This window comes from Paenibacillus sp. J31R109 (genome assembly GCF_059692055.1).
This window is the reverse complement of sequence record NZ_JCAUAR010000003.1, coordinates 288358-403700: the sequence shown is the minus strand read 5'-3', so window position 1 is coordinate 403700 and position 115343 is coordinate 288358. Positions and strand designations below refer to the sequence as shown.

Below are 115343 nucleotides of genomic sequence, written 5' to 3'. Positions count from 1 at the left end.
CACCGAAAGCAGCGACATTTGATAAATAGTAAATAGACGAAAGACCTTACGACTTCTTGTAAGGTCTTTCGTCTTTATATATTAACGTTCTGAAGTCAAAATCACTTCCTGATTCGTCCCTACTGCATACTGAATGGTTGCAGAGGAATAGGTCATCTCCGAGTCATGAACAATAAAAGTAAACTCTGTCTTTGCATTACCATGAATCATGCCTTGATGCTCTGTCGCAAGGGTAACTTTAACTTGATCCTTCACTTTGCGACAGCTCAAACGAATCAACTCATAAGCCCCGTGCTTATAATCCAGACTTAGTCCATCATCATGATAGAGATCGAAGCTGCTTTCTGTTTCTGAAGGATAAAAATGAATCTCGAAACGGTCTCCCGAATAGTCAGAGGTGTTATTGATTTGCTCGATATATGGAAGGATAGCGCCTTTCCGCACGAATAGCGGAATGATGTCACGTTCTGCCTTGTAACGAATCGTTTGAGCACCTTGATAGACGGTATCAGTCCAGTAGTCGAACCACTCGCCCTCTGGCAAATAAACATCGCGAACTGCGGTGTATAGCTCATGGCCGCTTTCCTCATAGATCGGAGCTACAAGGAAGCTAGATCCTAGGAAATACTGATAATCCGCTTTGTAAGTCTCAGGATCATGAGGGTATTCAAGCATCATAGCTCGCATCATCGGAATGCCAGTTTGCACGGTCTCATACGACAAGCTGTACAAATAAGGGAGTAAGCGATACCGCAGTTTAATCATATCGCGAACAATATTCGTCGCCATCTCGCTGTATGCCCAAGGATTGGATCTAGGCCCATGTGCCCGAGAAAGAGGTGACCACAGTCCCCATTGGAAAGAGCGGAGTAGGTATTCTTCCGTCATCCCCGGACATTCTCCGAAACCGCCCATATCATGGGACCAAAAAGGGATACCGATAAGTCCAGCCCCTTGTCCAGCTTTAATTAAGACACGCGTACCTTCGAAGTCGCCATTCTGATCTCCGCCCCAGGAGCAAGGATATTTACCGCTGCCGACGAATCCCGTTCGCTCCCAGACAACGGGGCGGACGTTCGGACGCTCTGCCAGCATGGATTCGTAGATGGATTTAGCGAAATAGACCGGATATAGGTTGTGAAACTCACTGCCGCTACGTCCAGCAGCATTGTAAATCGTGGCAGGTACTTCGCCACCATCACCACCATCAATCTTCAGCGCCTCAACTCCGAGATCAAGTAACGGACGCAATTGTTCGCGCCACCAATCAACGGCAAGTGGTTGGGAGAAGTCAAGCAGACCTGCACCGAAGCCCTTCCACCAAACGATCGGATAGAAGGCACCCTCTTTATCCACGCAGAAGAACGATTGGTTAACCCCTTCTTCAAATTTGCCACAAGAATGATTAACGAATGGCGTTGTCCAGAGCATAAGTTTGATGTCGTTTTCCTTGAGAAAATCCATGAAAAGCGCTGGATCCGGGAAGTTTTGCTTGTCCCATTGCAGATCACACATATCATGCTGCCAAGCAGGATCAATGCAATAGACATCGATGGGGATGTCGTCTTGCTTGAACTTTTGAATCGTGCTCATCGCGAGATCCGTCGTGTCTATACCTGTTTTGGATTGCATATACCCGAATGTCCAACGTGGGATCATCTTGGATCTGCCTGTAATCGCTGTGTAACTCGATACGATTTGTTTCGGTTCTGGGCCATAGAGGAAGAAGTAATCCAGCTTGCCACCCATCGCCCACGCAATGGCTTGGTTCGGAACAAGTTTCCCCATATCAAAAACAGAATGATACGAATTGTTCATGTAAAAACCGTAACCTTGGGTACTGATGTAGTACGGAACGGGAATATCACAGGTAATCCAATCATGATTGACCCAAATATCTTCACGTTGACCACGTTTATCTATGGTTGGCGTCGCATTTTTGCCTAGTCCAAAGATATGCTCGTCAGGTACCAAATCGATGGATGCCCCTACAATTTGTCCGTTGATTAAGCCAGAAGTATGTTGACGGAATAAGACCCGATTCTCGGCATCTTGAACAGTCAGAGCAAACGGCTTGGAAGTAACACGAATTGTTAGATTCTGAAAGGAAATGATGTAATCGCCGTAGCGTTCCTCAATTTCTCCCCATGCTTCCTCCTGCAAATGTTGTTCCAGCTCATCGAGACATAGTTCATCAATAAGCGGCTGCCCAGAGGAGTCTGTCGGTTGATTCAGCGTGAAACGGAACACACCCTGACTCCAAGCCTTCAACAAACCTTGGCTCCCGGAATCAAAGTCAATCACAATCGTGCTGTCGTCACGTCGAACTCCTGTTACACAACCGAGTCCATCTTTCGCTACGAGCCCTACGGTGGTTGGCAATTCATGAAGCATACTAATAAAACCTTCTGGCGTATGAAGCTCCATACCTCTGCCTTTGATCCACGTCTGAAGCTGTACGCTATCTGTAATTACAGCGAGTAGGGAGTGTTTGCCTTCCTCCAAAAGCATATAACTCGGAACGACGAACGTGCACTCAGAGCCGTAATTGTTGGACTTACCGATCTCAACGCCATCCAAGTAGATGGAAACCTTTCGCAGATTTGCGAATAAACCAAAATCGAGACTTACATATTGGACACGCAAGAGCGCATGTCTTTCTGTATCCGAAAGCGTGAAGCTAGTATAGAACCAATTAGCTTCATCTAGATCTTGAGCTTCGCTTGTTAAAGAGGCTCCTGAATCTAGATCGATCTTTTTAACACTACGAATGTTGGAGGTAATGAACTTTTCTTGCTCTGTTAATTGAAGCTGTACATCCCTGGATAACCCTGAATGCCATTCTAGTTGGAGTGTTGTGTTCATGGAAAATCCTCTTTTCTTTACATGTATATCTTTTACTATATTTTCGCAGATGAGAGATGTCTGCTAACGATTCTGACTAATATAAGGACGATTTTTACCTTGTTCTCCTAACGAGGTCTTGTTAACTTTTTGCTAGTTGGCCTAGGTAAAAATCGTCTGTAAAGAGGTCAGAATCGTAAGCAGACACGTAACCGTCTCTGAATTTATAGTAGTCATACAGACAACAAACAGTACTGGAGTGGACGAGATGGAGCTTACAACAGCAATCAAAAGCGAGAAGAGAAGGAGCACCAAAACCAATTCGCTATGGCGTCAATATTGGAACTATAAGTATATGTTTATCATGCTTCTTCCCGTTTTGGCGTACTACGCAATTTTTCATTATGGACCGATGTACGGGGTGTTAATTGCTTTTCAGGATTATCAGGTCCTGCAAGGTGTGTCAGGAAGCCCTTGGGTAGGTTTAGCCAATTTTAAAGATTTGTTTACTGGTGAGTACTTTCCGCTAGTTTTAAGAAACACATTACTGATTAACTTCTATAAGCTGCTGCTTGGATTCCCGGCGCCAATCTTGCTTGCCATTTTAATTAATGAAGTCAAGCATGCCGCTTATAAGAAATTCGTACAGACGATTAGCTATGTACCGCATTTTCTTTCTTGGATCGTCCTTTCGGGCTTACTTATTGAAATTTTGTCTCCAAGCCGTGGGCCGATTAACATTTTACTGGCACAGCTAGGAATGGAACCGATCTTCTTCATTACCGAGCCAAGCTGGTTCCGCAGCATTCTTGTTAGCTCAGACATTTGGCGCAATATCGGGTTCTCCACGATTATATATCTGGCTGCAATTGCAGGAATTAATCCTGAAATTTATGAGGCAGCTGAAGTAGATGGGATTAATCGCTTCGGCCGCATTTGGCGCATTACACTGCCCTCGATGTTTCCGGTCATTGTTATTATGTTGATCTTATCAAGCGGTTCGATCATCAATGATGACTTTGAGCAAGTATTCAATCTGTTGAATGCCAAAGTACTTGATGTCGGTGATGTGATTTCTACTTACACCTACAATGAAGGTTTGGCCCGTATGAACTTTAGCTATGCAGCTGCAGTAGGCTTATTCAAAAATGTCGTTGCCTTGATCCTCGTCCTAAGTGCAAATTTCATTGCAAAAAAAATAGCCGACGAGTCCATCATCTAACAGCTTAGAAAAGGAGAGAAGAGCTTTGAAAATCAAACAAACGATGACAGATCGCGTATTTATTACCTCTGTTTATGTGCTGCTTGGACTGTTATGTCTGACGTTCATCATCCCCATTCTGCAGGTGGTTACGAATTCACTGAGCCCGCCGGATGTCATTAATAGCTATGGCTTTCATCTCATTCCGACGAAATTTGACTTGAGTGGTTACAAGACTGTTCTGCAAGACGATCGGATTTGGACAGCTTACGGCTATACGATTATTCGGACGTTACTCGGAACCTCGATTACGGTACTGCTAACATTTCTAGGTGCGTACCCATTGTCCAAAGCACTCTTGCCGAATCGCAAGCTCTGGACGAGTCTAATTGTCGTCACAATGTTCTTCTCCGGGGGTATGATTCCTTCTTATCTACTCGTGAAAAATTTAGGCATGATGAACAGCATGTGGGCGTTGGTACTGCCAGCTGCTATTAGCACATACATGTTGCTCGTTACTAGAAGCTTTTTAGCTGGATTGCCAGAAAGCTTGGAGGAGTCAGCGAAAATCGATGGTGCGAATGACATTGTCATCTTGTTCCGAATTATTCTTCCGCTCTCCTTACCGATTATTGCGACTGTCGCACTGTACTCCGCAGTTAGTAACTGGAACGCATGGTTCGATGCCATGGTCTATATCCAGGATCAGAAGAAGCAAGTGCTTCAAATTATTTTGCGCAATATTTTGCTAGTAGGCACAGACCCCATGTTGGAACAAGCTTCTTCGGGTAACAAGTTAACGGTGAGTGCGGAAAATTTGAAAATGGCCACACTGATGGTATCCATTCTCCCTATCCTAGTTGTGTATCCATTTTTGCAAAAATACTTTATCAAAGGCGCTTTGATTGGTTCGATCAAAGGCTAGTGAATGGTTAGTCCCCTATGAATAGGGATAACATATGATAGAATGATTATGGAGGGGTAACATTGACAAAGAAATGGAAAAAGGCTTCAACAGTTGCACTTGGATTAACGCTTAGCGCTAGCTTGGTTGCTTGTGGCAACAATGACAGCGGAGATAAGACTGCTGCTGCAAGCGCAGCGCCGTCGACAGCTCCAGCAAAGCAAGAACCAGTTAAAATTGATTGGTTAGGTTACGATTCAAATGCGCAAGTTGAGAATCCGGATACGAACCCTGTTGTTAAAATGGTTCAGGATAAGTTTAATGTGAAATTCAACCTTTGGTATGCCGATGCTCAGAAATGGGACGAAACACTCAATATGCGCTTTGCCGCTGGTGAAATGCCAGACTTTATGAAAATCTCTAACATTCAAAACCTGCCAAAGTTAATTACTCAAAATGTAGCGGCACCAATTGACGAAGCGCTTATTCGTAAAGTGGCACCTAACTATGCCAAATATATTGATTCTGTCAATAAAAATGCTTGGGATTTCGGAAAAGTTAACGGTAAATTGTATGCCCTTCCAGGTACAAATCCGCGTTCCATGTATCCGACAGTTATCGTTTGGCGCCAAGATTGGTTAGCAAAGGTAGGGATTACGAAAACGCCTGAGACGCTAACTGAGGTTGAAGATGCGTTGACGAAGTTCCGTAACAATGATCCAGATGGCAATGGTAAAAAAGATACGTACGGGATGTCAGACTTTGCGATTCCCGTTGTCATGGGGGCATTCGGTCGTCCAGCCTTCGATGATGTGAAAGCAGCTGCGAAGGAGCCAGCTCGTGCCTTAATGCCATTACTGAAAGATGGCAAAGTCGTAACAGCAGCAACACAACCAGAAATGAGAGATGCACTGGATGTGTTAAGCAAATGGTATAAAGCCGGACTTATTGATCCTGAATTCATCACTTCCGAGAATACAACAGGTTATTGGGCGGATTCGCAAGCCTTTTACAATAATAAAATCGGTTTGACAGGCAAAGGGATGTTCTATCACTGGCGCAATGTGCTAGAGCCGAATAATGCAGCCGATACATTAGGCGGTCAATATGTGAACTTCAACAAATCGCAGCCTAACGCAACGATCGCATTCGGGAAAGCACCGACGGGTCCTAAGGGAGCATCTGGCGCGCCACAATGGGCAACCTACGCGAACTCTTACATCTTTACGACTAAGGGAGCGAAAGATCCGAAAGTTGTCGAAGCAACATTGAAAATGATTGATGCCACGTTCACCGATTATGATTATTTCCTTACAGTAACACAAGGTATTAAAGATCAAGATTGGAAGTTGAATGGTGAGCAATTCGTCAACATGGACAAAGATCCAGCGAAGAACGCAAATGCGAAGGGTTGGAACGTATTTAACCCTACGAACGGTGGATTCTCACAGAAGAGAGACAAATTCTTGTTCGATTTTGCTGAGAAAAATGTAAAAACCAAAGGCTATGAGCCGCTCGCTCTTCCAGCGACAAATGCGTTTGCTAAATCAAGCAATGCGCTTGCGAAGTCAACGATTGAAGCTTATTTCAAAATTATCACGGGCGAGCTTCCAATCACTGCCTTTGACGACTATGTAAAAAAATATTATGCTAACGGTGGTACAGAAGTTGAGAAAGAATGGACAGACGCATACAATCAAATGCTTGGTAAATAATAGGTGGTAATGGGGAGGGGATAACCTCCCCTTTTCCCTATGGAAAGCTACGAGATGGAGGACGTACATTGAGATATTTTCAAGCTATGACATTTTACAAGAGGCTTCAGATGTCTCTACTATTACTTGTTCTCCTCCCTGTGGCTGGAAGTGCTATTTTCACCTATTATCTCATTCAAGCCAATATCAATCAGAGTATGGAAGAAAGAAATAGCGCATATCTTAATCTGGTCTCGCAAGAAATTAGTAAGACATTGGATGTTATCGATATATCGTCCCGTTACTTGGCTCAAGATACAGCTACGTTAACTCGGATGAGAACGCTGAAAGATACGACGGCCATCAGAAGTTATGGTGAGTTTGAAAGTGCTGACGAAATCAAATTATCCTTTCAATACTTTGGTGAAAAGGGTTTAACCAATCATATTCAATTTTTCATTGTGAATCCGAAAGGCCTTATCGTCCATAACCAAAAGACGGTTGAAGATTACAGTCGACTATTGAAGGATTTACCTGTCATTCAAAGCCGACTCCAGATGCATACGTACATAACCTTACAATCCCTGGGTGCCTCTTATTCGTATCCCTTGCAAGAGAATTTGCCATACGCTTTATATTTTGGTCGTGTGATTCAAGATCCATGGAATACGGAGGACTTGGGCGTTATTTACATAACGCTGTCGAATGCTTATTTCAAGCATCTATTTACACAACAGCATTTAGGAACGATGGCTCTCTATGATGCTGCTGGACAGTACGTAGCTGGAGATACGAATATTTCGTATATGCGTGATGAAAAGAAAGGCAATACGTTGCGAAGTGAGGCTAGCATCCCCATTCATGAATGGAAACTCATTTATGAAACATCGCGAGCACCGATTGCTGGTGATGTCAAAGGGATTTATCTGCTTGCTAGCACGGTAGTTGTCCTGTTTGTTGTCCTGTTCGGTTGGCTCTCCTTCTTAATTGCCAAAAGATTGCATCGTCCGATACGAAAATTGGAACTCACAGCTGTTCAATTCGGAGAAGGACATACTGAATTACGCTTCCCAGACCAAGGACAGGATGAGATTGCCCGATTGGGTCGAACCTTGAATCACATGCTTGAGAATATTAAAGAACTCATGGAAAAAAATAAGCAAGAACACGAACAGAATCGCATTCTTGAGTTGCAGGCGTTGGCCTCTCAGATTAGGCCGCATTTTTTGTTGAACACCTTAAATACGATTAAGATTAGCTTGAGTATGGCGAAAGACTCCTTTCATAGTGGCAAAATCCATTCGTTAACGCGGTTATTGCGGAATTATTTACATACGGGCGAGAATGCTACCCTACAACAGGAGTGTAAGCTGTTAGAGGATTATGTGGACATTATGAAAATGCGGAATCAAATGCAACTCGTATTCACGGTAACACTTTCAGATGAAGTGAAAACGCTTGAAATGCCCAAACTTCTGCTGCAGCCACTCATTGAGAATGCGATTGTGCATGGATTCTCAGAGCGGAAAGCGGATGCACAATTGGAAGTGATCGGTGAGTTCATCGACAAATGCATATGCATTACGGTTAGAAATAATGGCGTTGGCATGGATCCAGAACGATTGACACGGATGAACCAGCTGTTAACAGCGAGTGAGGACGAACTCGTGGACGATGTGAAACGGGTTGGTCTGTATAATATTGCCCAGCGACTTAAGCTAACTTATGGGCCAGAAGCTACGATTCAACTGCAGAATCAACCTACTGGCGGTATTGATGTCTATATGAAAATTCCAATTGGATGACATGTTTGAGGGGGATACTGAGATGTATCAAGTGATGACCATTGATGATGATGTACTGATGCTTCAGTACTTACGCGACATGATAAATTGGGAAGAGCTGAATCTACAAATCGTTTATGAAACGTATTCAAGTGTCATTGCGTTGGAGCAGTTCCGTAAATTACTGCCAGATATCGTGATCACGGACATCGGATTGCCGCAGATGGACGGTCTAGAGTTAGCCGCTCAATTACGTTCGATAAAGCCGGATGTCGTTATTCTTTTTCTGACTTGTCATGAGGAATTTCAGTACGCCAAACAAGCGTTTCAACTGGAAGCTGTAGATTATCTCATTAAAGTAGAACTCACAGAGGAACAACTGCAGGCAAGTTTACAGAAGGCGATCCGATTGCTGCAGACGCAGAAAACACACCAAGAAGAACAGCCTTATCGGGAAGATATGCGCCGAAATCGCGAGCTTCTTGAAGTTACTTTTATGAATCGGTTCATGAAAGAGGGCCCTTCAAAAGATCTACTGGAGTATGGTGCCCGACTAGGTGTTAGCTGGAAGCATCCTGATTTCATTGTAGGTATGATTGCGCCTTTTTATTCGTCCTATTCCCCAAGATATATGTATCGAGATGCATTGGCCTCTTACGGTATTTATAATATTGCGGATGAGTTGAAAAGTTCGTTCGAAGGGATGACTGTATTTTCAACGGAGTATGCAGTCGTTTTGGTTTATAATTTTAAAAATAATCTCCATACGAATCCGATGGATACATTCCGTAGCTATGCGATGGAAGTGATCGAGAAAGGCAAGGAATACCTCAAAATTCGTCTGAGCTTGCAGTACATGCAGCGGAAGCATGAGCTTTCCAGTTTAGCTGCTGCTTTACTCCTTCTGAAAGAAAAACAGTGGGATGGATTTTATTCTTCATCTGTTATTTCAGAGATTCAAGATGGCACTAAACCATGGTCGAATGAGCCAAGCACACGATTAGTTAGCCAATTGGAAACGTATGCCTCCTCCTTTGATGAGCAATTCGTAGAGAAGCAAGAAGAGCTGCTTTCCAGTGTTGGTGTTATTGCGGAAGAGAACAAACTAGCTCCTAACGTATTTTTGAAACTTATACAGACAACTTTACGATCGATTGAGATGAAAAAAGGTCATTTGGGGGCCAATTCGGAAGCGTTCTACGAGTGTCTAGCGTATGTCCTGAAAATGGACGATCTGCTTAAACTCGTCTCGCAATACGTACAACGCCTAATTGATCATGAAGATTTGAAAGACAGTATGATCCAAGGTGATTTTAAACTAAAGGTCATCAACCAGTATTTGCAAGAGCGGCTTTCGGAAAATGTAACAACGGTCGATATGGCTGAATACTTGCATCTAAATGCAAGTTATTTCTCCAGATATTTTAAGAAAGTGACGGGCACGACTTTTACGGACTTCGTTCATCGTCACAAGATGGATAATGCCATTAAAATGCTGGAACGACCCGAAGCGACGATTGAAGGCGCTGCTTTGGCTTTGGGATTTTCTGATCGGAATTACTTCTCGAAAATCTTCAAACGATACATGGGGATGACACCAGGGGATTATTTGCAGAAACGAAATAAGTCCAGATAAGCGATTACTTACGGAACACGAATTCTATCGTAAAGGACGATATCATAAATGAATACAAACCAGGAATTGTGGTACCGCGAGCCAGCTAGTAGTTGGGTAGAAGCACTACCTATAGGAAACGGAAAAATGGGAGCTATGGTTTTCGGTAGAGTGGAAGAAGAGAAAATCCAATTAAATGAGGATTCGGTCTGGTATGGTGGACCGAAGCAAAGAGCGTATCCAGAGGCATTCACGCAACTAGCTGAAATTCGTCGGTTGCTGTTCGAAGGTAAACCACAGGAAGCAGAGTACTTGTCTCGGATGTCACTGACAGCTGCACCGAAATATTTGGCTCCCTATCAGACACTAGGAGATTTGAATTTGTTCTTCTATGGGGTGGATGGTGAAGTTAGCAAGTATGTTCGTAAGTTGGATCTAGCTAGTGGCATAACTAGCCTTTCATTTGTTCGAGAAGGCGTGACATATCGGAGGGAAATATTCGCAAGTGCTATCGACGGTATGATCGCCATTCGTTTGGAAGCAGATACGCCAGGCAGCCTGACATTCAGTGCTAGCTTGAGCCGTCGCCCCTTTGAAGGTGCAACAGGTAAAGTTGGTCATGATGGGGTACTGATGAGTGGACAGTGTGGACCTGATGGCGTACACTATGCAGTCATGCTCAAGGCTGTCGCAGAAGGGGGAGCCTTAACTTGTATTGGAGATTTTGTATCTGTGGAAGCCGCAGATACGGTAACCTTATATCTTTCGGCGTCTACATCCTTTCGTGAAGAAGATCCTATTCGTGCTAGCCAAGAGAAGGTCGAAGCAGCTGCGCGGAAAGGTTACTTGGCGATCAAAGAGGACCATGTGACTGATCATTCTGCGCTGTTCAACCGGGTATCGCTCGAATTGGAAGACACGGAGGCGAATACTTTGATGAGCCTCCCGACTAACGAACGACTGAGACGTATGCAAGAAGGTAGAGAGGACCTTGGATTAATCTCGCTCTTTTTTCAATATGGCCGCTATTTATTAATGGCGAGCTCACGACCAGGATCACTGCCAGCCAATCTTCAGGGGATATGGAATGATAGTCATACACCTCCTTGGGAAAGTGATTATCATCTGAATATTAATTTACAAATGAATTACTGGCCTGCTGAGGTTTGTAATTTAGCCGAATGTCATTTGCCGGTATTTGATCTCCTGGATAGACTTCGGGAAAATGGTCGTATTACGGCGAAGGAGATGTATGGCGCCAAAGGATTTGTCGCCCATCATGGCACGACTCCGTGGGCAGAGACGGAAGTTTGTGGTACCTATGTTCCTGCGGTATTTTGGCCGATGGGTGGAGCTTGGCTATCTCTGCATATGTGGGAGCATTACCGATATGGCTTAGATCATACGTTTCTTCGAGATCGTGCGTATCCAACATTAAAAGAAGCTGCGGAATTTTTCTTAGATTTCCTTATTGAAGATGAGTATGGACGACTTGTCACATCGCCATCTCTCTCTCCAGAAAATAAATATCGGTTGCCAAATGGAAATGAAGGCTGTTTATGTGTGGGCCCTTCCATGGATTCGCAAATCATTCATGCCTTATTTGCAGCTTGCATAGAAGCGAGTGAGATCCTTGTTTTGGACGAAGATTTCAGGGAGAAGCTTGAAGCAGCGCTTGGTAGGCTTCCTGAACCTCAAATTGGTAAGCATGGCCAATTGATGGAATGGTCTGTGGATTATGAAGAAGTGGAGCTGGGGCATCGCCATATCTCTCACTTGTTCGCTCTTCACCCTGGGGAACAGATTACGATTGAACATACACCAGAATTAGCACAAGCGGCTAGAGTGAGTTTGGAAAGACGCCTTTCCCATGGCGGAGGTCACACAGGTTGGAGTCGGGCCTGGATCATTCAATTTTGGAATCGACTGCAAGATGCCGAGCAAGCCTATGACAATTTGCAGGCTTTGTTAGCTCATTCTGTTCATCTGAATTTGTTCGGGGACCATCCTCCCTTTCAGATCGATGCTAACTTTGGAGGCACAGCAGCTATCGCCGAGATGCTTCTTCAGTCGCATAAAGGCGAGATTTTGCTGCTGCCAGCACTTCCATCGGCATGGTCGAATGGTCGTGTAACAGGATTAAGAGCACGTGGGGGTTATGAAGTTAACATAACGTGGAAGAACGGCTTGTTGAGGGAAGCCGTCCTTCATGCGGAGCATTCTGAGATATGTACAATAAGAAGTAAAGTGCCCATTCAAGTACGGGATGAGTCGGGGCTTCTGATTGCAGAATGCGCAATGCCAAGCTTTGTTGTACGTTTTAAAACAGAAGCGGGTAAAAAGTATGTCGTGATTCCCAATAATTAGGCAGTAAAAATCGTCTGGAAATAGGTCAGAATCGTCAGCATACACCTAGTGGTTCATGATGTATCATTGATCCTATCGCAAGAGGAGCATCGGGTAAGATGTGAGGTGCTCCTCTTTCATTTCAATAATTTGGAAGCGATTGCATTCATGACATTGGAGGGTTTTCAGATGAGGATAAGTAAAATTTGTAGAAAGATGACCTTGTTGCTGCTAATTACGTTCATGCTAGCCATGATGCTGCCGCAGAACACAATGCTTAAGGCTGAAGCTGCAGCGGTAGCAACAACAGGTACGTTCTACGTAGACTATTCAAATGGGCTGGATACGAATGATGGAACTACACCCGAAACGGCTTGGAAAACCTTAGATAAGGTCAATGCAACCCAATTTGCTCCGGGAAACAAACTATTATTTAAATCGGGCGAGATCTGGTTTGGGCAGCTTTGGCCGAAGGGTTCTGGTACAGAGGGAAGTCCCATTATTATTGATAAATACGGTGATGGGGATAAACCAAAGATTGATGCCGAAGGACTGATATCGAGTGCTGTGAAGCTGGATAATCAAGAATACTGGGAAATTAACAATCTAGCAGTAACGAACTGGCGCACGACGAAAACAACGGTCCAATTAACGTCGACCACCACATTTGATGTGACTGGGTATTTGGCGGGGATTCGTGTAACGGCATCTGGTAGAGAAGGTGCTTATAAACACATTGTGATTCGGGATTGCTACATCCATGACATCAATGGTTTGCGAGAGTTTGGACCCAATGACACCACTGGAGGGACGGTGGCTGGCGCATACTCGAATCCACCAGCATTAGGTGGTTATGATAGCTCATGGTTTAAGGGAACCGGTGGTATATCCATTGCGACTGTGGATACGCGTCCAGGTTATACGGGTACTCAACCTCCGAAAACGTATTTTGATGGCATTACCATTGAGAATAATACGATTGAACGTGTATCTGAAACGGGGATTCGCATTGCACAGGGGGTTACCTTGGCAGCTTATTCCAATGCAAACCAATCCACGGTTGTTCCGAATCGAAATATTGTGATGAGAAACAATATGTTGATGGGTGGTTTGGAATACTCCGACTTTGGTCAATTAATCTCACCAGCCTATGATCCTATTAGTGAGTACAATATTGCGCACGACTGGCGAACTTCAGGGTTAGAAGTTACAAACACAACAAATGGCATTTACCAATTTAACGAAGTTTATAATATTAGACAGTGGCCAACAACTAGAACTGCTGATGATACCGCTTTTGACGCGGATTTAAACAGTAGTAATGTCATTTTTCAATATAACTACGCACATGATTCAGGTTCAGCCTTTTTAATCTGTGATTTGCAGGGGAATAAGACAAACTATAAACCTATCATTTATCGCTATAATATTGCGCAAAATATAACGAATCGCCTGATTTATGGCGGTTATGGTGGACTGGTTTATAACAATACGTTCTATTCACCGAATAATGACACTAGAGTGCAACCAGATAACAATACGGTTGTATCTAATAATATATTCTATGTGAAAAGCCTTGCTAATAGTGGTGGTACCTATAAGAACAATCTATATTATCTAACTGCTCCACTCGCAGCAGATACGTCTGCAGTTGTAGGAGATCCCCAGTTTATCGATCCGGGTAAAGGTGAAACAGGTACAGTTCCTGGGCAACCGAAGATTGATACGTTAGTAGGGTATAAGTTAAAGAATACATCTCCAGCTATCGATACGGGAATTAGTATTGCCAATAACGGTGGCAGGGACTACTTTGGAAATCCGTTATATTTAGATGCTCCTGATATTGGGGCACATGAGTATTCGGATTCGGATAAACCCGTAGATCACGTGGCGTATGTAGAGATGGATAGCTATAAACGTTTTATGAATGTGCAAGACACGGGAAGTATAAAGGCTACGGTTAAGCCAGATTCCGTTAAAAATAAATCTGTAACCTATACGTCAAGTAACGAAAGTATTGTTCAAGTAACGGAATCAGGTTTGTTAACTGCGATTTCTCCTGGAACAGCAAAAATTAGGGCTACTAGTAAATCAGATCCTTCCGTGTATGTTGAAAGTGAGATTGTCGTTTCTCCTGCATCGAATGGGATTAAGATCGTAACACCTTCCGATGATGGGTATGTAAGAGGAGTGAGTGTATCCCAATCATCAATTGTTTCACAAACAGCAGATCCTAATAATTTGCAAATACAAAATAATGCCGACACGGATGATGGATGGAATAAGAAGGTGTTCCTCCAATTTCCTACAACGGATATCAAGGAGGACTCCAACAATAAAACATTTATTTTTAGAATTTTCGCCCATAAAATTGAAGCCGTATCACCTTCAGACGCCAGAGGGTCCTATAAGCCAGTTTCCATATTTCCAACAATTACAGGTTGGTCCGAGTCAAGCCTAAGAGGAAATAATAGGCCTGCTAGAAGTCAAGCTGCTTCCATCGGATCCTTTAATGTTCCAGTAACAAACGCACAAGTATATTCATGGTTCGATGTGAATGTGACGGATTATATGAGAACTTACTTAGCGAGTGGGAATAAATCGCAGGTCTCCTTTGAACTTAGCAATGAACTGCTAAGAGCAAATACAGACTCAAAATTTATTGAATTCTCTTCGAAAGAGTCACCAGATAACATGCCACCACAGCTTGTTGTTAGCACATTACCGATTCAAGCACCGACAGGTCTATCTGTCACAACAACAACAGGAACATTACCTGTTCTTCCGACAACCGTTAATGCGATTCAACTAGCGGATGGCAGACAGCTTCCTGTGACTGTACAATGGGAAACGATAAACCCAGCTTTGTACGCAACCAATGGAACATTTGATGTAAGAGGTTTCATAACTCAGCCGGAATATGCATCTTTTGAAATTCCAGTCATAATAAAAGTAGTTGTTGAACCTAAAGTTCTATCCGTTGCACTTGATGCAAATAAGCTGTACTTGAATGTTGGCGGCGTTAAAACAGTAACAAGCCAAATAACGCCAGCAAGCGTGACTAATAAAAATGTAACATTTTCATCAAGCAACAACGGAATTGCAACGATTTCCGCAGATGGCAAAATTACGGCCGTTTCTGCAGGAACAGCCATCATTACGGCAGCAAGTGTCAGCGATCCGAGCATCATGACAACTTGTGAGGTCATTGTAACAGCAGCAACGGTCGATTATCCTAAACAGGTGTTCAAGGCAACACAAGATGATTATGTGAGAGATCGAACGAATGTTGAAAATTTTGGTGGAGAAGCCATTTTACATGTCAAATCAGCGAATCAAGCTGGCTTTTCTAGAGTAAGCTACGTTCAATTTAATATGAGTACATTCCCAAGCAATAGTACTTTATCAGCAAAGCTTCGATTATATGGGAAGAATATTGATGGGAATTCAAAAGCTTTGACGGATTTGTCTGTATTTGAAACAGATTCTGGCTGGAGCGAAACGAGCTTAAATTGGACGAACAGAAAGCCATTTAAAGGAAGTGCAATCGCTTCTTTTAAAGCACCGACTGTAGCTGGTGGTGCTTCAATCACGCCACATGGTGTATGGTATGAGGTCGATATCACGAATTTCATCAATAGTCGATTACAAACAGGACTTTCTTTATCCGATGTATCTTTAGGCCTAGCTTACACGGAGTTTGTAAACAATGGTCTGTTGGCATCGGCAGCATTTAATTCAGGGATTCAATTCTCCTCAAAGGAGGATTCATCTGGCGATTTTGCACCTCGCCTCGAATTGGCCGTTATTCCTTATTCGGTGCTAGGTGATAAAACAGTACGTACTTCAATTGGGACAGCACCAACGCTTCCGCTTACGTTGGATGTGCGAGATACAACGTCAGGATTGACAGTATCAAAACCTGTTACCTGGGAAGCTATTCCTTCGTTCCGGTATGCAAATCCTTCAAGCTTTGACGTGCAAGGTACATTTGACTATAACGGACAACCGCAATCGGTCATTTACAAAGTTATTGTGGAGGCACCTGTAACGCAATTACTGTTCAACGCTAGTTCTGGAACCGTTAACCCGACGGTTACTACAGTGACTTACGGCAATTCGGTAGGATGGATGCCGACGCCAGTTCGACCAGGATATGAATTTATAGGCTGGAATACAGCCATAGACGGTACTGGACTGCAATATCAACCATTAACGGTCTATATGAAGTACACAGATACGATGCTATATGCACAATGGAAAGCAAAAACGTTCACGTTAAGCTTTAATGCACAAGGTGCAGCCTCTGCACCAGCCAATCAATCCGTCATATTCGATACTCTGGTCGGAACATTACCCGTAGTAACACGCAGTGGTTATACATTTAGAGGCTGGAACACAGCTGCGAATGGGACTGGAACGACGCTGACGGAAAGCTCTCTTTATAACGATCCAAAGGATACGAATCTTTATGCAAAATGGGAAGCGAATACGTATCAAATTACATTTGATACGCAATCAACACCATTCACAAAGCAAGTTACGTACGATGCAGCTGTAGGAACTATTGAGCCCATTGACCGTGATGGTTATTCGTTTAGTGGCTGGAATACTGCGGCTGATGGAACAGGACAAACCTATACCGAAGCGACGATCTATCAGTTAGCAGGAAATCTAACTTTGTATGCACAATGGTCGGCCGGGGCGTATACCTTGCGTTTTAATGCCAACGGTGGTCAAGATGTGTATGCGGATAAGAGGGTCAATTATGATGCACCTGTTGGTAATTTGCACACGCCGATTCGCATCGGTTATACGTTCAGAAGCTGGAACACAGCTAGTAATGGGACAGGTGTGGCTTATACAGCTGACACGATTTATCGAGCAACATCCGATACGTTATTATTTGCCATTTGGGATGCAAAAGCGTATACGTTAATCTTGGATGCACAAGGCGGCATCATAACCCCTAATTCATCCGTTATCTCGGTGACTTATGCCACGTATGTAGACTCACTACCAGTTGCTACGAAGATGGGGTATACATTTACGGAATGGAATACCGTTGCTAATGGAACGGGAGAAACGTATACAAGTCATACTTGGTACCATACGGCAGCGGACTCGATCTTGTATGCAAGATGGTCGCCAAATCCATATATCTTGCATTTTGATGCACAAGGCGGGGAAGTAAACGTATCTGAAAAGAGGGTAACTTTTGTAGCTCCAGTTGGTGTTCTACCCGTACCGACCAAACCTGAACATATATTTATCGGCTGGAACACGAAGCAAGATGGCAGCGGAATCCTTTATACAGATTCTACAAACTTTAACACAGCATCCGATGTGACGCTTTATGCCATTTGGAGAGTCATTGACTATAATGGCGGTTCTTCAAGTGAAGATTCGACTTTTACACCGATTGCACCGAGTACACCTAGTACACCGAATACAATTCTGCTAGATCGCGTTGAAGTGACATCCGAGTTAGAGAAAGATACGAAAGTAACAACGGATGTTCATGGTACTACCGTAGCACAATTGAAGATTGATGCGAGTAATATTCAAACATCACTAGATCAATTAAAGTATGGCGCAACCTTAGTACTTACAACGCCAAAGGCAATTGAAGGGAAAGAAGATGCAGGCATGCAGGTGAATATGCATGTAGAGCAACTAAGTTTATTGACGGATAAACAACTTTCATTAGAGGTCCAAGCAGGTAATAAATCGTATATCTTAAGTGCCGAAGAGATGCTTGCTCAAGCTAGTCTTCTTTTCCCGAAAGCTTTACCAAGTGAGATTTCACTTACCATCATGACGACACCTTTCAATGAAGAAGAAACGGCAGAACTCAAACGAGAAGCTGAAAAGCAAGGCTATACGTTATTAGATTCCCCTGTTTCCTTTGAAGTGCGGTTATCGAATAATCAAGTGGATAAGCCTACTGAGATGTTTGAAAAGATGGTAGGTCGTGTTTTAGGAGAAACGACGAACAAAGCTGTTATTGCACTAAGAATTCAAAAGGATGGCACATTCGTCCCCGTGCCTTTAACAATAGTGAACGGCAAATATGTAGGTATGAGTTTAGTAAATAGTACTTATGTATTAGCGGCAGCGAAACAAATTACGTTCAACGATATAAAAGGGCATGAAGCAGAATCAAGTATTCAAGCTTTAGCCTCTAAATACGTGGTTACTGGTTTGCCGAATGGTGATTTTGAACCAAGTCGTTCGGTAACCCGTGCAGAATTTGTGCAAATGTTAACCGCAGCATTAGGTCTATATGACAAAGGCGTAGCAAAGCCACGCTTTAAAGATGTTGACGTGACTGCTTGGTATGCAGATGCTATCACGCGAGCCGTAGATGCTAAGCTGATAAGCGGTGTTTCGGCGGAGCTGTTTAATCCAAGTGGTATCATCACCTATGAAGAAGTCTACACCATTCTTGGTAGAACATTACCGATGTTAAGACTTGAGGGTAAAGTAGATCCAAGTAAGACATTATCTAAGATTGCAGAGGCCGCCACATTATCAGATTGGTCTTTAACGTCAACTGCAGCACTTGTAGACCTAGCTATTGTTACAGGTGATAAGCTTCATGCAAAAAGCATTATTACGCGAGCAGATGCTGCTGTCTTCATTCAACGGCTGTTAGAAAAAGCATTTTAAGTTACTGAATAGGGATAAGCCATTGTCCGATTAGGGGTCAATGGCTTGCTTTTATTCATGGAGGATGATGGTTATGAAGAGTAAGCTTATATTACCAATTATTTTAATTATCCTAGTGTTGTCCATACTCATAATTTGGAATCACGATAAAGACAAAGCGATGGCTTATATCAATGGTGAAGAAATAACGGTACCCGAATTCTCATTAATAGAGAATAATACGAAATCCGAAGTCATTACGTATTTTAGACAAAAGTATAAGGCGGATATTGATACGAATTTCTGGAACCGTAATTACAGCGGAGAAATTCCTCTAGAGATTTTAAAGCAAAAAGCAATGGATAAAATGAAAAAACTGAAACTCGAGCAAAAGCTAGCCAAAGATAAAGGCCTTATTAAAGATATCAGCTATGAAGCTTTCCTCGATGCTTGGCATTATGAGAATATCAATCGCCAAAAATCGATCGATAGTGGAAAAGTTGTTTACGGGAACAACCACTTCGAAGAATGGGATTATTATACGTATCGCCAAAGTAACTTGGTGTTAGCGTTGAAAAAAAAGCTGGCAGAAGTTGAACTGAAACCTAAAGATGAAGAACTGAAAGCTTTCTATATGAAGTATAAAGATAATTTGTATAGTTTGGGGACGAATTTGGGGTATAGGGAATTGTCAGAGGTGAAAGAAGATGTTGCTATGCAACTTGTCAATGCGAATTATGATGCATTCATTGAACGGAGGATTCAAGACTCGGTTGTGAACATAAACGACAAACAATATAGTCGGTTATAAACAAGTAAAAATCGTATAGAAGGAAGTCAGAATCGTCAGCAGACATCTCTCTCTTAGTTGGATATGATGATGTTAATCGCGAGCCATTACTGACGACAACAGGGGAGCACCACACATTCGATGATCGATGTACGGTGCTCTTTTCTATTTAGTTAGAATGGAAGCGATTACAAGATGCAGAGGAGTGATTATTAATGAACAGCAGCACGCTTTATAGGAGTATGAGGTTGGTTGTCATGGCCATGTTTGTATTGGCAATGATACTACCCGCACAAGTGATGCCCACGGCTGAAGCAGCGGTAACGGGTACTTATTATGTGGATTACTCGAATGGACAAGATTCGAATAACGGAACTTCTCCTGAAACCGCATGGAAAACGTTAGATAAGGTCAATGCCACAACATTTGCTCCAGGCAACCAAATTTTATTCAAATCTGGTGAGATCTGGTTTGGACAGCTTTGGCCGAAAGGTTCTGGTGTAGAAGGAAGTCCGATTGTCATTAATAGCTATGGTACAGGAGATAAGCCGAAAATTGATGCTGAAGGTCTCATTTCAAGTGCTGTTAAATTGGATAACCAAGAGTATTGGGAAATCAACAATCTAGCTGTAACGAATTGGCGCACGACTACAACGACGGTTCAACTGACTACGAGCTCAACTTTCGAGGTAACGGGTTACTTGGCTGGCATTCGGGTCACAGCATCGGGGCGTGAAGGTGCTTACAAGCATATTGTGATTCGCGATTGTTACATTCACGATATTAACGGGTTGCGCGAGTTTGGACCGAATGATACGACGGGGGGAACCGTAGCGGGGGCATATTCCAATCCACCTGCGCTAGGCGGGTATGACAGCTCTTGGTTTAAGGGGACCGGTGGTATTTCCATAGCCACTGTTGATACACGTCCCGGATATACAGGCACGCAACCCGCAAAAACTTATTTTGATGGCATTACGATTGAGAACAATACGATTGAACGGGTATCGGAGACGGGAATTCGAATTGCACAAGCTGTAACGTTGGCAGCGTATTCCAATGCGAACCAAACGGCAGTTGTACCCAATCGAAATATTGTCATGAGAAATAATTTGCTGATGGGAGGATTAGAATACTCCGATTTTGGTCAGTTAATCTCACCATCTTATGCACCATTAAGCGAGTATAACATTGCTCATGACTGGCGGACGTCGGGTATTGAAGTTACGAATACGATTAATGGTATTTATCAATTTAATGAAGTTTATAATATTACGCATTGGGCGACAACGAGAACGGCTGATGATACGGCGTTTGATGCGGATTTGAACAGCAGTAATGTTGTCTTCCAATATAACTATGCGCATGATTCAGGATCAGCATTTCTAATCTGTGATTTGCAGGGGAATAAGACGAATTACAAGCCTATTATTTATCGATACAACATTGCCCAAAACATAACAAATCGGCTGATCTATGGAGGAAATGGCGGACTTGCTTATAACAATACGTTTTATTCACCGAATAACAACACGAGAGTGTCACCCGATAATAATACGTTGGTCGCCAATAATATCTTTTACGTAAAAAGCCTTACGAATGGCGGAGGCAAGTATCAAAACAACTTGTATTATTTAACCGCACCAGTAGCGGCTGATGCAACTGGGATTGTCGGAGATCCTCAATTTGTTGATCCTGGAAAAGGGGGGACGGGTACGGTACCTGGTCAACCGAAGATTGATACTTTGGTCGGATACAAATTAAAGAACACATCTCCAGCTATTGATGCAGGGATGATTATTGCTAACAATGGAGGCAGAGATTATTTTGGCAATCCGTTATATGCGGATGCACCTGATATTGGCGCACATGAATATGTAGGTTTAGATAAACCGGTTACTCCGGTAGATAAACAAGTCATTAAAGTGAAAGAAGACGCTTATGTAAGAAGTGGTGGTTATGCTGGAAATAACTATGGGACAGCTACCATGCTTGAGGTGAAAGAAAATCCAACGGGCTATGGGCGAAAAACATTCATGAAGTTTGATCTTGGCGCTCTATCTGGCAGTGATATTGCTGCTGTTAAATTAAAAGTGTACGGTGCTATGACAGATGCTGTGGGCACTGTTACGAATGTAGGCGTCTATGAAGTACAGAACGACAGTTGGACGGAAAGTACGCTGAATTGGAACAATATGCCGACGATCGGTAATTTGTCGGGTACAGCCACTTTTGATGGGACCTATCAATGGAGGGAGTACGATCTTACTTCCTATGCGATTGCTCAAGCCAATGGGGATAAGACACTCAGCGTAGCTTTACAGGATGCAACGGGCTATTTAAGCAGTATTTTAAGCAAAGAAACGGGTGCTGGAAGTGCGTATTTGGAAGTGACATTAAGTCAAGCTAAATTAAGCGTAAAAGAAGATTCTTATGTGCGCAGCGGTGGTTATGCCAGTACTAACTATGGAACGGCTACTAGCTTGGATATGAAGGAGAACCCGTCTGGCTTTGGGCGTAAAGCTTTCTTGAAGTTTGACCTCACCCCGATCAGTCGGCCGATGGACTCCGTCATTTTGAATGTATATGGCGCATTGGCAGATCCGAATGGAACTAGCTCTAATGTCGCTGTTTACCAGGTGCAGAATGATACATGGTCCGAAAACGGACTGAACTGGAACAATATGCCGGTCATTGGCAGCTTAATGGCTACTGCAACTTTTGATTCTACGTATCAGTGGCGCCAGTATGACATTACAGCGTATGTGCAAGCGCAGGCAAGTGGTGACAAAATCGTAAGTCTTGCGTTGCAAGATTTAACTGGTTTGTTTAGTACAGCGAAGAGTAAGGAAAGTGATAGTGGTATGTATAAGGCTTATTTGCAGGTTACTTTTCATTAAAAAAAGTACAGAGTAATTTCGTTATAAAAGAACGAGAGCAGTATCATTACTGCTTCTCGTTCTTTGTATTGTACGAATATTCGCTATAACTTAGAGGAAGTCATACTGTCAAAAAGTAAAAATGAGATACGTATGAGTAAAAATCCTTATCAGAATAATATACGACTTGACGCTATAGTAAAGTAGTGATTTTTTCATGTCATTCACAATCATCTATAAAAAGAGGGGTTCATAAGGTGGGAACTGCATTTGATCAAATTGACTGGAAGTCTTTCCTAGAATGTCAGGATTTATATTGGAATCAAAAACCAAGCTCATGGAACGAGGGAGCCTTTATTGGCAATGGCCTGCTTGGGGCGATGATTTACAGTGAGTTAGAGGATGAGATGGTATGGCATGTTGGAAGAACGGATGTTACACAGCATGTTAATCATGTAGATGCAATAGAAGGAAAATATCGCATTCCTATTGGGAAGCTTGTATTGAAAACAAAAGGGAAAATAACAGGTTGCCAGATGCGCATGGATTTGTGGAACGCTGAAGTATCCTGCACGATGAATACTACGCTTGGGAAAGTAGTGTGGAATTCGTTTACGCATTCGGAACAGCATGTAACGGTTATTAGATGTCGTAATACTGAAGGGGAGCAAGAGGCAACTTGGACTTGGGTTCCTGCTAAAGCCGAAAACCCGAGGGTGGTTTTCCATTCAACGCCTGAAGGAGGCTATTACCCATGTCCAGAGAGGATAGAGAATCCCGGGGTAAGGTGGGAGTGGGATGGTAATGTACAGGTTACGGTTCAAGAGTTGGCGGATGGTGGTACATATGCGACAGCGTGGATGGAATCTAGTGTGGATGAGAGTGGCTTCAAATCTGTGTTTGTCAGTGTAGGACGAGATTCATTTGATCAAACGGGCAAACAGGAATGCTCAGAAGCCATAAAGACAGCAGTTTCTCAAGAAATTGACCAATTACGGGCAACTCACCGTACATGGTGGCATGCTTACTATCCAGCAAGCTTTATCTCTTTGCCTGATAAAGAACTAACTAAATTTTACTGGATTCAGATGTACAAGCTTGCTTCGGGAACACGCGCTGATCGTCCCATGCTTGATCTTATGGGGCCATGGATGGATCTGACACCGTGGCCAGCCATTTGGTGGAATCTTAATGTTCAGCTCACTTATTCTCCCATCTACACGGCGAATCGATTGGAGATAGGGGAATCGCTCTGTCGTACGCTCGACGGACAGTTGGAGAACTTGATTGCAAATGTGCCAGAACCATTTCAATATGATTCGGCTGCAATCGGGAGGGTTAGCAGTTACGACTGCGTTAGTTCCGTGAGTGGGGAGAGAGGCAATCTTTTATGGGTATGTCATAACTATTGGCTGCAGTATCGATATTCTATGGACGAGGACATGCTGCGTAATCGTTTATATCCTTTGCTCCGACGTGTAGTGGGGTACTACTTACATCTTGTAAAGCTTGGCAAGGATGGCAGATATCATCTGCCTCTCTCGGTATCACCAGAGTATTATTTAATGGCCGAGGATACACATTATGATTTATCTCTACTTCGGTGGGGATGTGAGACATTGATCACAGCTTCTCATCATTTGGGGGTGGAGGATGAACTTCTAACTCGTTGGCAAGATGTATTAAATAAGCTTACGGATTATCCTGTTGATCAAACTGGCTATATGATCGGTAAGGATGTTCCACTGTTGACATCACATCGACATGCTTCGCATCTAATGGCATTTTATCCCCTATATACAGTGAACTGGGAACAGATAGAATCTCGTGAACTCATAGAAAAGTCATTGGAACACTGGATCCAATTTGAAGGGGCATTAAGAGGCTATTCCTTTACGATTGCGTCTGCCATGTTTGCTTCAATGGGGCGTGGCAATGAAGCGCTGCAATATCTGAAGCAATTTATGAGTGAACATGTGCAACCTAATACGATGTACCGTGAGACAGGACCCTGCATGGAGACCCCGCTTTCGGCAGCATCTTCCATTCACCAAATGCTTCTACAAAGCTGGGGGAACTGTATTCGTGTATTTCCTGCAATTCCAGAAGAGTGGGGAGATGTTGACTTTCAACATTTACGAGCAGAGGGGGCATTCCTCGTTAGCGCCGTTCGTAGAGGCGGAATTACACAGTGGATTCGTGTGGAGAGTCTTGCTGGCGAACCTTGCCAAGTACAGTGTGACTTGGAGCTTCCCTTACATGTGGAAAACGATTCGCGAAATAGTGTCAGCTATAAAATACTGGATATCCAAGATGGAAAGACTCGAATTGAACTGGATCTGCTGAAAGGAGAAAGTGCCTATCTGTATAATGAGAATAACCGTCCATCAGCGCTAATAAGTAAAAATAGTACACAAATCAGTAAAATATAAGATTCATGAGTTAAATTGAAAAAGTTTTATAGTATACCTATACAATCTTATTAAACCAAGGTAGGTGTACTGCGTGTCAATCAATAACGTAAAAAGAGTTGCAATTGCCTCATCATTGGCAAAACCGAGAGCTTTTTGGAATCAACCCAAAAAAGAAGCTCTTGCGGGATGGTTATTTCTTTCTCCTGTATTCATTTGTATTCTGGTGCTCGGTGTATTTCCGGTCTTATTCTCCTTATTTTTAAGCTTCTGCAATTGGAATTTAGTTGGGGGGCTTTCGAGTATCAAATTTGTGGGATTGGATAATTTTAAGATGTTATTTGAGGATGATAAGTTTTATATGGCCTTAAAAAACAACTTAACGTATACGGCAGTAACTGTGCCAATTGGACTATGCCTTGCCTTAGTTTTGTCCGTTCTGATTCACTCAAGAGTGTTTGGTCAAAGCTATTTTAAAGTCGCCTTTTTTATACCTTATATTTCTTCAATAACAGCGTTAGGGGCCATTTGGAGTGCTTTGTATCATCCCTCATTAGGTCCTATCAATCAATTTTTGATTCGCATTGGGATCACCAATCCGCCTAAGTGGTTAGCAGATACACATTTTTCCCTAACATCGATAATGATTATCGCCATCTGGGCCGCACTTGGATATCAAATCATTATTTTTATCGCGGGGTTGACGAATATCCCGGATGAGCTTTACGAAGCTGCAGATATGGATGGAGCCTCATCTGTCCAGCAATTTTTCCGTATCACGTTGCCATTACTTGGACCAACCACGTCTTTCTTGTTTATTACGACGCTAATGTCCTCCTTCAAGGTGTTTGATTTAATTGCTTTTCTTACTGGCGGTGGACCGAATGACTCATCAACTGTACTCGTCTATCGGATTTATGAAGAGGGCTTCCAAAACTTCAGGATGGGTTATGCATCAGCAATATCATGGGCTTTGTTCATTATTATTGGGATTGTCACTTTGATTTCTTATAGACTACAGAAGCAACCAACAGAGGGTTAGAAGAAAGGAGAGAGCTTGTTTGATATCAAAAAAAATAGATATATCTAAATGGATTACGACACTGTTAATGGGAGTGTTTTCGCTAGTTTTCCTTATACCACTGATATGGATGCTTTCAGCTGCTGGTAAGTATGAAAAGGATGTCATGGTCTTTCCAATACAATGGATTCCAGTCAAGTGGAATCTAATGAATAACTTACATGAAGTCTGGTTTAGCAGTGTACCGTTTTCGTTATTTTATTATAATTCTTTAAAGCTTTCTATTACGATTACGCTTGCGACTATTGTTTTCTCTTCCATGGCTGCTTTTGCTTTTACAAAATTGCAATTTCGTGGTCGTAACCTGGCATTTGCCATTTTACTTTCGTTAATGATTATTCCGGCAGAATCTACGTTAGTGCCACGTTACCTTTTACTTAAATGGATGCACCTTTACAATACACATGTCGGTTTGATGTTTATGGGGATGTTCTCGACGATCTACTTTACGTTCCTATTAAAACAGTTCATGGCCTCCATTCATAGCGAATATCTAGAAGCGGCTAAAATGGACGGAGCGGGTTATGTTAGAATGTACCTACAAATTATATTGCCTTTATCCAAACCAATTCTTGCGACGGTTGCTATTATTAAATTCATCTGGGTATGGAACGATTACCAGAATCCGCTGATTTTCCTTATTACGAAAAAATTGTACCCAATTCCGCTTGGCTTGCAGTTGTTTAAAAGTGAGTATGCAGACAATTATGCCGTACTGATGATGGCTTCTGTTGCTGCGATTCTGCCTTTATTAATTGTATTTATTATCTTACAGAAGCAAGTCATTAAAGGAATTTCAATTGGTGGAGTAAAAGGGTAAAGGTAAATAAATCACACAAATAGCGCAAAATTTTATACGGTCTATCTAAAAAAATGCATGTACAATTCAGCTATCAACAAAAACTATGCTACTTATTGGGGGATGTCACATGAAGAAAAGAAATGCTTTAATTTTGAGCAGCGCCTTGGTCACAATGTCCATTTTGAGCGCTTGCGGTTCCAACGCAGAGAAGAGTGCTTCAGGGTCGGCGACACCTGCAGCGAGTGCTGCTCCAGCTGCAACACAGGCTGCTGCAAAGCCAGTAACACTTAAATTCTATACTTGGGACAATGAGTCCAATCAAGCAGCTCGCCAAAAAATGATCGATGCGTTCCATGCGAAGTATCCGAATGTAACGGTGCAAAACATTGCTTTAGTTCCAGGTAATTCCGTTGATAGTATGAAAAAAATGGACGTGTTAATGTCATCGGGTGAAGAGGTAGACGTTCTTGCATACAGTAATATTGATGAGACGTTAGCGAGAGCAGCTGCAGGCGTCCTTGCTCCTCTTGATGAATTTTATGCCAAGGGGAATGTAAAACCGGAAGAAGAATACTTCATTAACCCGAAAGTAAATGGTAAGTATTATGCAACGATGCTGACTTCAAGCCCGTACTTTGTCCTAATTAATCAAGATGCGTTGAAAGAAGCAAATCTTCCATTACCTTCATTCGATTGGACATGGGATGATTTCCGTGACTACGCGAAAAAGCTTTCGAAAGGCGAAGGCAATGATAAACGTTACGGTGCTTATTTCCACTCTTGGGGTGAGTATACAAACCTAATTGCTTATTCGGGACTCAAGAGTCCATACCTGACAAGCGATCTAAAACCTGCTTTCAATGATCCTTCTTTTACTTATTTCTTTAATCTGCGTCGTACCATGGAACAGACTGATAAGTCAGCAAAGCCATTAGCCGACGTGGTTGGTGCTAAACTGAGTTATGTAACCGAGTACCTGAATGGGAAAGCAGCGATGCTTGCAACAGCTCCGTTCATGTTGGATAATGTGATGAACAAAGAGAAGTATCCACATACGTTCAAATCTGTTATTGCTCCACTTCCACGTGCATCTAAAGATAGTGAACAAGGAATAACGAATATTGCAGGATCTTATGTTTCTGTAGCTTCAATCTCCAAACATAAACAAGAAGCCTACGACTTTATTCGCTTTATGACGACGGAGCAAGATGCTCGAATCGAGTTGTCTGGATATAAAAAGGCGGATCCAAAAGCAATTGTAGATCGTTTGTATGGCAAAGCATCGGATGTGGTTGATGTAGCTTCGTTAACTGCAACCATTTTTGATAAAAAAGTGAAAACTAATTTTGATCCAGCGGTTTCTGCTCCTTATGGTAACCAACTGAAAGCTGTATTGGAAAAAGGGTTTAGCAAATTCATGCTCGATAATGCTTCAGCGGCAGAGGCTCAAAAGTGGATGATGGAAGAAGCAGACAAGATCGCCAAACAGAATACAAAATAACATTGTCCTAATGGACAGCATATAGAGGGCGTTTATAACGCTCTCTATATTTTTCAGTTAAAGCTGCATTTGTTATTATGCTATGATGGGGTCATGCAACTTCTTGCAATTTGAAGGAATATGAAGGAGATAATATGAGAATAAACCTGCTATCAAGATTTTCTTTCTATCGACGCATACAGCTCTCCTTTCTCTTCTTAATTTTGCTGCCTACCGTTATAGCCTCTTTTTTTAATTTTTCGATCACTCAGAAGAATGCAATGGAAAAAAATTTTCTGAGTAATCAAACGTTACTTACGGTTATCGCAAAGGATTTGTCCAAGATGATTGACGATATGACGTATGCATCCAACTTTTTTATTCAAGATGAGAATATTAGAAAACAACTTCGCAGTTTTATGAATATGGCGCGAATTGAAAGCTCCAATGATCTCGAGACTTATATGAAAATTAAGGAGTTTTTCAATCAGGTTGATGTAAAAACCATGAACCCAGATATTCTGATGTTCTGGACTAATCGAGAGGGGTTTATTGTTCAATCGATTGAGAATCCTAGTTTTGAACCTGAAGTCATCAAACAGCAATACGAAACCGTTAAATCACGTGTAGACTTGTCTAATCCTAATATTCTACAATGGCTTGGCACAGCCCCCACGGTAATAAACGCCAAGACAAATAGTAATTCCTATTTACTAGCTAGGGTACTCAAATCTCCTAACGATGCTCAACCAATAGGAACGTTGTTTATTGCAATCCCAGACCGCTACTTTATGAAAGCCTTTACCCAGTTAGAGTCTTCTAAACTAGCTGCTTTTGATACGGAAGGAAAATTTATTGCAGGAAATCCGGATGTTTCTTATTCGATCTCCGGTAATAAAGGTGAAAATATAAGAAATGAGAGCGCCATACAATATTCGGGTTGGAAGCTCATTAGTGAAACGCCAATATCATTAGTTACGGGTGAAATTAAGAAGACATTTTTTCTAACACTTCTAATCGTAATTCCATTTTTTCTTGTTTTTTTTCTAATCTCGATTTTTGTCGCTAGAAGGCTGCATCGCCCCATACGTCAATTACAATCCGGGGTCAAGCAATTTGGAAATGGCAACCGCAGTATTCGCTTTGAAGAAAGCGGGAAGGATGAGATTACTGAGCTAGGGAAAACCTTGAATATTATGTTGGATCAAATTAATCAGCTCATAAAAAACATTGAGCAAGAGCAAGAACAAAAGCGAGAATTGGAGTTTCAGGCACTGTATTCCCAAATCCGGCCCCATTTCCTACTGAATACACTGAATTCAATCAAATGTAACTTGGCCCTTGATAATGAAATGATCCACAGTCAAAAAATTGACTCTTTAATGAGCTTGTTAAGAGCCTACATGAAATTCAATGAACCTACAAGCCTTCGAAATGAATGTAAATTGTTAAATAGCTACTTAGACATTATGCAAATGCGCAGTGATATGGATGTAGAATTAGATATACAACTCTCATCGGTACTTGCTGATATGGCTTTTCCCAAATTACTGCTGCAACCCATTGTAGAGAATGCCTTTGTACATGGCTTTAACGAGGAGATAGTTCAGCCAAGGATAAGTCTACAAGCTGAGATAGAAGAGGATTGGATAGAAATTCGAATCGCTGATAACGGCATAGGCATGAATGAAGATAAGATGAATCAGCTCAATTTCAACCTACAGATCTCGGAGGAGGAAGAATGGCAATCGTCGTATAAACGAGTAGGGCTGTGGAATGTCCTACAACGTTTAAAAATGACATTTGGCAGCCAATCATCCATCCATTGTGTACGAAATGAAGTTGGAGGATTGACCATTGTGCTTGGTTTTCACCAAAAACTAGATGAGGGAGGATCCCTATGTTGAAAGTCATGTTGGTAGACGACGATGTGCCAATGATCAAGTACTTGAGCAAATTCATTTCGTGGGAATCGTTGGGCTTACGTATCGTTGCAACTGCTTATTCAGGGAAAAGGGCGTTACAGAGCTTCCGCGAAACGGATCCTGATGTGGTTATAACAGATATCGGAATGCCGCAAATGGATGGTTTGGAGCTGGTGGCAGAGCTGAAAACACTAAAACCTGAGCTTCAGGTTGTATTTTTGACATGTCATGAAGAGTTTCATTATGCCAGAAAAGCTGTACAATTAGATGTAATTGATTATTTGATTAAAGATGAATTAACTTCTGAACAGTTGGAAGGTAGTCTTCGTAAGGCTATTCATGGGTCTAATGAAGCCAAGCTTCATGTGGAGGAGATTGTTTATAAACAAGATTTAATAAAGAATAAAGATTTGCTTAAACAGCAGTTTTTTCAACAACTCTTAAAAACGTCATCTGCAGAGGAGATGATGAGCTACGGGAAGCGGCTTGGTATAGATTGGATGCATTCGCATTTTGTCATGGCAATAGGCTATTTTCAGGGAGCTTCTTTACATCATCACTATAATTCTGAAGATCTGAATCTGTTGCTTTATGCTGCCGGAAACATATCTGATGAAATATCCTCTCAGTATCAGCAACAAGTCACGTTATTTACTGATCAAGACGGGCAGTTGATTTGTATATTTAATTTTCAGCCTAACCTTAGCGTAAATACGTTGACCCTTTTTCAGGACTATCTTTTGAAATTGAGGGACTTGATTAAACAATATTTAAAAATGGATGTGTCTCTCCATTTCGGATCTCCATTTAAAGGGGGGGAGGGGATAAAAGCAAATTATAAGATGATGAGGCAATGGCAGAAATCTTCTTTTTATGAGAATGACGTATTTGGACCAATTAAACAGCTAGAAACTCCATTATGGGACGAGAATTACTCCTTGGAAGAACAATGGAGCCAAATTATTGAAGCATTTAGAGATTCCAATACAAGTGAGATGGCCCAATCATTAGACGTCTTAGAAGACTTCGTCCGTAAAGGAAGAATGGAACCTGTAAAGTTTCTTGCAACATGCTCTCACTGGATCCGCCAATTAGAATTAGAAACAAAACAGCATAGTCAGGAAACTTTTCATAGTTGTTTACTCAAATGTAAGCGGCTGGGAGAGAGCTTAGATTTGCTGAAAAGCAAATTGGAGGAGATGCTTGAAGTAAAGATTAGTATTGCGATTGACAAAAAGCCTAAGCTGCAACAGATCGACCGCTATATTACGGATCATTTGTCTGAAAATATCTCAATGGTGGATATTGCCGATTATTTATTCCTGAATCCAAGCTATTTCTCTCGATATTTCAAACAAGAAACAGGTGTTAATTTCGTCGATTACTATCATCAGCTGAAAATGAAGATTGCTTGTACGATGTTAAAGGAAAAACAGCAGAATATTGAAATGATTGCGTTAAAGTTGGGCTATATGGAACGCACATATTTTTCAAGAATATTTAAAAAGTATGTAGGAGTGAGCCCGAAAAATTATAGGTAGAACCGAGAGAAGGTCTTCTCCGGTTCTTTTTTATGTTTTAATGTTATTTCCGTGGATATTATTTCCATGTAAAAATTATTAACGTATAGGTAAAAATACGTTACATTCTTTCTCAGCTAAATTGTTTAATATGGGGTAAGACGAATATTATTTCACATATTTAGGGAGGTGTATGTATTGTCAGAACGATTGTTTTTACGTGGCAAGAATAGGAGGGCTGTATTGGTTACGCTATTCATAGCTGCTGTAATGAGTTTGGTTGCATTTAATCTCGAGTTCACGAAAGCAGCAAGCGGAGCACCTCAAGGAGGCAATTTGCTTACCATTGATGGCGTTGGAGTGTCCGAACAGGAATTCCAATTGTTTTTGTATGATGAACGTGCGTTAACAGCCAATACCTTTTATCAAAAATATGGAGCAAATGTCGACCATGATTTTTGGAATCGTGAGTATGACGGGCAAACGCCTTTGGAAGTTGCCCGAAACAGTGCGCTTGAAAAGTTGCTGACAGCCAAAATGGAAACGATTATTGCTGTGGAACAAAAACTAATAGATAGAGATATCAGCAGCTTTGCTTCCATCATGACTGAACGAGAGTCCAAGAATATTGAACGTGAGCGCATGCAGAAGAGCGGTGAGGTGTTTTACGGTTTGTCATCCTTTGATGAGTACCAGTATTACAATTATATCCGAAACAACGTTAGGTCGGAGATGAATAAGTGGTATTTAAATAAGTCCAAGGTGACAGATGAAGAGTTGAAACCTATCTATGAAAAGAACAAAGCTATGTTTACGCTCGGTACTGAACTGCAATACATGCTTTTGAAGAAGGGCGGCTCTACGGAAGTAAGGACGCAGACGGAGAATGATGTCCCCAAGGGTGACACACAATCGCTCGGCTTATGGTATGAAGTGAAAAAGCTGCAGCCAGGGCAGCAATTGAAACAGATTGAGTACAAGGGCGAAGTTCTTGATGCGCTGCTGATGTCTAAAAAAGAATTAGGTGACAAGCCTTTTTCAGAAGTAAGACAATTTTTGTTACAACTGTATGCGGAGGAGCAAGTTGGGTTAATGGTGAAGGAGCGAGTTGAAAGCGCCAACATACAAATTGACCATCAGAAGTTTGACTCTATCCGGTTTTCCAATTAGATGTTAATTTTAGGGGGAACGAAATGAAATATTATGGACGATTTAAAAGGGTTTTGGCGCTTATTCTAATCATTTCACTCATTGGCTTAAATGTAGCCCAAGCTAGTACGCAAGCAGCGGAAATGCCTACTCTTGCTGCTAGCTTTGATAAGCCTGAGGGAATTCAAAAAGGGCAAAGCGGTCGTGTTGTTCTTGGTGCAAATAACTATGTCATTGATCAATTTGTTGAAAAGACAACAGCAGACGGCAAATTATCCATCGACAAATTTGGAAATGTGACAGTTGCATCAGGGTATAATCCGACAGCTACAGAAAGATTGACTGTCACTGCGGATGTCTATTATTACAATGATGCAGATGTGATATTTAAAGACAATTTTAACAGTTCTTCATTGGCCACAGAATGGAATACAAATGCGAGTTACTATTCCATGCTGGCAGGAAAGGGATTTACCGGAAATTACGGTCTTACACGGACAGCGTCTAATGGGTCATCTACCGGACGTTCTATTAATGTGAGTAATGAATCCACTATTTTGTCTGGCTGGTACTATGATGAATTTTCCGATATAGGGCTCTCACAAACAGAAGCAGCCATCCAATTCGGATTTGGTCCGCAGGGAAGCGGCACTAGCGTCATTGGCATTTCCACTGGTGAAACAGGCCTTGCGCAGCGTGCTTATTACGCAGCACGTGTTAATAGCGGTAGCTGGATTACCACGAATGTTCCGAGAAGCAAGGGCTGGCACAAATTTCAGTTTAAAATCGATACGGTAGGAACGACATATTGGATTGATGGACTTCAAGTTAATAATGGGTCAACTCCTATTATCAATACCGCAGTTAAATCCAGTACATTTAATCTGCTCACGATCGCAACGAATTGGGCGAAAACCGGACACAATAATTATCTCATCGGCAAACACTTTATCGATGACATTTCCGTTGTTAAAGCACAAGCTATCCCATCAGTAGCGCAAATCACTTTTGATGTCACGCTGATCGGCACGAAAAATTATTCGATCTCACCTGTAAGCGCTAACTATGAGCATGGTTCCGCTCAAGACTTCGTTGTGACCGTATCCCCAGATCTAGCGGATTTTACGGATTTGAAATTGAACGGTACATCCATCGGCAGTCAAAATTACGCTACGAATACTTCTGCGAATACCGTCGCTATTTCGAGTACCTATTTGGACAGTCTGCCAGTTGGAAGCTATACGTTTACATTAAACTTTGGGAATGCTAATCAACAATTGACGATTACCAAGGTTATCAAACTGAATGCGGTAACGGGTCTTGCCTGGTTGGGTGCAACTTCTACATGGAACGCTTCACCAGATGCAGTCAGTTACGTTGTTGAACTATTGAAGGGTACAACATCGTTGGGTACGTATGCGACATTAACTAATCAATATGATATGACGGACCTGATTAGCCAACATGGACAGGGGGATTACTCTTTCAAGGTCAAAGGAGTGACTGCTGATAATCAGCATACGCCAGATTCTAGTTTAAGTGGTGCAAAAAGCTTCGCGGTGTCGATTACGCAACAACCACATCTTCAACTGCTGGCGAATCCGGGTAGTGTGACGTTTTCAGTAGCAGCCACTTTAGCTAATGGAGATACGCCTAAATATCAGTGGTATGTTATGGGAAAGGAACCGGATGCCGTACCTGTAAAAATTGACAGCGCAACAGCCAGCAGCTACACGTTTATGGCTGCAGTAGCGGATAATGCTAACCGTTATTACTGTGTTGTTACAAACGGGGTATCTGTCACATCATCGAAAGCGATGCTGCTCGTTGGTGACACGCAGTCTAGTCACATTTTAACAACACCAACAGCTGTTACCTTAGGTGAAGTGAATGGTAAGGAAGCAGTTGTTGGCTATAGTTCAAATCTTGCAAACTATGACTATTGGCACGCATTTATTGTGTATAAAGATAATGTGGCCGTTGATGCTTTTGTCTTCAATACGCAGGCTAACAGGCAAAGTCTGATTTCACAGATGCGAGCGTTAGGAACGGGTAATTATCAAGTATCGGTTATTGCACTGGCCACAAATTATGAAGGCAATGCTTATGCGAATAGCCCAGAATCGAGTAAATCGAATACACTTGCCATTCAATCTCTTAATACGCCTGTTCCTGCGGGCTGGAAAGGAAAAACGGCAAGCTGGAATGCGGTAAGCAATGCCTGGAAGTATGAGCTCCAGCTATATCGGAACGATGTTGCCGTCAATGAACCTGTGTTGATTGATGCTCAGTCAACGCAGTATTTGTTTACTTTTACCGATACAGCGGCTTATACATACACGGTAAAAGCAATAGGTGATCCGAATAAACGATTTGCTGATTCCGATCCATCCGAGAAAAGCGCAAGCTATAGTGGAGATACTCTGACCTTAAGTTTCGATCCTTCCGCGCTTGAGAAAGGCAAAAGCGACAGGGTATTTGTCGATGGAGGTTTGAACTACGTAATTGATAACGTCACCTATAGTCTGAGTGATGAAGATGCGGCAAAGTTAGAGGTAGATCGAGACGGAAATATTCAAGTTAAGTCCTCATATATCCCAGATGAGACAACGAATGACCTGGTAACGGTTAACGCAAATGTTTCCTATTATGAAGGCAACGATATTCTCTTCATGGATAATAGTGAGGGTGATAAAAAGTTTACACTTGGAGTTCCGGCCTCCTATATGCATTCCACGCTGCAGTCACATTATGGGCGTAGTGCAGCTACCGCTGTAACTGGTACTACAGGACCTGCGAAAGCACTAATCAATTCCAACGCAGGCAGTCCAGTATACGGTACGGTAACAGCATGGTTTTATGACCAAGGCGACATGGATCAATTGATTAAATTGGCATTTAGTGTCCAAAATGTTGCCAATAATAATAGTACCAGCAACTATTATGCATTGGGTGTTGTCCAGGATACTGGGGGGACCAACTATATCTGGCGAGCAGGCAGTACATGGAATTCTGCAAACGGTACGAGCGGCAATAAAATTGAACGGTCCGTAGGCTGGCATAAATTCGAGTGGGTCGTTAATAACGTAGGTATGACCGCTAAAATCGATGGAAAGGTAGCGTTTGAGACCACAGCTGTTAAGGACATCGGCTCCCTTATTCTCATGACCAACTGGAACTCAAACCCGGGCAATATTAAAAACCGATACTTTTTTGATGATATCTCCGTAGTTGCGCAATCGCCTACACTTAAATCAAAAACGATTTCAACACAGGTTAAATTAATTGGTAAACAATATAAAGTAACACCTGATACCGTTGAGTTTGATCTGGCAAACAAGAAAAATATCAACTTGAACGTGACGCCAGATCAGATTGACTTAACTGGTGTGCTGTATAATGGCGCGAGGCTTATTGAAGGTGTCGATTATAGCATGGTAGATACTTCAAGTATTACTTTATTGGAGAACGGTTTCTTGAGCTCGCTTCTTGTGGGTCAAGCTGCAGTCACGTTTGAATTTAGTAATGGAGAAAAATCAAGCACCATTTATATCGATATTAGGAATAATAAACCAAGAGAATATTATGTTTCAAACAATATCGGAGATGATGGGAATGATGGCTTAACGCCAGAAACTGCTTGGAAATCTCTCGATAAAATTAATCAAACTAGGTTCAATCCGGGGGATGAGATCTTCCTGGATGCCGAGTCTATATGGAACGGACAACTAAAACTGCATGGATCTGGTTCCGAGGGCAAAGTAATCAAGCTAGGTAAATATAATGACGGAGGGCAAAAGTATAAAAAACCTGTCATTAACGGCGGAGGCACCATCAGCACGGATCTGTACTATATGATTGATGTTACTCCAGTAGAGAGACGTGTAGCCTCAGGCGCTGTAGAGTTGGTAAATGAGGAATATTGGGAAATTGACGGGCTTGAAGTAACAAACTTGGGCTCTCAGTGGGAAATGGGTCGTAACGGCATTATGATTATGAATAATTATGCCGAGTCTATGGAAGAACGCAATAACGCTCATTTTATTGCCAGTAAGAAAAATCACGTTTATGTGACGAATAGCTATGTACATGATGTTAATGCTCTTCATCAGAGTTATGGGGGCTCAAAACTGGCCGGAGGCATCATGTTCTATGGATACATCGACGACATATTAGCCGAGGGGAATACGACTGTCCGGACGGACAACGAAGGAATTCGCAATACAGCATTCCATCCAGCTGGCTGGTCTGCAAGCGGGTATCCTGCCATTATGAAGGTTCGTTTTTTGAATAATTACATGGCTAACGGCTCAGGAGATGGGATGGTTCTATCCAATGCTCTTAATGGTGAGGCTCGTTATAACTATGTGACGGGGTTTGGGAAAACCTATTTAAGTGATGCGAAGTCAAACGGAGAGGGGCCGAACATTACCACTGGGGTCGGCAAATATATCAGCGTAGCCAATTATGCAGCTCTTTGGTTCATGGGTGACAAGGACTCCGTGATGGAGTTTAATGAAGTGGTGGATAACCCGTATAATTGTGCGGATGGAGAAGCTTTTGACATCGATAGTTTTTCTGATGGTGCGGTCTACCAATATAACTATACTCGCAACAACTATGGTGGCTTTAGTCTGTTCATGCCAGATTCGAAGAATAGCATTGTCCGTTATAACATCAGCATTAATGACGGCAGTCCTCAGGAAGGATCAGCAGCATCCGCACATCTGTTTTATTATGCCGTGGGTAACAGCTCAAGTAGCGCTGCCTATCCGCTTATATACAACAATATATTTAAGTTAGGCCAAAATACGACGCGAATTTTTGGCACAAGCGGTAATGGTACAATCTGGAGCCATTTTTATAACAATATTATATATGGCAAGGATAATATCAGTGTGTTTGATGTAGGATCAAACAGTAGGATGACGAATGGCAGCTTTGATAACAATATCATTTATCCGCAAACGCTGATTGATCCAACCAAATTTGCACCAGGGGTTTATGGTACGCACAATATGTATACGGACCCTGCAAGTATTCTGGAAAATATAAGTCAGTCTTTGGATATTGATATTATTCCCAAAGACATTATTCCAACAAAAGGAACGGTTATTACTAACGGTGATAAGAATACAGTTCTGTACAACGCAAGAAATACAGGGGATGGTAAAGCGATAGCCCGTTCCGAGTTCGATGTGTCGAAGCTGGCAGGTTTTAAACTCAAAGCAGGAAGTTCGAACGCTGCGATAGGGGCAGGCATACGTGCAGATCAAACTTTGGAAGGCTGGCGTGATCTGAGCAAGATTTTCCCGCTGACCCGTGACTTTTTCGGAAATGCTATTCGTCCTGACGATGTGCTCGATATCGGCGTTCATCAAATTGGAAATGAAGGCTTAAAGGCAGTAGAGTTCAATACGGGTCAAGGAGGAAGTTACATCCAGTATCAGGTAGTACCAGTTGGCGGTTTAGTTACCGAGCCGTTAGTGGCCCCAACTAGAAACGGATACAAATTTGATGGATGGTATTCAGATGAGAGCTATATGACTGCGTGGAACTTCGGGGCTCATACGATCTCTGATAATATGAGTATTTACGCAAAATGGATTACGTCAATGGATACTACTTCTATTGAGAAAGTAGCAGCGGACAAAGAAGCACTTGAGGTAAGTTTTGCAACAGGGGATACTTCGAGTGAAGTAACCGGAAACCTGACTTTGCCAGTGACAGGCTCCATATATGGATCCGTGATTACCTGGACGACAGATCATCCGTCTGTTATTGATACCAATGGTACGGTAACGCGTCCAGAGAATGACGGAGAAGATGCCAATGTCACGCTAACGGCCAAAATTAACTATAGCGGCGCGGAAGCAACCAAAACATTTGTAGTAACGGTACGTAAGCTTGAACAGTCGGGTAGTAATAATGGCCATAATGACTACACGATTGCGGCAACTGCAGGCAGCAATGGTTCGATTAGCCCAAGCGGTAGCGTTACGGTGACAGAAGGAACGGCTAAGACGTTCACGATTACGCCGAACGACGGATATATGATTGACACGATTAAGGTAGACGGTCTGGATGCGTTGGTAACAAACAATACGTACACATTCTCTAACGTAACGAGCAATCATGTGATTAATGTCACGTTTAAGCCGGTCCCGCCAACGGTCTACACGATTATGGCAACAGCTGGCAGTAACGGTTCGATTAGTCCAAACGGCAGCGTTACTGTAATTGAAGGAACAGCTAAGACGTTCACGATTACGCCGAACAATGGATATATGGTCGACACGTTCGTGGTAGACGGTACGGATACGATGGTAACGAACAATACGTACACGTTCACCAATGTAACGAGCGATCACACGATCGAGGTGTCGTTTGAACCAATTCCGATTGTTTCGGTACCACCAGTAGAGCAAAAACATGATGAACCTACGAAAGAAGAAGATCCTAGGAAAGTCATCGTATCGCAAGATGAATTGAAGAAATCCCCTGAGTCTGACAAAGTCGTTATTGAAATTTCTGAAGATGTGAAGGAAATTGTGCTTCCATCCAATGCGGCTGACTTGCTGGGTAAGAATCAATTATCAATTTCTTCAGATCAATTTACGATGAATATTCCTGCTGATCTCCTCAAGCAACTGGCTGATAAGGCTGAGGATCAGAAGGATAGCAAAATTGTAGTCAAAGTAGAAACATTGAATGAAATTGAGGCACAAGCTTTGCTAGCGAAAGGTAAGATTTCCAAGCAGGAGCAAGTGAAGCATGGTGGTCAAGTGTTTGATTTGAAACTTTTACTAATTTCGCAAGACGGGACTGAAACGAATTTAATCAATTTCAACAAACCTATTACAATTCGGTTAAAAGTAAGTCCTACAGCAGATCCAAATTTAAGCGGCATTTACTACATTGGCGATAACGGTGAACTTGAATTTATTGGCGGAAAATTTGGAAATGGCGAGTTTGTTGCTGAGATTCATCATTTCAGTAAATACGCAGTGCTCGAGTACACTAAATCGTTCACTGACGTTGCTTCCACGCATTGGGCTTTTAGTACGATTCAAGTAATGACATCTAAACATGTAGTAAACGGCACATCGGAAACAACATTCGAACCTAGCCGTGAGATTACCCGTGCGGAGTTCACGACGATGCTCGTTAATGCGTTGAACCTGAAGAATGAAAGTGCTATGACATTTGCTGATGTATCGAGTCAAGCTTGGTATGCAGATTCAGTTTCCAAAGCAGTAGAAGCAGGCATTGTAACCGGTAGAGATACGCATACATTCGATCCGAACAGTTCGATCAGTCGTGAAGAGATGGTAACGATGATGATGCGTGCTTACTCAGTGCTGCATGCGGATAAAGTAATTGTATCTGGAGCGCTAACGTTTAAGGATGCTGCTAATGTTGCTTCTTGGTCACTTACGTCCGTTCAAGCTGCGGCTTCACTGCAGTTAATCAACGGACGTACAGCAGACGAGTTCGCTCCGCAAGGAGTCTCGACTCGTGCAGAAGCAACAACGGTTTTGAAGCGTTTATTACAGTAGAACAGTAACAAACGATAAGTTCATACAATGGCAAAGCGGATAGAAGTCTTATGACATCTATCTGCTTTTTTTGCAACGCATGGCGATTAACTAGGTGGTGAAAGTCATTTCGATCAACATTTAATAGGAATCAGATTTTCAGAATTTTAAAACTTACAAATATATCAGGATAAACTCTTCAATTTACCTTGCTTCGTGTCCACAACCTCAAAAAATTCGACAATACCGGAGAAGATTTGGAGGATTTGATTTCTATTGGGACGATCGGACTAATCAAAGCAATCGAGTCATTCTCGCCGAATAAGGGCACGAAGCTAGCGACTTTTGCTGCACGATGTATTGAGAACGAGATTTTGATGCATCTGCGCTCATTGAAGAAAACACGGAAAGATGTATCCTTGCATGACCCGATCGGAACGGATAAAGAGGGGAATGAAATTACGTTGATTGACATCCTCGGCAGCGAGGCGGATGATGTGGTGGATGCGGTGCAGTTGAAGATCGAGAAGTCGAAGATATATCGGAATTTGGAAATATTGGACGACCGGGAGAAAGAAGTCGTCGTCGGACGGTTCGGGTTGGAGCTTGGCGGTGAGGAGCGGACGCAGCGGGAGATTGCGAAGGAGCTGGGAATTTCGCGGTCATATGTGTCGCGGATCGAAAAGCGGGCGCTCATGAAGTTGTATCATGAGTTTTATAAGGCGAAGCGGTAAGGGAATTGAATCGCAATCTTCATTTATTTGGCATCAAATAATGGAGGCGAAGAAAATGACAGCCTTAATTAAGATTGAGCATGTTAGTAAGTACTACCATATGGGCGGGGAGACAATCCGCGCCCTAGATGACATTTCCCTGGACATCGCTCATGGCGAGTTTGTCGCAATTATGGGGCCGTCGGGATCGGGAAAGTCTACGTTGATGAACATCATTGGCTGTTTGGATGTGTCGGACGAAGGCCAGTACGTCCTAGATGGGAAGCAGATTCACTCCTTGAAGGGTTCGCAATTGGCTGAGATTCGGAATCGGAAGATTGGGTTTGTTTTTCAGAGCTTCAACTTGCTGCCAAGATTAAGCGCGTATGAAAATGTGGAGTTGCCGTTGATTTATCGGGGATTATCGAGAAAACAGCGAGAGCCGCTGGTTATAGAGGCTTTGGAAGCGGTGGATTTGCTGGATCGAAGGAAGCATATGCCTTCTGAGTTGTCTGGTGGACAGCAACAGCGTGTTGCAATTGCGCGAACGTTGGCAGGCGATCCGCCGATTATTTTGGCGGATGAGCCGACGGGGGCGCTGGATTCGAAGACTGGTGAGGAGATCATGGATATATTCAGTAGGTTGAACGATCAGGGGCGGACGATTATTGTGATTACGCATGATCGGCAGGTTGCGGAGCAGGCGAAGCGGGTTGTGAGGTTTCGGGATGGGCGGTTGCATTAATAGAAATAACATCGGCCTTACGATAAAATCGTAGGGCTTTAAACATTCTTTCAATAATTATGAGTAATTATCTATTTCTTTAGCCCTAGTGGATTTTGGGGAGGATACGCTTGGACTTTTGCCAAAGGGGGAATTCAATATCCTCCAAGCCCCAATTAACAGTAAAAACAAAGCTCAAAAGAGTGTCAGCTCTTTTTTTTATTTTTTACATGATTGAATTTGCCCAAGCTTTATCTAATCGCTGAACTCCGAGCTCTAACTCATTTTCATTTAGTCCACCAAATCCCAAATACAAATTGACGCGATTTTGTTTGAAACTCTGTTGAACCTCCTGTTTACCATAGATTATTACGCCTTCTTTATAAGCTGCTTCAATTAGCTGATTGCTTGTACAGTTTGCTACAACTGATAGCTCAAGGTGTAGTCCGGTGCCTTTACTCTCAATTTCAATATTGTTAGGAAAATAGCTTTGCAGCAGCCGAACAAGAGTTTCATACTTAGTACGATATACTTTTCGTAATCGTCTCACATGCCGATACCAGTGCCCGCGCGCAATAAACATTGCCATTGCCCACTGATCGATTCGAGAAGGACAAGATAACGTTTGATCGATGGACTGTAACTTAGCAAGTAATTCTGTCGGTAGAACCATATAATTTAAACGCAAAGCTGGTGTAAAGGATTTGGAAAATGTCCCGATATAGATAACTTTTCTAGTTCTATCTAAGCCTTGAAGTGAGGGAACTGGCTTTCCAAAAAGACGAAGCTCACCATCATAATCATCTTCAATAATATATCCTTGATTTACCAATGCCCATTGAAGAAGTTCAATTCGAGTTCCATAAGGCATTGGTTCGCCGTTAGGCTGGTGTGAAGGCGTTACATATAACAATTGGATGTTATTATTCTCAAGCTCTTGCTTGGTACTGTTCCCTTGGTTAATAGAAACAGGTGTTAATTGAAGACCACTTTGCTCAAACATCTCGAGTGTTTGTGCGATACCAGTTTTTTCGATTCCAAGACGATATGCTCCCTCTAGAATGTTAGTTAAAAGACGAATACTATATGCTATGCCAGAACCAATTACTATTTGATCAGGGTTACAAACAACTCCTCTTGATTGGCGCAAATATTGCGCTAGACACTCCCGCAAAACATGTTCACCTCGCGGATCACCGTACTGGTGAATATCTTGAAAATTAAATTGCAGTGCTTCACCAAGTAATGACTTCCATAGTCGAGTCGGAAAGTTATCTTTATCTACATGAAGTAGATTAAAATCAATTATGTTTGATTGCATACAAGGGTGTGATTCAGCTTGTTTAATTTGTACTTCAGAGGCTTGGGGACTTGTTAATTGGAAAATATTTGGGTTTATTACATGCAGTCCTGATCTTTCTTTGCTACAGACATACCCTTCTTCAATTAACATATTATAGGAAGTTTCAATGGTTGTTTTGCTAATCTTTAATTGTCGCTGTAAAGAGCGAATCGAGGGTAATTTCATTCCACTTGTTATATTCCCCTCAATAATTAAAGTTCGTAAATGTGAATATAGCTGCATATAGAGTGGACTCTTTTTATCGAAAATAATAGTAAGATCGATGACAAGCTCCTCCTATTTTCATCTGACCCTTAAAAAGCTATCGATTCTGTACCTTTTTATAATGACAGATATATTATAGACTTCTTCTAGGTTCTCATCAATTATTTGTGTGGAGGGATATTCAGTGAAAATCGCTTTTATTTTATTTGATGATATGACGACTTTAGATTTTTCAGGTTTTCATAATGCAGTTACTTGGTTAAAAAAGCGAAATATCTTGAATGATTTATCCTGGGATTATTGTTCAAACAAGCTTGAGGTTACGGATGACCGAGGTATGACGATTAGAGTAGATCGGATATCACCGGATCTTAGCGAGTATGATATCATTTTTATTCCTGGTGGGATTGCAACACGCACACTAATCCACGATCAGGAATTTGTGAAATGGATTAGAACAGCAAAAGGAGTTACATATAAGGTTTCTGTTTGTACGGGAGCACTTTTGCTTGGTGCCGCAGGTTTTTTAGAAGATAAACGAATAACGACGAATCCGTTAGCTTTAGATGAACTGAAGCCCTATTGTAAAGAAGTTGTCCATGCTCGTGTATTAAGAGACGGAGATGTCATCACTGGAGGGGGCATTGCGGCTTCCATAGACTTAGGCTTATACTTCGTTGAGACACTTACATCTAGTGAAATCGCACAAGATATTCAAAAGATTATGGATTACCCTTTTTACAAGAAGGGGGAGTACTCTTCAGTCAATGTTCTATAGAGTAAAGCAGTCTAATCACTAGTAAAGTGGAATAGAAGGAGACGGTCTTTAATGACTGTCTCTTTTGTATGTAGTGGTGAATTTTAAAATTATGTGGGTGTAAAAGGTTTATACAAGATAGAACATATGGGTACGGATGCCGCACATTATTCACTGGTGCCGTTTACCTACTGAAAGAAGTTTATTGTAGGAATAATTGAGTGGATATTATAACTACTAAGATACATTAACTTTTTTTAATATACTTTGGTTTTCACCAAAAGGTTGGCACAACGCAGCAGTGGACAGGAGTCTACGAGTTTAAAGTTTTTGGACAATGAGCGTAAAGTGCAAGGAGGTAGCCCTAACGGGCTATCTTCTTTAATTTTTAAAAGCAATCTCAGAACATTCCCCAGCAATCATACGAAATCAAATTCGCCTATACTGGATTCATATCTATTTCATTGAGAAAATAAGGAGAATTTGAAATGAACACTACAATACAGTTGAGTAAGATTGATGTTGAAAATGCATTTGATAAGGTATGGAAAAAGTTAAGCAGTAAGCCGCTAGATATTGGCGATGATTTGCATTACTGGGAGTGGACACCTGGTGTTGGTATGTATGGTGTGATAAAAGCGTTCGAAGGGACAAAGCAAGAGCGCTTTGCCGCATTTATTAAGCAATGGGCAGTAGACAATGCAAGCAAAATCAAGTTCGGATCGGTCAATTGGGTTGTGCCAGCTAATGTGCTTCACAGCGCTTACCAGCAGACAGGTAATGTCGCCTACTTGGAGGGCTGTAGAGAGGTTGCCGAGTGGTGTGTGAATCGTGCGCTGCGTACTACGAACGGTGGCTTTGCCCATGTGTGGGGCGAAGGCGCTGGAGGGCTAGATGATTACAAGAATCAACTCTGGATCGATACTTTGTTCATGGCAGGCGTATTCATGCTCCGCTTTGGGCTTGCCGATCAAAATGAGGCATGCATTGTCGAAGCGTTGAAGCAGTTTGATATTCATATAGAGAGCCAGTTTGATAGAGAGTTCGACCTTTTTTATCACGGCTATCATTGTTTAGACCGTAAGACACTCGGCGAGCATTGGGGACGAGGCAACGGCTGGGCTGCAGTTAGTTTGATTGAGCTACTAGGGTTGCTACAGGATCAGCCTTATGAAATTAGTGGATTTACAGAAATCTTCCAACGGCAAATGGAAAGCGCGTACCGGTTGAGAAGAGAAGAAGACGGCATGTTGCGTACGCTCCTCAGAGAAGAAACGTCGTATTTGGAAACTAGCGCATCTGCTCTTTTCGCTTATGCGGCGATGAAAGGGCAACGGCTGGGTATTTTAGACGATAAATTCCGAATCTGGGGCAAGCAGATGCTTTACGAAATCATACATTGTCATTTAAGTGAAGAAGGTGCAGTGCTACACGCCTCGGGTGGAACTGACTGTCAGGAGAAGGAAGGCTACCTGAAAGTACCGTATCAAATTAGACAATATACAAACGGCATCATGCTGATGCTGCTGACCGAGGTGCTAGAGGGTGATATGTAGACACTACTCCGAATTCGGTGTGACAACTAGGGACTGTCCATGTGGGCAGTCCTTTTGCCATGATAACAGAATACGGTTTGTCTCCTGAATTTAGTTTATTGTGTAATCGCCCTTGCCCTCGTATAGTGTTGGTAATCATTTAGAGCAATCCTGGAACATTCATAGGCAATTTCAGCCTTGGAATGTGATATATAATTAATTCGGCTGCATGAGGAGGCAAGCGATATGACGATGGAAGATGATTCACTTGAAGGGCTTCATGCACAGGCTTTCATGTTGGAACATAAAGACAAGGATAATTATCCGGTAGCGTTTCACACTCATATCGGTTATGAACTGGTTAGGGTGCAGAGCGGAGAGGCATGGGTCATTTTGGAGGATGAGGTGATCTCACTAGGACCAAACAGCTTACTACTGTTTCAGGGACATATCATTCATAAAGTTAAAAGACGGAGTGCGGCTCCTTACAAGCGAGACATTATTCACTTTCTCACTGATTTCGTCCCTGATTGGGGCGAAGGGGGGAGCGATTCTATCCGGGATCAGCTCGTACAAACTGCAGCGCCGTATTACCATCTTCGATTGTCAGAGGAGGAATCTGAAATTTGTGATCGGTTGTTAGCCGCGCTGTACAGTGAACAGAACGAACCACATTTATGGGGTTGGAGCAAAGCGATTCAATTGAATTTAATGCAATTGCTACTTCTAATATGCAGGCGGGATACCAACAAACAGGCGGAAGAGCCTGTACAGCGTTTCATCAGGCGAAGCGCGATTCCACTTGGCCAGATCATGAGTTGCTTGAATCGGTTGTGGCGTTCGCCATGCACGTTAGATACCATTGCAGACGAATTGCATATGAGCAAGTATTATTTGTGCCATTATTTTAAGCGAGAAGTCGGTATGAGCATTCAACAATATTTAATGCAACGTAAGGTCAATGAGGCCAAGCGACTGCTACTGCAAACGAATTTAACAATGAAAGAAATTGGCTTTCAGGCAGGGTTTCAGACTCCTTCACATTTCAGTAAGAAATTCAAGGAGGAACTCGCTCAAACACCAGAACAGTTTCGCAAGAAAGCACGAAAGTGGTAGCAATTTAAGGCTAAAAGGGGGACGTAAGACATGTCTGAAATGAATTTACACTGGTTAACTCCGAGAAAAGCTTTGCTATCTGCGGTGAGCTTTGGAACACCTTGGGAAAAAGGAGCACTTCTTCCGGAAGATGGTGTTCGCTTGTTGGATGAAAATGGGAATACATGGCCCATTCAGACCAGGATCAACGCTTACTGGCCGGATGGTTCTGTGAAATGGTTGCTGCATAGCTCAGTTTTAAATACTGGGCAGGGGTATCGAATTGGCAAAGGAAAGGGCGCTGCCGCCACAAAACGTCTATTGGCAAGTCAGACATCCGACGGATCGATAACCGTGGAAAGTGAACTACTATCCTGTACGATGGCGACAGGCAATGATCTGATTTCGTCCTTAACTCGCAAATCTGAGAGCCAAGGGCCTCTTTCTGCCCAGTTAATCTCCTTCATAGAAAATAGAGACGAGCAGGAGGATGCTGAGACTGTAACTATTCATAAATTGATTGGAGTTACGGAACGCATAACCTTGGAAGAGAGCGGCCCTTTGAGAGCTGTTGTAAAAGCTGAAGGGAGTCACACGTACATGAAAGGCGGTATGCAACGCTTTCCTTTTACGATCCGAGTCTACTTCTATGCCGACAGCGATGAAGTCCGAATTGTGCATAGTTTTATTTATAATGGAGACGAGAATAGTGATTTCCTAAAGGGGATTGCAGTGCAATTTCACGTGCAAGCTGGTGGGGAGTTATGGAACCGCCATGTTGGTTTTACTGGAGATACTGGCATGTTTTATGAAGCCGTACAGCCGATTTATTTAGGAAAAGATCTTCATCCACTTTATAAAAAACAACAGATAGCCGGACAATTTATCAACATTGATCCGGAAATTGATGCGAAGCTGATGGAGCACGCGAGGGACAATGCATATTGGGGAAGCTTCCAACTGCAACAAGATTCTTGTGATCAGTATAGTATTGTAAAAAGGACGAAGTCCGGTTGTGCCTATATTCCTGCGGTGCAAGGCAATCGCTCCAAGGGAGCAGTATTTTTTGGCAGCGAGCGGATGATAGTAGCAGTAGGGGTTAAAGACTTTTGGCAAAAATGTCCGATGGCTCTTGAAGTCACTGGTGCTGAAGGCGAACAGCCCGTCATAACGGTTTGGCTGCGGAGCAAGAACGTTGAAGCTTATGATTTTAGAGCATACGATACGGTTTCGCACCAGTACTCATATGGCGATCTGGATAATCATCCGCAAGGTATTGCTAATACGAATGAGATGGTGCTCAAGCTGTTCGATTGCATGCCCGGCAAGCAAGCAATTTTGAATTTTGCCGAGGATGTGCAAACGGACGCCTTGTTGATTACAGACTTAAATGTCTATGAAGAAACGAACGTTTTTGGCACCTACTGGTGCCAGCCGAAGGACGAACGTTATCGGACGGAAGCGAACGAGCAAGCGGTGCTAGGTTTTATAGATTTTTATCGACAAGAAGTTGAGCAGCGCAAATGGTACGGCTTCTGGGATTATGGTGATGTGATGCACACGTATGATCCAGTGCGTCATTGCTGGCTCTATGATGTGGGAGGCTATGCTTGGCAAAATACAGAGCTGTGTAACACGTATGTTAACTGGTTGGCATTTCTGCGAACTGGCGATTATAGTATCTTTCGTTTTGCCCGAGCCATGACGCGCCATACGAGTGAGGTGGACACCTATCACTTAGGCAAATACGCGATGCTCGGCAGCCGCCACAATGTACGCCACTGGGGTTGCAAATGGAAAGAAGTAAGGATTTCGATGGCTGGCCATCACCGGTTCTTTTATTATTTAACCGGGGATGAGAGGGTCGGGGATATCATGGATTTTGTTAAGGATTCCGATATGGCAAGGCGAGATGATCAGATTGAAGATGAGCTGGGAAGAATTGAAGCGCGTACGGGGCCGGACTGGTCTTCCTTCGTGTCCAACTGGATGACGCGTTGGGAGCGATTCCAGGATACGGTGTATCGGGATAAAATTTTGACAGGAATTCGTAGCCTTAAGAAGGCGCCTAATCGGTTATCATCTGGTTCTCATTTTCTGTACAATCAACAAACCAGCGAAATGGGCTACATTGGGGAAGGGACCTACCAGTATCACATGGTCGTCTGTTTCGGTGCACCGGAAATTTGGTTCGAGCTAGCAGATCTAATTGAAGATGAAGAGTTTAATGATATGCTTGCGCAGTTCGGTAATTACTATGCTATGACGCCGGAGCAGAGGAAAGAAGCTTCACATGGCCTATTCAATGAGGACAATGATGATGCATGGAGAGGTGAGCGATATGCTATCCGAATGTTCGCATATGCCGGTTACTGGTATTGCAATCCAGGGCGAATGCAACAAGCGTTAGAGATGCTGAGCCAAGCGGCTGATCCGAGTTCGAACACTCCAGGTCGATTTGACGCAGGTGGCAAACTTGTGTACACGACTGTCCCCGATACGGAGTATGTGCGTCCCATCAGGGAAGTGGAACACGCCAATACCAATGGCATTTCGCAATGGAGTCTGAATTATATTGAAACAGCTAGGTTGCAAGAGATGCTTGGAGATGGTGTTTCAAAAGGACTTATATAAACAAATTCAGTGGAGGTGGGCTTTCTGGCTCTCCTCCATTTATTGTTATCAAACCTTATTCCATTGACTAACCTATTTCCGTTTTTGTTTCTAAAAACCCTGTTACATCAAGGTTTCGGAAATCAGTTTACCTTCTGAAATTAGTTTGTTGTGCAGTTGGCATTGTACCTCGTATAGTGTGGTTAATCACCTGAAGCAAGGTGGATAGGAAGAGCAGCGGAGTTTATGGCTGCGTGGAGACATACAGAAAGAAGGGAAGCACATGGACCAAAGTGTTACACAAACGAAATCACAGCCTTCCATGCAGGCGACCGTAAAGCGCCGGCGCATAGCGGGATTTGTAAGGGATTACCAATTGTATTTACTCATGATTCTGCCAATTGCGTATTTCATTTTATTTAAGTATGTGCCTATGTACGGCGCTGCGATTGCGTTTCAGAACTATAGTATTTTTGAAGGAGTTACGGGAAGTGAATGGGTAGGTTTTGAAAATTTTCGTCAGTTGTTTGGGATGAGCCAGTTTTATCAAGTAGTGCGCAACACGTTGATGTTGAATTTTTTGGATTTATTGTTTTCGTTCCCTGCACCAATTATTCTTGCGCTATTGCTTAATGAGCTTAGAGTTGTCTGGTTTAAAAAGGTTTCCCAGACCATACTGTATTTGCCTCACTTTATTTCGTGGATTATTATTGGTGGTCTTGTTTATCAAATTTTTTCCACAAAAACCGGACTTGCAAACATTTTGCTTAAGAGTTTAGGTTTCGAGGCAGTTCCTTTTTTAACTGAAAAAATGAACTGGTTATTTGTATATCTTGGAACTGGGGTTTGGCAGAGTGCAGGGTGGGGAACCATCATTTACTTAGCGGCTTTGACGGGCATAAATAAAGAGCTCTATGAAGCGGCTGATGTTGATGGCGCTGGAAGGTGGAAGAAAATGTGGCATATTACCTTGCCGGGAATTAGGTCAACAATCGTGGTTCTGCTGATTGTGCAGATTGGTCATATCATGACTATTGGTTTCGAGCGGCCATTTGTAATGAGCAATTCACTCGTAATGGACTATGCAGAAGTGATCTCAACATTTGTGTATAAAGCAGGTCTAAGATCAGCTCAGTTCTCTCTCGCAACGGCAATGGGCTTATTCCAAGCACTGGTAGGACTCGTATTCGTTGTTGCAGCTAATATGATCGCCAAGCGCTCTGGTGAACAAGGATTATGGTAGGAGGAAAGCAACATGAAGAATGGGATTGTACTTAGAAAAACAAATCGCTTTCGGGTTTCCGACGCGATCATTATGCTAGTAATCGGTGTTGTACTTTTGTTTTGTCTGTTGCCATTTCTACACATCATAGCAATCTCACTCAGCTCGAAACATGCGATATTATCTGATATGGTGACGATTTTTCCAAGGGAGCTGGATTTTCACTCCTATAGCGTTGTGTTTCAAGATTCGAGAATGTTGCGGTCCATGGTGCTGACGATTTTATTGACAGTCATCTATACTGCCGTGAGTATGATTATGAGCATATGTGCAGCATACCCGTTAACCAAAGAAGGTCTAAGAGGGAGAAAAGTGTTCATGATGCTCATCGTGTTCACGATGTTTTTCAGCGGCGGATTAATTCCTGAGTACTTACTGGTGAAACAGCTTGGGATGCTGGATAGCTTATCATCTTTGATCGTTCCAGGTATGATCTCGGCGTTTAATCTGATTATTTTGCGGACTTTTTTCTCCTCTATACCGGCTAGTCTGGAGGAATCAGCCTATCTGGATGGAAGTTCCCACATTGGAACGCTCATTCGTATTGTTTTGCCACTTTCGATGCCAGCGTTGGCAACATTAAGTTTATTTTATGCAGTAGGTAGATGGAATGGTTTCTTGGATGCGTTATTTTATATCACCAACGCGGAGTTGTATCCGCTGCAACTAAAGTTGTATCAGGTAGTTGTGAATAGCCAGTTAACGGATTTGACTGCGCAAGAAGGCGCCTCACAAATCGAGTCCGTGCCCGAAAGCCTAAAAGCAGCGAGCATCATGTTCGCGACTATGCCAATTCTAATTGTATATCCGTGGCTGCAACGGTATTTTGTTTCCGGCGTGATGATTGGAGCGGTAAAGGGTTGAAAATGAAAATGAAAAAAAATGATTGGGAAGGAGGTAGTTAAATATGTTGGAAAGCTTGAAAGAGGAATTTATAAATACTCCTAAAGATTTCGGTCCTATTCCCTTTTGGTTCTGGAATGACGAATTGTCGGAGAAAGAACTCATAAGACAACTACATGATTTCCATGCCAAAGAAATCAGTGGTGTAGTGATTCATCCGCGTATGGGATTATCTCATGAGACGCCATATTTATCGGATTCATATATGGCATTGGTTAAGATCGTTGTTGCCGAGGCAGCAAAATTAGGAATGTCTATTATTTTATATGACGAGGGTATGTATCCATCTGGTTCTGCTTGTGGACTTGTGGTAAAGCAGAATCCTGATTTCGCTAGCCGCGGCTTGAGAATGGAAGAATATTCAAGCGGGAGTCAAGGCATTGACATTCCCGTTGTGTGTTCCCCCGGTGAAGTGATTGTTGCTGCATTAGCCGTATGCAAAATTTCAAAAAATATGATTGCTCATGAGCGAACAATTAATCTTAGTTTTACCAATGATTGGCTGTCCTATGTTCCTTCAGATGACGGGGATTGGTCAGTACTCTTATTCATTGAAACTAATTCACAGGGAACGATTCGAGGAGTGCATTTTGGGCAAGATGATGGAGAGCCTGATGCTCCGCTAGCAGCAGACTTATTAAATCCTGAAGCAGTTCAAGCATTTATATCTATTACGCATGAGCGTTATTATAACTGGCTTACAGAGGACTTCGGGAGTACAGTTATTGCTTTCTTTACCGACGAGCCTGATTTACTAGGTCGCGGGCACTTACCGGGGTTAAAACCATGGACAAGTGGGTTTTTAGAAGAATTTCTTGCTGGAGGAAACGCCTTGAACGATCTTCCTCTGCTTTGGTTCGATGCTGGGGAAAACGCACGGCGCATTCGCAGTACGTTCGACGCGACAGTGAGGAAGCGACTTGCCCGAACGTATTACAAACAACTTGCTGGTTGGTGCGAAGAACATGGAATTGGACTAACCGGCCACCCAGCAGCTAGTGATGATATAGGTTTATTAGAGCATTTCCATATCCCTGGTCAAGATGTAGTTTGGCGTTTTATTGCGCCAGAAGAAGGTAAAGCTTTAACGGGGCCGCACAGCACGATGGGCAAATGCTCGTCAGATGCAGCGCGCCATCGAGGGCGTAGAAGGAATTTAAATGAATGTTTTGGTGTTTGCGGCAAAGAAAGTGGTTGGGCGCTTAGTGCCGACAATATGAAGTGGTATTTGGACTGGCTTTTTGTTCGAGGAGTAAATTTAATTGTGCCCCATGCCTTCTATTACTCGATACAAGGTGAACGTCGAAACGAGCGACCACCAGATGTAGGACCTAATAATATTTGGTGGCCAGTCTATAGTTCTTTTGCAAAGTATATGAAACGAATGAGTTGGTTGATGACGGATAGCATCAACTTAGCGGAGGTAGCTGTGCTTGCACATGCAAATAAGTTGCCTTGGCGAATCGTTAAACCATTGTATGAAAACCAGTTGGAATTTAATTACCTTGAAGAAGAACTGCTTCTTTTGTGTAGCGTGGAGAATGGAATAATTCGATTGGAGAGTCAGCGTTACAAGGCTGTTCTTATCGAGAATTCAGGCACGTTTGATCCACTAACAGTACGATGGCTTGAGGCGTATGCGGAACAAGGCGGGCTTGTTTTTGAAATGTCAGACACTGGTATACAAATCGTGAATATAGGTCAGGTAGTTGTGGATCAGGAGAGCGAGTTGGTAGAAAAACTCACGTATCGTTTCCAAAGGAACAAATTACTGCACCCAGCTTGCTCGGACATTCGCATTAGCCAGATTATAAAAGATGACGTGATTTTTTACGTAATCGTTAATGAAGGGGAAATGACTTATTCGGGGGAGTTGCATACGGAACTTTTCGGACACGCGGAACTGTGGGATCCATGGACAGGTGATATTAGCGCTGGAACTACTACGATAATGAATAATGGATGTCGAACTATTGCGTTCTCCATTGCGAGAAGAGGAAGCTTGATTATAGCAATTGATCCAATGAAGGAAGCTGTTCATAGTACCGAACTACACCAACAATTGGATTACCTGAGTGAACAAATAAGTATCTCTGGAAGCTGGGAAGTACAAGGCGAACTGATTAATGGGGAGATAGTCGATCTTCAGTCATGGACAGAATATGAAGGTATGAGCCAATATTCCGGTACAATGACGTATTCTACAAACTTTGAACTCAATGAAAATGTAGAGGATTCTCTGGTTAAACTAAATCTTGGAGAAGTTCATGAGTTGGCTACAGTTTGGGTAAATGGGATAAATGCGGGTACGTGTATGTGGAAGCCGTACCAAATAGATATACGCCATATGGTTAGAATAGGCATAAATACGCTGCGAATCGAAGTTGTTAACAGTTTGGCTAACCGTTATGATGGGTTATCGTTACCATCTGGTTTACTTGGCCCAGTAACGATTCAGCATCTAAGTAAATTGGAAAAAGCAAAATAACATTTTCATTTGGTTTTTACCCCGAATATGGGGATGAACATAAAAACAAACATGTAAAGGGGAATTATCTATGAAAGCATTGCAAAGTAAAGTACTAGGAGCTTCTTCTGCATTAATTCTGTTAGCAGGTATTTTGTCGGCTTGTTCCAGCAGTTCCAATGAAGCTTCCTCCAGTCCAGCCTCAAGTGCTGCTGCGACGAGCAGTGTAAGTAAAGAGCCAGTCACTCTAAAAGTTGAAGTATTTGATCGTGGAAATGCACCTGCAGGGGCAGGTCCAGTTGATAACAACTACTGGACACAATGGATTCAGAAGAATTTCGGCGATCCGAATAACATCAAGCTACAATTCGTTCCAGTTCCTCGTAACCAGGAAGTAGATAAATTAAATGTTCTGATGGCTTCTGGAGATGCTCCAGACATCGTATTCACTTACGATACAACAACAATTAATAATTATGTGAAAAGTGGCGGTTTAACCGATCTTTCCCAAGTGTTAGATCAGAATGGGCCAAATCTAAAGAAATTCCTTGGAGACGATGTATTAAAGTATGGCGTATTCAGTGGAAAACAATATACGATTCCAGGTAAGAGAACGCTTCAATTTACGCAATCTTCTTACATCCGTAAAGATTGGTTGGATAAACTGGGCATGCCTGTACCGAAGACAACAGATGAATTTTATAAAACATTGAAAGCGTTTAAGGAGAAGGATCCAGGTCAAACTGGAGGTAAAGTAATTCCATACGATTTTAGTGCGTTTGACAGCAATGGTATTACTTCATCTTTTGTTCTTATGAATTCATTTGAGACAAAAGTTTCTGAGGAAGATAACTATGCACTATCCACTTCGAACTTTATTCCGGAATTGACTAAACCCGGATTTAAAGAAGGCGTACAATATATGAACAAACTAAATGCAGAAGGACTAATAAATCCTGACTTTGCTCTTGATAAAGACGAAAAGAGTTTCCAGAAAGATGTATCCAACGGATTAGTCGGTTCATTTACAGCACTGGCTGCACATAATAACCTGATGGGGAATGGTCAGGTGTTCGATACACTTAAGAAGAATGTGCCAGGTGCAGAGTACGTTGCGATGGATCCGTTCTTAAACGCCGATGGTAAGGCTATTAAGTCGATCTATGATCCAATTGGTGCCTATATTATGATTCCAAAAACAAGTAAACGTGCTGTTGAAGCAATTAAGTATTTAGACTGGATGTCCAAATCAGATGTATTATTCACCCTGCAGAATGGTTTAGAAGGTCAGCACTATACGCTGGAGAATGGTTTCCCAAAAGCGATTACAACGGATGAAGCGAAGAAAACTTTCTACAATAACTCCGATATTGCAATTATTTCCAATGGTAAAGATTTTGGTTCAAAGGATAAGAACATTGAAGCAGCAACAATTCAATATCCGAATTATAAAGAATTAGCAAAACAAACAATCCTTAACGGATTAAAAGATGGTTTCACGCTACCGCGTTTTGACCGTCCAATTGATTCCGAAATTAAGTTTGGTAAAACGCTTAAAGATAAAGGAAATGAAATTGTCGTAAAGAGTATCATGGCTAAACCTGCGGATTTTGCTAAAACCTATGAAGCTGGTGTTCAAGAATATCTGAAAATTGGTGGTCAGACAGTCATTGATGAGCGTAGAACGGCTTACAAAGAAATGAAAAAATAATAAGAAGCAAGAGAAGCCCCTTTTCTAAATAGGGGTTTCTCTCTATCTTCTATTCGCAAAGTGTGATTACTTTACAAAATGCAAGCGATTACAAAGAAGGTGTGGATTAAACTTCCTTATATTAATGGGATAACATGACTAATTGAAATATTTAATGAAAGGAGATGTATCTATGCTAAAAAAGATAATTTCGTGTTTGCTCAGTGTATTAATACTATTTTTAATTGTATCTACGGGACCAGCTGCGATTGCAGATGCTCAGGAAGATGTAGGGGGAGGAAACTTAGGTTTTGAATCTAATTTTGACGAGTGGAACGTAAGTGGTAATGTTACGATACAATCTACAGGTGGAAAAAGCGGCAATTATGCTCTAATGAAATCCGGTTCTTTTTTAAGCAAGACAGTCAAAGGGATTCCCCAAGGCAGTTATACTGTTAGCATGTGGGTAAAAGGTGCGACTAGCGGTAACTCTGCAAAATTATCGTTAAAGGATACAGGCGGCCCTGATTCCGTCCTTAAAGTGGATACATTTTTAGACGCGAATACATGGCGGCAAATTGCTCATAGAAATGTACTAGTTTATAACGGGCAAATGAGCATCAATATTAATGCGGGAACGTCAAGCGGGCTGCAGATTGATGAGGTTACCATCACGCTTGATTCTAATGATAATAATCCGGTGAAAAACTGGAATTTTGAAGGAGGACTTCAAGACTGGGTCACCAAAGGCGGAGTAAATCTCGACACAGCGAATGCCGATACAGGCGTGAATGCAGTCAAGCTGGCGGATCAAGCTGAAGTTAGTCAAAAGGTGACAGTAAAGCCAGATACAGACTATATTGCTTCGGTTCGCATGAAAGTAGACAAGCAAGACACGTATAAATCAACCCAACAATACAATCTAAGTAACACAAGTGTGTTAGGTCTTTTGGTTGAAAGGTTAACACTCGGTAATCGTGTTAACCTTGGTGTAAGAGGATTGGACGGGGTAGTTCTTCGTCAGGCTCCTGCGAGTACCGAGGGGTACGCACTGGTCACTATAGCGTTCCACACGGGCATGAATCAGACAGAGGTTGAATTGTATGCAAACACAATATTTGATCAAAACTATGTCAAATCTGTCACCGTACATGAAAATAAAGATACTGAACATCCTTATCCAAATGGGTGGCAAAGGCCCAAATATGACGAAATTGACAACATCAACCCTGCAGACGGATGGGCATCTAATGGTAACCAGTTTGCTTATGTTGACAATCTAAATGTGTTCGAAGTATCCAATGATTACATTAAAGGCGCAGACATGTCATTTCTTCAGGCTATTGAGGATTCTGGAGGCAAATATTTCGCAAATGGTGTGCAGCAAGATGCCTTGAGAATTCTTTCGAACCATGGTGTCAATTCCATATTGACAATGTTATGGGTACGGTCTGGAAATCCGATTTACGACTGGTATTCTTTAACGCCATTAACAACCTCTACCCTAGGTTACGATGGAGAGACGGTTACTGGACGGCAAACGATACCTGGATATTTTGATAAAAAACATAGTGTTGCCATTGGCAAACGAGCTACCGAATTAAATATGACGTATACGCCTAGTTTTCACTATAGCGATACGTGGATCAGTGCGGCCAAGGCCCACATGCCGTATGAATGGATTGAAAAAGATTACAATGGGAAGCTGTCGAACCCTGATATCCAGATGCTTGAATCAGCCGTTTATAACTATGTCCATGATACCCTTTCTGATATGAAGTCAGAAGGTGTCAATGTCATCTCCGTTAAAAACGGAAATGAGCAAGATGGAGGACTCGTATTCCCAGTTGCCTTAGGTTCAAATTATACGCAGCATGCTGCGATCATAACCTCTTCAGAGCGAGCGGCAAAAGAAATTTATCCAGGCGCAATTAACACCATACACACGAATACGGGATACGATCCTGCGCAAATTTCGGGCTTTTTCCAGGCTTTTGCAAATCGTGGAGCAGAATTTGACGGGATGGCTTTTTCACTCTATGGAGGACGTGAAACTACAGGTCAATTTACAATGATGAAGACTGCCATGCAAAATAGTGCGACAAAATACTATGATTATATAAACGTAGAAACAGGTTTCTCATTTACGACTTCCTCTACAACTGGTGACACAGAGAGTACCATGGGATTGTCGCAGTATTACAGTGCGGGCACGCCAAATGGACAGTACAACTTCTTGCTGGATTATATGCAGGCTCCTCTTGATATACCGAATCCTTATGGCACTACAAGAGGGTTTTACTACTGGAACACAGAGTCATTAGCCATCTACGGAACAGGTGCTAAGGCAGGAGAAGGTGCAGGACCTAGCAAGCGTAGCATGTTTAACAATGGAACAGAAAGCATTAAGGAAATGGGCAGCACGCAAAGCGGTAAATCCGGCGATATGATGGATAGTATGTATGCCTACTTAATCAGAGGGTATGCCAAGAAAGCGTCGGATACCGTCTATAATCCATTACGATACACCGGAGTCAATTATGATGTTGGCGAAGCTACCAGTCTCTCTTTTGTAACTGACAATGTGTCTCTGGCAGTTGGTAAAGTAAGTCGTTTGCAACCTACCATCGCTCCAATGGATAAATTACTCACCGAGTATAAGATTCACTACAGTTCCAACAATTCAAGTGTGGCCGAGGTCTCCGACGCTGGTTTTGTAATAGGCAGATCTGCAGGTACAGCCATCATCACTGCAACCATAGGGACGATCACAACTACTGTAAATGTGACAGTTACTAATGCAGCTACGACAAGCGGTATGACGATTACCTATGACATCCTAAGAGGCGGAATCAGTGTTGGTACAGGTACTGTAACACAGGGAAGTACAATTAACGCGAAACCTTTTGATAAGATTAAATTTAAAAGTGCTGTTTCGGGTACACCAACAAATAAGGAAGTTATCTATAAGGTATCTGATCCTAAAATTGCATGGTGGTATGGCGATACATTGGAAACCGATGACAATACCATGCGTACACTTTCGGATAAGCTTTCTACCGCTAATTATGAGCCTATTGTACAGCTTAATCCGGTAAAAGGCGGAGTGGCAGCGATTACTGCTGCATCAGAAGATGGCGCGATCAGTGTGAATTTCAATGTGGCAGTAACACAAATCGATGTTACCGGCATATCCATTAATGGTGGGAATCGTTCAGTTCTTGCGGGTAAGAGTTTGCAGCTTACTTCTGCTATAACACCTAATGATGCGTCTTTTTACAAAGTAACTTGGAGCAGTGATGACGAAAGTGTTGCTAAAGTGGATTCCACCGGTTTGATTACCGCAATTAAACCAGGCATCACAACAATTCGAATTGTATCTGATTCAAATTCCGTAATAACAGCTTCCATAACGCTTACGGTAACTGAAGTACTTGTTGAAAAATTGCTGCTCTCAAACAGCAAGATAGGGCTTCCCGTTGGAAGCAGTAAGGCACTCGTCTATTTAGCGCAACCAGATAATGCAGTGAATAAAACTGTGGTCTGGAGTGTGAAACAAGGAGACGAGGGCATTATATCTGTAGACCAGCATGGAGTGGTAACAGGGCTACAGGCTGGTACCGGAACTGTTGTTATCACTTCGGCCGATGCTAGTCATGTGACTGCTGAATGTATTGTAAAAGTGGTGGAAGGTTCAATAGCTGCAACGAGTATGAACCTATCAAAAAATGAGTTATGGATTAAATCCAATTATTTCTCTCCCGATTCAGCTGTAAGAGGAGATAGCAAACCTGTAAATAAGCTAGAAGCCATATTTTTACCAGAGGAATCCACGAATACAGAAGTCATTTGGTCATCGAACAATGATGCGGTTGCATCTGTAGATGCAAATGGAATAATCACAGCACATAAGACAGGTATAGCCGTGATTACTGCTACATCTAAAGATGGAGGTTTTACGGATAAAGCGACCATCTATGTACCTCAAATAAGTGAAGACTGGGAAAACTATAGCTTAGCGTCCAAAGGTGGATTTACAGATGGCAACACTTTTACTTATCAAGTTGTCGACATAGCTGGGAATAAAAAACTTCAGGCTGCTGTAAGCAGTAAGGCTGGATCTGCGACTTCTCTAAGCCGTAGGACATTTACTCCAGTAAGTGACGACAAAGTGGTTGTCGATTTTGACTGGAATGTAGGTTCATTTACAGCAGATAACCGTTACAGAGGCGGAAATATTTCAATAGAGGATACAAATGGAAATACTTATCTGGCATTAGCCACATTCCCGGCACCAACTGCTGGAGCCAATAAAGATATCTACCCTGAAATGACGTATTATTATCATAAAGGTAATAATTCAACGGCATTTCCCACAAAGACTAGTGTCCCAGCGGGAAATGGTACCGTAAATGGAGATTTTAACTACATCCATGGTGGTTTTACTGGGACAAGTGGTGCAGTCGGGAGTTATTCAGATGCGAAAGATGTGGGTATAGGCTTTAAAGGAGCAAACAAAACTTATAATGTTAGGGTCAATCTGGATTTTAAAAACAAAAAGATCAGCTTTACAGTGACAGATAAAAGTGACCCAAACATAACATCCACGGTTTCGGATTTAGCAATGGATTCCCGTATTAGTTATTCAAATAGCCTCGGAGCAATCGCATTTTCACATTATTTCAACTCTGTTGCGTCATGGACAACGAATATTGATAATTTGGCTGTCTATCCGACAACAATTAAGCCAGAGAAGATTAATTTTGATGTGGAAGCTATTAACGTGAACGCGAGTCAAGGAATTAAGCTGGTACCAGTAAAAGATGCTTTGAGTTCTACAGCGAAGATTAATGCACGTGTGGTTCCAACAGTAGCGAATCAGAATGTGGTATTCACGCCGCTAGGTGATTTAGCGGGGGTTGTATCTGTAGATGCAAATGGGATCATAGCCTTAAATCCCACTTCAATGGTGAACTACGGAAATTATGAAGCTATTCAAAGTGCTAGTGGGTACATTCAAGTTGCTTCCGTCAGCTCTCCTGGCGTATACACCGATGTTAAAGTAACAGTAGGTAGTCCCAATGCGTCTGAAATTCTCCAAGAATTTGTGGACGGAGAGGAGTATCTCGGGCCTGTGACACTTGCACCAAATGCAACTCCTAAGTTAACTTTTGCTGCCACTGGTGGAGATGGAGTTTCAGATATTTATTCATATAATTGGCAGGTTACTTCCGGTAATGCCCAAATTGATGCCAATGGTAAGTTATCTGCGTTGGCACCTGGAAATGTCACCGTTACATTTACAATTGATTTGTTCCGGAAGCAAGAAGTTAGAACGCTAGAATTTCATTTTGTAGACCAAACGACCTATCAAGTTATTTATGACGCGAACGGTGGCTCAGGAGTACCACCAGTTGAAACGGATAAAGCAGCTGATGAAACTTTTGCTGCAGCAGAAGTTGATGGAATTACAGCACCACAAGGTAAGCGGTTTAAAGAATGGAATACTGAGCTAAACGGAAATGGTACTGCTTTTGCTGCAGGTGACATCGTGACGATGCCGGCTGCAAAACTGACGCTATATGCGATTTGGCAATTGGCAAACGTCATCACACTTCCTTCCGTGCCGCAGAATGTGAGTGCGACGGCAGCAAGTGCGAGTTCAATCGTAGTGGGATGGAATCCTATTGGTGATGCTGTCAGCTACGACGTATATCGCTCCAATGCGGAGAGCGGCACGTATACGAAGCAGAATGCATCGCCTGTGGCAACGACGGCTTTTACAGACAATGGGCTTTCAGCATCAACGACTTACTACTACAAGGTGTCAGCAGTTAATGCTGGGGGTGAATCGGTGCAATCTACTTCAGCATCTGCGACAACAAGTGCAGTTCCGCCAGTTATAGTGGCTGTAACAGGTGTGACAGTAGCGCCGACGGCAAAAACACTGACGGTTGGCGGAACTTCACAGCTGACGGCTGCTATAGCGCCAATTAATGCAACAAATTCAGCAGTGAGCTGGAGTTCGAGTGACGCGACTGTAGCTAACGTAAGTTCGAATGGTTTAGTCACGGCATTAAAAGCAGGCACGGCTGTGATTACGGTGACAACCGCAGAGAGCTCGTTCACAGCGATAGCTGTAGTAACGGTTGTTGCAGCACCACCTGTAAATACGACGGCGTATTCTTTAACAGGACCAAGCGCTGTGAATGTTGAGCAATCATTCCAATTAACATACGGTTTGTCCAATGTAACAGGAATTGTTTATGCTAAATCGGTCACGGTGAACTACGATCCTGCTGTACTGGAATTCGTGGATAAGAGCTCTCTATTAAATGGCTTTATGGTTGTAGGAAGCACGACAGCCCCAGGCATTGTGAAAATCATAGAAGCGAACACCGGATCTACTAGTCCAGTTACGGGTACGTTGGATATACTCGCACTTACCTTCAAAGCGCTAGCCCCATCGGTGAGTACTAATGTGTATATGACAGGTATCGTACTGGGGGATCAGCTCGGCAATGAACTTACCGTAGCAAGTGGTAGCGGAACTGGTCATTGGCTGACAGTTGCAACACCTGTTCAGATCAACAAATCTGCGCTCGCTTCAATGGTTACTAAAGTGAGTTCAGCCTTAGCCAAGGCCAAGGTATTAAATACTGCATCTCCGCGTTATGGTTACTACCCGCAAAGTGCGATAGATGCGATTAACGTCTCGCTAGCTGCAGCGAATACAGTTCTAGCTCTTGACTCAGCAACACAAATCCAAGTCGATACTGCTGCTGCGACGCTTACGCAGGCTTTAACACAGTTCCTAGGGACTGCCAGCCAGTCAGCTGGTGTTGGTGATTTGGCGATTATTGCAGCCAACTATCATGCAAACAGCAACCATGCGAATTGGCAGATACTCCGACTATATGATCTAAATAATGACGAGAAGTTGGATCTCTTCGACCTTGTCTCCATGGCTCAAAGAATTCTGAACTAATACTATTGTGGTTAGATGGGAGAAGATGTTGTCATCTCCCATCCTCCGCAACATGGGGGGCATATAAAGATGAAACGATTTTTACAATTGCTATGTATGACAACATTATTACTAATTTCACTAGTTCCATTCTCAGCCGCAGCCCAAGAAAGTAACTTTCAATTGGTTCCTTCTACTGTCAGTGTGAAAACTGGTGAAAACGTAACGTTTACGGTCGCTGGTAAATCACTCATGGACTTGTACGGCGCAGAATTTGAGTTTGTCTATGACCCAGCCAAACTGAAGTATATTGGTGTAAGCGGACTCGGAACAGATGAGTTTGTGATGGCGCCTTCTGTGGGAGGCAATAAGATTGAACTTGTCTATACAAAAACGAAACCTGTTGCAGGACTAACAGGCGACCGCAATTTATTCACAGTAACTTTTCAGTCTGTTGGAACAGGTGCTGCTGTGGTTAGCCTTCAGCCTACAACTGTTCTGAACAGTCAGAGTCAGCTTGTGTCTGGAATCTCAGGTAGTTCAACGAACGTGACAGTAACATCCGGTGAGAGCACAAGTACTCCGCCACCAATCAATCCAGGCACAACTCAAACAAACCCGGCGCCTGTATCTGGTGTAGTATCGGTCGAAGCAACAACATCAGAGGATGGTGTCGTCAACATCGAGATTGTCACGAAAGATTTGCTTTCAGCGGCTGCATCCTCGCTAGATAAAACTGTGTTAGTTCAAGTAGGCAATACTACTGGAATGAAGGCAGTGAGTGTTACATTGCCTGTCGGATCGTGGAATCAAGCAGGATCTGCAACAAGTAAGGTAAACACAATTACCCTGAATACAGGTCTCGCGAATGTCTCTATTGATACCAAACTAATTGAAAAACTGCCAGCTGTCGGCGCAAATTCAAAGCTTCAATTAACGGTTGCCAAAGTCGAACCAACGACTCTTCCGGCGGATATAAGACAAACGACTGGCACACAGACCGTTTATGATTTTAGCTTGAGTCTTGATGGGCAAAAGATCACCAAATTTAATGGAGATATTAAAGTTGAACTCCCGTACACGCTTGCTCCTGGAGAGAAGCCGAATCAGGTGGTCATTTACTATATCGCAGATGATGGTACTCTCGAAGTCGTTAAAAATGGTCGTTACAATGCATCAACAGGCATGGTTGAGTTTAGACCGAAGCATTTCAGCAAGTATTCGGCGAATTATACGCCAGTTGCCTTCCATGACATGGATGGAGCCGCATGGGCAAATGAAGCGGTGCTAGGGCTAGCAGCCCGTCAAGTTATCCAAGGAAGAAACGAAGGAAGCTTTGTACCGAATGGAGACGTGACAAGAGCGGAATTCATTCAATTGTTAACGCAGCTTTTTGATCTTCAAACAGCTAATGCTTCAGCTGCCTTTACAGACGTTTCATCAGAAGCCTGGTACTACAATGCCATCGCCTCAGCCCAACAAGCTGGTCTCGTGCAGGGCAAGTTGGATGGCAGTTTTGGAGTCAATGATCGAATTTCCAGGGAGGATATGGCAGTGCTGATCTATCGCTTCTGGAAGATGGTTAGTACGGATACACTAAACGGAAGTAATGCTAGTACGAGTTTTCAGGATCAGAATTTGACTTCAGATTACGCCAAAGAAGCCGTCAAAGCCCTGCAGCAGGCAGGAATTATGAATGGAGTCACCGAGGGACTCTTTGAGCCGAAGGGCACTTCTACAAGGGCACAAGCGGCAGTTGTATTGTATAGAATATACCAACGAATTTAATAGTTAGTTGAGAATGAGTCAAGGAACGCCAGTCTATGTAGCTGACGTTCTTTTTTTATATAACAGGAAATTATAATAATGCGATAATACGCAATGTAAAGCTATGCGAAGCGCGACTGGCGCATCTGGCGGATTGTACAGATAGCTGGAGTCATCTCCTGAGACTTTTCGCAAAAAGAAACCACTTACGAAAGTATTCACTCTCTTACTAGTCTTTTAAACGTTCTTTTTTGAAATTGGCCAACAAAACACTCGTTTCAGAAAATTATTTATCCAACAGAAAGATGTTTATTGCTAAAATAAGTGACTTAATCCTATAGTTTGGAAGTGTGCTAGGAGTCGACACCGAAGAATGCCAAGCAGCTGCGCTCATCTTTTAAAGAGAGGAGGGCAATGTAAAGAAAGGAAGCAATGATTCACGTTCATTTAATTAATAAATTATTAATGGAGGGAACAACAAATGAACCAAGGAAAGAGTCTACAGCAACGTGTATCTTTCTTAAGCTTTCTGCTTCTCTTTATGATGGCATGTTTCATCGGTGGTACTTCTGTTAGCGCAGCTAGTCAAAAGTTAACAAATGACGTTTTTTGGAAGGATACCTCAGGTAATCCTATTTATTCGCAAGGCGGTGGCGTTCTTAAAGTTGGCAGCAAATACTATTGGTACGGTGTGAAGTACAATGGTGCCGTTACCTACTATAATAATCCGACTTCGCTTAACAGCGATGCGAGTTTTAACGCAATAACTTGCTATTCATCTACGGACTTGGTGAACTGGAAGTTTGAGGGGAATGTTGTGACAGCTACTTCGGACGGATCGACTTGGGATACGGATTGGGTGGGGAGAATCGGTGCTGCATATAACAGTACAACTCAAAAGTATGTGTTAGTTATGCAGTATCAAGGACCTAATGGCAAAGGGACGGCATTTGCTACGAGTAGCACGCCGACAGGTACATTTACGTATGATCGTTTACAAACGGCAATAACAAATGTCGTAAATGATCGTACAGGGGATCAAGCGGTCTTTATTGACGATGATGGTAAAGCTTATCTCGTATTCAGTAATGCGGGTGGTCGTGCAAACGTTTACATTTCACCGCTGCGTACATCAGATTATTTGAACGTTGAACCGGCGACACAGATTTTTAATGTCTCCGCTGGGAGAGAAGGCAATGCCATGTTTAAATATAACGGTGTGTACTATGTTTGTGGTTCCGATCTGCATGGATGGAATTCATCGAAGACTTATTGCATATCTTCTACGAACATCTACGGTCCTTATTCAAGCGAGTTTGTAATGGGGAATACAGATAAAGACTTCTCTCATGTGACACAAACGGGATTGTTCGTTAAAGTACAAGGCACATCAGGGACAACTATTTTATTTGGAGGAGATCGTTGGAGTGACTTTGCCGGAAATGGAATCGGATACAATCAATGGATGCCTCTTTCCTTCAATGGCACAACGCCAAGCATGAATTCGCTAAGTGAATTTAATTTAGATGCAGCTGCAGGTACTTGGAGTACGAGTAGCGGAAATAACTACGTACTAAATCCAAGTTACGAGGCGGATCGGGTTTCCCAAAATGCATTGGCGGGTTGGCAAACATGGACGAATGCTTCAACGAATCCTAATGCGAACGTGCTCGGTGGACACTCAGGTCGGTGGGCTGCGAAGCAATCGGGATCCGCAGCGTATAGCGCAACCCGTTATCAAGACATTAGTAATTTGCCAAATGGCACGTATACACTCAAAACATGGGTAAAAAGCAGTGGTGGCCAGACGAGTGCATACATTTATGTAAGTAATTATGGTGGTTCGGAACTAAGATATAATGTTAACTCGGCGATTAGCAGCTGGACGCAGATTACAATTCCGAATATTAACGTTACAAACGGAACTGCACGGATCGCACTTTACTCAGTAGCTAATGCAGGGAATTGGGTATATGTAGATGATTGGTCGTTAATTAAGAACTAAATGGTTAATAATAAGAACATCTGGTTTGCTTTACATGCATACCAGGTGTTTTTCTTTTTAAATGCTTCCTTAAAGTCCATTTCTGAAATTGGTTAATCGAGCAGAAATGAGTTTATTGCGTCAACGCTACCAAGATCGTATAGTGTAGATACTTCTTGAGAATTATTCGGAAATAGCAGAAGCGTTTTCATACTACCTGATGTGTTATAGTAGTAAAAAAAGTTGCAAACAGGGTGAGCCAAACATGAAGAATAATACATATATTAAACGCATGATGTTTTCATATCTTCCAATTTTGTTTCTGACGATTTCAATATTGATTTCTATATTCGTTGCTGTACTTAATGAACTTAATGTTCGTAATGCTGTTCAAGCTAATAAAGTAACCACGGAATATATTAGTAATATGATCGATAATACGTTGAAGACTATTGACGCAGATGTCCGTAAAGTCATCCAGACAAACGGTGATTTGCAAGCGTTTTTGGAAATGCCTTCTGATCGTCTACTCAATTATGCTGCCTCGAACTTATTGAGAGATATGATGGTTTCCCATAATTTTATTGATTCAATTTATCTGTATAGATCGAAAGATCGTTTAGTGTTGGATCAAAGCATGATTCGCTCTGTGGATGTATTTCCCGATCAGGAATATATTACCGAGTTATTAAAACAACCTTATCCTATTAACTGGTCTTCTCCTAGATTGAAGAATAGTGATAATAGTACGAAACTGAGGGTAATTTCGTTAGGTCGAAAAATCCCTTTAGAGACCGCAAGCCTTGGTTATATGGTCATTAATGTTAATCTGAATGCTGTGAACACATTTGTTAATAGTATGATTGATCGTACTATTACAGATGCTCAAATTTATGATGAGCAGCAACAAGCTTTTTTTCCTGACGTTCATGTTGAGGGCAAGGAAACTCGCGTACATGGTGAGATTACTTCTGACTATACAGGCTGGACATACCAAACTGAAATTAAAGGTACCCGATTGTACAGCGTGTTACTTCACGGCAATTTGGTATGGATTTTTGCTGTAGTAGGAGCGATTGTTTTAGCGATTGGCTCAACTTTCTATGTAACGCGTAGGAGCTATAGACCAATTGAAGCTATCATACACAGAATTGATCGTTTTTCTACGACAATTATGTCGAACGATATAAATTCTGATAAGAATGAGTTTGCATTTATCGATCATGCGATTGAAAGATTGATAACGAATAATATGGTATACCAAGAAAAGCAAGAGGAGCACTTAACTATTCGCAAGCAACAATTTCTACAAAACCTATTGAATGGTGAATATGCCGAAAATCAGGAAGTATTTAAATTGGAAAGAGAACGATATGCAATAAAGGACGACTGTCGTTTTATTGCTGCTGTTCTCGAGATTGATAATTATGTCCAATTTTGTTTGAGATATAACTCAAAGGATCAGTCTCTTTTTAAATTTGTAATTAGTTCTGTTGCGGTAGAGTTTTCAGAACAAATGCAGCAGCAAGGATTAATAGAGTGGGTATCTAAAAACCGTCTAATTTTGCTCCTTTTTTCACAAGAGGAAAGGGATTTTGAGCACCAAATGCTGAAGATGGCAGAACAGATTCGTGCTTGGATTGAGGGGCATCTTGATTTTACCGTAACGATCGGCATTGGGTCCATGATTGATGATGTTGCTCTAGTTCGCCAATCTTATCAAGAGGCGGGACAGGCAGTTAGCCGCAAAGTTACGTTAGGAACAAATCAAATTATAGACACGGTTGAAGGCGGAGAAAAATTAACAGATGAGTGGTTTGCTTATTTACAGTTAATTCAAGGAATTGTGCTTCAACTTCGTATGGCGGAGAACGGATGGATCAATAATTACACAAAACTGTTTGATGAAATCAGAATTCACCAATTGCAACGTGAAGATATTCAACGGTTACTAGAATACTTCGTTTTTCAGTTAGAACGAGAGTTAGTAGGAATGTCGTCTGATATTAGCTCATACTGGCGAGATCATTTGAAAATATTGATGTTACAAAGTTTGACCGATATTGAGACGCTACAGAAAATTGAAGCAGAGTATCGCAATGCTTTGCAGATGCTAGCCGAGCAGCTTAATGAGAACTCACAGAATCGCAGACATCACGCTTTATTAAAAGACATTCGTAGTTATGTGGCTGAGAATTTTACAGATCCAAACTTATCTCTGACCTTACTAAGTGATCGTTTTCAAGTGAATTCCAAGTATCTCAGCCAACTGTTTAAGGAAGAGCTTGGAGAGAATTTCAGTGACATACTGATCTCGCTTCGAATTGATTATGCGAAGAAGCTTCTAGAAGAAACGCAAGATACAGTTCAAGACATATCGGTTAGCGTTGGATATACAAATTCAATATCTTTTAGTCGCATATTCAAAAAAAGTGTTGGCTTAACCCCAGGCCAATATCGGGAATCAAGAATTACGTAAGAGTTTAGACATCTTGAAAACAACGAGGATAATCAGGAGGAGAAGTTATGTCTATTTATCGCATTGACACCAGGGAGGCTCGTAAAGCCATCATCGCTAAGCCAAATTATTTGGCGGGTAAGAATCCATCTGGAGACTCGGTTAGTTTCACAAACTATTATATGGAGCGAAACGGGGAGCCCTTTTTTGGTATCTGTGGGGAATTTCATTACTGTCGATATAACGAGGCATTGTGGGAAGATGAAATATTAAAAATGAAAATGGGTGGCATTAACTTGATGTGCACCTATATTTTTTGGAACGTTCATGAGGAAGTGGAGGGTGTATATGATTGGAGCGGGCGACGGGATCTTCGGAAATTTGTAGATCTCTGTGGAAAGCATGATCTTTATGTAATTATCCGTATTGGTCCGTTCTGTCATGGAGAGATCCGCAACGGAGGCATGCCAGACTGGTTATATGGCAGACCGTTTAATCTGCGGTCAAATGATGAGCGTTACTTAAATTACGTTCGTAAGCTTTATGCTCAAATTAGCGAACAAGTTAATGGTCTGTTGTTCAAGCAAGGTGGTCCAATTATCGGTACACAAATCGAAAACGAACATGGACACTCTGCGGCTCAGTGGGCACAAACCACAGGAATTAGTAACGAGTGGATGACACAAGGATATGACGGGGAAGCTCATATGCGAGTATTAAAGCAAATGGCGATTGAAGTAGGAATAGAAACTCCGCTTTACACATGCACTGCTTGGGGAGGGGCAAATGCACCTGCTGACGAAATGCTCCCGTTATGGGGCGGTTACTCCCACTGGCCATGGATCTATTATGAACATGATCGGTTTGGAGAGATGAAAGAGCATCCAGCGACACCTGAGTATATTTTCCGAGATAAACATAATAACGCTATTCCAGTTAGCTATAACTTTGAGCCGAGCTATACACCTGAAGATTATCCTTATGCCTGTTGTGAGATGGGGGGAGGGATGACACCTTTTTACCGATATCGCTTTAATTTTCCTTACATTAGTGTCCCCGCGATGACCGGGATTAAAGTGGCAGAAGGCTGCAATCTTATTGGATACTATATGTATCATGGTGGGTCCAATCCTACTGGTAAGAGAGACCTTTATCTGAATGATTTGGCAACACCTAAAATTTCATATGATTTCAATGCTTGTATAGGTGAGTTCGGTCAAGTCAGAGAGTCTTATCATAGGACGAGGCTACAGCACTATTTTTTTCAAACTTATTCTAGTTGGTTATGTCGTACGAAAACAATTCTGCCGGGAGACACCTCTGGTATGGAGCCAATGGATACGGAAACACTGCGTTATGCAGTACGGGCTTCAGAAGGGACAGGACTTCTTTTTCTTAATAATTATCAAGATCATGTGCAAACACAGGATCTGCATGTTGAAGATGGTGTAAGCGTTTTGGTTGGAGATGGGGAGATACGTTTTCCAAGCGAAGGTGCTTTAAAGTTAGAAAAAGATGGTTTTGCAATGCTTCCTTACCGCTTCGATTTGGATGGAGTGGGGCTTGAGTATGCAATGGCTCAGTTGATTACTTTTATAACTGTGGAGGATACCGTTTATTATTTCTTTGTTTCACCGAAAGGAATGCCGCCGGAATATGCATTATCTGCTGAATCAATAGCAGATATCGATCCGGGTGCTGAAGCGATAGTGCTTAATCGAAATGGTTTAAAGATTGTGCGCCCTACAGCAGGTGAAGCTGGACCAATATCGTTAAAATCCTCAAATGGGAAAAAAGTAAAAATTGTTTCGCTTTCTTATGAAGAAGGAATGAAATTTTGGAAAGTAAATCTTTGGGGGCAAGAGAGAGTTGTACTTACGGATGGTAATTTAATTGTCTCTAAAGAGCAAGTAAAGCTGGAAGTTACAGATCAGAGAGAAGTAACCATTCGGATATTCCCTGATATTAATAATTTGAGTTCTGTTATTGGTGGCGATTTGCTTGAGCGCAAAGAAGAGGATCTATATACAGCATATCGTTTCCTCTTACCGCATCGTGAGATGAATTTTGAGTTGGATCGAGTGAAGGAAGACAAAGCGGTGCTTGCATTTTCACCTCATGTATTCGAAGGGGTGAAGGAAGTACTGTTGCGGATTAACTACGCTGGAGATATTGGTCATGCATATATTGATGGAGAGCTAATCAACGATAATTTTAGTAATGGTGATTCTTGGGAGATTGGCTTGAAAATGTTTCAAGAAAAGCTAATTGAGAAAGGGATGTATTTGTACATCTCTCCAATTCGTAAAGGAAATGTTGTAAATAGTCAAACAACAATGGCAGGCTGGAGCGAGAGTGCGAAAGAACTAATTGCCGAAATTGGGAGTATAACTGCTGTTTCTGTCCGCGAGCTTGTTTGGAATCAGTAATGACTTTATGGCAAGCAATCTTTATTGAGATAAAAGTTAAAGGAGATCGCTTGGCATGTACTTGCAAAAAGGTGAAAAACTTGTGATAATTGGGGACTCAATCACAGACTGTGAACGGAAGCGTCCAATTGGTGAAGGGATATTCGGTGGTGGAGTTGGTAAAGGCTATGTCTCATTGGTGGATGCCTTTATTCAAAGTTCCTATCCTGAAAGAGGAATTCGAATTGTTAATATGGGCATCAACGGGAACACAGTTCGTGATCTTAAGGGGCGCTGGGGAACCGATGTAGAGCAACTTAAGCCAGACTGGCTTGCAATTATGATTGGAATTAATGATGTATGGCGGCAATTTGATCAGCCAACTATTGTTGATTCTCATGTATACCAAGATGAATATGAGAATACACTGCGTGAATTGGTAAAGCAGACTAAGCCACTGGTAAAAGGGGTCATAATGATGACACCGTTTTACATAGAGCCTAACCGAGATGACGCTATGCGAAAGAAAATGGATGAATATGGGGCAATCGTGAAGTATATTGCTGATGAGACTGATTGCCTGTTTGTGGATACACAAGCTGCTTTTGAGCCAGTATTGAAGGGAATTTACTCTGCAGCTTTAGCTTGGGACCGTGTCCATCCATCTACAGTAGGTCATATGGTGCTTGCTAAGGCATTTTTGAGTGCAATAGGCTACAGCCACAAATAATTCAAGTTGTAACGCTAGGTTATGGCAATGCCACGGCTTAGCGTTATTTCTTTTTAACAATAAATCACAATTTGGTGAGAGTAGTTCATTTTTTTGAGATTCCAGCAGCTAAATTGAATTTTGGAGGATTTACTGAAAAAAGTTAATAAACGGAAAAAGGTTTGTTGTTGAATGTATTTATTTATGTTTTAAATGATATCGGGGTCAGTGACAAGAAGGAAGGGGGAACGAGAGAAGTAGGATTAATATTTAGAGGAGTGTTTGTAAACGCTTAAAAAGTGAAAAGAGGAGGCAAGATTATGAGTAAAAGGGTTATGCAAAAGGTATTGTTTAATTTCTTATCAGTCGTAACAATATTAAGTTTATTGATATCAATTTCACCTGAGCGTGTTAGAGCAGCAGATACAACCTTTATTGCGACTGCAGATGCTTATGTGCGATCTGGGGCATATGCGAATGTAAACTATGGTACAGCGACACAATTGCTTAGTAAAAAAGATTTAACGTACGCTGATAACAAACGCATCAGTTACATCAAATTCGATTTTAATGGAGGAACAACATTCAACTCTGCCAAATTGAAGTTTACAACATTATCGGCGAATAACGATCATGTTCTCCATGTTTACGGTCTGAGCAATGATTCATGGACCGAGACTGGGATTACATGGAACAATGCACCAAACAACAATACATCTGGATATGGAATGAAGGGAACCGGTATCACGGATATTGGTTCCGTAACAAACCTAGCGATTGCGACCTATGAAATCGACGTTACCAGCTATGTAACGTCTCAGACAGATAAGATTGTTACATTTGCAATTGTGACGGACACCTTAGATGTCAATTATACAGATACGATTACTTCTAGGGAGGGAGCCAATAAACCTTCACTCGTTTTAAGTACTGTAACAACACCATTAAAATACCATTTGGATGTAGCTCCAGGGAATTATGATGTAACAGTTGTATTAGGTGATAGTGCTACCGCGGCTTCTACATCAATTCAAGCTGAAGCTCGCAGAACTATGATAAAGGAAACTGCGACAGCTGCAGGAAGTACCTCGACTCAAACCTTTACGGTAAATGTCAGATCACCCGAAGGGCAGCCATCTAGCAGCTCTGGGACGGAGGGGTTGGATCTTGTATTCTCTGGTTCTACTCCTAAATATAAAAGTGTAAGTGTTGTGGCTGCTGTAAATCCCGTAGGGATCTATCTAGCTGGTGATTCGACTACATGTGACCAAAGTACAGCACCATGGGCTGGCTGGGGACAGATGTTTCCACAATACTTTAAGAAAGGCACATTTATTGCAAACTATGCGGACTCGGGCGAGAACGCCGGTAGTTTCCTTAATGGGAGCCTGTTTTTCCCGGCATTAATTAATAAAGTGAAAGCAAATGACTACGTATTTATTCAATTCGGTCATAACGATAAAACTACATCTAAAGCTGATTATCAAGCCAATCTTACAAGCATGATTAACCAGACAATGGCGAAAGGGGCTATTCCAGTTCTAGTCACACCACCGGTCAGAAGATTGTTTAATAGTGATAACACAACTTTGAGCACTACTGCGCTGCATGTTAATAGTGTTGGTGTTAATCTACCTGCGGCAATGAAAGAAGTTGCGACGACGACTGGAGTACAGCTTGTTGATTTGACAACTAAAAGTAAGACGCTTATTGAGTCACTTGGTGTTGAAGGATCCAAAAAGATTTATATGACAGTTGAGGCAAACGACAACACACACTTTAATGAATATGGTGCCAATGAAATGGCGAAGCTCGTTGTTCAAAGTATACAAGAGCTTAATCTACCTATTAAATCGAATCTTCGATAATATTATTAGTTCGCAATTGGATAATTAATAAAACTGCAAGGCGGTTACGTTGAGGCATTTAACCACCTTGCAGTTTATTAAAAGAATATTATTGAACAGAAATAGCATTCCAGTTAGGTCTAAAGAATTTTAAATGCCGTTTTTACAAGTTTCAACTGCCCTTTCATAACCAGTATGGGAGGATTTAACCAGGAACTTGTCTCGGCATCATGAAAAGGAGCGGAAGGGCTGTTTATAAAATATTACTTGTAGATAAAGAAAGTTGGGTAAGAGACTCTATACGAGATCTCGTTGCGAGGATCGGTCTCCCATTCATCATTGTACATGAGTGTATTCATGGTATAGATGCTCTAAGATGGTTGAAAACTCATCAGGTTGATCTAGTGTTAACTGAGATTAAGATGCCGTTAATGGACGGATATGAGCTAGTAAAGATATTGAGTGAAAACAAGTTGAAATGCAAAGTGGTACTAATTGGCGTACATTCAGATTTAGAATACGCAAGCAATACGGAGCAGTATAGCGTGGTGGATTATTTATTAAAACCAGTAGAGTTTGACGAATTGGAAATGTGCTTGCAACGATTCTTGGATATGCTGATAGGCATATGAACAATACTATTGAATTGTAAATCAGAGACGATAATTATCATGTCTAAGACATGCATTGCAGATCAAATAATGCTTTTTACTTTGCTTCGTGTCCACAACCTCAAAAAATTCGATAATACAGGAGAAGATTTGGAAGATTTGATCTCCATTGGGACTATCGGATTGATCAAAGCGATCGAGTCGTTTTCGCCGAATAAGGGCACGAAACTGGCGACTTTTGCTGCACGATGTATTGAGAATGAGATCCTTATGCATTTGCGCTCCCTGAAAAAAACACGAAAAGATGTGTCTTTGCATGACCCGATCGGAACGGATAAAGAGGGGAATGAAATTACGTTGATCGACATCCTCGGCAGCGAAGCGGACGATGTGGTGGATGCGGTGCAGTTGAAGATTGAGAAGTCGAAGATATATCGGAATTTGGAGATTTTGGACGACCGGGAGAAAGAGGTCATCGTTGGCTGGTTCGGGCTCGAACTCGGTGGCGAAGAGCGGACGCAGCGGGAGATCGCGAAGGAGTTGGGGATTTCGAGGTCCTACGTGTCGCGGATTGAGAAGCGAGCTTTAATGAAGCTTTATCATGAGTTTTATAAGGCGAAGCGGTAAGACATTAGGAAGGCGCATCGTATTCTTCATTTATTTGGCATCAAATAATGGAGGCGAAGACAATGACAGCCTTAATCCAAATTGAGCATGTTAGTAAATTTTACTATATGGGTGGCGAGACAATTCGTGCGTTAGATGACATTTCGTTAGATATTGCGCATGGTGAATTTGTAGCTATCATGGGGCCTTCGGGATTCGGAAAGTCCACATTGATGAACATCATCGGTTGTTTGGATGTGTCGGATGAAGGCAAGTATGTCCTAGATGGGAAGCAGATTCACTCCTTGAAGGGTTCGCAATTGGCTGAGATTCGGAATCGGAAGATTGGGTTTGTATTCCAAAGCTTCAACTTGCTGCCGAGACTAAGTGCATATGAAAATGTGGAGCTGCCATTAATATATCGGGGAATGACGAAGAAACAGCGTGAGCCGTTGGTACTCCAAGCACTGGATGCAGTGGATCAAATCGACCGGATGAAACATTTCCCCTCGGAGTTATCTGGCGGGCAGCAGCAACGCGTTGCGATTGCACGCACCTTGGCAGGAGATCCACCGATCATTCTGGCGGATGAACCAACAGGGGCACTAGATTCGAAAACTGGTATTGAGATCATGGATATTTTTACAAGGTTGAATGATCAAGGTAGGACGATAATTGTAATTACGCATGATCATGCGATAGCGCAGCAAGCGAAGCGGGTTGTAATGTTTCGTGATGGACGGTTGGTACATTAGTATGAATAATATCAGCCTTACGATAAAAGTCGTAGGGCTTTAAAAATTCAATTAATAATGATGATGAGTAAACTAACTATCTCTTTACATTTTATTATTAGTGTTAATCACTAAAGTAAAATTATATAATTACAACAATGATTTTTTGGAAGGTATACTTCAGACTAAAGGGGAGGTTACTGGGAATATCTTCTGGAATAATAGAGAGGAAGTATAATCTCTGTGAGGGGTGTTTTTATTGAACGAAAATGAAAAATGGCATCGGCATTAAGGTGCTTATGGGATTTGCATGATTGAAAAAAAGCTATTAGTCATTCATAAAGGAAATGGTCCGTACATTGGGAGATATGACCTTCCTGGAGGAACAGTTGAAGCAAATGAATCGTTAGTTGATATCAGAGTGAAATGGACTCGTCCTATGAATCGCTATGGCAATCGGTAGAGCACTTTATAAAGCAAGGTTTCGGTTATTGTATTATGAGGGATGATCATTTTGCGAGTGCTTGCAATTCGATGTTTGTAGGTGGAGGGTATGCGGATATGGATATTGTAACTGCAGATGATTATCAACAACAAGGACTAGCAACACTGGTAATCAACGATCTATTCAATTAGCGACAAAGTTAGTACTGGATCTATCCAATCTACGGTAATCCCAAGTTCTTGAATATGTACAATAAAAGAACACAGAGGAACCCAGATGATGAATGGAATAAAGAAAATAGAAGCAATATAGTTTATTGTAAAACTATATTGACAAATACTATATTAAATTATATATTATTAATGCAAAAACTTTTTTTCATAACCTTTTTTTCAGTGGGATCCGGGTGTAGCCGAATCCCACATTTTTTTATATGTACTATGAAAGAGCACCGAGGAACCCAGATGGTGAATGGAATAAAGAAAATAGAAGTAATATAGTTTATTATAAAACTATATTTACAAATACTATATTATATTATATATTATTAATGCGAAAACTTTTTTTCATAACCTTTTTTTCAGTGGGATCCGGGTGTAGCCGAATCCCACATTTTTTTTATATGTACTATGAAAGAGCACCGAGGATCCCAGATGAGATTGGATTAAAGAAAATAGAAGTGATATAGTTTATAATAAAACTATATTGACAAATACAATATTAAATTATATATTATTAATGCGAAAACTTTTTTTCATAACCTTTTTTTCAGTGGGATCCGGGTGTAGCCGAATCCCACATTTTTTTTATTGCTTAGGAGAAACCAAGATTGATGAATTGAAGGGGGGAGAAACAAAAGTGAACTCAGCTGGATGGGATACCTAGATTGTATAGATTTAAAGTGAGCTGAAACAACCAAACATATTTGTTGGCATGATCGAGTTAGAACAATTAGGACAGTACTTTATGTAATTTATAAAACATTTATAGCAACTGGATGCAGCGGTAAAAGGGAGCGGAAATATATTGTTATCTATTCCTAGATTTTATCTACTGTCTTGGCAAACGCTTGAGCAAATTGAGCTTCATTATTAATAAGTAACAAAAATAAGTATTCTAACCCTCTCAATTATTCAAATGAATGAATTTCTAAACGAGATAATTCCACACCACTACAAGTAATATTCAACTGCAAAGATTTGTATTTATAAAGGGAACTAATGGCAACAGCCTATATAGTATTGACTTAAACTATATTAATTAATATAATAAAAATGTAAAAAGTTAACCTTGTTATTATATTCATTAATACTTTATTTGTTATAACTAACCTACCGGCTATATTTTTGAATGAAGGAGGAATTCTCTCGTGTAAGATTTTACTCGATGTTTTAGGTCAATTGGGCTCAAGAGAAATATTCACTTCTGAGACTAGTATCCGGGTGTTAGGTGATGGGGATTAAAGGTTTAATGTTCGCAACAAGGTTTCTAAAAAAAAATATGTCTAATTCGAATTATCGAATTAGAAAGGAGAAATGAAGTAATGAAAAAAAGTCTGAAAGTAATCACATCTGCTACTATGATTTTCTCGATGTTCGCTTCAATAGCTTTGGCGGATACTACAACAGGAGGATCGACTAGTGCACCAGCGACGTCTTCGACGGTTAGTACTCAAGCTACGTCTACTAAGACATCCCAGGATTTCACGGATCTAAAAGATCTTGACGCGGCTACAAGAGTTAAGTTTGACGCTATGATTAGCGCAGGTATCTTCGATGGAGTTACTGACACAACATTCGGTCTGAAAGAAGAAATGAACCGTGCGCAATTTGCAAAAGTTGCAGCTTTAATCATGGGTCTTGAAATAAACAAAGATCTTAAAACTTCCAGTTTCTCTGATGTAAAAGCGGACGACGCAGCTAACGGTTACGCTCTTCCTTACATCGAAGCTTTGAAAGCAGCTAATGTTACTGACGGTTATGGAGAAGGCACATACAACCCGGCTGGTAAAGTAACTAAAGAGCAACTTGCTACTTTCTTGGTTCGTGTGTTGGGGAAAGAAGCTGAAGCAAAAGGGAAAACAGGTACTGATACTACTGTTTCCGGTTGGGCTCAAGGTTATGTAGCATTGGCATTAGAATTGAAATTGTTCCCTAAAACGGAAGGTACATTCGGTGGTCAATCCAACGCTACTCGTGACCTTCTTCTAACAGGTGCATATGAAGCTAAATCTCAATATGTTGCACCTGGTAAATTAACTGTAACTGGCGCTAAAGCAGCTGGCGTACAAAAAACAGAAGTTACTTTCAACAAACCAGTTGATACAGCGAAAGCTATCCTTACTCTTAAAAAGGGCAGCACTGAAGTTAAAACAACAACAAAATGGTCCGATGACAAGAAAACTGCTACATTGGTTCTTTCCGACGAAAAACTTCGCGCTGGTGACTATACAGTTAACGTAACTGGATTAGATGCTGCTGATATTGACAAAACAACAGCAACTTTCACAGCGGAAAATGAAGTATTGAAAAAAATCGAGTTTTTGTCTGGTAACGACACGATTGCACGTTCCCAAAGCACAGTTGTTAAAGCAAAAGGCGTTAACCAATATGGCGAAAATGCTTCTTTCAACTCTGGCAGCTACACGGTTTATCCAGGTGGAGCTAAATTAACAAAAATCAACAAATTGGATGATGATACTTTAGCTATCACATTGGATACAACGGAAAGCACAGCGGGTGTGGGGATTGTTTCTCTGTCCATCGTTAACAATGATCAGCACGTGACTGCTTCCAAGAACTATAAAGTAGGAACAGCGCCAATTCTGACTAAACTGGAGCTTGGTGAAGCACAATATTCCAATAGTAGCAATGCGATCAGTGGTAAAGGTGACTCAGTTAAGTTTGATCTTAATCTTTTTGACCAATACGGCGGTTATATCACGTATGATTCACCAGAATTCAAAAAAGAAAATATCAACTTGATTTGGAACGAATACATTGGCTCCAGTACAAAAGGAAGCAATGATATTATTAAGGCTGAATACGAAGATAACGGCAGCAATATTCCTCGCTTGAAGCTATCTTTGACTGACAACGTAGATAAGAGTGCTGATTACACATTTACGATCGTCAACCAAGCAGCTACAGCTACAGGTAAAATTAGTATTAAATCAGCTTCCGTTGCAACAAAAATCGAAATTGGCGACTTTAATGACGTCATCGCTGCAGGCGATAAAGATGTGTACATCCCAATCGTAGCGTATGATGCAAGTGGAAACGTATTGAGTGCTGATGATTTGACAAGCGACTCCAACCGCGAAAGAATTCAAGTTACAGCATCCGGTGTGGACGGATCTATTGCGGGACAAGGTGAAATTATGGAATCCGGTGATCACAGAGGTTCCATTCACTTGAAAAACATCACGGGCACTTCTAAAGGTTCCGTATCTCTAACGCTCGTTATCGCATCTCCTAACGCAACAAGCACGGCTACAAAAACGTGGACAGTTGCTGATGTTCGTATTCCAGATCGCATTAAAGAAGTAACGAAGCCAGCGAAAGAAATGATCGGTTATGGTAACCCGGATGCCCCAGATTCAGCTAAAAATGTAGCATCCAATTACACATTCCAATACCAAATTCTTGACCAATACGGCAAAGTTATGGATTACAACTTGGATACAAACGGAAATAGCGGCAACAGCAGTGTAGGTACTTCAGTAACTTACGATGTATATGTACAAGTTCAAAATCTGCCTGACAAAGATAAAAATGTAGACTTTAATGCGTTCAAAGTAACAAGAGCTGATGATGTGGACGTTCCTCTAGCTGATAACAAAACTGTCTACTCCTTTACTGGTGCAGATGAAACGAATGCCAAAGCATTTAAAGAGTTCAATAAAGGATTGAAAGTTACGGCATTCGCAGGCAATGAAGGTAAAAAAGCTAATCTGCGTATTGGTATCCGTAAGATTGACAAAGCAGATCCGACAAAAGCACAAGAGATCACTTATGTAGAACAACAAATTGCTGTAGCGCCTGCTGCTAATTCAAGTACTGGTGAAGATTGGACTTATACGTTAAATACAGCAAGCAAATTGTTTAATTTACTTGATAGTGATGTCCTTGTTGGTTCAGGCCTTGATAATGAATTTGGCAAGGTTGGAGCAATTGCAAACTCTGCGTTAAGCAAAAGAATCAACATTAAAGTTACCAATGCATCTGGCGATGTAGTGGCTGTTCCAAATAACTTTATTACAAATGTAACAAGTTCAAATCCTGCTGTTGTAAAAGTTGAAAAACGTATGTTGACAACTAAAGGAGAGAAATCAGGCAGTGCGGGTAGATGGTATATGGTTGGTAATAAAGCAGGTACTGCTACAATTACAGCCACTTATATCGACAACAAAGGAAAAACGAAATTCCTTACTCAAACTGTGACAGTAGCCGCAGATGCTCCGACAGTTGCATCGATGACAGCAAACAATAAAGTGACGGTTAGCAATACAGGTACCGGAGCTGTGTATGCTGCAACTACTGACTATGTTGCTTTCGGTGAAACTGATCCAGCCGAAATTAAAGACGGTGTTAAGGGAAGCCTTGGTCTTACAAATGTTGTAGTTACTGACTCTTACGGACTTGCTTTTGACGGATCCGATGTTAATAAATACAACGTGCTATACGGTCTAACATTTACTGTTCAACACGTTAATGCTACTGCTGGCAGTGCAGCTGATGTGACGATGGATTCCAGCAATAAAGTTCATCTTGCTGCAGGATTCAAAGGAACATTCGACGTAGTAATCGTTGCACCGAGCGGTAAAACAACTACAACTGAAGTAACAGTGAAATAATTGGATTTAATGATAAATCTAATAAGGATGTAGAAGTGCAAAAGAAGACCCCTTGGGGTCTTCTTTTGTTATTATAAATTGTTCCACCAATGCAAATGTTATATACGGGAACGACTGTATCAAGTTTGCTATCCGATTAGGAATGATTATTTTTAATGACTTTAAGACTGTCCAACGTTTGACGCATCTTCATTAGATACAATGAAAACGTATTCCTTTCCTCCGGTGTGAAGGCTTGATTTACTTTACAAATCCACTCCGTAATTAACGGCATTTGATTCTCAACTAATTGTGTTCCTTTTTCAGTTAGTTTTAAAATGACCTTACGTCGATCAACAGGGTGGCCCGTTCTTTCCAACAGTTGTCTTTTTTCCAAGTCATCAATTACGCCGGTCATTGAAGCTCGTGTTACATTGATTTTCACTCCGATATCGGATGGACCCAAAGGCTCGCCTTCATTAGCTGCTACATAAAGGAAAAATAAAGCGTGAAATTTTTCAGTTGAAAGCCCATGTGAGTTGTGAATTTTTTCAGTTTCAGTATAAATTTCGCGTTCTAAGTTCGATAATTGCAAGTAGTTTTGGAGGAAACCAAGGGTTTCCGTTAACATCTGGTTGTTAATCATTTAAAATCATCAACCTTTCTTCACGGCTTTTTTTGATTATATTATTATGAATTGTATTTGTCAAAATAATATATAAAAAAATAATTTTTGAATGTCTATGTTTTTAAATTTACTTCAATGACATTTCATGGAAGGGTACGAGTGAAGAAAGAAAAACGGACCTATGACGGTTCTTGATACCAGACTTAAGGCGGTGCAGTTACGAAAGCCAAGAAACCCGGCAATTAAGTTCAATGTGAAGTGACGTTTGCTGCGGGAGCATTTTTGCGTAAATTGGAATGAAAAAGATTGTATCTAAATTTTGATCATAACCATGAGGTGAGGGTGATTACAAATGTACAGAATAACGTCAAGGGCCGAATCCGCGAAATGACGGCGTGAACACGTGGTATGGGTTCCCGGCTACTCGTTACAAGGGAATGCTGTGCAAAGCTTCACCTTTGCGGCGCAAGCAGATCGCTATGTGAAGATACAAGGAACAAGCTTGCGTGCGAACCCGAACGATGGCTATTTATATTGTATGCAATTTGCCGAGGCTAGTTTATTGGTAGTCACGGGAGTAAGTACGACAAGCACAGTTGAGGATAGCAGCTGGGGCATTTCGAGATTGACGGACGGCAATTTGAGCAGTGTTTCCAGCTCATGGCTGGACGAGTAGCAATAGTATAGGATCGAATCATACCGAATCCGTCACGTTGGATTTAGGTGCGAGCAAGTCGTTAGCCGGACTGGGTATGCCAAACCAAGTAGTAGCGGCGCACAGTCCTTCACGTTTACGGCACAAACAGCGCGTTATGTGAAAATTGAGGGCACAAGCCTGCGCCAAAATCCAAACGATTACAACACGTATCGCATGCAATTGGCGGAAGCGAGCGTGTATTGAGTTACTAGGGATGCGGAAAAGGTGATCAAGCAAATAGGTTCGAAAGTGAAAGTTTACTTTTATAAACTTTCACTTTTTTTGATTCTAGGCGTTAGTTAATTTGATTGTTTTGGGAAACATGATTCCAGAATATTCCTACAAAATTCCTCCTGTTCGTATTATTGTCTCTGTACGCAAGAACCGTGAAAAACTACAATGAATTCAGAAATGATATCGCTTACATAATAACTATCGATGCCGGAAAGTAAGGGGGCGATTCGAACTGGAATTTTAATTAAGTGGTAGTGAGAATAGTTTCAGATTTCAAAATCGAGGAGGGAACAGTGTATGTTGTTAAATATTTGGTCAAGGAAAAGCATGTTGTCCTTGCAGGCGTTGCTTCTCGTCATTGTTATGTTGGCTGTATGCATTACGGTTCCGGCACCGACTTCTGCAGCGACACAAGCTCAATATTATGCCTCGCCTAACGGCAATGACAGTAATGCGGGAACTCTCGCTTCACCTTTTAAAACGGTTCAGAAAGCTAGGGACGTTGTACGAACGATTAACGGCAGTATGACGGGCGATATTATCGTAAATCTACGCGGTGGCAACTACCCAGTGACGAGTTCTATCGATTTCACTCCTGATTTGTGTCCATATCCTCAAAAAATTCGACAATACCGGGGAAGATCTCGAGGATTTGATCTCTATCGGGACGATCGGACTAATCAAAGCAATCGAGTCTTTCTCGCCGAATAAGGGCACGAAGTTGGCGACTTTTGCGGCTCGTTGTATCGAGAATGAGATCCTGATGCATCTGCGCTCATTGAAGAAAACACGGAAAGATGTATCTTTGCATGATCCTATCGGAACGGATAAAGAGGGGAATGAAATTACGCTAATTGACATCCTCGGCAGTGAGGCAGATGACGTGGTAGATGCGGTTCAGTTGAAAATCGAGAAGAGTAAAATCTATCGGAATCTAGAGATATTGGACGACCGTGAGAAAGAAGTCGTAGTTGGAAGGTTCGGGTTGGAGCTTGGTGGCGAAGAACGGACGCAGCGGGAGATCGCGAAGGAGTTGGGGATTTCGAGGAGTTACGTTTCAAGGATAGAAAAAAGGGCGCTCATGAAGCTGTATCATGAATTTTATAAGGCGAAGCGGTAAAGTAGGCAAGGTGAGGGCGACCCGTCGGTGAATCGTATTCTTCATTTATTTGGCATCAAATAATGGAGGCGAAGACAATGACAGCCTTAATCCAAATGGAACATGTTAGTAAATTTTACAATATGGGTGGAGAAACGATACGGGCGTTGGATGACATATCGTTGGATATCGCACAGGGTGAGTTTGTAGCTATTAAGGGGCCATCAGGTTCAGGAAAGTCCACATTGATGAATATCATCGGCTGCTTGGACATTTCAGATGAAGGTTTGTATGTCCTAGATGGGAAGCCGATTCACTCCTTGAAGGATTCGCAACTGGCTGAGATTCGGAATCGGAAGATTGGGTTTGTTTTTCAGAGCTTCAACTTGCTGCCAAGACTAAGCGCGTATGAAAATGTGGAGTTGCCGTTGATCTATCGGGGATTATCGAGAAAACAACGGGAGCCGCTGGTTATAGAAGCGTTGGAAGCGGTGGATTTGCTGGACCGGAGAAAACACTTTCCTTCGGAGTTGTCCGGCGGACAGCAGCAACGTGTTGCTATTGCGCGAACGTTGGCAGGCGATCCGCCGATTATTCTGGCAGATGAACCGACTGGAGCTTTGGATTCAAAGACTGGCACAGAGATCATGGATATTTTCAGGAGATTGAACGAGCAGGGCAGGACGATTACTGTGATTACACATGATCGGCAGGTTGCAGAGCAGGCGAAGCGGGTTGTGAGGTTTAGGGATGGGCGGTTGTTGGAGAAAGAGTAGAATAATAGTATCGGACTCGAATGAAGTGAAGCCCTAATAAAGTAAGATAGATTTATTTTGTTAGGTGATGTGTTTGGGCATGAGTTAGGTAATGTACCTGACTCATGTTTTTTAGTTTTGTGGTTATGGTGCAAGATATAAACTGAGAGTAATGGCACTATTGGTCTGACTAGGAAGGCTGCTTCGAATATTGCCTCTTGTTCTACAATCGTTGTGATGTTAATTGTGCAACTTGGTCACATTACGACTATTAGATTTGAGAGACCTTTATCGTCAAATATGCAGAAGCTGATTTCCGTGGAAGGGCTGTGAGCTTGAACCAATCGTCGAGTCAATTTGGCATTGTGGTTAGTCCTTTGCTAGGTGGGTTCATGGGTGGTGGTTGGGAATTCGATTCGTATTCCAGTTGACTGGAATAACTCTTCTTGGAGCCGCATGGAATTGCAAGGTGTTAAATGCGAAACGTACGGATCAGATGTTAATCTGATAAAGGTATTGTTTACCAATGCAGTGCATCCCAGTTCGGCCGGCCATTGCGAACGCAGCGTTGGAAGTATATTGTATCGGCCCCTGAAAAGGAATCCGCAATGTAGAGCTGCAATAAATTTCCCAACCTTAATATCTAGAGCATATATTCGCCTTTCTATGGTGGGACTTTGGCAGTAGGCATGCGCATCTTACTGCCAAAGCCCGGTGTGCAACCACAGGTTACTTTAAGAGTAGCCTATAATCAATTAATACTTGGATTTCAACGTATGTAAATGACTATCCTTTCAACGAGCCTGCCATTGCCCCAGCAATAAAATACCGCTGTAGGAAAAGGAATAATATGACCATTGGAGCAGCCGTTATCACAACACCTGTCAGCAACATCGGATAGTCAGTTACATACTCTCCGCGGAATTGCAACATGGCAAGAGGTAGTGTTAGTTTCGACTTGCTATTCAAAAGCAGCATAGGGATTAACAAATCATTCCACACAATAACAAACAGAAAAGTTGCTGTAGCTGCTAAAGAAGGTGCAGATAATGGCAGTGCTATTTGTGAATACAAACGCCATTCACTTGCACCATCAATACTACCTGCTTCCAGAATCTCTTTGCTCAGTACCTGCATAAAACTTTTGAGCATGAATACAGACAATGGCATCAAGATGGTAACCGATACGAGAATCAGCCCAATTAAGCTGGCGAGCAGCAGCTCCAATAACACAGTACTTAGCGTAACTTCAATACTGTTTAAAAAATATTGTCCTAATGGCTGTCCTTTGAACATCACAGCAAAATTATTAAACGTTAACGGTCTCGGCCAACCAAGCGGTGATGTAAAGAACCGTTGTGTCGATTTTAACGACGAGATCAACACGAAATATAAAGGTGCCGCAATAATGACGGCAAAGAGTAACAAGACGAAACGACCGAACCATTTAATTCCCATAATTGCAACAACCTCTTTTGTGAATTAGTACGAATCACGATCTGCTCGCAGCGCCTTGAACTGCAAAGTCGTTAATGTAGACAATAAAATGAGAAATAGGACAGAACTTGCCGTTGCCATTCCAAATTGATAACTTGAAAATGCCGTGTGATAAATATATGTGGTCAAAATTTCAGTCGCATAATTTGGCCCGCCGTCTGTCATTTTAAAAATAAGATCAAATGCTTTAAAGGTTAACCTTAGATTTTTTAACTAAGAGTAGAGCTAGCGCTAAGGATAAAACGGTCTGTGCAATAACAACAACCAACATGAATTTGGTATTGTTCCATAACGCTTTTTGAAAGACAATGCTATGCAGCGTTTTGGCATAATTGTTTAAACCAACAAGTTGATAGGACGGCGACACGCCGTCCCAATCAGTAAAGGAATAAAACATGCCTGATAGTGTAGGAACGATGAACAACACGACGTAGAGCAAGGTGCCCGGCAAAAGAAACAACCATAAGATGGATCGATTATGTGTCATATCATTTTACAAGATGCTGATCAATAATCGCTTGCGCTTCTTTTGCAGCTTCCTGCGGTGATTTACCACTGAGCACTGCTTGAATGGAGTTCGTTCTTGCTTTGGAGTTATCGCCATTCGTAATACTGTAACGTGGTTGGAATAAAGTCTTTTTGGATGACCATTCTAGAGATACTTGAAGTTCAGGACTCGTGTATTGTACGTCTCTTACGGTTACATTTTGTCCTGTTTCATTGGCGTACGTACTAGCATTTTCTTTGCGGCTCAGGAATTCAATGAATTTTTTGGCCTCAGAAGGATGCTTGGATTTACTATTCACTGCTAGCATGAACGTTGCCGTATGAATCCCTTCATACTTGACTTGATCTGCACTTACTGTAATTGGAGCCAATAGTTTTTGCTCTAGATTCGGGTTTTGCTTTTTATTTTGAGCTTATTGGTAAGATCCACTCGCGAGAATGGCTGCTTTTTCTTGACTGAAAAGCGCTCCTGCTGCCGCGTCCTTCGTACCAAGAGCATCTGGTTGGAAATAGCCCTTGTCATTTAATTCTTTAAACTGTGTCAAAGTTTTCACCCAGAATTCATCCGTTAATTTTGCTTGAGCGGCAGAAACATATTGATCAGAAGGAATAGTTTGCATTTCGACTTTTATATTTGGGTTTTCCGTTTGGAATTTACTTATGATACCGTTAAATGAATTCAAAATCCTCACCGCGAAAATGCAGGAAGCTGATCGTGACAGGCTTACCTGTGTCAGACGTGGTTGTACTGGACGAAGTAGATGAATTAGCTCCACATGCTGCTGTTAAGATCGATAATACGGTAAATGTGGCTATTAAAATTGTGCTTTTTATTGGATTTTTTTCATGAAGATAGTCCCCCTATTAGTTAGTTTTCACGGTTATAGCTTGAAGTTGCTTTTGCTTCCATTTTTCTGTGAATAGCGGGAGAGTGGTTCGCCCAAATATTTCTGCTTCTTCTAGATGCGGATAACCGGATAAAATAAAGGAGGAAATGCCGAGTTCTGCATATTCGATTAAACGATCCGAGACTTGGTCTGCTGTACCTACGATGAGAATAGCTCCGCCAGAACGAGCAATTGATAATCCAGTCCACAAGTTGGGGCCAACGACAAATTGTTGGTTCTCGGAAAGTGTTCTTAAATCATTCTGACGTTGCTGATTCGTCGCATCGGTTTTGGCTAATTCCGCTGCTGCTAGGGCTTTCACTTCAGGTGAACTGCCTCCCAAGTAAAAAGGAGGATGCGGATGTTGAACCGCACGAGGTGAAGTAACAGGTCGAGTGAATTGATAATACTTGCCATGATATAAATCTTGTTCTGTTTGAGATATAGGGTTGAGTTCATTATTGGCCCATGCCTGTTGAGATTTAAGCCGCATTGCGAGCAAGTCGTTCTACGATAGAACTTTTAAATAGATGAATAGAAGAATTCGATAGAGACTACACTGTGACCAAATGTTGATATATAGTTATCCTACGAAATTAAATCTGATTATACCAATTGGTATTAATGGTTATGGAGGGCTACTATCATGTCCAAAAGACAATTAAAACTAGGTGCTAATTTAAATGGAGTCGGAAATAGTATATCCTTTTGGCGACATCCTGAGGTGCCAACCAATGCGAGCGTTAGTTTAGCTTTTTACAAGGAGCAGGCTCGGAAAGCTGAGCAGGGCAAATTTGATCTGTTGTTTATCGCGGACGGCTTGTTTATAAATGAAAAATCGAATCCACATTTTTTAAACCGTTTTGAGCCGCTGACTTTGCTGTCAGCCTTAAGCGAAGCAACGACTCATGTCGGTCTGGTTGCAACCTTATCTACCTCCTATAGTGAACCATTTACAGTGGCCAGGCAGTTTGCTTCCATTGATCATCTTAGCGGAGGAAGAGCGGGGTGGAATGTAGTCACATCACCCTTAGAGGGATCAGCGCTAAATTTCGGTAAGGGTGAGCATCCTCATCATTCGCTGCGTTACGAGATTGCTGAGGAACATCTGGAGGTTGTAAAAGGGTTATGGGATTCGTGGGAGGATGATGCGTTTGTCCGAGACAAAGCTAACGGGGTATTCTTCGATCCCGCCAAGCTTCACACGCTGTATCATAAGGGCAAGCATTTTGCTGTTCAAGGGCCGCTGAATGTGGCGCGTTCCAAGCAAGGGTATCCGGTCGTGTTCCAAGCGGGTTCCTCGGATTCCGGCAAAGATCTTGCGGCCAAATCGGCGGACGCGGTGTATACGGGACACGAGACATTTGAGCAAGCGCGTGCTTTTTATCAGGATGTAAAAGAAAGAGCTGCAGCTTACGGCCGTCAACCAGATGAAATTCTGATTTTCCCAGGAATTGGCCCAATTGTTGGTAGAACCGAAGCGGAAGCAGAGCGCAAGTATCAGGAAATTGCCGAACTTGTCACAATCGAACAGGCACTGAATTATTTGGGGCGTTATTTTGAACATTATGACTTCACACAGCATGCTTTGGATGACCCATTTCCAGATCTCGGCGACTTTGGTAGCAACAGCTTCCGAAGTACGACAGACAGCATTAAACAGGAAGCCAAGGAACAGGATCTAACACTTCGACAGGTTGCTTTGCGAGCATCCACACCGAGAAGTAATTTCATTGGGACGCCGGAGAAGGTAGCTGATCTCATCCAGCAATGGTTCGAAGGCGGCGCAGCGGATGGCTTCAACATTAGGACAGTCGTACCGAACGGACTTTCCGACTTTGTCGATCTGGTTGTGCCTGTGCTGCAGGAACGCGGAATTTTCCGTAAGGAGTATGAAAGTGATACGCTGCGTGGCAATCTGGGTTTAAATGTTCCAGTGAACCGCTACAAGAGCAATGTTATATGAAGGGACTGAAAACCTTGGTTGACAATCATGTGAATCAATGATTCAGGGATGGGAATGTAGACCATGAAATTTGCCTTATTTAGCCTAATGATGAATATACCGAATGCGGTTAGCGGAGAAACCCTGACAACCAATCAGAAATTCGAGAACGTGCTGAAACAGGCAGTCCTTGCTGAAGAACTGGGCTTTGATGCTTATGGTGTGGGGGAGCGGCATGGCGCACCGTTTATCTCATCTTCGCCCCCCGTCGTTCTAACCGCAATTGCTGCTAGAACCTCCCGTATACGATTGCTAACAACGGTTACTGTACTAAGTGTGCTCGATCCGATACGTGTTGCTGAGGATTATGCGACACTCGATCATCTCTCAGGCGGAAGAATTGAGATGATTATTGGTAAAGGCAATGACCCTCGTCACTATCCGCTTTTCGGTATTACGGAAGAGGAACAGTGGGAATCCCTTGCAGAGAGGTATGCACTTCTGAAACGCTTGTGGAATGAAGAGAACGTCACTTGGCAGGGCCGGTACCGTTCACCATTGGATAATGTGACGACACAGCCGAGACCCTTTCAGCCTACAATCCCTGTATGGCATGGCAGCGCATCAAGTACTTTGTCAACGGAGTTGGCAGCGAAATATGGTGAACCGATTTTCTCCTCGAATACGTTCCATCCACAGGCCAAATACAAAGCGTTAATCGATCACTATCGTGAACGATTGGCCTATTATGGCCATGATCCGCAACATGCCGTTGTAGGTTCAGGATTTGGAAGCTTGTATTTGGCTAACACCACGGAAGAAGCTATTGGGCGCTTTCGTCCTTATTACGATGCTTTCCACGCAACGGCAGCATCACAAATCAACAACTCGCCTTTCAAAAACCTTGAGGACAATGTGAAGAATGGGCCTGTCTTAATCGGAAGTCCAGATCAAGTGATCGAGAAGATCCTGAACTATCATGATGCTTATGGTCACCAAGTTGTCAGTATCAGTGTAGATGGCTTGACCGAAACGGAGCAGCGCGAACAGATTGAACGATTTGCCACCGAGGTTGCACCTATTTTGCGACGAGAGATTCCAAGCACAGTATGGAACCAATCCCACTCCGTTCCATTCTAGGCTAGTGAGTAATCTTAGCCTTCCAATCTCCTTACAGCATCCGCTGTGAGGTTCTTTTTATGCTTAGAGGTTACATAAGGGGTGACAAATGGAACACTATTGGAAACGCAATCTGCATATATTATGGCTGGGATTATTTATTAGCCATATCGCATATACCCTATCTGTACCGTTTTTTCCAATTTTCTTGCAAAATGATCTAGGTATTGAGAATAGGATTGAAATTTGGTCAGGTATTTCCATTTCCATTAGTTTTCTGATTAGTGGGTTGTGTGCGCCCTTTTGGGGGTCGCTAGCCGATAAGTTTGGGAAAAAACCAATGTTAATTCGTTCAGGTATTGGCTTAGCCTTAGCTCATTTTGCCAATTATTTTGTGTATGATTTGTTCACTTTCATTCTTGTTCGTATATTTCAAGGAATAATGGCAGGCTTTGGTCCTGCATCCATCGCTTTGGTTGGCACGAATACACCGGAGAAACACGTCGGATACGCGCTCGGTGTGATATCAACATCAACGGCAGCCGGAGGGATTATTGGACCTCTTTTCGGAGGTGTGTTGAGTCATTGGATGGGACTGCGAGTGTGCTTCGTTGCCTCGGGCCTTATTACGTTAATTTCTGCTCTTATCGTACTTGTAGGTGTGAAAGAAGTTCATAAGCGACAAGATGAAGTTCGTATAAGTGTCTTCAAGGATCTTAAACATGCGGCTCGTAATTCCAAACTAATGGGGCTATTTGGGTTAACTTTACTAGTCTCTACTTCAATTATGATTATGGAGCCGCTGCTGTCACTCTATGTCGTGCAAATCGGGGGAAGTGTAGATAAAGCGACATTAAGTTCGGGGATTGTATTCTCAGCAGTGGGCGTAGCTACAGTCATTATGGGTCCTCGGTGGGGAATTATCGGCGGGCGAATCGGTTATGAGAAGGTATTGTTCATTGGGTTGTTAGGCGGTGGAATTGGCAATCTGCTGCAGCTCGGCGTTCATCATCTTATTGGCTTTGGCATTCTTCGTTTTAGTTATGGTTTGTTTTTTGCTGCTGTTTTTCCAGCTCTGAATGTGCTTATCGTCAAATATACAGATGCTGATTTCCGCGGAAGAGCCGTAAGCTTGAACCAATCATCAAGTCAATTCGGTATTGTCGTTGGCCCTTTACTAGGTGGGTTCATGGGGGGCTGGCTGGGTATTCAATTCGTATTCCTCCTGACAGGTTTAACTCTGCTTGGAGCTGCATGGAAGAGGAAGATGATCAATGCTAAGCGTACGGACCAGCAGTTGCTTGGATGAGGGGCATTTACATCAAAGAAAACTTGGAAATTTATGATGTCGACCGTTGACAAAAGGTTGTCTGAGTTACTATAATTTAAATACGAGTAAATTAATCGGAATTATCGGAATCGACCAGATGACTGGAGATGCTTCATCCTAACGGGGATGTTTGTGTCTCTTTTTTTTGGATAATAGCTTAGAGGAGGAGTTCTTATGAAAATAGATTGGACATTTACATTGGATCAACCTTGGACTCTGGACCGCGTGTTGAATTTTGTGACCATGGCTAATCAATATACGAGTCAGATATATTTAGGTGCACACGGAGAAAAGGTGAATGCGAAAGGCCTACTAGGCATCGTATCCTGGAGCATGACACTTCGAGAACAAGCAACCATTGCTCTGCAACTTGAAGGTATCGATGCACAAGAAGCGTTCGAAGGTGTATCTACCTATCTACAAAATCAGGATGATGCTTTACATACAACGTACTCTCGTAGTTCTTGATGATGGGTAAGTCGGAGAGGAAGTCATTATCAAATGAATATTGAAAATATCGAAGCATTCGTCTATGTCATTCATTATAACAGTTTCAACAAAGCAGCGGATGCGTTGTTCTTATCGCAGCCTTCCGTAACGGCCCGAATTCAATCATTGGAACGTGATTTGAACACGTTACTCTTCGAAAGAGAAGGTAGAAATTTCACGCTGACAGATAAAGGAAAGCAGTTTCTTCCCTTTGCAGGGCAAATCCTCCAATCTTATAAGAAGGGGAAGCAACAGCTTCAACATGTCAATAAGGATTACAATGAACTCAGGGTCGGTTGTACCGTTTCTGTTTCCAATTATATGATCCCCGAAATTCTTCCATGGATTAAAAATAAACATGCTCATCTACAGATCAAAGTAACGACAGCACCAACAGAGGTTATTCTGGAGATGCTTCTTAATAAAGAAATCGATATCGGTTTTGTTCGAAATGTGACTCATCCCCATGTAGACATTCTAGGTTTCTACGAGGATCCTATTCGCCTTTTCGTTCATCCTAGCCATCCTTTTGTGAAAAAGAAACCTTTGACTATACAAGATGTAGGTCGCGAATCGCTAGTCTTCTTTGAGTGTGGATCACTCGATTGGGTGAAGATCCATCGGCTATTTGCAACACTTGATCATCCTCCGAAAATCGAGTATCAAATCGATAACCTGGAAACTGCCAAGAAGCTTGTGGCAAAAGGATTGGGTATTTCCTTTCTGCCGGAATTGTGTGTACGTCAAGAAGTGAAAGAGGGACGTCTTGTACCTATTGATATTCAGGCATTGGGAGGTCTCTCTTTACGTACCATTCTCATTACTCTGAAAGAATCGACCCTCGATTTATCCAACTCGTTTCTGGATGCGTTGCAAGAATTCGATTGGAAAAGGACTGCTAAATAGAACAATTCTATTCATCAATAGAACATCTTTATCTACAATTGACCGACTTATAAGCCGGTGATACAGTAAGTACAAAGTTAAAAACCAATTAAACCAATAGGAATTATTGATTATCAAACATGGGAGGAATTACAATGCCAAAACAAAAACAACTAAAACTTGGGGCTATCATTCATGGAGTTGGTGGCAATATGTCATCTTGGAAACATCCAGATGCCATTGTGGATGCCAGTGTGAATTTCAAGTATTACAAAGAACAAGCACAGAAAGCGGAAGCTGGCAAATTCGATTTACTGTTTATCGCTGACGGATTGTTCATTAATGAAAAGTCGATTCCCCATTTCTTGAATCGGTTTGAGCCGATTACGATTCTTTCCGCACTGGCTTCCGTAACTTCCAAGATTGGTTTGGTAGGTACGTTATCTACTTCTTACAGTGAACCCTTCACGGTGTCCAGACAATTCTCCTCACTTGATCACATCAGTGATGGCAGAGCAGGTTGGAATGTGGTCACTTCCCCGTTGGAGGGCTCGGCGCTGAACTACAATAAAAGACTAGAGGAACATCCGGATCATCCTAAACGCTATCGGATTGCTTCGGAATATTTACAGGTATCCAAAGGATTATGGGATTCATGGGAAGATGATGCCTTTACAAGGGATAAACAATCGGGGCAATTCTTCGATCCAGAAAAGCTGCACCGATTAGACCATAAGGGCGAATTTTTCTCTGTACAGGGACCGCTTAATATCGGTAGATCGAAGCAAGGCAGACCTGTTATTTTCCAAGCAGGTTCATCCGAGGATGGGAAAAACCTAGCCGCTAAAGAGGCGGATGCAATCTTTACAGGTCAACCGACTGTGGAGGATGCGAAACGTTTTTATGAAGATGTGAAAGGCAGAGCCGTAGGTTTCGGTAGAAATCCCGATGAGATTGTTGTCATGCCTGGCATTGGTCCGATTATTGGTGTTACAGAAGAAGAGGCAGAGCGAAAATATCAAGAGGTAGCCAACTTGGTAACGATTGAGGAAGCACTAGCATATCTAGGTCGTTTCTTCGAGCATCATGACTTTACACAATATGACTTGGATGCCCCTTTCCCAGACTTAGGTGAGTTGGGTAAAAATAGCTTCCAAAGCACGACGGATCGTATTAAACAAAATGCACAGGAGCAAGGGCTAACCCTTCGTCAAGTTGCTATTCAATCCGCAACACCAAGACCTTTATTTATCGGTACTCCAACACAAGTTGCAGATCGTATACAAGAATGGTACGAGAGTGGTGCAGCAGATGGATTTATCGTGGGATCAGGCGTTCCGAATGGTTTAAGCGATTTTGTAGATCTGGTCATTCCTATTCTACAAGAACGTGGCATTTATCGAACGGAATATGAGTCGGATACGCTCAGAGGGAATTTGGGTTTACCTTTTCCAACTAATCGCTATGTGAAAGAAACTGTAAGTAACTAATTGGATTAACCAATCAAGGGGGAGCGTTACATATGAATAGATCAAAAGGTTGGATCAAGTTTAGTGCGTTATCGTTAGCTATAGCCCTTGTGTTAACAGGGTGTGGTTCAACAGACAATGGAAGCTCGGATGCTTCGCAATCAGCGAATCCTAAGCAAGAGGCTAAACAAACGGCGGTGGTGGGCGGAGAGCTTACGTATGCGTTGGCAACGTCTCCTGATTCCCTAGATCCGCATCGCAGCGGTCTTGCCGTAGCCGTGAGGGTGCTTCGTACTATTTATGATAGTCTGGTTGTTCAATTACCTGATGGTTCGATCAAACCGTGGCTGGCAACCGAATGGACAGTTTCGCCTGATGGGCTTAGTTACACGTTCAAATTACGGAAAGACGTAAAGTTTCAAGATGGAACGCCATTTAATGCAGAAGCTGTAAAATTCAATTATGATCGGATTCTTGATCCGGCAACGAAAGCGGCCAATTCGGTAGCGTTACTTAAACCTTATAAATCTGCGGAAGTGATTGACGAGTTCACGATCAAAATTAATCTGGAGACAGCTTCCAGAGCATTCTTAGGTAACCTGAGTCAAGCGTTACTTGGGATTGTTTCACCAACAGCGGCTAAGAAATATGGGGACCAATTCGGTAAAAATCCAGTCGGATCTGGGCCATTTTCCTTCGTAAAATGGGAAGAGAATGCTTCCATTCAAGTTAAACGCAGCCCCGATTATAACTGGGCACCTGAGATTGTGGAAAACAAAGGGAAGTCCTATTTAGATCAAATCACCTTTAGTATTGTTCCGGAAGAAGCAACCCGGATCGGAAGCGTTCAAAGTAAGCAAGTTCTTGCTGGCGAGACGATTCCTCCTCAGAATATTGTTTCGTTGAAGTCTGACTCCAGTGTTCAAGTACATCAAGTCAATACGAATGGATTGCCTTATACGTTATTTATTAATCAACGCAAAGCGCCTTGGGGTGAGGTCAAGGCCAGACAAGCGCTTCAAGCAGCAATTGATGTGGATGCCATTGTCAAAACACTTTATTTAGGTACGTATCCACGTGCGTGGTCACCTTTATCTCCTGGTGTATTTGGTTATGATGCATCCCTAGAAAATGGGGTTAAACCTGATCAGGCTAAAGCGAACAAATTATTGGATGAACTCGGTTGGCTCAAAGGTACAGACGGCATTCGTGTAAAAGATGGGAAGAAGCTTACGCTGCATTATGTAGATGGATCACCTAACCGTGAGAAACGAAATGATATTGCTGTCATTATTCAGCAACAGTTAAAACAAGTTGGAATTGTTGTTGAAGTAGAAATTACGAAGGATACAGCCAATGTTGTTTACACCAAAGGTGACTATGATATTTACGGGAACAGCCAAGTAAACTCTGACCCTAATGCACTCTACGCCTTCTATCACACAAGCGATCCGAAAGCTCGACCTTCTCTTCCTGGTCTTGCCGATCCGCAGGTTGACAAATGGCTGGAGCAAGGAGCTATCGAACCGGATGATAAGAAGCGTGCAGAGCTGTATAAACAAGTGCAAAAATCGATTATTGATAATGCGGTCATCATTCCTGTTTATGTGTTCCCTTACACGGTAGCCGCTTCGAAGACCGTGAAAGGGTTGAAATTTGACTCGTTAGGTTATCCACTCTTTAATGATACGTTTATTCAAAAATAATGCTATAGGGAGCTAATTGATATGAGCAGGATATTAACGGAACGACTATTAGTTTCATTGCTGGTCATTCTTGGTTCCTTAATCCTTGTATTCTGTATTCTGTATGTACTGCCAGGAGATCCCGTACTTTCTATGGTTGATCCTTCCTCCATGTCGCCAGAGGCAATTGCAAATTTAAGACATCAACTCGGGCTGAATGAACCCTTCTATGTCCAATTTGGCCACTATTTCATGGCGATGATCCATGGGGATTTCGGTAAATCATTACTAAACAGTGAACCTGTGCTGCCCAAAATTCTTAAGCATCTTCCAGCAACTTTGGCACTCACATTGGCTAGTACGCTTATTTCCACGATTATTGGTGTAGGGCTGGGCGTTCTCTCGGCCATACACCGCAATCGATGGATAGATGTGTTAGCTCGTATCGTCGGGTTGTTCGGCATATCCATGCCGACATTCTGGTCTGGGATTCTGTTAATTCTCATCTTTTCCGTATCTTTAGGCTGGTTTCCAGCCATGGGGTCAAAAGGACTCATCACACTTGTCCTACCTTCACTCACACTCGGATTCGTGGGAGCTGGCTTTATCGTTCGGATGGTACGTAACGCAATGCTCGAAGTCATCAATGAACACTTCATTGTGACACTGCGTGCAAAGGGATTATCTGAACGATTAGTGATGTATCGACATGCGCTTCGCAATGCATTAATTCCAGCAGTCACAATTATTGGCATTCATATCGGAGATTTAATGGCAGGTACCGTTGTCATCGAAACCGTCTTCTCCAGACAAGGAATTGGTCGAATTCTCGCAGACGCCATTATGTCCAAAGACTTGCCGGTTGTGCAAGGCGTGGTATTTTTCTCAGCGATTATTTATGTCACGGTAAATTTGTTAGTTGATATTTCCTATGTCTTCATTGATCCACGTGTTCGTCGAACACAATAAAATTAGGATAAAAAAGCATAGCGGAGAGGAGAAAGGGGACTATGAAAGAGGTTCTTTCTACAAGAACGATTTGGCTGAGACATAAGTGGCAACTTCGATCCACGAAGATACCTAGAACGTTTAATGCTTCAGAAATTCTGGTGTATCTAGCAGCGATCATGGCCTTGTTTATTATTGGATGTGCGCTTTTTCCACAATGGATTGCTCCATATACACCTACAGCGATGCTCGCTGATCAAATTATGCATGCGCCAAGCAAGGCACATTTGTTTGGAACGGACTATTTTGGCAGAGATGTCTTCAGTCTTGTCGTCTATGGCAGTCGTGATTCCCTCATTATTGGTTTCTCCTCAGTACTTGCAGGAGGCATCATTGGAGGCAGTATCGGTGCACTGTCGGGGTACATCGGCGGTGTTATTGATACGATCTTCATGCGGATTATCGATGTGCTAATGACGATTCCCGGCATTCTACTGGCATTAGCTATCGCTGCTGCTCTGGGTCCTCATTTGTTTAATCTGATCTTTGCTGTTGCTGCTGCTTCCATTCCACAATACGCAAGGGTTATGCGAGGACAGATTTTGAGCATAAAAAATCGCCCCTTCATTACGGCTTCTCGGTCGATAGGCGCTTCTTCCGTGCGTATATTTTTCCGTCATGTCTTAACGAATGCTTGGTCGCCTCTCTTGGTTATGTCCACGATCGGTTTAGGTGCATCCATTCTGGTCAGTGCAGGGCTAAGTTTCCTTGGATTAGGCGTGCTCAAAGAGATTCCAGATTGGGGATCCCTCCTTTCGCAAGGGCGAGGTTATCTAACAGTGGCTTGGTGGATATGTACATTTCCAGGCCTCGCGATTACGTTGTTCGTCATATCCGTTAATTTAATCGGAGATAAACTACGTGATTCCCTAGATCCAAAGCAGAGAAGGGCATAGCGAGGAGGAGGAGCAAGTTGAAGCAACTGCTTGAAATTGACAACTTAAGTGTACAATTCACAACGAATAAAGGGTCGTTCACGGCCATTCAAGACGTTTCTTTGAAAATAGGCGTAGGCGAAACCATCTGTCTCGTCGGAGAGTCCGGCAGTGGTAAATCGGTGACTTCGAAATCTGTCATGCGTTTAATCGATTATGAAAATGGGCGTATTTCCGGTGGTCAAATCGTGCTGGATGGCGAAGATTTAACGACGTTGTCACAGAAGGATCTTCGGGCATTACGAGGGAAAAAGATGGCTATGGTCTTCCAAGAGCCCATGGCTGCTTTTGATCCGGTCTTTACGATAGGTAGTCAAATTACCGAAGTCATTACCCAACATAAACAAGGGAATCGAGAACAAGCCTGGGAACGAGCTGTGTATTTATTAAAGCGTGTAGGCATCCCAGAGCCAGAAATCCGAATGAACCAGTATCCTGGTGAGCTTTCTGGCGGGATGTTGCAGCGTGCGATGATTGCTATGGCGCTCACATGTAGTCCACAGTTACTTATTGCAGATGAACCAACAACTGCGCTTGATGTCACGATTCAGGCGCAGATTCTTCATCTGCTGCAGGAACTTAAAGAAGAGTTTAATATGTCCATCCTGCTCATCACACACGATTTGGGGATTGCGGCTGAGATGGCAGACAAAATCATCGTGATGTATGCCGGACAAATCGTTGAACAAGCAAGTGTAGAGCAATTGTTCGCTAAGCCCCATCATCCGTATACGAGAGGGTTACTTCGATCGATTACGACAATGGATAGCAATCGGTCATCCCGATTGTTCTCTATTGAAGGGACGATTCCTCATCTTTCGGATCTGCCAACAGGTTGCCGATTTCATCCAAGATGCCCTTTTGCAACGGATCGCTGTGTGAAAGATAGTCCTCCTTTGCGGTTCGTGAATGAACGTCTTACGGCATGTTGGTACTCCGAAGAGTTAGTTGAGCGTGCAGACTGGCAGCAATTTGCAGGGGCTGTAAAAACAGGGATAGATTCAAGGATAGATCATCAATCTTCCGTTGCCACTGGGGAATTGATTTCAACTAACGACACGCTATTCGAGGTAAAAGGGTTAAGTAAATTTTACCCCATAGGGAAAGGAACATTCGGTCGTTCGAGGTCTTATATACATGCAGTTGAAGATGTTTCCTTCTCCATTAAGAAGGGGGAGACGTTTGGCTTAGTCGGTGAATCGGGCAGCGGCAAGTCAACCTTAGGGCGAGTACTGCTTCAATTAGAACGTGCTACAGAGGGAGAGGTTCTTTTCGAAGGACAAGAATTATCGAAGCTTTCGAGCAGAGGCCTGCAAGACGTACGGCGAGATATGCAGGTCATTTTCCAAGATCCGTACGGTTCTGTGAACCCGCGATGGAAGGTTGGCGATATTATTGGCGAGCCATTTGATATCCATGAATCCTTAAGCAAGGCGGAGAAGCGGGCCAAAGTAGAAGACCTGTTGGAATTAGTTGGTTTGAATCGATCCATGTATGATCGGTTTCCACATGAATTCTCGGGAGGTCAACGACAGCGAATTGGCATTGCTAGAGCCATCGCGCTCAATCCCAAGTTTATCCTTGCGGATGAGGCCGTATCTGCGTTGGATGTATCCGTGCAGGCTCAAATTGTTAATTTAATGCAGGATTTGCAGAAAAAGCTAGGATTAACCTACTTATTTATTGCTCATGGCTTAAACATTGTTCGCCATCTGTCCGATCGGATTGGTGTTATGTACTTGGGAAAACTGGTTGAAATCGCACCCAGCGAAGAGCTGTTTCTCCATCCTTCCCATCCCTACACGAAGGGTTTGCTTTCTTCGATCCCATCGACGGATCCCACACAAAAGAGAGCGTGGATCGAGATCGAGGGGGAGATTCCTTCTCCTGCGAATCCACCATCTGGCTGTAGATTTCACACACGTTGTCCAGCAGCAACTGCAAAATGTAAAGTAGATCAGCCTGAGTTGTTGCCAATTCGGGAAGGGCACTGGACGGCCTGCCATTACCCTTTGTGAACAGAAATTGATCATGATTAAAATAAAAAAATGGAGGGGTTCATCATGAAAAAAATAACGACACTTACAGTAACCACACTTACATTGGCTATGGTCGTGGCAGGTTGCGGATCCAAAACCACAACCACGAATGCATCCCCCAAAGCTGCATCTGAGGGTACAAATGCTCCTGCGGCAAGTCCGGCAGCAACGACGGCTCCTGTAAAAGCCAAGAAAATTATTGTTGGCACAGGCACTCAATTTCCGAATGTAGCCTTTCTAGATAAGGATGGTAAGTTGACTGGGTATGACATCGAACTTGTAAGAGAGCTGGACAAACGTTTACCAGATTATGAATTTGAATTCAAAACGATGGATTTTGCCAACTTGTTGCTCAGTTTGGAGACGAATAAAATTGATTTCGTTGCTCATGAAATTGAGAAAAACAAGGAGAGGGAAGAGAAGTATTACTTTAATAATGAGCCTTACGCTTACTGGAAAACGAAGGTCCTTGTTGCAAAAGATAATACGACAATTAAGTCCATCGATGATTTGAAAGGCAAGAAAGCGTTGACGACAGCTACTAGTGCAGAAGCCACCTTGCTTGAGAATTACAACAAGACACATGATAATGCGATCAAAATTGTGTACCAAAGCGGAGCTGCCAACGATCTTGTCAGTCAATTGACTACCGGGCGTGCAGATGCTTCCCTCGGTGCTGACTTTTTACTTCCACTGGTTGACCCGCAAAGTAAATTAAAAGCGGTAGGTCCAATCATTGAAGAAGCCGAAGTTCGGTTCTTGTTCCGCAAGAACGATAAGGATGCACAGGCGTTGGCGGGTAAAATTGATGAAGCACTAAAAGCAGTGAGGGCTGACGGCACATTGTCAAAGCTAAGCACACAGTGGCTGGGTGGCGACTATACGAAAAAAGATGATTAAGATGCCCAATTAGGCATTTTATGTAAATAAGAAAGGTGAGATCGCCGTTATGGCAACCCAATTCGATATCACCTATGTGTTTGATTTTTTACCCAAATTACTGACTTATATCCACATCTCCCTATTCATTGTCGCTTGTTCGATGGCACTTGGTGTTGTGGTTGGATTTCTAATCGCGCTGCCAAGGTTGTATCAAGTACCCATTCTTCAACGCTTATCGCAGATTTATGTCTCGTTCTTTCGGGGAACGCCAATCCTCATTCAGCTCTTTCTAATTTACTATGGGCTGCCGGAAGTGTTGAAAGCTATACAGATTGACGTGTCGAAAGCTCCGGTTTTAGCTTTTGTTATTCTGACCTTTGCTCTGCATGCTGGGGCATACATTTCGGAAGTTATCCGAGCTGCAGTCAAAGCTGTCGACAAAGGTCAAGTAGAAGCCGCCTATTCGGTTGGCATGACAGGCTATCAAGCGTTTACTCGCATTATTTTGCCGCAAGCGCTGGCGATTGCCCTTCCCAACTTTACTAATTTGCTCATTGCGAATTTGAAGGATACTTCCTTGGCATTTTCCCTTGGCGCAATGGAGCTGATGGGGAAAGCTCAGACATTAGGAACGGCGACGCAGCATTTTATGGAAACGTATATCTCGCTTTCACTCATTTACTTCGTCATCTGCTTTGGACTAGAGAAGTTGTTCTTATACATCGAGAATAGATTACTCCAACACGAACAACCTGTGGTGACAGAAACGCGTCAACCGTTGTCACGTAGATGGTTCAAAGGTGTATGGGCCTCGCAGCCGGATAAAGGAGGCGTTAAGGCATGACCATTGATCCTGAATTTATATGGACAGCCTTTGTTCAGTTGTTGTCTGCCTTGCCGACTACGTTGGTGATTACCGTCGTTTCTGTGTTGTTTGGTCTAATTATCGGTGCTGCCACTGCGTTAATCCGACTATACCGAGTTCCTTTTCTGCATTATTTGGCTGCTGCTTATGTGACGTTTGTTCGCGGAACGCCGATGCTGATGCATTTGCTGCTCATTTATTTCGGATTACCACTGATTATTGACGGCATTGCAACAGCGATGGGGTGGAGCTTTCGTTCCGTCTCTATTCCGATGATCGGCTTTGCTTTTCTTTCTTTCTCTATTACGGCTGGGGCGTATCTCTCCGAGGTTGTCAGGTCAGGCATTTTGGCTGTCAATCGGGGACAGATGGAAGCTGCGTATTCGATAGGAATGACCACTAGTCAAGCCTTGCGTCGTATTATTTTGCCGCAAGCCTTCGCCGTCAGTTTGCCGAATTTATCCAACACCTTAATTGGGATGTTGCATGGTTCCACATTGGCTTTTACGGTATCGGTGGTCGAAATAAACGCCAAAGCGCAAATTGTGGCTACGACCAACTGGAGGTTTTTCGAGGCTTACATTGCTGCAGCCCTTCTGTTCTGGGGAATCACTTTCCTAATCGAAAGACTAACTGGCTTACTTGAGAAAAGAATCAATCTGTATAACCGAGGTGGCGTATCATGATTCAACTGACGAATATCACCAAGTCGTTTGGGAAAAACGATGTGCTTAAAGGCATCGATCTCCATGTGCAGAAAGGCGATGTCGTCTGTATATTAGGTCCTAGCGGTTCGGGGAAAACAACACTGCTGCGCTGCTTGAATTATTTGGAGAAGCCGAGCCAAGGCGAAGTAACGATCGGTGATTATAAAGTTGATTGCAAGCGGCCAACCAAGGAGCAAATCCACACACTTCGGAAGAAAACAGCCATGGTGTTTCAGCACTATAATCTTTTTAAACATAAAACGGTGCTTGAAAATGTCATGGAAGGTCTCGTCATTGTCCAACAGCATTCTAAGGAAAAAGCTAGGGAAACCAGTGTTAAGGTACTGGAAAAAGTTGGTTTAGGCAGTAAGCTTGATGCTTATCCAAGCCAGCTTTCTGGCGGACAGCAGCAGCGAGTGGGCATCGCGCGTGCACTGGCTTTGAACCCAGAGGTTATTTTATTCGATGAGCCTACGTCAGCCCTGGATCCCGAGCTAGTTGGCGAGGTGCTTGAAGTCATTCAGAAGATTGCCAAAGAAGGCATCACGATGATTATTGTAACCCATGAGATGGGTTTCGCCCGTGAGGTTGCCAATCATGTCGTTTTTATGGATGAAGGGATAATTGTTGAGGAAGGCAAGCCCCAGGATATTTTCAGCAATGCGAAGGAAGAGCGCACGAGGCAATTTCTAAAACGCATTACACCGGAATGGAGCTACACCATATAGCATGAAGACTGAAGCGAAAGAGAGTGGACTGTATGGGAATTAAACTAAGTATTTTGGATCAAAGTGTCGTGTTTCCGGGAGAAACAGCTTACGATGCCTTTCAGCATACCATTGCGCTTGTGCAGAAGGCAGAAAAGTTAGATTATCACCGATTCTGGGTATCGGAGCATCATGATTCCGAACTGGTAGCGGGCTCATCGCCTGAGGTACTCATTTCACATCTGCTAGCCAAAACAGAGCGTATCCGCATTGGCTCTGGCGGCATCATGCTCCAACATTACAGCCCTTACAAGGTTGCGGAGAATTTCAACGTGTTGGCATCTCTTGCGCCGGGCCGGATTGATCTTGGTATCGGCCGAGCGCCTGGCGGCCTTCCTCGTTCTACGAAAGCGCTGCAGCAGGGAATTATTGAAGCGCCTGCCTTGGCCGAGAAGCTGGACGATCTGCAGCAATTCGTAAAAAATCAACTGCGGGACGATCATCCACTGAAGGGCTTGCGTGTTTCACCGATTCCAACTGTTCCTGCAGATATCTTTATTCTAGGCGCAAGTACGGCAAGTGCACAATCAGCGGCAGAGGCAGGGTTGCCCTATGTTTTCGCACAGTTTATTAATGGCGATCAAGCCATAGCCGAAGCAGCGTTTGAGACGTATCACCAACATTTTAATCGTGAAAATGGCACTGAACCTCAGCTGCTGCTTGCGCTCTCTTTAATCGTCGCCGAAACGCAAGAAAAAGCTAATGAGTTGGCCGGTGAATATAAGAACGTTAAAATTCATTTGGAAAATGGCAAAACCTTAACGGTGGGCACCTTGGAACAAGCGGAGGAATATGGCCGCCAAACGCAAGCGAAGTTCACGGTTGAAGAGAAGCCTGCTGAGATTACAAGGGGCACGAAAGAAAGTGTACGCAATAAGTTGCTCGAGCTTCAACAGAAGTACAAGATCGATGAATTTATCGTAACAACCTCCGTGAAAGATTTCAGTAAACGGCTGCGTTCTTTTGAATTGCTGAGCGAAGCCTTCTCGGAATTGTTGGTAGAGGGCTGAGGAGGGTTATGTAGATGAGTGAGTTAACGATTGAGCAATCACAAACTGAATTTGAACAGCAACTAATCGGTTTCCGGCGGCAGCTGCATCAGCATCCTGAGTTATCTCATGAGGAAGTGCAGACGACCGCTGCGATTCGTACATGGCTCACCGAGGCGGGGATTCGCATTGCGGAACAGTATCCGCTCAAAACAGGACTTATCGCCGAAGTTGGTGGAAAGCTGGCTGGTCCGGTCATTGCGATTCGTGCTGATATCGATGCACTTCCCATTCAGGAAGAAACGGGTTTGTCCTTTGCTTCCCAAGTGCCAGGCAAAATGCACGCTTGTGGCCATGATTTTCACACGGCGACTGTGCTAGGAGCCGCGCTTCTACTCAAGCGGCAGGAGGCAAAGCTACAGGGAACGGTCCGTTTTATTTTTCAACCTGCCGAGGAAAAGGCGCAAGGCGCCGAACTGGTCATTGGCAGCGGAGCCTTGCAAGGCGTGCAGGCCATCTATGGCCTGCACAACAAACCGGATTTGCCCGTCGGAACGGTGGGCATCAAATCTGGACCTTTAATGGCAGCAGCCGACGGCTTTGTCATTGAAGTGGAAGGTCTAGGCACACATGCAGCAGTGCCAGAAGCGGGAATTGATCCGATTGTCGCTGGCGCACACATCGTGACAGCACTTCAATCCATCGTCAGCCGTAACATTAGCTCGCTGCAAAGTGCAGTCATCAGTGTGACACGCATTCACAGCGGGACAGCTTGGAATGTCATTCCGGATAAAGCGATTCTCGATGGCACACTCCGGACGTTTGATGAAAGTGTACGTCAGCTTGTTATCAAGCGGATGGAGGAAGTCGTTCACGGTGTGGCCGCAGCCTATGGGACGAAAGCAGTTGTCCGCTGGATTAAAGGTCCGCCGGCTGTAGTGAATGATCAAGCCCTAGCCTTGTTGGCTTCGAAAGCCGCAGAAAAGGCCAGTTTAACGGTCATCACACCTGCACCTTCACCGGCAGGCGAAGATTTTGCTTTTTATCAGAAGCAAGTGCCTGGCGTCTTCGTTTTCATAGGTACTGCTGGACCACAAGAATGGCATCATCCAGCTTTTGATCTTGATGAACGTGCTTTGCTTAGCAGTGCTGCATATTTTGCCCGTTTAGCTCAAACATCTTTGGAGGAGTTATCAATCGAGTTATCACAGGAGGTTTCGACATGAGTTCAACGATTCCAGATTTATCTCTATATTTGCTTACACACCAACAATTACAGAACGCTATCGGAGATTTAACCGAAGGTCAGTTAGTTTGGAAGCCAGCTTTGGATAAATGGAGTGTTACCGAAGTTCTATCTCATTTGGCTGATCACAATATTGTCGTCTCTTTCCGAATCCGTGCGATACTTGCTGGGGCAACTGCGCAGTTGCCAGCTTTCGAGCAAGACGCATGGGTTGCTGGGGCGAAGGCTAATGAGGGATCAGCATCCGATATTTTAGCTCTTTTTCAATCCTTGCTCGTTTATAATCATGCGTTATTTCTGCGGCTTTCAGAGGAAGATTGGGCGAAAACGGGTGTGAATTTCAAGGGTCAAACCTTGCGTTTAACGGATGTGGTTCAGTCGTTTATTGCTCATGTTCAAGGCCATATAGGACAAATTGATCGAATAAAGAGTGCGTTGGAAGCACGCGTATAGGAGGAGTTAAGAATGCCGGAGGACAAAGAAGCTCAGATTCGGGAAGCGACGGATGGGGATCGCAATGCTATTCGCAAAGTGTTGGAAGATGCTTATGGACAATATCAGACTGTTTTGCCTCCGGAGGGCTGGGAGCAATACAAGGATAACATTCTTGCTTCTGTAGATAACGAGAAGCCAATTGCGCGCATTATCGCTGTGATTGATGATGAAGTTGTCGGCAGCTCACAGCTGTTTCTTTCTTCAGAGGCTGCCTATGGCGCGCCTGAACTTGCCATCGAATCACCGATTCTGCGTTTGCTTGCGGTATCGCCAAACGCAAGAGGGAAGGGGATCGCAACGGCATTGATTAAGGAAAATGTGAAACGCGCAGCTGCGTTAGGCGCAGAAACGTTGCACTTGCATACTTCAGATATGATGGAATCCGCTGTGAAACTCTATGAGCGGTTAGGCTTTGAACGTGCTTTTGATAAAGATATTCAAAAAGGTGATATTCTCGTGAAAAGCTATCGTCTGCACATACAGACGGCAGCAATCTTGTAAAAGGACGGAGATCAGTATGACTAAACACAAACAGATAAAACTAGGTGCAATCATCCATGGTGTCGGAGGTCACGTATCGGGTTGGAGACACCCAGATGCGATTACGGATGCCAGTGTGAATATAGGGTTCTACAAACAGCAGGCTCAGAAAGCGGAAGCAGGAAAATTCGATTTGGTCTTCATCGCGGACGGTCTCTATATAACTGAAAAATCGATCCCCCATTTTCTCAATCGGTTTGAACCGATCACGATTCTATCGGCTCTTGCGTCTGTCACTTCGCATATTGGCCTTGTTGGGACGCTGTCCACTTCTTACAGCGAACCCTTTACGGTATCGAGACAATTTGCTTCTCTCGATCTAATCAGTGGTGGTCGTGCTGGCTGGAATGTGGTGACATCTCCGCTCGAAGGATCCGCCAAAAACTACAGCAAAACCGAACATCCGTCCCATCCTGAACGTTACCGCATTGCAAATGAGTATTTGGAAGTGACGCGAGGGTTGTGGGACTCATGGGAAGATGATGCCTTTGTTCGTAATAAGGAAAGCGGTGTGTTCTTTGATCCGAGCAAGCTTCATACCCTGAATCATAAAGGCGAGTACTTCTCCGTACAGGGGCCTCTTAATATTGCTCGTTCCAAACAAGGGCAACCCGTCATTTTCCAAGCGGGTGCTTCCGAGGATGGGCGCGCGTTCGCCGCAAAGGTAGCGGATGCCATTTTCGCTGGCCATGAATCAATTGATGAGGCGAAAGCCTATTACGCAGATATTAAAAAAAGAGTTGAAGCAGCTGGCCGTAATCCAGATGAAGTCGTTATTTTACCTGGCATTGCTCCAATCATTGGACGTACGGAAGAAGAGGCCGAGCGCAAATATCAAGAGGTTGCGAACCTAGTTACGATTGACAAGGCACTGGATTACTTGGGGAGATTTTTTGAGCATCACGATTTTTCCCAATATCCGCTGGATGAGCCATTCCCTGATCTAGGCGATTTCGGCAGCAATAGCTTCCGCAGTGGAACGGATAGAATTAAGCAAACGGCTAAAGAAAACAATCTGACGCTGCGACAAGTGGCTTTGCAAGTAACTACGCCGCGCAATGAGTTTACCGGAACGCCTGAATACGTAGCCAATCGCGTGCAGGCTTGGTTCGAAGAAAATGCCGCAGATGGCTTTATCATAGCAGCGGCGCTTCCCAAAGGGTTAGATGATTTCGTTGATCTCGTCGTTCCCATTCTACAAGAGCGCGGGCTCTACCGGTCTGAATACGAAGCCGATACGTTACGTGGAAATCTTGGGGTGCCGGTACCGACTAATCGGTATACGACGGTGAAGGTGTAAGCGTTCCATATTTACCTTGCTTCGTGTCCATATCCTCAAAAAATTCGATAACACCGGAGAAGATTTGGAGGATTTGATTTCTATTGGGACGATCGGACTACGCGGAAGGAACGAGAACCGCTTGTGATGAAGGCATTGGAAGCGGTGGATTTGGTGAATCGAAGGAAGCATATGCCTTCCGAGTTATCCGGGGGACAGCAGCAGCGAGTTGCGATCGCACGTACGCTTGCAGGTGATCCTGCGATCATTTTAGCGGATGAGCCGACAGGGGCGCTGGATTCGAAGACGGGCATGGAGATTATGGATATTTTCACGAGGTTGAATGATCAAGGTAGGACGATAATATTGATTACGCATGATCAACAGATTGCGCAGCAGGCGAAGCGGGTTGTGAGGTTTAGGGATGGGCGGTTGTTGGAGGATGTTCAGTTGGTGAAGGATTATGCCAGGACCCCATGGGAATTTGGGGGTTCTGGTTTTTTTCATTGGATACATAGGATTTATGTTTGTTTTCTAGTCAGTGGTGGTGGACTTTTTGAATGATGTGAAGGTACATTTTGCCATCAATATACAGGCGATAGCTTGCTGTCTTGTCCATTAACATCAATTTTGAGTTGACAAACTATTCAGATGGAGGTTGGTAGGAAGAGGTTGCAGTTGTCCAAAAAATTGTTACTGGAAGATTAATATTCGGAATCTGCAAGGCAGCACATCTTCATTGTTCTTGCTTTGCTCCATGCAGGAACTTGCTTTCGGCAGCTTGTTTGGCGTATTTGCCTGGCGGCATGCCGACCAGCGTGCGAAAGGTGCGGATAAAGTGGGTGTAGTCGTTAAATCCACACGCATAACATGCTTGTGTGGTGGAGATATCCCCTTTTTCAAGGAGCTCCTTGGCCTTGATAATTCGCAGCTGCACCACATACTGATGGACGGAGAGCCCAGTCACTTCACGAAATAATTCATTAAGTTGATGACGATTGATATAAAATTGCTCAGTTATCATATCAGTTGTTATGACCTCGGCGTAATGGGTGTCTATGTAAGCCATAATGGGCGTGATTAACGAGGAAGCGGCAGTCGGTATTCCACTGTTTTCTGGCCCGGGATATTCGTCTCGTGTCATGGCTTCCAATTGAATTAGAATGTGAGCTAATTGCAATTTTACTTTCACATCGGCGGCGAAGCCAGTCTGCTCCAGCAGAAGTTTCAACTCATGGAACAAACCAACCAATGTATCTGCGTCGCTGCTGGACAAGCGGACTCGGTGTTGATTGGCGACGCTCCTACGAGCAAAGCACGCTAGTAGATTAGTATTGGCTGTATTCATCACACTCATATAGAAGGGGTTGAAATACAGAATATACCGTTCAAAATGTTCCCTGTCATGAATAATGGAGCGGTGCATGTCGCTGGTGCTGAGTAAAAGAAGATCGTTCGGCGCGAGTAGGTATTGCTGATCTCCTATCCAGAACTCCGCTCCCGCTGTTACGGCAAGATAGACTTCATAGACATTATGAAAGTGATAATAGTCCATATGCCAGTCGGCTCCGAAGTTATGCTCTAGCCGCACATTCTCGGTATAGGCGTTTTTAACCTTTTTATATACCATCGTCTCGATTCCTGCTCCCTGTAAGCATGTCTCTGTTACACTTGTTAAGAATATCACAAAAATGCATGTAATTCGTCCAATAATGCAAGAATGGTATCACCTTCTTTTCTTATAATGGGCATGAAAGATCAGATGGAAGGATGATTGCATATGGATAAAGCCGCTGTTAGCGCGCTCATTAACAAAGTAGCCTACAGGATGAAGCACCTAGGAAACGATACAGGACTGGTGGAAGAATGCCCGATTAGTATTATCGCAATGGATACGTGGGAATGGGCTCAAGGCGTAGGCTTGTATGGGCTTTATAAATATTACCGGGAGACAGGGGAGACTGATGTACGCGATTTCCTTGTAGCGTGGTTCGAACTCAATATTAGCAAGGGGTTGCCGGAAAAGAATGTGAACACGCTCTGTCCGATGCTGACATTAAGCTTTCTTGCTGAGGAAACTGGACGTGAGGATTTCTTGGATCTTTGTCGGGAGTGGGCGAAATGGATCATGGAAGAGATGCCTCGCACGGAGGAAAATGGGTTGCAGCACATCGTTTCAGGGAACGTCAACCAAGGTCAGTTATGGGATGATACCTTGTTCATGACGGTACTCTTCTTGGCGAGAGCAGGCAAACTATTTAAGCGAGAGGTTTATTTGACAGAATCGGTGCGGCAATTCCTTGTGCATATCAAATATTTAACAGACCGCAAAACCGGACTCTGGTATCACGGTTGGAGCTTTGAGGGGCGCCATCATTTTGCTGAAGCACTCTGGGCTCGGGGAAATTGCTGGTATACGGCCGGGGTCGTGGATTACCTGGATATTGTAGAAGACCTTGATCCGGGTGTGAAACGTTTCCTACTGGATGCCCTGCAAGCGCAGGTAGCTGCACTCGAGAAGCTGCAGCATCAAGACGGCATGTGGCACACTTTGCTGGATGATCCCTCATCGTATGTGGAAACATCGGCTACGGCAGGCTTCTCCTATGGGATTCTAAAGGCTGTCCGATTGGGCTATTTGGACGCCCGTTATCTCCCTATGGGGCGTAGAGCCGCCGAAGCTGTAATCTCCCAAATCTCCGCGGATGGAACGGTCCACAATGTATCTTACGGAACAGGAATGGGAGAGACCTTGGAGGCGTACCGCAGGATTGAACTTTGCCCGATGACGTACGGTCAAGCACTGCCAATCTTGATGCTGACAGAGGTCATGAGGTTTTCATAAGTTTCTTAGTTCATTAAGGAAATATGTTAGATTTAGAGGGAAACGCCGCAGCGCATGTGTAAAGGTGCGCTGCGGCGTTTTTCTCATGAGGCTATTCTACCTCTCAGCAAGCAGCCCAAGTGATACGAGAAACTCATCCATATGGGTAATTGCCTGATTTACCTGAGTTTCAGAAGCTGTATAGTCATACAAAATGAACGCATGCTTCAACTCCGCATATAAAACTAACTTCGCATAATTGCCAGCCTTCACATGAGCCTCATAATATTTGACAGACTCTTCCGGAACAACAACGATATCTTGAAGACCATGCAGAATCAGGATAGGCGGTTGACCAGCAGCTACATGATAATAGGGGGATAATCGTTTGGCTTGATCGTTTCGATATAACCAACAACTCACCTCATCCTCGGATGCATCCTCTTTATGTGAATCTTGTATCATGTGCTTCCATTTTAATGTCAAATCGACAATCCCATTATAATCAATAACGACATTCGCCATGGAGGAAATGGAGAGATCCTCATCCAAATCATCGAACTCCTGAATGGTTCCCAGGCTAGTTGCCAGATGACCTCCGGCCGAATCTCCTGCCACAATGATCCGGTTCGGATCAATCCCTAATAGGTGAGCATTTTTGCGCAAATAGCGAATGGCCGATTTACAATCCGTTAAACAGTCGGCTACCGTAACAGTAGGAGCATCGTCTTGATCGACGTTCTCTGAGTTGTTTGCAAGTCTGTACGCAACACTAAAGGCAACAGCCCCTCTATTTGCAAAATAATCACAATGTCGAAGAAAAAGCTCCGCATTCCCTCGCGTCCAACCCCCTCCGTGAATCCATACGACGGCTGATCTCCGATCGCTTTCCTTCCAGTCAGATGGTCTAGTGCCGTACATATGAAGATCTTGATTGGCTATAGTTTTGTACTTTAAGCTGTTGGTGAAATTCCCTTGCTCTTTCATGCCTTCCCCCCTTGTAGGATTCACAGGTGATCTATATGTCTTAGCTAGGGGATGTAGTTCCACAAATACGCTGACTTCTCCTGCAAAAGGGGGTTTTCGAAAATTGATCATTGAAATGGATAACGTTCGGAGAATAAAGTGTACAATGAGGGGTATTGTATTCATTTTTGGAGGTGTGGGTTTCAATTGGAATCGTTCAAGCGCTTAAGTACCAAAATCATCAGTCTTAAAGTGATATCCATTGTTCTTCTGCTCTCCATTCTACCCGTATTGGGATTCGGCACACTGATTTATACATTAGGTTCCCAACTTATTGAATCGGAAGTCAACCGCTCTTCCTTTGCAGCTATGAATCAAATTAGCAAACAGATGGAATCGACGATCATGCAGATTGAGCGGTCTGCGACACAGCTCTCGATTCAGTCTAATGTTGAGAATCTAATGAATATCGGTATGGATCCCGGACTGGGAACGCAGGCAATCAGCAATGAGCTGCGGCGTGATTTGACGGCTTTTGCAAGCTCGATTGAGGGTGTTGAATCCGTAGTGTTCTATCATGAGGCACAGAAAGTGATCATTTCTTCCTTAGAGATTACATCTCTGGAAGCCGGTGTGTATCAGGATACTTCATGGATGCCGTATTTGGAGACGGCTATGGAACAGAATAGGAAGAGCTTCTGGACAGACCCAAGGAGAGCTGTGAATAAGCAAGGGGAAGAGAGTCGAGTTATTACGTATGTGAAGATCCTGCCTTTCTTCGATACAGAGGTAAAAGCCGTTCTTTTAGTCAACATACCTTTGGATTATATTCAGAGCTTGATGGGTGAGTATCTCAGTGAATCAGATGGAAAGATCGTGCTGTTTAATGAAAATAAGGAGCTGCTTTACGGAGAAGAGGCGTCGAAGAATCGCATTCTGAAAGTACTGCCCGACCAAGCAGTGGCAGGGGACAAGAGAGAGACCTATCGTATTGAGAATCCGGACGAGTTTGTTACTTTTAAGCAATCTAAGAGCAATGGTTGGATTTATGCCATGCTCGTACCCGTTAATACGGTAAGCGAGAGTGTTTTCCTTTTAAAAAAGATTATTATTGTTAGCACGATCTTACTTTCTATACTTGCGCAAATCACAGCGTATTTCAGCTTCTCCAACTTCCGAAACGGTGTTCAGCGGTTACTTCGGTTGTTCGATAGGCCAGGAGATAGGAAGGAAATCTATGCCACGGAAAGCGGATATAGAGGGCAAATTGATTATATTGAAAACAACATCTCGAATTTAATGCGGGAAGTCATGGAAGTGAAAGCCTCTTGGCAGCAACAGTTGCCGTTGCTCCGTGTGCACTATTTGCTATCTGCAATTGTAGGTAATCTCAATGCGCTAGATAAGCTGGATGAGCAATACAGTTCAGACTTTCATTTGTTTAAGGAGCCCCGATTCGCAGTGTTCTGCGTGGAAATGGATACAGGCAAAGAAAATATGCGCTTTACAGAGAAGGATAAATCGTTGTTCCTCTTTGCAGTGTCCAATATTATCAATGAATGGCTGGAAGGAAAATATCATGCAGAGACGCTGATTACGCATGAGCATGCTGTCGTCATTCTGAATGTTTCGGCAATGACGGATGTGACTTATGTAGAGGATGCGGCCGAGCAGATCCGCAAGGTTATTCACACCTATTTGCGCCATACGGTTACGATCGGCGTCGGTAGTTGTGTAGATGGGTTCCGTGAGCTGTCGCAATCCTATCACGAATCTTTGCGCGTCCTTCGGTTGAATTGGATGAAGCTCGGTAATGAAGTACTCTCCAGCACGCGGATAACAGGTGCATCCCCTAAACTGATTCCGTATCCATCCTATGCGGAGGACGAGATCCGCAATCGCTTGCTGGAAGGGGACCGCGAAGGCACCGCAGCAGGCTTGGATCGATTCGTGTCGGAGCTGAATCGCTATACACCATCGTTTCCTATTGCCAAAACGTATTATTTGCAACTGCTCGTGTCCATGATGCGATTAGCACAGGAGTATGAGGAGGATCTAAGTCGCTTCTTTGGAAGCAGCGATCCTTACGACGATTTCTTCAGGCTTGAAGATCAGGAGCCTATGTTGGATTGGTTCCGCAGCTTGATCATTCCGCCAATACTGGATCGTATCCTGAATAGCAAGAAAAAGCGGAGGGAAGAAGTGGTCGTCCAGACGCTGCGACTGGTTGAGGAGCGATTGTCGCAAGATATCTCTCTTCAAGCACTGGCGGATGAATTGAACATGAATCCATCCTATGTGAGCTTAATATTCAAGGAAGAGACAGGCGATACGTTCATTAATTATGTGACTCGGATTCGCGTCGAGCGATCGAAGAGTCTGCTCTGCGAGACGGAATTGACGATAGCCCAAATTGCCAAGGAAGTTGGGTATGCGAACGCTCAGCATCTCATACGCGTGTTCAAGAAGCAAGAAGGGAAAACCCCTGGAGAATACAGGATCGAAGCCCTTTCGAAAGGTGATTATTGAACTGGAATGGATGACTTCGTATGATCAAATCACCCAATAGGGCCACTGATCATACGGAGGTAACGAACTACATGGCGCGAAGCATTCTACAGAACGAGCCACCACGCAAATCCGCTTTCCGGCGTTTATTTCGCACTTACCGGATTCATAGCGGACTTATCCTTATGTTTCTTCCAGGTTTTATTCTCTTTTTTGTTTTCGAGTATTTTCCCCTTTATGGATTGCTCTTGGCGTTCAAGGATTATCAGATCTTAGACGGAGTGTGGGGCAGTCCATGGGTGGGTTTCGAGCATTTTAATCGGATGTTCTTAGGAGAGGGCTTCATGGATGCGCTGCGGAATACCGTTACGATATCGCTCATTAAGCTAATTCTCGTATTCCCTGCTCCTGTTATCTTGGCCTTAATGCTCAATGAGGTTAGGCTCGTTTTTCTGCGTAAGACGATTCAGACCTTATCGTATTTACCTCACTTCTTCTCTTGGGTTATTCTGAGCGGGATTCTGTTCAGCTTCCTTAGCAAGGATGGGGGTTTTAATCAAATTCTATCCTGGTTTGGCTTGGAGCCAATCAGTTGGCTCCTGTTCCCGCAATATTTCTACGGGATTATCGTGGCATCTGATATATGGCAAGGAGTAGGATGGGGCTCCATCGTGTATTTCGCAGCGCTTGCTTCAATAGATCCCACCTTATACGATGCGGGGAAAGTCGATGGAGCG

76 protein-coding genes and 3 pseudogenes (2 of these 79 only partly in view) are annotated in these 115343 nt (G+C 42.8%); 69 read left to right on the top strand and 10 right to left on the bottom strand.

Features of this window, described 5'->3' with window-relative positions; all coding sequences use genetic code 11:
- A protein-coding gene (locus AC58QT_RS11625; protein ID WP_497409319.1) for a M56 family metallopeptidase crosses the window boundary here: on the top strand, window positions 1–29 show its final stretch. Its footprint begins 1741 nt before the window's first position; 29 of the gene's 1770 nt are visible here — the last part of the coding sequence; its start codon lies off the left edge, out of view; it ends in the stop codon at window positions 27–29.
- Window positions 30–81: 52 nt separating this feature from the next.
- Here the strand turns inward: AC58QT_RS11625 and AC58QT_RS11620 are convergent, their stop codons facing one another.
- Window positions 82–2865 (bottom strand): glycoside hydrolase family 31 protein, encoded by a 2784-nt coding sequence (locus tag AC58QT_RS11620; RefSeq protein ID WP_497409121.1) that lies wholly within the window; start codon window positions 2863–2865, stop codon window positions 82–84.
- A 247-nt stretch (window positions 2866–3112) separates the two neighbouring features.
- Here AC58QT_RS11620 and AC58QT_RS11615 point away from each other — a divergent pair, with 247 nt between their 5' ends.
- The 19 genes from AC58QT_RS11615 to AC58QT_RS11525 all read left to right on the top strand — a co-directional run bounded on the left by AC58QT_RS11615 (window position 3113) and on the right by AC58QT_RS11525 (window position 42072).
- Window positions 3113–4066, top strand: coding sequence for an ABC transporter permease (locus tag AC58QT_RS11615; protein WP_497409120.1), 954 nt, complete (start codon window positions 3113–3115; stop codon window positions 4064–4066).
- 25 nt (window positions 4067–4091) lie between these two features.
- Window positions 4092–4970: a carbohydrate ABC transporter permease gene (locus AC58QT_RS11610; RefSeq protein WP_497409119.1), complete on the top strand. Its 879-nt coding sequence runs from the start codon at window positions 4092–4094 to the stop codon at window positions 4968–4970.
- A gap of 62 nt (window positions 4971–5032) precedes the next feature.
- Window positions 5033–6664 (top strand): type 2 periplasmic-binding domain-containing protein, encoded by a 1632-nt coding sequence (locus AC58QT_RS11605; RefSeq protein ID WP_497409118.1) that lies wholly within the window; start codon window positions 5033–5035, stop codon window positions 6662–6664.
- A gap of 110 nt (window positions 6665–6774) precedes the next feature.
- Entirely contained in the window at window positions 6775–8448 is a 1674-nt protein-coding gene (locus tag AC58QT_RS11600; protein ID WP_497409117.1) for a sensor histidine kinase, read from the top strand.
- A 22-nt stretch (window positions 8449–8470) separates the two neighbouring features.
- Complete coding sequence (locus AC58QT_RS11595; RefSeq protein ID WP_497409116.1) at window positions 8471–10063, top strand: response regulator transcription factor; 1593 nt, start codon at window positions 8471–8473, stop codon at window positions 10061–10063.
- Window positions 10064–10111: 48 nt separating this feature from the next.
- Window positions 10112–12409: a glycoside hydrolase family 95 protein gene (locus AC58QT_RS11590; RefSeq protein ID WP_497409115.1), complete on the top strand. Its 2298-nt coding sequence runs from the start codon at window positions 10112–10114 to the stop codon at window positions 12407–12409.
- A gap of 168 nt (window positions 12410–12577) precedes the next feature.
- A complete protein-coding gene (locus AC58QT_RS11585) occupies window positions 12578–19060 on the top strand; it encodes an InlB B-repeat-containing protein (protein WP_497409114.1) in 6483 nt (2160 codons plus the stop codon).
- A 73-nt stretch (window positions 19061–19133) separates the two neighbouring features.
- A complete protein-coding gene (locus AC58QT_RS11580) occupies window positions 19134–19850 on the top strand; it encodes a hypothetical protein (protein ID WP_497409113.1) in 717 nt (238 codons plus the stop codon).
- Window positions 19851–20044: 194 nt separating this feature from the next.
- A complete protein-coding gene (locus tag AC58QT_RS11575) occupies window positions 20045–22729 on the top strand; it encodes a CBM96 family carbohydrate-binding protein (RefSeq protein WP_497409112.1) in 2685 nt (894 codons plus the stop codon).
- A 236-nt stretch (window positions 22730–22965) separates the two neighbouring features.
- On the top strand, window positions 22966–25140 hold the full coding sequence (locus AC58QT_RS11570) for a glycosyl hydrolase family 95 catalytic domain-containing protein (RefSeq protein ID WP_497409111.1): 2175 nt from the start codon (window positions 22966–22968) through the stop codon (window positions 25138–25140).
- A gap of 79 nt (window positions 25141–25219) precedes the next feature.
- Window positions 25220–26161, top strand: a complete 942-nt coding sequence (locus AC58QT_RS11565) for a carbohydrate ABC transporter permease (RefSeq protein ID WP_497409318.1) — start codon at window positions 25220–25222, stop codon at window positions 26159–26161.
- Window positions 26162–26228: 67 nt separating this feature from the next.
- Window positions 26229–27020 carry a carbohydrate ABC transporter permease gene (locus AC58QT_RS11560; protein ID WP_497409317.1) on the top strand — a complete coding sequence of 264 codons (792 nt, stop codon included), beginning with the start codon at window positions 26229–26231 and terminating at the stop codon, window positions 27018–27020.
- A gap of 109 nt (window positions 27021–27129) precedes the next feature.
- On the top strand, window positions 27130–28503 hold the full coding sequence (locus tag AC58QT_RS11555; protein WP_497409110.1) for an ABC transporter substrate-binding protein: 1374 nt from the start codon (window positions 27130–27132) through the stop codon (window positions 28501–28503).
- 134 nt (window positions 28504–28637) lie between these two features.
- A complete protein-coding gene (locus tag AC58QT_RS11550; RefSeq protein ID WP_497409109.1) occupies window positions 28638–30389 on the top strand; it encodes a sensor histidine kinase in 1752 nt (583 codons plus the stop codon).
- The gene (locus AC58QT_RS11545) at window positions 30383–31948 is read left to right on the top strand and encodes a response regulator (RefSeq protein ID WP_497409108.1); all 1566 of its coding nucleotides are present in this window, start codon (window positions 30383–30385) and stop codon (window positions 31946–31948) included. The genes AC58QT_RS11550 and AC58QT_RS11545 overlap by 7 nt, the downstream gene beginning before the upstream one ends.
- Window positions 31949–32125: 177 nt before the next feature.
- Window positions 32126–33097, top strand: a complete 972-nt coding sequence (locus tag AC58QT_RS11540; RefSeq protein WP_497409107.1) for a hypothetical protein — start codon at window positions 32126–32128, stop codon at window positions 33095–33097.
- Between the two features lie 23 nt (window positions 33098–33120).
- On the top strand, window positions 33121–40635 hold the full coding sequence (locus AC58QT_RS11535; RefSeq protein WP_497409106.1) for an S-layer homology domain-containing protein: 7515 nt from the start codon (window positions 33121–33123) through the stop codon (window positions 40633–40635).
- A 188-nt stretch (window positions 40636–40823) separates the two neighbouring features.
- The gene (sigK, locus tag AC58QT_RS11530; RefSeq protein WP_173115694.1) at window positions 40824–41348 is read left to right on the top strand and encodes an RNA polymerase sporulation sigma factor SigK; all 525 of its coding nucleotides are present in this window, start codon (window positions 40824–40826) and stop codon (window positions 41346–41348) included.
- A gap of 55 nt (window positions 41349–41403) precedes the next feature.
- Window positions 41404–42072: an ABC transporter ATP-binding protein gene (locus tag AC58QT_RS11525; protein ID WP_497409105.1), complete on the top strand. Its 669-nt coding sequence runs from the start codon at window positions 41404–41406 to the stop codon at window positions 42070–42072.
- Window positions 42073–42277: 205 nt separating this feature from the next.
- Here the strand turns inward: AC58QT_RS11525 and pdxR are convergent, their stop codons facing one another.
- Window positions 42278–43636: a MocR-like pyridoxine biosynthesis transcription factor PdxR gene (pdxR, locus tag AC58QT_RS11520; protein WP_497409104.1), complete on the bottom strand. Its 1359-nt coding sequence runs from the start codon at window positions 43634–43636 to the stop codon at window positions 42278–42280.
- 166 nt (window positions 43637–43802) lie between these two features.
- Here pdxR and AC58QT_RS11515 point away from each other — a divergent pair, with 166 nt between their 5' ends.
- From AC58QT_RS11515 to AC58QT_RS11420, 20 genes are all read left to right on the top strand, one after another.
- A complete protein-coding gene (locus AC58QT_RS11515) occupies window positions 43803–44396 on the top strand; it encodes a DJ-1/PfpI family protein (protein WP_497409103.1) in 594 nt (197 codons plus the stop codon).
- Between the two features lie 467 nt (window positions 44397–44863).
- Window positions 44864–45931 (top strand): glycoside hydrolase family 88 protein, encoded by a 1068-nt coding sequence (locus tag AC58QT_RS11510; RefSeq protein WP_497409102.1) that lies wholly within the window; start codon window positions 44864–44866, stop codon window positions 45929–45931.
- 225 nt (window positions 45932–46156) lie between these two features.
- A complete protein-coding gene (locus AC58QT_RS11505) occupies window positions 46157–47026 on the top strand; it encodes an AraC family transcriptional regulator (RefSeq protein WP_497409101.1) in 870 nt (289 codons plus the stop codon).
- 30 nt (window positions 47027–47056) lie between these two features.
- Window positions 47057–49639, top strand: coding sequence for an exo-rhamnogalacturonan lyase family protein (locus tag AC58QT_RS11500; protein WP_497409100.1), 2583 nt, complete (start codon window positions 47057–47059; stop codon window positions 49637–49639).
- A gap of 262 nt (window positions 49640–49901) precedes the next feature.
- Window positions 49902–50861 (top strand): ABC transporter permease, encoded by a 960-nt coding sequence (locus tag AC58QT_RS11495; RefSeq protein ID WP_497409099.1) that lies wholly within the window; start codon window positions 49902–49904, stop codon window positions 50859–50861.
- A 12-nt stretch (window positions 50862–50873) separates the two neighbouring features.
- Entirely contained in the window at window positions 50874–51764 is an 891-nt protein-coding gene (locus tag AC58QT_RS11490; protein WP_497409098.1) for a carbohydrate ABC transporter permease, read from the top strand.
- Between the two features lie 43 nt (window positions 51765–51807).
- Window positions 51808–54291 (top strand): glycosylhydrolase-like jelly roll fold domain-containing protein, encoded by a 2484-nt coding sequence (locus AC58QT_RS11485; protein ID WP_497409097.1) that lies wholly within the window; start codon window positions 51808–51810, stop codon window positions 54289–54291.
- Window positions 54292–54361: 70 nt separating this feature from the next.
- On the top strand, window positions 54362–55981 hold the full coding sequence (locus tag AC58QT_RS11480) for an extracellular solute-binding protein (RefSeq protein ID WP_497409096.1): 1620 nt from the start codon (window positions 54362–54364) through the stop codon (window positions 55979–55981).
- A gap of 172 nt (window positions 55982–56153) precedes the next feature.
- A complete protein-coding gene (locus AC58QT_RS11475; RefSeq protein WP_497409095.1) occupies window positions 56154–62948 on the top strand; it encodes an Ig-like domain-containing protein in 6795 nt (2264 codons plus the stop codon).
- A 69-nt stretch (window positions 62949–63017) separates the two neighbouring features.
- On the top strand, window positions 63018–64715 hold the full coding sequence (locus AC58QT_RS11470; protein WP_497409094.1) for an S-layer homology domain-containing protein: 1698 nt from the start codon (window positions 63018–63020) through the stop codon (window positions 64713–64715).
- 460 nt (window positions 64716–65175) lie between these two features.
- Window positions 65176–66699 (top strand): family 43 glycosylhydrolase, encoded by a 1524-nt coding sequence (locus tag AC58QT_RS11465; RefSeq protein ID WP_497409093.1) that lies wholly within the window; start codon window positions 65176–65178, stop codon window positions 66697–66699.
- A 244-nt stretch (window positions 66700–66943) separates the two neighbouring features.
- Entirely contained in the window at window positions 66944–69157 is a 2214-nt protein-coding gene (locus AC58QT_RS11460; protein ID WP_497409092.1) for a helix-turn-helix domain-containing protein, read from the top strand.
- A gap of 47 nt (window positions 69158–69204) precedes the next feature.
- Window positions 69205–71565, top strand: coding sequence for a beta-galactosidase (locus AC58QT_RS11455; RefSeq protein ID WP_497409091.1), 2361 nt, complete (start codon window positions 69205–69207; stop codon window positions 71563–71565).
- Between the two features lie 55 nt (window positions 71566–71620).
- Window positions 71621–72274: an SGNH/GDSL hydrolase family protein gene (locus tag AC58QT_RS11450; RefSeq protein ID WP_497409090.1), complete on the top strand. Its 654-nt coding sequence runs from the start codon at window positions 71621–71623 to the stop codon at window positions 72272–72274.
- 299 nt (window positions 72275–72573) lie between these two features.
- A complete protein-coding gene (locus tag AC58QT_RS11445) occupies window positions 72574–74121 on the top strand; it encodes a CBM96 family carbohydrate-binding protein (protein WP_497409089.1) in 1548 nt (515 codons plus the stop codon).
- 209 nt (window positions 74122–74330) lie between these two features.
- The gene (locus tag AC58QT_RS11440) at window positions 74331–74732 is read left to right on the top strand and encodes a response regulator (RefSeq protein WP_497409088.1); all 402 of its coding nucleotides are present in this window, start codon (window positions 74331–74333) and stop codon (window positions 74730–74732) included.
- A gap of 39 nt (window positions 74733–74771) precedes the next feature.
- Entirely contained in the window at window positions 74772–75338 is a 567-nt protein-coding gene (gene sigK, locus AC58QT_RS11435; protein ID WP_497409087.1) for an RNA polymerase sporulation sigma factor SigK, read from the top strand.
- A 62-nt stretch (window positions 75339–75400) separates the two neighbouring features.
- The gene (locus AC58QT_RS11430; RefSeq protein ID WP_497409086.1) at window positions 75401–76072 is read left to right on the top strand and encodes an ABC transporter ATP-binding protein; all 672 of its coding nucleotides are present in this window, start codon (window positions 75401–75403) and stop codon (window positions 76070–76072) included.
- Window positions 76073–76477: 405 nt separating this feature from the next.
- Entirely contained in the window at window positions 76478–76687 is a 210-nt protein-coding gene (locus AC58QT_RS11425) for a GNAT family N-acetyltransferase (RefSeq protein ID WP_497409085.1), read from the top strand.
- A 1352-nt stretch (window positions 76688–78039) separates the two neighbouring features.
- Window positions 78040–81351 carry an S-layer homology domain-containing protein gene (locus AC58QT_RS11420; RefSeq protein ID WP_497409084.1) on the top strand — a complete coding sequence of 1104 codons (3312 nt, stop codon included), beginning with the start codon at window positions 78040–78042 and terminating at the stop codon, window positions 81349–81351.
- Between the two features lie 136 nt (window positions 81352–81487).
- Here the strand turns inward: AC58QT_RS11420 and AC58QT_RS11415 are convergent, their stop codons facing one another.
- Complete coding sequence (locus tag AC58QT_RS11415) at window positions 81488–81976, bottom strand: MarR family winged helix-turn-helix transcriptional regulator (protein WP_310226351.1); 489 nt, start codon at window positions 81974–81976, stop codon at window positions 81488–81490.
- A gap of 385 nt (window positions 81977–82361) precedes the next feature.
- Here AC58QT_RS11415 and AC58QT_RS11410 point away from each other — a divergent pair, with 385 nt between their 5' ends.
- The 4 genes and pseudogenes from AC58QT_RS11410 (at window position 82362) to AC58QT_RS11395 (ending at window position 84764) form a co-directional block, all read left to right on the top strand.
- Window positions 82362–82634 (top strand): hypothetical protein, encoded by a 273-nt coding sequence (locus tag AC58QT_RS11410; RefSeq protein ID WP_497409083.1) that lies wholly within the window; start codon window positions 82362–82364, stop codon window positions 82632–82634.
- Between the two features lie 552 nt (window positions 82635–83186).
- Entirely contained in the window at window positions 83187–83600 is a 414-nt protein-coding gene (locus AC58QT_RS11405; protein ID WP_497409082.1) for a hypothetical protein, read from the top strand.
- Window positions 83497–84009 (top strand): annotated as a pseudogene (gene sigK, locus AC58QT_RS11400) (RNA polymerase sporulation sigma factor SigK); the annotation flags it as partial. The gene AC58QT_RS11405 and the pseudogene sigK (AC58QT_RS11400), both read left to right, overlap by 104 nt.
- Window positions 84010–84086: 77 nt before the next feature.
- Complete coding sequence (locus tag AC58QT_RS11395; RefSeq protein WP_497409081.1) at window positions 84087–84764, top strand: ABC transporter ATP-binding protein; 678 nt, start codon at window positions 84087–84089, stop codon at window positions 84762–84764.
- Between the two features lie 765 nt (window positions 84765–85529).
- On the opposite strand, the gene AC58QT_RS11390 is transcribed toward AC58QT_RS11395, so the two are convergent.
- The 4 genes from AC58QT_RS11390 to AC58QT_RS11375 form a co-directional block, all read right to left on the bottom strand.
- Complete coding sequence (locus AC58QT_RS11390; protein ID WP_497409080.1) at window positions 85530–86201, bottom strand: carbohydrate ABC transporter permease; 672 nt, start codon at window positions 86199–86201, stop codon at window positions 85530–85532.
- Window positions 86202–86427: 226 nt separating this feature from the next.
- Window positions 86428–86727 carry a carbohydrate ABC transporter permease gene (locus AC58QT_RS11385; RefSeq protein WP_497409079.1) on the bottom strand — a complete coding sequence of 100 codons (300 nt, stop codon included), beginning with the start codon at window positions 86725–86727 and terminating at the stop codon, window positions 86428–86430.
- A gap of 1 nt (window position 86728) precedes the next feature.
- Entirely contained in the window at window positions 86729–87118 is a 390-nt protein-coding gene (locus tag AC58QT_RS11380) for a hypothetical protein (protein WP_497409078.1), read from the bottom strand.
- A gap of 42 nt (window positions 87119–87160) precedes the next feature.
- Window positions 87161–87301, bottom strand: a complete 141-nt coding sequence (locus tag AC58QT_RS11375; protein WP_497409077.1) for a hypothetical protein — start codon at window positions 87299–87301, stop codon at window positions 87161–87163.
- A gap of 161 nt (window positions 87302–87462) precedes the next feature.
- Here AC58QT_RS11375 and AC58QT_RS11370 point away from each other — a divergent pair, with 161 nt between their 5' ends.
- On the top strand, window positions 87463–87597 hold the full coding sequence (locus tag AC58QT_RS11370) for a hypothetical protein (RefSeq protein ID WP_497409076.1): 135 nt from the start codon (window positions 87463–87465) through the stop codon (window positions 87595–87597).
- A 14-nt stretch (window positions 87598–87611) separates the two neighbouring features.
- Here AC58QT_RS11370 and AC58QT_RS11365 read toward each other — a convergent pair whose 3' ends face one another.
- Window positions 87612–88127: an LLM class oxidoreductase gene (locus tag AC58QT_RS11365; protein ID WP_497409075.1), complete on the bottom strand. Its 516-nt coding sequence runs from the start codon at window positions 88125–88127 to the stop codon at window positions 87612–87614.
- Window positions 88128–88280: 153 nt separating this feature from the next.
- Here AC58QT_RS11365 and AC58QT_RS11360 point away from each other — a divergent pair, with 153 nt between their 5' ends.
- The 21 genes and pseudogenes from AC58QT_RS11360 to AC58QT_RS11260 form a co-directional block, all read left to right on the top strand.
- Entirely contained in the window at window positions 88281–89600 is a 1320-nt protein-coding gene (locus tag AC58QT_RS11360; RefSeq protein WP_497409074.1) for an LLM class flavin-dependent oxidoreductase, read from the top strand.
- Window positions 89601–89663: 63 nt separating this feature from the next.
- The gene (locus AC58QT_RS11355) at window positions 89664–90719 is read left to right on the top strand and encodes an LLM class flavin-dependent oxidoreductase (RefSeq protein WP_497409073.1); all 1056 of its coding nucleotides are present in this window, start codon (window positions 89664–89666) and stop codon (window positions 90717–90719) included.
- 88 nt (window positions 90720–90807) lie between these two features.
- Window positions 90808–92007: an MFS transporter gene (locus AC58QT_RS11350; RefSeq protein WP_497409072.1), complete on the top strand. Its 1200-nt coding sequence runs from the start codon at window positions 90808–90810 to the stop codon at window positions 92005–92007.
- A 195-nt stretch (window positions 92008–92202) separates the two neighbouring features.
- Window positions 92203–92496 carry an HPr family phosphocarrier protein gene (locus AC58QT_RS11345; protein ID WP_497409071.1) on the top strand — a complete coding sequence of 98 codons (294 nt, stop codon included), beginning with the start codon at window positions 92203–92205 and terminating at the stop codon, window positions 92494–92496.
- A gap of 33 nt (window positions 92497–92529) precedes the next feature.
- Window positions 92530–93423, top strand: a complete 894-nt coding sequence (locus AC58QT_RS11340; protein WP_497409070.1) for a LysR family transcriptional regulator — start codon at window positions 92530–92532, stop codon at window positions 93421–93423.
- A 134-nt stretch (window positions 93424–93557) separates the two neighbouring features.
- The gene (locus AC58QT_RS11335) at window positions 93558–94892 is read left to right on the top strand and encodes an LLM class flavin-dependent oxidoreductase (RefSeq protein ID WP_497409069.1); all 1335 of its coding nucleotides are present in this window, start codon (window positions 93558–93560) and stop codon (window positions 94890–94892) included.
- 32 nt (window positions 94893–94924) lie between these two features.
- The gene (locus AC58QT_RS11330; protein ID WP_497409068.1) at window positions 94925–96577 is read left to right on the top strand and encodes an ABC transporter substrate-binding protein; all 1653 of its coding nucleotides are present in this window, start codon (window positions 94925–94927) and stop codon (window positions 96575–96577) included.
- A gap of 21 nt (window positions 96578–96598) precedes the next feature.
- A complete protein-coding gene (locus AC58QT_RS11325) occupies window positions 96599–97525 on the top strand; it encodes an ABC transporter permease (protein WP_497289012.1) in 927 nt (308 codons plus the stop codon).
- Between the two features lie 41 nt (window positions 97526–97566).
- Window positions 97567–98460 carry an ABC transporter permease gene (locus AC58QT_RS11320; RefSeq protein WP_497409067.1) on the top strand — a complete coding sequence of 298 codons (894 nt, stop codon included), beginning with the start codon at window positions 97567–97569 and terminating at the stop codon, window positions 98458–98460.
- Window positions 98461–98477: 17 nt separating this feature from the next.
- A complete protein-coding gene (locus AC58QT_RS11315; protein ID WP_497409066.1) occupies window positions 98478–100517 on the top strand; it encodes an ABC transporter ATP-binding protein in 2040 nt (679 codons plus the stop codon).
- A gap of 45 nt (window positions 100518–100562) precedes the next feature.
- The gene (locus tag AC58QT_RS11310) at window positions 100563–101438 is read left to right on the top strand and encodes a transporter substrate-binding domain-containing protein (protein ID WP_497409065.1); all 876 of its coding nucleotides are present in this window, start codon (window positions 100563–100565) and stop codon (window positions 101436–101438) included.
- A 49-nt stretch (window positions 101439–101487) separates the two neighbouring features.
- On the top strand, window positions 101488–102264 hold the full coding sequence (locus AC58QT_RS11305; protein WP_497409064.1) for an amino acid ABC transporter permease: 777 nt from the start codon (window positions 101488–101490) through the stop codon (window positions 102262–102264).
- A complete protein-coding gene (locus AC58QT_RS11300; protein ID WP_497409063.1) occupies window positions 102261–102971 on the top strand; it encodes an amino acid ABC transporter permease in 711 nt (236 codons plus the stop codon). The genes AC58QT_RS11305 and AC58QT_RS11300 overlap by 4 nt, the downstream gene beginning before the upstream one ends.
- Complete coding sequence (locus tag AC58QT_RS11295) at window positions 102968–103720, top strand: amino acid ABC transporter ATP-binding protein (RefSeq protein WP_497409062.1); 753 nt, start codon at window positions 102968–102970, stop codon at window positions 103718–103720. Before AC58QT_RS11300 ends, AC58QT_RS11295 begins: the two co-directional genes overlap by 4 nt.
- Before the next feature lie 32 nt (window positions 103721–103752).
- A complete protein-coding gene (locus tag AC58QT_RS11290) occupies window positions 103753–104769 on the top strand; it encodes an LLM class flavin-dependent oxidoreductase (RefSeq protein ID WP_497409061.1) in 1017 nt (338 codons plus the stop codon).
- 14 nt (window positions 104770–104783) lie between these two features.
- Window positions 104784–105974: an amidohydrolase gene (locus AC58QT_RS11285; RefSeq protein ID WP_497409060.1), complete on the top strand. Its 1191-nt coding sequence runs from the start codon at window positions 104784–104786 to the stop codon at window positions 105972–105974.
- Window positions 105971–106447 (top strand): DinB family protein, encoded by a 477-nt coding sequence (locus AC58QT_RS11280; protein ID WP_497409059.1) that lies wholly within the window; start codon window positions 105971–105973, stop codon window positions 106445–106447. Before AC58QT_RS11285 ends, AC58QT_RS11280 begins: the two co-directional genes overlap by 4 nt.
- Window positions 106448–106459: 12 nt before the next feature.
- Entirely contained in the window at window positions 106460–106990 is a 531-nt protein-coding gene (locus AC58QT_RS11275) for a GNAT family N-acetyltransferase (protein WP_497289002.1), read from the top strand.
- A gap of 16 nt (window positions 106991–107006) precedes the next feature.
- Window positions 107007–108329 (top strand): LLM class flavin-dependent oxidoreductase, encoded by a 1323-nt coding sequence (locus tag AC58QT_RS11270; RefSeq protein WP_497409058.1) that lies wholly within the window; start codon window positions 107007–107009, stop codon window positions 108327–108329.
- Window positions 108330–108336: 7 nt separating this feature from the next.
- Window positions 108337–108429 (top strand): annotated as a pseudogene (locus tag AC58QT_RS11265) (flagellar biosynthesis protein FliA); the annotation flags it as partial.
- Window positions 108430–108434: 5 nt separating this feature from the next.
- A pseudogene (locus tag AC58QT_RS11260) lies at window positions 108435–108752 on the top strand (ABC transporter ATP-binding protein); the annotation flags it as partial.
- Window positions 108753–109044: 292 nt separating this feature from the next.
- Here the strand turns inward: AC58QT_RS11260 and AC58QT_RS11255 are convergent.
- The gene (locus AC58QT_RS11255) at window positions 109045–109938 is read right to left on the bottom strand and encodes a helix-turn-helix domain-containing protein (RefSeq protein ID WP_497409057.1); all 894 of its coding nucleotides are present in this window, start codon (window positions 109936–109938) and stop codon (window positions 109045–109047) included.
- A 150-nt stretch (window positions 109939–110088) separates the two neighbouring features.
- On the opposite strand from AC58QT_RS11255, the gene bglB reads away from it, so the two are divergent.
- On the top strand, window positions 110089–111153 hold the full coding sequence (bglB, locus tag AC58QT_RS11250) for a beta-galactosidase BglB (RefSeq protein WP_497409056.1): 1065 nt from the start codon (window positions 110089–110091) through the stop codon (window positions 111151–111153).
- A gap of 96 nt (window positions 111154–111249) precedes the next feature.
- Here bglB and AC58QT_RS11245 read toward each other — a convergent pair whose 3' ends face one another.
- Window positions 111250–112119: an alpha/beta hydrolase gene (locus AC58QT_RS11245; protein ID WP_497409055.1), complete on the bottom strand. Its 870-nt coding sequence runs from the start codon at window positions 112117–112119 to the stop codon at window positions 111250–111252.
- A 186-nt stretch (window positions 112120–112305) separates the two neighbouring features.
- Between AC58QT_RS11245 and AC58QT_RS11240 the strand changes: the two genes are divergently transcribed.
- Both AC58QT_RS11240 and AC58QT_RS11235 read left to right on the top strand, forming a co-directional pair.
- A complete protein-coding gene (locus AC58QT_RS11240; RefSeq protein ID WP_497409054.1) occupies window positions 112306–114627 on the top strand; it encodes a helix-turn-helix domain-containing protein in 2322 nt (773 codons plus the stop codon).
- Window positions 114628–114647: 20 nt separating this feature from the next.
- A protein-coding gene (locus AC58QT_RS11235) for an ABC transporter permease (protein ID WP_497409053.1) crosses the window boundary here: on the top strand, window positions 114648–115343 show its 5' portion. 303 nt of this gene lie beyond the right edge of the window; 696 of the gene's 999 nt are visible here — the first part of the coding sequence; the start codon lies at window positions 114648–114650; its stop codon lies beyond the right edge, outside the window.

Coding starts and splice junctions, on each gene's coding strand:
- AC58QT_RS11620 (WP_497409121.1), bottom strand. CDS start 2,865: ATGAACACAACACTCCAACTAGAATGGCATTCAGGGTTATCCAGGGAT.
- AC58QT_RS11305 (WP_497409064.1), top strand. CDS start 101,488: ATGGCAACCCAATTCGATATCACCTATGTGTTTGATTTTTTACCCAAA.
- pdxR (WP_497409104.1), bottom strand. CDS start 43,636: ATGCAGCTATATTCACATTTACGAACTTTAATTATTGAGGGGAATATA.
- AC58QT_RS11285 (WP_497409060.1), top strand. CDS start 104,784: ATGAGTGAGTTAACGATTGAGCAATCACAAACTGAATTTGAACAGCAA.
- AC58QT_RS11460 (WP_497409092.1), top strand. CDS start 66,944: ATGAAGAATAATACATATATTAAACGCATGATGTTTTCATATCTTCCA.
- sigK (WP_497409087.1), top strand. CDS start 74,772: ATGTCTAAGACATGCATTGCAGATCAAATAATGCTTTTTACTTTGCTT.
- AC58QT_RS11495 (WP_497409099.1), top strand. CDS start 49,902: ATGGACCAAAGTGTTACACAAACGAAATCACAGCCTTCCATGCAGGCG.
- AC58QT_RS11525 (WP_497409105.1), top strand. CDS start 41,404: ATGACAGCCTTAATTAAGATTGAGCATGTTAGTAAGTACTACCATATG.
- AC58QT_RS11575 (WP_497409112.1), top strand. CDS start 20,045: ATGAACAGCAGCACGCTTTATAGGAGTATGAGGTTGGTTGTCATGGCC.
- AC58QT_RS11395 (WP_497409081.1), top strand. CDS start 84,087: ATGACAGCCTTAATCCAAATGGAACATGTTAGTAAATTTTACAATATG.
- AC58QT_RS11245 (WP_497409055.1), bottom strand. CDS start 112,119: ATGAAAGAGCAAGGGAATTTCACCAACAGCTTAAAGTACAAAACTATA.
- AC58QT_RS11490 (WP_497409098.1), top strand. CDS start 50,874: ATGAAGAATGGGATTGTACTTAGAAAAACAAATCGCTTTCGGGTTTCC.
- AC58QT_RS11445 (WP_497409089.1), top strand. CDS start 72,574: ATGAGTAAAAGGGTTATGCAAAAGGTATTGTTTAATTTCTTATCAGTC.
- AC58QT_RS11510 (WP_497409102.1), top strand. CDS start 44,864: ATGAACACTACAATACAGTTGAGTAAGATTGATGTTGAAAATGCATTT.
- AC58QT_RS11440 (WP_497409088.1), top strand. CDS start 74,331: ATGAAAAGGAGCGGAAGGGCTGTTTATAAAATATTACTTGTAGATAAA.
- AC58QT_RS11390 (WP_497409080.1), bottom strand. CDS start 86,201: ATGGGAATTAAATGGTTCGGTCGTTTCGTCTTGTTACTCTTTGCCGTC.
- AC58QT_RS11325 (WP_497289012.1), top strand. CDS start 96,599: ATGAGCAGGATATTAACGGAACGACTATTAGTTTCATTGCTGGTCATT.
- AC58QT_RS11545 (WP_497409108.1), top strand. CDS start 30,383: ATGTTGAAAGTCATGTTGGTAGACGACGATGTGCCAATGATCAAGTAC.
- AC58QT_RS11455 (WP_497409091.1), top strand. CDS start 69,205: ATGTCTATTTATCGCATTGACACCAGGGAGGCTCGTAAAGCCATCATC.
- AC58QT_RS11420 (WP_497409084.1), top strand. CDS start 78,040: ATGAAAAAAAGTCTGAAAGTAATCACATCTGCTACTATGATTTTCTCG.
- AC58QT_RS11550 (WP_497409109.1), top strand. CDS start 28,638: ATGAGAATAAACCTGCTATCAAGATTTTCTTTCTATCGACGCATACAG.
- AC58QT_RS11615 (WP_497409120.1), top strand. CDS start 3,113: ATGGAGCTTACAACAGCAATCAAAAGCGAGAAGAGAAGGAGCACCAAA.
- AC58QT_RS11280 (WP_497409059.1), top strand. CDS start 105,971: ATGAGTTCAACGATTCCAGATTTATCTCTATATTTGCTTACACACCAA.
- AC58QT_RS11560 (WP_497409317.1), top strand. CDS start 26,229: ATGGGAGTGTTTTCGCTAGTTTTCCTTATACCACTGATATGGATGCTT.
- AC58QT_RS11500 (WP_497409100.1), top strand. CDS start 47,057: ATGTCTGAAATGAATTTACACTGGTTAACTCCGAGAAAAGCTTTGCTA.
- AC58QT_RS11300 (WP_497409063.1), top strand. CDS start 102,261: ATGACCATTGATCCTGAATTTATATGGACAGCCTTTGTTCAGTTGTTG.
- AC58QT_RS11275 (WP_497289002.1), top strand. CDS start 106,460: ATGCCGGAGGACAAAGAAGCTCAGATTCGGGAAGCGACGGATGGGGAT.
- AC58QT_RS11595 (WP_497409116.1), top strand. CDS start 8,471: ATGTATCAAGTGATGACCATTGATGATGATGTACTGATGCTTCAGTAC.
- AC58QT_RS11415 (WP_310226351.1), bottom strand. CDS start 81,976: ATGATTAACAACCAGATGTTAACGGAAACCCTTGGTTTCCTCCAAAAC.
- AC58QT_RS11425 (WP_497409085.1), top strand. CDS start 76,478: ATGGACTCGTCCTATGAATCGCTATGGCAATCGGTAGAGCACTTTATA.
- AC58QT_RS11465 (WP_497409093.1), top strand. CDS start 65,176: ATGAACCAAGGAAAGAGTCTACAGCAACGTGTATCTTTCTTAAGCTTT.
- AC58QT_RS11555 (WP_497409110.1), top strand. CDS start 27,130: ATGAAGAAAAGAAATGCTTTAATTTTGAGCAGCGCCTTGGTCACAATG.
- AC58QT_RS11270 (WP_497409058.1), top strand. CDS start 107,007: ATGACTAAACACAAACAGATAAAACTAGGTGCAATCATCCATGGTGTC.
- AC58QT_RS11320 (WP_497409067.1), top strand. CDS start 97,567: ATGAAAGAGGTTCTTTCTACAAGAACGATTTGGCTGAGACATAAGTGG.
- AC58QT_RS11480 (WP_497409096.1), top strand. CDS start 54,362: ATGAAAGCATTGCAAAGTAAAGTACTAGGAGCTTCTTCTGCATTAATT.
- AC58QT_RS11295 (WP_497409062.1), top strand. CDS start 102,968: ATGATTCAACTGACGAATATCACCAAGTCGTTTGGGAAAAACGATGTG.
- AC58QT_RS11255 (WP_497409057.1), bottom strand. CDS start 109,938: ATGGTATATAAAAAGGTTAAAAACGCCTATACCGAGAATGTGCGGCTA.
- AC58QT_RS11590 (WP_497409115.1), top strand. CDS start 10,112: ATGAATACAAACCAGGAATTGTGGTACCGCGAGCCAGCTAGTAGTTGG.
- AC58QT_RS11470 (WP_497409094.1), top strand. CDS start 63,018: ATGAAACGATTTTTACAATTGCTATGTATGACAACATTATTACTAATT.
- AC58QT_RS11310 (WP_497409065.1), top strand. CDS start 100,563: ATGAAAAAAATAACGACACTTACAGTAACCACACTTACATTGGCTATG.
- AC58QT_RS11475 (WP_497409095.1), top strand. CDS start 56,154: ATGCTAAAAAAGATAATTTCGTGTTTGCTCAGTGTATTAATACTATTT.
- AC58QT_RS11505 (WP_497409101.1), top strand. CDS start 46,157: ATGACGATGGAAGATGATTCACTTGAAGGGCTTCATGCACAGGCTTTC.
- AC58QT_RS11350 (WP_497409072.1), top strand. CDS start 90,808: ATGGAACACTATTGGAAACGCAATCTGCATATATTATGGCTGGGATTA.
- AC58QT_RS11405 (WP_497409082.1), top strand. CDS start 83,187: ATGTTGTTAAATATTTGGTCAAGGAAAAGCATGTTGTCCTTGCAGGCG.
- AC58QT_RS11600 (WP_497409117.1), top strand. CDS start 6,775: ATGTCTCTACTATTACTTGTTCTCCTCCCTGTGGCTGGAAGTGCTATT.
- AC58QT_RS11335 (WP_497409069.1), top strand. CDS start 93,558: ATGCCAAAACAAAAACAACTAAAACTTGGGGCTATCATTCATGGAGTT.
- AC58QT_RS11580 (WP_497409113.1), top strand. CDS start 19,134: ATGAAGAGTAAGCTTATATTACCAATTATTTTAATTATCCTAGTGTTG.
- AC58QT_RS11360 (WP_497409074.1), top strand. CDS start 88,281: ATGTCCAAAAGACAATTAAAACTAGGTGCTAATTTAAATGGAGTCGGA.
- bglB (WP_497409056.1), top strand. CDS start 110,089: ATGGATAAAGCCGCTGTTAGCGCGCTCATTAACAAAGTAGCCTACAGG.
- AC58QT_RS11430 (WP_497409086.1), top strand. CDS start 75,401: ATGACAGCCTTAATCCAAATTGAGCATGTTAGTAAATTTTACTATATG.
- AC58QT_RS11355 (WP_497409073.1), top strand. CDS start 89,664: ATGAAATTTGCCTTATTTAGCCTAATGATGAATATACCGAATGCGGTT.
- AC58QT_RS11385 (WP_497409079.1), bottom strand. CDS start 86,727: ATGACACATAATCGATCCATCTTATGGTTGTTTCTTTTGCCGGGCACC.
- AC58QT_RS11330 (WP_497409068.1), top strand. CDS start 94,925: ATGAATAGATCAAAAGGTTGGATCAAGTTTAGTGCGTTATCGTTAGCT.
- AC58QT_RS11485 (WP_497409097.1), top strand. CDS start 51,808: ATGTTGGAAAGCTTGAAAGAGGAATTTATAAATACTCCTAAAGATTTC.
- AC58QT_RS11585 (WP_497409114.1), top strand. CDS start 12,578: ATGAGGATAAGTAAAATTTGTAGAAAGATGACCTTGTTGCTGCTAATT.
- AC58QT_RS11450 (WP_497409090.1), top strand. CDS start 71,621: ATGTACTTGCAAAAAGGTGAAAAACTTGTGATAATTGGGGACTCAATC.
- AC58QT_RS11340 (WP_497409070.1), top strand. CDS start 92,530: ATGAATATTGAAAATATCGAAGCATTCGTCTATGTCATTCATTATAAC.
- AC58QT_RS11365 (WP_497409075.1), bottom strand. CDS start 88,127: ATGCGGCTTAAATCTCAACAGGCATGGGCCAATAATGAACTCAACCCT.
- AC58QT_RS11535 (WP_497409106.1), top strand. CDS start 33,121: ATGAAATATTATGGACGATTTAAAAGGGTTTTGGCGCTTATTCTAATC.
- AC58QT_RS11345 (WP_497409071.1), top strand. CDS start 92,203: ATGAAAATAGATTGGACATTTACATTGGATCAACCTTGGACTCTGGAC.
- AC58QT_RS11290 (WP_497409061.1), top strand. CDS start 103,753: ATGGGAATTAAACTAAGTATTTTGGATCAAAGTGTCGTGTTTCCGGGA.